The organism is Ruegeria sp. CJ6 (assembly GCF_056536665.1).
Window position 1 is genome coordinate 393,094 of the sequence record NZ_JBQFQB010000003.1, and the last position, 115,343, is coordinate 508,436.

104 protein-coding genes, 1 tRNA gene and 3 pseudogenes (1 of these 108 running past the window's edge) are annotated in these 115,343 nt (G+C 56.3%); 62 read left to right on the forward strand and 46 right to left on the reverse strand.

Translation table 11 applies throughout. The features are described from left to right. Positions 1-58: 58 nt before the first annotated feature. Complete coding sequence (locus tag ACR0BT_RS11635) at positions 59-265, forward strand: helix-turn-helix domain-containing protein (protein WP_255612146.1); 207 nt, start codon at positions 59-61, stop codon at positions 263-265. A 303-nt stretch (positions 266-568) separates the two neighbouring features. On the opposite strand, the gene ACR0BT_RS11640 is transcribed toward ACR0BT_RS11635, so the two are convergent. Then, on the reverse strand, positions 569-2,851 hold the full coding sequence (locus ACR0BT_RS11640) for an adenosylcobalamin-dependent ribonucleoside-diphosphate reductase (protein ID WP_480763186.1): 2,283 nt from the start codon (positions 2,849-2,851) through the stop codon (positions 569-571). A gap of 129 nt (positions 2,852-2,980) precedes the next feature. On the opposite strand from ACR0BT_RS11640, the gene ACR0BT_RS11645 reads away from it, so the two are divergent. Beyond that, positions 2,981-3,412 (forward strand): DUF1489 family protein, encoded by a 432-nt coding sequence (locus ACR0BT_RS11645; RefSeq protein ID WP_170392480.1) that lies wholly within the window; start codon positions 2,981-2,983, stop codon positions 3,410-3,412. Here the strand turns inward: ACR0BT_RS11645 and hisG are convergent. The 3 genes from hisG to hisS are packed head-to-tail and all read right to left on the reverse strand — an operon-like array spanning position 3,409 to position 6,674. Beyond that, complete coding sequence (gene hisG, locus ACR0BT_RS11650; RefSeq protein ID WP_480763187.1) at positions 3,409-4,098, reverse strand: ATP phosphoribosyltransferase; 690 nt, start codon at positions 4,096-4,098, stop codon at positions 3,409-3,411. The genes ACR0BT_RS11645 and hisG overlap by 4 nt on opposite strands. Continuing rightward, positions 4,095-5,183, reverse strand: a complete 1,089-nt coding sequence (locus ACR0BT_RS11655) for an ATP phosphoribosyltransferase regulatory subunit (RefSeq protein ID WP_480567388.1) — start codon at positions 5,181-5,183, stop codon at positions 4,095-4,097. The genes hisG and ACR0BT_RS11655 overlap by 4 nt, the downstream gene beginning before the upstream one ends. A gap of 3 nt (positions 5,184-5,186) precedes the next feature. Beyond that, complete coding sequence (hisS, locus tag ACR0BT_RS11660) at positions 5,187-6,674, reverse strand: histidine--tRNA ligase (protein ID WP_480763189.1); 1,488 nt, start codon at positions 6,672-6,674, stop codon at positions 5,187-5,189. Positions 6,675-6,799: 125 nt separating this feature from the next. On the opposite strand from hisS, the gene ACR0BT_RS11665 reads away from it, so the two are divergent. Continuing rightward, the gene (locus ACR0BT_RS11665) at positions 6,800-6,994 is read left to right on the forward strand and encodes a SlyX family protein (RefSeq protein ID WP_170392484.1); all 195 of its coding nucleotides are present in this window, start codon (positions 6,800-6,802) and stop codon (positions 6,992-6,994) included. 4 nt (positions 6,995-6,998) lie between these two features. Here the strand turns inward: ACR0BT_RS11665 and ACR0BT_RS11670 are convergent, their stop codons facing one another. The 3 genes from ACR0BT_RS11670 to dnaE form a co-directional block, all read right to left on the reverse strand. Continuing rightward, on the reverse strand, positions 6,999-7,367 hold the full coding sequence (locus ACR0BT_RS11670; RefSeq protein ID WP_170420521.1) for a hypothetical protein: 369 nt from the start codon (positions 7,365-7,367) through the stop codon (positions 6,999-7,001). A 5-nt stretch (positions 7,368-7,372) separates the two neighbouring features. Further along, entirely contained in the window at positions 7,373-7,585 is a 213-nt protein-coding gene (locus ACR0BT_RS11675; RefSeq protein ID WP_170392486.1) for a YMGG-like glycine zipper-containing protein, read from the reverse strand. 86 nt (positions 7,586-7,671) lie between these two features. Then, positions 7,672-11,172, reverse strand: coding sequence for a DNA polymerase III subunit alpha (gene dnaE / locus ACR0BT_RS11680; RefSeq protein ID WP_480763190.1), 3,501 nt, complete (start codon positions 11,170-11,172; stop codon positions 7,672-7,674). A 342-nt stretch (positions 11,173-11,514) separates the two neighbouring features. On the opposite strand from dnaE, the gene xdhA reads away from it, so the two are divergent. The 8 genes from xdhA (at position 11,515) to ACR0BT_RS11720 (ending at position 22,172) form a co-directional block, all read left to right on the forward strand. Continuing rightward, a complete protein-coding gene (gene xdhA, locus ACR0BT_RS11685; protein ID WP_170420515.1) occupies positions 11,515-12,876 on the forward strand; it encodes a xanthine dehydrogenase small subunit in 1,362 nt (453 codons plus the stop codon). Beyond that, positions 12,873-15,275 (forward strand): xanthine dehydrogenase molybdopterin binding subunit, encoded by a 2,403-nt coding sequence (xdhB, locus tag ACR0BT_RS11690; protein ID WP_480592817.1) that lies wholly within the window; start codon positions 12,873-12,875, stop codon positions 15,273-15,275. Before xdhA ends, xdhB begins: the two co-directional genes overlap by 4 nt. Continuing rightward, positions 15,275-16,210: a xanthine dehydrogenase accessory protein XdhC gene (gene xdhC, locus ACR0BT_RS11695; protein ID WP_170646625.1), complete on the forward strand. Its 936-nt coding sequence runs from the start codon at positions 15,275-15,277 to the stop codon at positions 16,208-16,210. The genes xdhB and xdhC overlap by 1 nt, the downstream gene beginning before the upstream one ends. Continuing rightward, the gene (locus tag ACR0BT_RS11700) at positions 16,207-17,724 is read left to right on the forward strand and encodes an ABC transporter ATP-binding protein (RefSeq protein ID WP_480763191.1); all 1,518 of its coding nucleotides are present in this window, start codon (positions 16,207-16,209) and stop codon (positions 17,722-17,724) included. The genes xdhC and ACR0BT_RS11700 overlap by 4 nt, the downstream gene beginning before the upstream one ends. Before the next feature lie 38 nt (positions 17,725-17,762). Further along, positions 17,763-18,845 carry an ABC transporter permease gene (locus tag ACR0BT_RS11705; RefSeq protein ID WP_170392492.1) on the forward strand — a complete coding sequence of 361 codons (1,083 nt, stop codon included), beginning with the start codon at positions 17,763-17,765 and terminating at the stop codon, positions 18,843-18,845. A 1-nt stretch (position 18,846) separates the two neighbouring features. Further along, complete coding sequence (locus ACR0BT_RS11710) at positions 18,847-19,767, forward strand: ABC transporter permease (protein ID WP_170392493.1); 921 nt, start codon at positions 18,847-18,849, stop codon at positions 19,765-19,767. 34 nt (positions 19,768-19,801) lie between these two features. Continuing rightward, positions 19,802-20,875, forward strand: a complete 1,074-nt coding sequence (locus ACR0BT_RS11715) for a BMP family ABC transporter substrate-binding protein (protein WP_480763192.1) — start codon at positions 19,802-19,804, stop codon at positions 20,873-20,875. 106 nt (positions 20,876-20,981) lie between these two features. Beyond that, the gene (locus ACR0BT_RS11720) at positions 20,982-22,172 is read left to right on the forward strand and encodes a S41 family peptidase (protein ID WP_480763193.1); all 1,191 of its coding nucleotides are present in this window, start codon (positions 20,982-20,984) and stop codon (positions 22,170-22,172) included. A gap of 195 nt (positions 22,173-22,367) precedes the next feature. Here the strand turns inward: ACR0BT_RS11720 and ACR0BT_RS11725 are convergent, their stop codons facing one another. Then, the gene (locus ACR0BT_RS11725) at positions 22,368-23,600 is read right to left on the reverse strand and encodes an HlyD family secretion protein (RefSeq protein WP_170392496.1); all 1,233 of its coding nucleotides are present in this window, start codon (positions 23,598-23,600) and stop codon (positions 22,368-22,370) included. 3 nt (positions 23,601-23,603) lie between these two features. Further along, complete coding sequence (locus ACR0BT_RS11730) at positions 23,604-24,014, reverse strand: hypothetical protein (RefSeq protein WP_170392922.1); 411 nt, start codon at positions 24,012-24,014, stop codon at positions 23,604-23,606. A 203-nt stretch (positions 24,015-24,217) separates the two neighbouring features. Between ACR0BT_RS11730 and ACR0BT_RS11735 the strand changes: the two genes are divergently transcribed. The 3 genes from ACR0BT_RS11735 (at position 24,218) to ACR0BT_RS11745 (ending at position 26,343) form a co-directional block, all read left to right on the forward strand. Next, the gene (locus ACR0BT_RS11735; RefSeq protein ID WP_480763194.1) at positions 24,218-25,279 is read left to right on the forward strand and encodes an NAD(P)/FAD-dependent oxidoreductase; all 1,062 of its coding nucleotides are present in this window, start codon (positions 24,218-24,220) and stop codon (positions 25,277-25,279) included. Between the two features lie 2 nt (positions 25,280-25,281). Then, positions 25,282-25,935 (forward strand): DUF938 domain-containing protein, encoded by a 654-nt coding sequence (locus ACR0BT_RS11740; RefSeq protein ID WP_480763195.1) that lies wholly within the window; start codon positions 25,282-25,284, stop codon positions 25,933-25,935. Between the two features lie 72 nt (positions 25,936-26,007). Then, positions 26,008-26,343, forward strand: coding sequence for a carboxymuconolactone decarboxylase family protein (locus tag ACR0BT_RS11745; protein ID WP_170401940.1), 336 nt, complete (start codon positions 26,008-26,010; stop codon positions 26,341-26,343). Between the two features lie 69 nt (positions 26,344-26,412). Here ACR0BT_RS11745 and ACR0BT_RS11750 read toward each other — a convergent pair whose 3' ends face one another. The 4 genes from ACR0BT_RS11750 to ACR0BT_RS11765 form a co-directional block, all read right to left on the reverse strand. Then, positions 26,413-28,920: a GcvT family protein gene (locus ACR0BT_RS11750; protein WP_480763196.1), complete on the reverse strand. Its 2,508-nt coding sequence runs from the start codon at positions 28,918-28,920 to the stop codon at positions 26,413-26,415. 140 nt (positions 28,921-29,060) lie between these two features. Next, complete coding sequence (locus tag ACR0BT_RS11755) at positions 29,061-30,389, reverse strand: hypothetical protein (RefSeq protein WP_480763197.1); 1,329 nt, start codon at positions 30,387-30,389, stop codon at positions 29,061-29,063. An 86-nt stretch (positions 30,390-30,475) separates the two neighbouring features. Further along, entirely contained in the window at positions 30,476-31,873 is a 1,398-nt protein-coding gene (locus ACR0BT_RS11760) for an FAD-linked oxidase C-terminal domain-containing protein (protein ID WP_170661738.1), read from the reverse strand. 27 nt (positions 31,874-31,900) lie between these two features. Further along, positions 31,901-32,887 (reverse strand): 2-hydroxyacid dehydrogenase, encoded by a 987-nt coding sequence (locus ACR0BT_RS11765; protein WP_170392503.1) that lies wholly within the window; start codon positions 32,885-32,887, stop codon positions 31,901-31,903. 169 nt (positions 32,888-33,056) lie between these two features. On the opposite strand from ACR0BT_RS11765, the gene ACR0BT_RS11770 reads away from it, so the two are divergent. Continuing rightward, positions 33,057-33,545 carry an SH3 domain-containing protein gene (locus ACR0BT_RS11770; protein WP_480503753.1) on the forward strand — a complete coding sequence of 163 codons (489 nt, stop codon included), beginning with the start codon at positions 33,057-33,059 and terminating at the stop codon, positions 33,543-33,545. 27 nt (positions 33,546-33,572) lie between these two features. On the opposite strand, the gene ACR0BT_RS11775 is transcribed toward ACR0BT_RS11770, so the two are convergent. Continuing rightward, on the reverse strand, positions 33,573-34,082 hold the full coding sequence (locus tag ACR0BT_RS11775; RefSeq protein ID WP_480763198.1) for a ferritin: 510 nt from the start codon (positions 34,080-34,082) through the stop codon (positions 33,573-33,575). A 370-nt stretch (positions 34,083-34,452) separates the two neighbouring features. On the opposite strand from ACR0BT_RS11775, the gene ACR0BT_RS11780 reads away from it, so the two are divergent. Beyond that, positions 34,453-34,527, forward strand: a tRNA-Gln gene (locus ACR0BT_RS11780). 182 nt (positions 34,528-34,709) lie between these two features. Here ACR0BT_RS11780 and ACR0BT_RS11785 read toward each other — a convergent pair. Next, positions 34,710-35,018: a hypothetical protein gene (locus ACR0BT_RS11785; protein WP_480763199.1), complete on the reverse strand. Its 309-nt coding sequence runs from the start codon at positions 35,016-35,018 to the stop codon at positions 34,710-34,712. A 578-nt stretch (positions 35,019-35,596) separates the two neighbouring features. Continuing rightward, the gene (locus ACR0BT_RS11790; protein ID WP_170392507.1) at positions 35,597-36,937 is read right to left on the reverse strand and encodes a tetratricopeptide repeat protein; all 1,341 of its coding nucleotides are present in this window, start codon (positions 36,935-36,937) and stop codon (positions 35,597-35,599) included. Between the two features lie 93 nt (positions 36,938-37,030). On the opposite strand from ACR0BT_RS11790, the gene ACR0BT_RS11795 reads away from it, so the two are divergent. The 4 genes from ACR0BT_RS11795 to ACR0BT_RS11810 all read left to right on the forward strand — a co-directional run bounded on the left by ACR0BT_RS11795 (position 37,031) and on the right by ACR0BT_RS11810 (position 40,698). Then, positions 37,031-37,249 carry a hypothetical protein gene (locus ACR0BT_RS11795; RefSeq protein ID WP_170392508.1) on the forward strand — a complete coding sequence of 73 codons (219 nt, stop codon included), beginning with the start codon at positions 37,031-37,033 and terminating at the stop codon, positions 37,247-37,249. A 24-nt stretch (positions 37,250-37,273) separates the two neighbouring features. After that, positions 37,274-38,740: a guanitoxin biosynthesis MBL fold metallo-hydrolase GntH gene (gene gntH, locus ACR0BT_RS11800; protein WP_223116882.1), complete on the forward strand. Its 1,467-nt coding sequence runs from the start codon at positions 37,274-37,276 to the stop codon at positions 38,738-38,740. A 14-nt stretch (positions 38,741-38,754) separates the two neighbouring features. Continuing rightward, positions 38,755-39,735, forward strand: a complete 981-nt coding sequence (locus ACR0BT_RS11805) for a CobW family GTP-binding protein (RefSeq protein WP_170402051.1) — start codon at positions 38,755-38,757, stop codon at positions 39,733-39,735. Between the two features lie 165 nt (positions 39,736-39,900). After that, entirely contained in the window at positions 39,901-40,698 is a 798-nt protein-coding gene (locus ACR0BT_RS11810; protein WP_480763200.1) for a transporter family protein, read from the forward strand. Between the two features lie 1,325 nt (positions 40,699-42,023). Here the strand turns inward: ACR0BT_RS11810 and ACR0BT_RS11815 are convergent. Both ACR0BT_RS11815 and ACR0BT_RS11820 read right to left on the reverse strand, forming a co-directional pair. Next, the gene (locus ACR0BT_RS11815; RefSeq protein ID WP_480763201.1) at positions 42,024-43,742 is read right to left on the reverse strand and encodes a glycosyltransferase family protein; all 1,719 of its coding nucleotides are present in this window, start codon (positions 43,740-43,742) and stop codon (positions 42,024-42,026) included. A 1,207-nt stretch (positions 43,743-44,949) separates the two neighbouring features. Further along, positions 44,950-45,621 (reverse strand): annotated as a pseudogene (locus ACR0BT_RS11820) (cephalosporin hydroxylase family protein). 154 nt (positions 45,622-45,775) lie between these two features. Here ACR0BT_RS11820 and ACR0BT_RS11825 point away from each other — a divergent pair. Then, positions 45,776-46,061, forward strand: a pseudogene (locus ACR0BT_RS11825) (transposase); the annotation flags it as partial. 28 nt (positions 46,062-46,089) lie between these two features. On the opposite strand, the pseudogene ACR0BT_RS11830 reads toward ACR0BT_RS11825, so the two are convergent. From ACR0BT_RS11830 to ACR0BT_RS11875, 10 genes and pseudogenes are all read right to left on the reverse strand, one after another. Beyond that, positions 46,090-46,399 (reverse strand): annotated as a pseudogene (locus ACR0BT_RS11830) (transposase); the annotation flags it as partial. Between the two features lie 169 nt (positions 46,400-46,568). Beyond that, positions 46,569-47,021, reverse strand: a complete 453-nt coding sequence (locus ACR0BT_RS11835) for an SRPBCC family protein (protein WP_480763202.1) — start codon at positions 47,019-47,021, stop codon at positions 46,569-46,571. A 102-nt stretch (positions 47,022-47,123) separates the two neighbouring features. Continuing rightward, positions 47,124-47,732 carry a nucleotidyltransferase family protein gene (locus ACR0BT_RS11840; protein ID WP_480763203.1) on the reverse strand — a complete coding sequence of 203 codons (609 nt, stop codon included), beginning with the start codon at positions 47,730-47,732 and terminating at the stop codon, positions 47,124-47,126. Then, entirely contained in the window at positions 47,725-48,507 is a 783-nt protein-coding gene (locus ACR0BT_RS11845; RefSeq protein WP_480763205.1) for an XdhC family protein, read from the reverse strand. Before ACR0BT_RS11845 ends, ACR0BT_RS11840 begins: the two co-directional genes overlap by 8 nt. Next, positions 48,504-49,685, reverse strand: a complete 1,182-nt coding sequence (locus ACR0BT_RS11850) for a vWA domain-containing protein (RefSeq protein ID WP_480763206.1) — start codon at positions 49,683-49,685, stop codon at positions 48,504-48,506. The genes ACR0BT_RS11845 and ACR0BT_RS11850 overlap by 4 nt, the downstream gene beginning before the upstream one ends. Next, on the reverse strand, positions 49,682-50,557 hold the full coding sequence (locus tag ACR0BT_RS11855; protein ID WP_480763207.1) for an AAA family ATPase: 876 nt from the start codon (positions 50,555-50,557) through the stop codon (positions 49,682-49,684). Before ACR0BT_RS11855 ends, ACR0BT_RS11850 begins: the two co-directional genes overlap by 4 nt. 46 nt (positions 50,558-50,603) lie before the next feature. Then, positions 50,604-53,033: an aerobic carbon-monoxide dehydrogenase large subunit gene (locus tag ACR0BT_RS11860; protein ID WP_480762186.1), complete on the reverse strand. Its 2,430-nt coding sequence runs from the start codon at positions 53,031-53,033 to the stop codon at positions 50,604-50,606. Continuing rightward, positions 53,030-53,524: a (2Fe-2S)-binding protein gene (locus ACR0BT_RS11865; RefSeq protein WP_170392521.1), complete on the reverse strand. Its 495-nt coding sequence runs from the start codon at positions 53,522-53,524 to the stop codon at positions 53,030-53,032. The genes ACR0BT_RS11860 and ACR0BT_RS11865 overlap by 4 nt, the downstream gene beginning before the upstream one ends. Before the next feature lie 12 nt (positions 53,525-53,536). After that, positions 53,537-54,391 carry an FAD binding domain-containing protein gene (locus ACR0BT_RS11870; protein WP_170513581.1) on the reverse strand — a complete coding sequence of 285 codons (855 nt, stop codon included), beginning with the start codon at positions 54,389-54,391 and terminating at the stop codon, positions 53,537-53,539. Positions 54,392-54,502: 111 nt separating this feature from the next. Next, positions 54,503-55,618, reverse strand: a complete 1,116-nt coding sequence (locus ACR0BT_RS11875) for an MHYT domain-containing protein (protein ID WP_170420487.1) — start codon at positions 55,616-55,618, stop codon at positions 54,503-54,505. On the opposite strand from ACR0BT_RS11875, the gene ACR0BT_RS11880 reads away from it, so the two are divergent. Continuing rightward, positions 55,595-55,807 carry a hypothetical protein gene (locus tag ACR0BT_RS11880; protein WP_170402087.1) on the forward strand — a complete coding sequence of 71 codons (213 nt, stop codon included), beginning with the start codon at positions 55,595-55,597 and terminating at the stop codon, positions 55,805-55,807. The two genes, ACR0BT_RS11875 and ACR0BT_RS11880, sit on opposite strands and share 24 nt — an antisense overlap. 96 nt (positions 55,808-55,903) lie before the next feature. On the opposite strand, the gene ACR0BT_RS11885 is transcribed toward ACR0BT_RS11880, so the two are convergent. Next, the gene (locus tag ACR0BT_RS11885) at positions 55,904-56,248 is read right to left on the reverse strand and encodes an adenylate/guanylate cyclase domain-containing protein (RefSeq protein WP_480763208.1); all 345 of its coding nucleotides are present in this window, start codon (positions 56,246-56,248) and stop codon (positions 55,904-55,906) included. A 241-nt stretch (positions 56,249-56,489) separates the two neighbouring features. Between ACR0BT_RS11885 and ACR0BT_RS11890 the strand changes: the two genes are divergently transcribed. Next, on the forward strand, positions 56,490-57,767 hold the full coding sequence (locus tag ACR0BT_RS11890; RefSeq protein ID WP_170646656.1) for a tetratricopeptide repeat protein: 1,278 nt from the start codon (positions 56,490-56,492) through the stop codon (positions 57,765-57,767). A gap of 127 nt (positions 57,768-57,894) precedes the next feature. Here ACR0BT_RS11890 and ACR0BT_RS11895 read toward each other — a convergent pair whose 3' ends face one another. The 4 genes from ACR0BT_RS11895 to ACR0BT_RS11910 are packed head-to-tail and all read right to left on the reverse strand — an operon-like array spanning position 57,895 to position 63,446. Further along, complete coding sequence (locus tag ACR0BT_RS11895; RefSeq protein WP_223116892.1) at positions 57,895-58,743, reverse strand: ABC transporter six-transmembrane domain-containing protein; 849 nt, start codon at positions 58,741-58,743, stop codon at positions 57,895-57,897. A gap of 6 nt (positions 58,744-58,749) precedes the next feature. Beyond that, the gene (locus tag ACR0BT_RS11900; protein WP_170512800.1) at positions 58,750-59,169 is read right to left on the reverse strand and encodes a DUF2141 domain-containing protein; all 420 of its coding nucleotides are present in this window, start codon (positions 59,167-59,169) and stop codon (positions 58,750-58,752) included. Beyond that, positions 59,166-62,294 carry an efflux RND transporter permease subunit gene (locus ACR0BT_RS11905; protein ID WP_480763209.1) on the reverse strand — a complete coding sequence of 1,043 codons (3,129 nt, stop codon included), beginning with the start codon at positions 62,292-62,294 and terminating at the stop codon, positions 59,166-59,168. The genes ACR0BT_RS11900 and ACR0BT_RS11905 overlap by 4 nt, the downstream gene beginning before the upstream one ends. Positions 62,295-62,297: 3 nt before the next feature. Beyond that, positions 62,298-63,446, reverse strand: coding sequence for an efflux RND transporter periplasmic adaptor subunit (locus tag ACR0BT_RS11910; protein ID WP_480562474.1), 1,149 nt, complete (start codon positions 63,444-63,446; stop codon positions 62,298-62,300). A gap of 101 nt (positions 63,447-63,547) precedes the next feature. Between ACR0BT_RS11910 and ACR0BT_RS11915 the strand changes: the two genes are divergently transcribed. After that, entirely contained in the window at positions 63,548-64,165 is a 618-nt protein-coding gene (locus tag ACR0BT_RS11915; protein ID WP_170420473.1) for a TetR/AcrR family transcriptional regulator, read from the forward strand. A gap of 327 nt (positions 64,166-64,492) precedes the next feature. On the opposite strand, the gene ACR0BT_RS11920 is transcribed toward ACR0BT_RS11915, so the two are convergent. Beyond that, entirely contained in the window at positions 64,493-66,088 is a 1,596-nt protein-coding gene (locus tag ACR0BT_RS11920) for a GMC family oxidoreductase (protein WP_480763210.1), read from the reverse strand. 109 nt (positions 66,089-66,197) lie between these two features. Here ACR0BT_RS11920 and ACR0BT_RS11925 point away from each other — a divergent pair, with 109 nt between their 5' ends. From ACR0BT_RS11925 to ACR0BT_RS11940, 4 genes are all read left to right on the forward strand, one after another. After that, positions 66,198-67,436, forward strand: a complete 1,239-nt coding sequence (locus ACR0BT_RS11925) for a TRAP transporter substrate-binding protein (protein ID WP_170402109.1) — start codon at positions 66,198-66,200, stop codon at positions 67,434-67,436. A 66-nt stretch (positions 67,437-67,502) separates the two neighbouring features. Then, positions 67,503-68,168: a TRAP transporter small permease gene (locus ACR0BT_RS11930; RefSeq protein ID WP_170392533.1), complete on the forward strand. Its 666-nt coding sequence runs from the start codon at positions 67,503-67,505 to the stop codon at positions 68,166-68,168. Further along, positions 68,168-69,526 (forward strand): TRAP transporter large permease, encoded by a 1,359-nt coding sequence (locus tag ACR0BT_RS11935; protein WP_170392534.1) that lies wholly within the window; start codon positions 68,168-68,170, stop codon positions 69,524-69,526. Before ACR0BT_RS11930 ends, ACR0BT_RS11935 begins: the two co-directional genes overlap by 1 nt. 11 nt (positions 69,527-69,537) lie before the next feature. After that, complete coding sequence (locus ACR0BT_RS11940; RefSeq protein WP_170661686.1) at positions 69,538-70,317, forward strand: IclR family transcriptional regulator; 780 nt, start codon at positions 69,538-69,540, stop codon at positions 70,315-70,317. Between the two features lie 271 nt (positions 70,318-70,588). Here ACR0BT_RS11940 and ACR0BT_RS11945 read toward each other — a convergent pair whose 3' ends face one another. Next, positions 70,589-71,626, reverse strand: a complete 1,038-nt coding sequence (locus tag ACR0BT_RS11945; RefSeq protein WP_480763244.1) for a LacI family DNA-binding transcriptional regulator — start codon at positions 71,624-71,626, stop codon at positions 70,589-70,591. A 171-nt stretch (positions 71,627-71,797) separates the two neighbouring features. On the opposite strand from ACR0BT_RS11945, the gene ACR0BT_RS11950 reads away from it, so the two are divergent. The 15 genes from ACR0BT_RS11950 to ACR0BT_RS12020 all read left to right on the forward strand — a co-directional run bounded on the left by ACR0BT_RS11950 (position 71,798) and on the right by ACR0BT_RS12020 (position 84,347). Then, entirely contained in the window at positions 71,798-71,989 is a 192-nt protein-coding gene (locus ACR0BT_RS11950) for a hypothetical protein (RefSeq protein ID WP_170392536.1), read from the forward strand. Between the two features lie 31 nt (positions 71,990-72,020). Next, a complete protein-coding gene (locus tag ACR0BT_RS11955) occupies positions 72,021-73,166 on the forward strand; it encodes a TRAP transporter substrate-binding protein (RefSeq protein ID WP_170392537.1) in 1,146 nt (381 codons plus the stop codon). Positions 73,167-73,268: 102 nt separating this feature from the next. Further along, a complete protein-coding gene (locus ACR0BT_RS11960; protein ID WP_170392538.1) occupies positions 73,269-73,784 on the forward strand; it encodes a TRAP transporter small permease in 516 nt (171 codons plus the stop codon). A gap of 15 nt (positions 73,785-73,799) precedes the next feature. Continuing rightward, a complete protein-coding gene (locus tag ACR0BT_RS11965; protein ID WP_170402124.1) occupies positions 73,800-75,131 on the forward strand; it encodes a TRAP transporter large permease in 1,332 nt (443 codons plus the stop codon). Between the two features lie 36 nt (positions 75,132-75,167). Then, positions 75,168-76,475: a histidinol dehydrogenase gene (gene hisD / locus ACR0BT_RS11970; protein WP_170392540.1), complete on the forward strand. Its 1,308-nt coding sequence runs from the start codon at positions 75,168-75,170 to the stop codon at positions 76,473-76,475. An 8-nt stretch (positions 76,476-76,483) separates the two neighbouring features. Then, positions 76,484-77,221, forward strand: a complete 738-nt coding sequence (locus ACR0BT_RS11975) for an SDR family oxidoreductase (RefSeq protein ID WP_170802058.1) — start codon at positions 76,484-76,486, stop codon at positions 77,219-77,221. Continuing rightward, positions 77,218-78,180 carry an alcohol dehydrogenase catalytic domain-containing protein gene (locus tag ACR0BT_RS11980; RefSeq protein WP_170513558.1) on the forward strand — a complete coding sequence of 321 codons (963 nt, stop codon included), beginning with the start codon at positions 77,218-77,220 and terminating at the stop codon, positions 78,178-78,180. The genes ACR0BT_RS11975 and ACR0BT_RS11980 overlap by 4 nt, the downstream gene beginning before the upstream one ends. 18 nt (positions 78,181-78,198) lie before the next feature. Next, positions 78,199-78,504: a UxaA family hydrolase gene (locus ACR0BT_RS11985; RefSeq protein WP_170392543.1), complete on the forward strand. Its 306-nt coding sequence runs from the start codon at positions 78,199-78,201 to the stop codon at positions 78,502-78,504. Between the two features lie 12 nt (positions 78,505-78,516). Continuing rightward, positions 78,517-79,695 carry a UxaA family hydrolase gene (locus ACR0BT_RS11990; protein ID WP_170392544.1) on the forward strand — a complete coding sequence of 393 codons (1,179 nt, stop codon included), beginning with the start codon at positions 78,517-78,519 and terminating at the stop codon, positions 79,693-79,695. A gap of 208 nt (positions 79,696-79,903) precedes the next feature. After that, a complete protein-coding gene (locus ACR0BT_RS11995) occupies positions 79,904-80,320 on the forward strand; it encodes a universal stress protein (protein WP_480763211.1) in 417 nt (138 codons plus the stop codon). A 155-nt stretch (positions 80,321-80,475) separates the two neighbouring features. After that, the gene (locus ACR0BT_RS12000; protein WP_170402136.1) at positions 80,476-81,363 is read left to right on the forward strand and encodes a helix-turn-helix domain-containing protein; all 888 of its coding nucleotides are present in this window, start codon (positions 80,476-80,478) and stop codon (positions 81,361-81,363) included. Positions 81,364-81,476: 113 nt separating this feature from the next. Continuing rightward, positions 81,477-82,430: an alpha/beta hydrolase gene (locus ACR0BT_RS12005; protein ID WP_480763212.1), complete on the forward strand. Its 954-nt coding sequence runs from the start codon at positions 81,477-81,479 to the stop codon at positions 82,428-82,430. 58 nt (positions 82,431-82,488) lie between these two features. After that, entirely contained in the window at positions 82,489-82,983 is a 495-nt protein-coding gene (locus ACR0BT_RS12010) for a nuclear transport factor 2 family protein (protein ID WP_480763213.1), read from the forward strand. A 53-nt stretch (positions 82,984-83,036) separates the two neighbouring features. Next, on the forward strand, positions 83,037-83,543 hold the full coding sequence (locus ACR0BT_RS12015; protein WP_170512825.1) for a nuclear transport factor 2 family protein: 507 nt from the start codon (positions 83,037-83,039) through the stop codon (positions 83,541-83,543). Between the two features lie 111 nt (positions 83,544-83,654). Then, positions 83,655-84,347, forward strand: a complete 693-nt coding sequence (locus tag ACR0BT_RS12020) for an SDR family NAD(P)-dependent oxidoreductase (RefSeq protein ID WP_480763214.1) — start codon at positions 83,655-83,657, stop codon at positions 84,345-84,347. A gap of 3 nt (positions 84,348-84,350) precedes the next feature. Here ACR0BT_RS12020 and ACR0BT_RS12025 read toward each other — a convergent pair whose 3' ends face one another. Then, on the reverse strand, positions 84,351-85,187 hold the full coding sequence (locus ACR0BT_RS12025; RefSeq protein WP_480763215.1) for a LysR family transcriptional regulator: 837 nt from the start codon (positions 85,185-85,187) through the stop codon (positions 84,351-84,353). Positions 85,188-85,278: 91 nt separating this feature from the next. Between ACR0BT_RS12025 and ACR0BT_RS12030 the strand changes: the two genes are divergently transcribed. Continuing rightward, a complete protein-coding gene (locus ACR0BT_RS12030) occupies positions 85,279-86,274 on the forward strand; it encodes a quinone oxidoreductase family protein (protein ID WP_480763216.1) in 996 nt (331 codons plus the stop codon). 37 nt (positions 86,275-86,311) lie between these two features. Beyond that, positions 86,312-87,052 (forward strand): SDR family oxidoreductase, encoded by a 741-nt coding sequence (locus ACR0BT_RS12035; RefSeq protein ID WP_480763217.1) that lies wholly within the window; start codon positions 86,312-86,314, stop codon positions 87,050-87,052. Positions 87,053-87,080: 28 nt separating this feature from the next. Here ACR0BT_RS12035 and ACR0BT_RS12040 read toward each other — a convergent pair whose 3' ends face one another. Beyond that, positions 87,081-87,968 carry a MurR/RpiR family transcriptional regulator gene (locus tag ACR0BT_RS12040; protein ID WP_170392553.1) on the reverse strand — a complete coding sequence of 296 codons (888 nt, stop codon included), beginning with the start codon at positions 87,966-87,968 and terminating at the stop codon, positions 87,081-87,083. 130 nt (positions 87,969-88,098) lie between these two features. Here ACR0BT_RS12040 and ACR0BT_RS12045 point away from each other — a divergent pair, with 130 nt between their 5' ends. The 4 genes from ACR0BT_RS12045 (at position 88,099) to ACR0BT_RS12060 (ending at position 92,117) form a co-directional block, all read left to right on the forward strand. Then, entirely contained in the window at positions 88,099-89,181 is a 1,083-nt protein-coding gene (locus ACR0BT_RS12045; protein ID WP_480503582.1) for an alcohol dehydrogenase family protein, read from the forward strand. Continuing rightward, positions 89,178-89,756, forward strand: a complete 579-nt coding sequence (locus ACR0BT_RS12050; RefSeq protein WP_480763218.1) for a dimethylsulfonioproprionate lyase family protein — start codon at positions 89,178-89,180, stop codon at positions 89,754-89,756. Before ACR0BT_RS12045 ends, ACR0BT_RS12050 begins: the two co-directional genes overlap by 4 nt. A gap of 25 nt (positions 89,757-89,781) precedes the next feature. After that, positions 89,782-90,888, forward strand: a complete 1,107-nt coding sequence (locus ACR0BT_RS12055; RefSeq protein ID WP_480763219.1) for a mandelate racemase/muconate lactonizing enzyme family protein — start codon at positions 89,782-89,784, stop codon at positions 90,886-90,888. A gap of 107 nt (positions 90,889-90,995) precedes the next feature. Beyond that, positions 90,996-92,117: an aminotransferase gene (locus tag ACR0BT_RS12060; protein WP_480763245.1), complete on the forward strand. Its 1,122-nt coding sequence runs from the start codon at positions 90,996-90,998 to the stop codon at positions 92,115-92,117. Here the strand turns inward: ACR0BT_RS12060 and ACR0BT_RS12065 are convergent. The 5 genes from ACR0BT_RS12065 to ACR0BT_RS12085 all read right to left on the reverse strand — a co-directional run bounded on the left by ACR0BT_RS12065 (position 92,114) and on the right by ACR0BT_RS12085 (position 98,454). After that, positions 92,114-93,196, reverse strand: a complete 1,083-nt coding sequence (locus ACR0BT_RS12065) for a sn-glycerol-3-phosphate ABC transporter ATP-binding protein UgpC (RefSeq protein WP_170392556.1) — start codon at positions 93,194-93,196, stop codon at positions 92,114-92,116. The genes ACR0BT_RS12060 and ACR0BT_RS12065 overlap by 4 nt on opposite strands. A gap of 3 nt (positions 93,197-93,199) precedes the next feature. Continuing rightward, positions 93,200-94,855, reverse strand: coding sequence for an alpha-amylase family glycosyl hydrolase (locus ACR0BT_RS12070; RefSeq protein ID WP_480763220.1), 1,656 nt, complete (start codon positions 94,853-94,855; stop codon positions 93,200-93,202). A gap of 9 nt (positions 94,856-94,864) precedes the next feature. Beyond that, entirely contained in the window at positions 94,865-96,013 is a 1,149-nt protein-coding gene (locus tag ACR0BT_RS12075; RefSeq protein WP_480762202.1) for a carbohydrate ABC transporter permease, read from the reverse strand. 12 nt (positions 96,014-96,025) lie between these two features. Beyond that, positions 96,026-97,033, reverse strand: a complete 1,008-nt coding sequence (locus ACR0BT_RS12080; RefSeq protein WP_170402173.1) for a carbohydrate ABC transporter permease — start codon at positions 97,031-97,033, stop codon at positions 96,026-96,028. Between the two features lie 65 nt (positions 97,034-97,098). Then, positions 97,099-98,454 (reverse strand): ABC transporter substrate-binding protein, encoded by a 1,356-nt coding sequence (locus ACR0BT_RS12085; protein ID WP_170402176.1) that lies wholly within the window; start codon positions 98,452-98,454, stop codon positions 97,099-97,101. 214 nt (positions 98,455-98,668) lie between these two features. Here ACR0BT_RS12085 and ACR0BT_RS12090 point away from each other — a divergent pair, with 214 nt between their 5' ends. Together ACR0BT_RS12090 and ACR0BT_RS12095 are read left to right on the forward strand one after the other, a co-directional pair. Beyond that, positions 98,669-99,700 carry a LacI family DNA-binding transcriptional regulator gene (locus ACR0BT_RS12090; protein WP_480763221.1) on the forward strand — a complete coding sequence of 344 codons (1,032 nt, stop codon included), beginning with the start codon at positions 98,669-98,671 and terminating at the stop codon, positions 99,698-99,700. A gap of 1 nt (position 99,701) precedes the next feature. Then, on the forward strand, positions 99,702-101,021 hold the full coding sequence (locus ACR0BT_RS12095) for a GH1 family beta-glucosidase (protein WP_480562484.1): 1,320 nt from the start codon (positions 99,702-99,704) through the stop codon (positions 101,019-101,021). 34 nt (positions 101,022-101,055) lie between these two features. Here the strand turns inward: ACR0BT_RS12095 and ACR0BT_RS12100 are convergent, their stop codons facing one another. Beyond that, on the reverse strand, positions 101,056-101,595 hold the full coding sequence (locus tag ACR0BT_RS12100; protein ID WP_480763223.1) for a ZrgA family zinc uptake protein: 540 nt from the start codon (positions 101,593-101,595) through the stop codon (positions 101,056-101,058). Positions 101,596-101,826: 231 nt separating this feature from the next. Between ACR0BT_RS12100 and ACR0BT_RS12105 the strand changes: the two genes are divergently transcribed. Continuing rightward, a complete protein-coding gene (locus ACR0BT_RS12105) occupies positions 101,827-103,095 on the forward strand; it encodes an imelysin family protein (protein ID WP_480763224.1) in 1,269 nt (422 codons plus the stop codon). Between the two features lie 89 nt (positions 103,096-103,184). Here ACR0BT_RS12105 and ACR0BT_RS12110 read toward each other — a convergent pair whose 3' ends face one another. Then, a complete protein-coding gene (locus ACR0BT_RS12110) occupies positions 103,185-103,334 on the reverse strand; it encodes a hypothetical protein (protein WP_255612159.1) in 150 nt (49 codons plus the stop codon). On the opposite strand from ACR0BT_RS12110, the gene ACR0BT_RS12115 reads away from it, so the two are divergent. The 9 genes from ACR0BT_RS12115 (at position 103,284) to speB (ending at position 112,882) form a co-directional block, all read left to right on the forward strand. Further along, positions 103,284-103,517 carry a (2Fe-2S)-binding protein gene (locus ACR0BT_RS12115; protein ID WP_480763246.1) on the forward strand — a complete coding sequence of 78 codons (234 nt, stop codon included), beginning with the start codon at positions 103,284-103,286 and terminating at the stop codon, positions 103,515-103,517. The genes ACR0BT_RS12110 and ACR0BT_RS12115 overlap by 51 nt on opposite strands. Continuing rightward, positions 103,465-103,950, forward strand: coding sequence for a bacterioferritin (gene bfr, locus ACR0BT_RS12120; RefSeq protein ID WP_170392566.1), 486 nt, complete (start codon positions 103,465-103,467; stop codon positions 103,948-103,950). Before ACR0BT_RS12115 ends, bfr begins: the two co-directional genes overlap by 53 nt. Positions 103,951-103,966: 16 nt before the next feature. After that, positions 103,967-105,457 (forward strand): di-heme oxidoreductase family protein, encoded by a 1,491-nt coding sequence (locus ACR0BT_RS12125; protein ID WP_480763225.1) that lies wholly within the window; start codon positions 103,967-103,969, stop codon positions 105,455-105,457. 3 nt (positions 105,458-105,460) lie between these two features. Continuing rightward, positions 105,461-106,471 (forward strand): imelysin family protein, encoded by a 1,011-nt coding sequence (locus ACR0BT_RS12130; protein ID WP_480763226.1) that lies wholly within the window; start codon positions 105,461-105,463, stop codon positions 106,469-106,471. A 3-nt stretch (positions 106,472-106,474) separates the two neighbouring features. Beyond that, the gene (locus tag ACR0BT_RS12135) at positions 106,475-107,560 is read left to right on the forward strand and encodes a DUF1513 domain-containing protein (RefSeq protein WP_480763227.1); all 1,086 of its coding nucleotides are present in this window, start codon (positions 106,475-106,477) and stop codon (positions 107,558-107,560) included. Between the two features lie 102 nt (positions 107,561-107,662). After that, a complete protein-coding gene (gene speA, locus ACR0BT_RS12140; protein ID WP_170392570.1) occupies positions 107,663-109,552 on the forward strand; it encodes a biosynthetic arginine decarboxylase in 1,890 nt (629 codons plus the stop codon). Positions 109,553-109,574: 22 nt separating this feature from the next. Next, entirely contained in the window at positions 109,575-110,786 is a 1,212-nt protein-coding gene (locus ACR0BT_RS12145) for a saccharopine dehydrogenase family protein (RefSeq protein WP_480763228.1), read from the forward strand. A gap of 87 nt (positions 110,787-110,873) precedes the next feature. After that, a complete protein-coding gene (gene nspC / locus ACR0BT_RS12150) occupies positions 110,874-112,043 on the forward strand; it encodes a carboxynorspermidine decarboxylase (protein WP_480763229.1) in 1,170 nt (389 codons plus the stop codon). Beyond that, positions 112,040-112,882 carry an agmatinase gene (speB, locus tag ACR0BT_RS12155; protein ID WP_480763231.1) on the forward strand — a complete coding sequence of 281 codons (843 nt, stop codon included), beginning with the start codon at positions 112,040-112,042 and terminating at the stop codon, positions 112,880-112,882. Before nspC ends, speB begins: the two co-directional genes overlap by 4 nt. Here speB and ACR0BT_RS12160 read toward each other — a convergent pair. After that, positions 112,879-113,469 (reverse strand): HD domain-containing protein, encoded by a 591-nt coding sequence (locus ACR0BT_RS12160; protein WP_170733091.1) that lies wholly within the window; start codon positions 113,467-113,469, stop codon positions 112,879-112,881. The genes speB and ACR0BT_RS12160 overlap by 4 nt on opposite strands. Before the next feature lie 102 nt (positions 113,470-113,571). On the opposite strand from ACR0BT_RS12160, the gene ACR0BT_RS12165 reads away from it, so the two are divergent. Continuing rightward, positions 113,572-114,405 carry a LysR family transcriptional regulator gene (locus tag ACR0BT_RS12165; RefSeq protein ID WP_480763232.1) on the forward strand — a complete coding sequence of 278 codons (834 nt, stop codon included), beginning with the start codon at positions 113,572-113,574 and terminating at the stop codon, positions 114,403-114,405. A 2-nt stretch (positions 114,406-114,407) separates the two neighbouring features. Here the strand turns inward: ACR0BT_RS12165 and lptF are convergent, their stop codons facing one another. Further along, on the reverse strand, positions 114,408-115,343 hold the 3' portion of the coding sequence (lptF, locus tag ACR0BT_RS12170; protein WP_170392575.1) for an LPS export ABC transporter permease LptF. 204 nt of this gene lie beyond the right edge of the window; 936 of the gene's 1,140 nt are visible here — the last part of the coding sequence; its start codon lies off the right edge, out of view; its stop codon occupies positions 114,408-114,410.

Below are 115,343 nucleotides of genomic sequence, written 5' to 3' on the forward strand. Positions count from 1 at the left end.
CACCAAAGCGGCCAAATCTCTCCGCTCGTCAGGGCATCTCGCGCTGATCTCCGCGCCTATCGCCGCCGACAAAGCCCAACGATACTCGCGGGCGAAGCTCGCCAAGAAGTTAAAGTGTCATCCGTTATTTATTGCCAGGATTGAGATCGGCCAAAGGCGCATAGATGTGCCAGAACTTGTTATACTATCGCGCGCACTTAGCATTCCCCCGGAGCAGTTCTTAAAATTTGTCGCAGACGCAATGCCACTCGACGAGCGAGTTTAGGGTGCTGCTCTATTAAACGTTCAAGGTTTGAACCTGCACCTGACGCTTGAAGAACTAAAAAGTACTCCAAAGCAAATGTTTGGAACAAATGCCATGCATCAAGTCGCACAGAGAAGCCGAAGCAACTCGCCAAAGGTGCTTCGGTCGACAAGGCCAGTAAATTTCCTTCAGACAAGAAACGTAAAAAAACTAGCGCTTCTTAGGTTCCGTCAGCAGGTCGGCAGATCGCAGTTAGAGGTCATTTGGTGACAATAATGGCGGTGTCGCCTGAAGCACCACAACATCAAGTCCTCTTCCGCCAAATCAGCCACACTTAGAATGACCGCAGCTGCGGCAGGTCATGCAGCCTTCGATCATCACCATGTCGAACTGACCACAGGATGGGCAAGTCTTGCCACGCGGGGCGTCCATGTTGACTACCTGCGCCTGAGGATCGGACTTCAGGCCCATGCCTTCGCCCTCAAGGAAGCCGATATTGACCATGTGTTGCTCGATCACGCCGCCAATCGCGGCCAGGATGGACGGAATGTACTTGCCTTTAACCCAGGCCCCGCCTCGCGGGTCGAACACAGCTTTCAGTTCCTCGACCACAAAGGACACATCGCCACCGCGTCGGAACACGGCCGATATCATCCGGGTCAAAGCCAGCGTCCAAGCATAATGCTCCATATTCTTCGAGTTAATGAACACCTCGAAGGGGCGACGGCGTCCGCCAATGACGATATCGTTGATTGTCAGATAAATTGCGTGCTCGCTGTCCGGCCATTTCAGCTTGTAAGTCGACCCTTCAAGCGATTGTGGGCGATCCAGCGGTTCGGACATATAAACGACCTCGCCCCCGTCAACCTCATGCGGGGCATCCGCGCTTTCACCTGGCGCTTTGTCGTCGCTTTCCGATACGCTCAGAACCGAGCCGGTCACATCGTTTGGCCTATAGGTAGTGCAGCCTTTGCATCCCTGATCCCAGGCCTGAATATAGACGTCTTTGAAGGCGTCAAAGCTGATATCTTCGGGACAGTTGATCGTCTTCGATATCGAACTATCGATCCACTTTTGCGCCGCCGCCTGCATTTTTACGTGATGGGACGGGCTTAGTGTTTGCGCATTCACGAAATACTTGGGCAATTCGGCGTCGCCAAACTTGTCGCGCCACATCTGCACCGCATAGTCCACAACCTCTTCTTCGGTGCGCGAACCGTCCTTTTGCAGCACCTTGCGCGTGTAGGCATAGGCGAAAACCGGCTCGATCCCCGAAGACACGTTGCCCGCATACAGCGAAATCGTACCCGTCGGCGCGATCGAGGTCAGCAGCGCGTTGCGGATGCCGTGTTCGCGGATTGCGTCGCGCACATCGTCATCCATCAGTTGCATGGTGCCGCTGGCCAGATATTTCTCGGCGTCAAACAGTGGGAAAGCGCCCTTTTCCCTCGCCAAATCGACCGACGCCAGATACGCGGCGCGCGCGATTGCGTGCAACCAGCGTTCGGTCTGACGCGCCGCCTCGTCCGAGCCGTAGCGCAAACCCAACATCAACAGCGCATCGGCCAGACCAGTCACGCCCAGCCCGATACGGCGCTTGTCCTGCGCCTCGGCTTCTTGTTCGGCCAGCGGGAATTTCGACGCGTCCACCACGTTGTCCATCATGCGAACGGCGGTGGCCACCAGCTCTTGCAAGGCCTCCTCGTCCAGATGCGCGGCATCCTCGAACGGCTCGGCAACCAACCGTGCCAGATTGATCGAACCCAGCAGACAGGCACCATAAGGCGGTAGAGGTTGTTCTCCACACGGGTTGGTCGCCGAGATCGTCTCGACGTAATTCAGGTTGTTCGCCTGGTTGATCCGGTCGATAAAGATCACGCCCGGCTCGGCATAATCATAGGTGGCCTGCATGATCTTGTTCCAAAGATCCCGCGCCTGAACGGTGTGATAGACCTTTCCGTCAAATACCAGATCCCACGGTCCATCGGCCTTGACGGCCTCCATGAATGGATCGGTGACCAGAACCGACATGTTGAACATGCGCAAACGCGCCGGGTCGGATTTCGCGGTGATGAACTGTTCGATATCTGGATGGTCGCAGCGCATGGTCGCCATCATCGCACCACGACGCGAGCCTGCAGACATGATCGTGCGGCACATGGCGTCCCAGACGTCCATAAAGCTTAGCGGGCCCGAGGCATCCGCTGCGACCCCTTTCACATCGGCGCCGCGCGGACGGATGGTTGAGAAATCGTAACCGATCCCCCCGCCCTGCTGCATGGTCAGCGCGGCCTCTTTCAGCATGTCGAAGATACCGCCCATGCTGTCGGGGATCGTCCCCATCACAAAGCAGTTGAACAGGGTTACCTGTCGCGCGGTGCCCGCCCCGGCGGTGATGCGGCCAGCAGGAAGGTATTTGAAATCCTCTAGCGTCTCATAGAATTTTTCTTCCCAATGCGCCGGGTCTTCTTCTACACGCGCCAGATCACGAGCTATGCGCCGCCAGCTGTCCTCGACTGTCTGATCGATGGGCGTACCATCCGCCTGTTTAAAGCGGTATTTCATATCCCAGATCTGCTCGGCGATGGGGGCGGCAAAGCGGCTCATTGGTGATTCCCTGTGCTGAAAGAGGCATTCAGATTAGCCCAGATCACATCTAAACCACAACACCTTGATGACAAGCGCATGAGGGCTACAATATAGGGATCACCCTTGGGACGACTCTGTGGGAAAGCTGTGGATAAGTACGTAAACCTCATCAAACTTTCGGTTGGGTCAGAAAGCGTCGACACGCTGATGGCATGGCAAGACAGCCGCAAACCACTCTATGAGGACGGATACCCGCGCCACGTCACCCGCATGTGGCCCAAGCGCGACGCTGAAATTCTGAATGGCGGGTCGATCTATTGGGTGATCAAAGGTGTGGTCCAGTGCCGCCAGCGCATCCTGCGGCTGGATGAAGTCCGAGGCGAGGACGGCATCCGCCGCTGCGCCATCGTCCTGGACCCCGAGGTACACAGAACGCAGAACGCTCTGAAGCGTCCATTCCAGGGCTGGCGGTATCTCAAGCCTGAGGACACCCCTGCCGACTTGCCTAAAAATCGCGAGCAGGACGATGCCCTGCCCGACGATCTGAACCGCGCACTAGCGGAAATTGGGGTGCTTTAGGCCAACCTGTCCAGCAGCTCATTCAAAGCCGTCTTTTCAGCCGCATCGTATTTGGCCACGCGGCTGCGCCACAGCGTGGCCTGCGATTGCAGGATCAACCCATCCGACAGGATTTTCAGGTGGTTCGCCCGCAGTGTTTCCCCGGTCGAGGTGATATCGGCAATCGCCTCGGCTGTCTGATTCACCACCGTCCCCTCGGTTGCGCCCTGGCTGTCGACCAGCGTGTAATCGGCCACTCCCGCTTCGGTCAGGAATTCGCGGACCAGACGGTGGTACTTGGTAGCGATCCGCAGCCGATGGCCATGCGCCCTGCGAAAACCTGCCGCCGCCGCATCCAAATCATCCAGAGTGTCCACGTCGACCCAGCAGGCTGGGGTTGCGATGATAAGGTCCGCCTTGCCGAACCCCAAAGGTGCAACCTCTTCCACCTGCTGTTCCCAGCGCGGCAGCTTTTCATGCACAAGATCGATGCCGGTCACGCCCAAATGAATGCGTCCCGCCGCCAGCTCGCGCGGAATCTCCCCTGCAGACAATAGGATCAGCGAGACGCCACCAATCCCATCAACCTTGCCCGCGTATTCCCGGTCTGATCCGCTGCGCGACAGTGTAATGCCGCGCTTTTCAAACCATGCGAAGGTCTTGTCCATCAACCGGCCCTTCGAAGGCACACCGAGTTTCAGGCTCATTGTGCAGCCTCCTCGATTTCGAGCATCAGGTCCGGGCGGATCACGCCGCCAATTGCCGGAATCTCGGCTCCACCACCCAAATGCCTGGTCAGCGCATCATAGCGCCCACCGGTCGCAACCGGTGGTAGATCAGGGCGGCCTTCGGCATAAAAGCCGAATACAAACCCGTCGTAGTACTCCATCGAGGTCCTGCCATAAGACGCCTCAAAATCCAGTGTATCCACATCCACGCCCCGCGCTTGCAGGGCTGCGATACGAGCTTCCAAACGATCCAAAGCAGATGTGATCTGTGGCAGATCAACCGCAATGTCACGCAGTTGTTCCAGCGCGAAAGGCATGGTTTCTCGCACATTAAGCAGCGTCTCCAAACCGGCCAGTTCATTGTCCGAGATCGGCGACGCAGCGCGGTCTTCGCGCAGAGCATCAATCCGTTCGAGAATTTCGGGTGTGCGGCGCTTGCCTATCATGGGCACGTCAATCGCCAATGGGTCGACCGCGTCAAGCAGAGCATCGCGCCCCTCGAGACTAGCTTTGCGTCCGGCATATCGGTCCAGCAAAACGCGGAACCGGCGAGGCCGCCAGAGATGCCGCATCAGTGCAGCCTTACGACGACTAGTGGTCTTGAGACCCTCAACAGCGGCGATCAGAATACCGATATCACCTGTCGCTGCCCGCAAGGGCAGCCCGCGCAATTGCAGGGCAAATAACGAAAACACCTCGGCATCGGCTCCGGCGGGGTCTTCGCGATCAAATACTTCGTAGCCGACTTGGATATACTCATTAGCACGATCCGGATCGTGTTCCTGACGGCGGAACACTTCGCCGGAATAGGTGTATCTTGCTGGTTCAGCCCCGTCGGACATGTGCATCTGCACCACCGGCAGGGTGAAATCCGGGCGCAGCATCTGCTCACCCCGCAGCGCGTCCGAGGTTACGTAAGCACGGGCGCGGATATCTTCTCCATAGAGGTCCAGCAGCGTCCCGGCTGGCTGCAGCAGAGGCGTATCAACCACCTGCGCGCCCGCTGCCTCGAACCGGACACGCATCATGGCGGCGCGGGCCTGTATTTGGGAACGGTTCGGCATGGGTCAGTCCTGATTGTCCAGAATCTCGCGCACCTTAGCGACCAGATCGCCGCGGGGCACTTCGAACTGGCTGGGCCGTTCTTTCCATTCCTCAAGCGTGGCGCTTTCGGCAATCTTGGCGCCAAGAATCAGGTCCTTGATCTGCACGATCCCATTTGCCTTTTCGTCACCGCCTTCGATCACCGCAATTGGAGAGTTCCGCTTGTCCGCATATTTCAGTTGGTTGCCAAAGTTCTTGGGGTTGCCCAAGTAGACCTCGGCTCGGATACCGGCATTGCGCAGTTCTGCCACCATCGCCTGATAGTCCGCCATGCGATCGCGGTCCATCACGGTCACAACCACTGGGCCGGTGGCCTGCGCCGCGATCCGCCCCTTCTCACGCAAAGCGGCCAATAATCGGTCAACACCGATGGAGATGCCGGTCGCGGGTACTTCCTGTCCGGTAAACCGCTTGACCAGATCATCATAGCGACCACCACCCGAGACCGACCCGAATTGCCGCTTGCGGCCCTTCTCGTCGTATATTTCGAAGGTCAGTTCGGCCTCATAGACCGGCCCGGTGTAATAGCCGAGGCCACGCACGACCGAAGGATCAATCTCGATCCGGTCCGAACCATACCCGCCTGCATCCAGCAGCGCACCAATCTGCTCCAACTCAGCGATCCCGTCCGCACCGATCTTGCTGTCACCCACAGCGGCGCGCAGGTTGGCCAGCGTTCCGGCGGTATCTGCAGCTTTAGAAGTCAGGAAGGCAATCACCGGCTCGGCCTGATCACCGCTAAGACCAACACCATCGATAAAAGCGCCAGAGGCATCCAATCGGCCGTTGGTCAAAAGCTCACGCACACCAGCCTCGCCCACCTTGTCGAACTTGTCGATCGTGCGCAGAACGTTATCTCGGGCGGCGGCGTCTTCACCCAAACCCATCGCTTCGAGCACGCCATTCAGAACCTTACGGTTGTTGACCCGCACCAGATAGTCACCGCGCGGGATTCCAACGGTTTCCAGCGTGTCCGACAGCATGGCGCAAATCTCGGCATCCGCAGCCATTGAGGCCGTGCCCACCGTATCCGCATCGCACTGAAAAAACTGGCGATACCGCCCCGGCCCCGGCTTCTCGTTCCGCCAGACCGGACCCATCGCATAGCGGCGATAAGGCGTCGGCAGATCGTTGCGGTGCTGCGCATAGACACGGGCCAGAGGCGCAGTCAGGTCATAGCGCAGCGCCATCCAGTCGCCATTGCCGCCTTCGTCAAATTCCTGCCATGCGAACACGCCCTCGTTCGGGCGGTCCACGTCGGGCAGGAACTTGCCCAACGCCTCAACCGTTTCAACCGCGCTGCTTTCCAAGGCATCGAACCCGTAACGATGATACACACCCGCAATCGTCCGCAGCATCTCGGTGCGCTGCGTGACTTCCTCGCCGAAATAGTCACGGAACCCTTTCGGCGTTACGGCCTTGGGGCGGGGCTGTTTCTTGGGCTTGGCCATGTGGGGCGTCCTTGGGATTTAGTGTTCCGCGCGCGGTCTATCCCATGGTCTGTTTCGGGGCAAGGCGGGGTTTCTCTGGCCAGGGCGTCACAGGGTCGCTATGAGACGCCTATAAGGAGAGCCCCATGCAGCATCTGGAAGAGCAGATCGCCCATCTGACCCGCACGGTCGAAGAGCTGAACTCGGTCGTCACAAACCAACAGAACGAGATCGACCGCCTGACCCGCCGCGTCGAGATGCTGTTGCAACGCGAGGCGGAACGCGCGCAGGAAGGCTCAGGCGGCGTTGTGTTCGGCGACGAACGCCCGCCGCATTACTGAGGGGTTACAACCCCAGCGTCGACTTCACCGCGTTATCGACCACACCGCCCAGAAGGGCATTCTTGTCGGCGGCACAACCCTCTGACAGAGCAGCAATGAAGGCTTCGCGCAGTTGGGTCTTTTCCTCGTCAGTGGCCGCATGATCTTCGATATTGATCTGGCGGTTATAGAGTGACAGGGCCGTCATTTTTCCAACAACGGCCACGACAAATTCTTCGTCGCCATCAGCCTCCTCTGCGATCGACGCACATGTGTAGTGCATCACAGGCAAGGCATCCTGTACCATCTGCTCTGCTGAATCGTCAGCCAGCGCGAATGTGGGTACGACAAAGAGCGTGGCACAGAAAGTAGATTTTATGAGAATTGACTGCATCAGCTTCACTTCCAGTTATGTCCGATAATCGCACCGGCCACCCCACCGACCGCAGCCCCTTTACCATCGCCTACCAGCGCGCCAACGCCCGCGCCGACCAAGGCCCCGGTAAGAGTGTTTTTCTTCTTTTTGTCGTCTGCATGTACCGCAGTGGCCAATGCCAGTGAACATGCCGCGGCGAGTGTAAATATCCTGAAAACATTGCCTGAACTTGCCATTTCGGAACCCTCCTGTGAAATGACCTTTGAGGATGTTCACCCAGCCTAGCGGGGTCCATCGCGTGTGGCAACATTACGGTTCGGGATCAGATTTCTTCGATCTCCGATATCCCCTCGAGCGACTTCAGCGCGCCTTTGATTTCTGGGTTGATCGGAAATTCCCGGCCCAGATCCATCTCGACCTCGCCTGGCAGTCCGGGATCGAATAGACAAACATAAACAGGTCCCTTGGCCACCCTTTTGGCTGAAGCCTCTGCGCCTTCCAGTACCGTGGCCATGTTCGGCAAAACCTTCGAATCCTCGACAAACACACGCAAACCCGTCGCACCCGCATCGGCCACAACTGTATCAACCGGACCAACGGAACGGCCCAGCAGTTTCAGTTGATCGGCCTCCATGGTCGCTTCGGCCGTCAGTACCACCTGTGCGCCGGTTTCCAGAAACTCTCGGGATTTCTCCAGTGTTTCCGAGAATAACGTGACCTCGAATGCCCCAGTCGGATCAGAGAGCTGCGCAAAAGCAAACCGATTGCCACGCGCTGATTTCCTTTCCTGCCGACCTGCAACGACTCCGGCCATCTTAGCGATAAATGGTCCAGAGCGCGCCTTTTCAGTCACCTGGTCCAGTGTCAGCACCTGTTTGCGCTTCAGGGCCGGCATATAGTCATCCAGCGGATGGCCAGACAGGTAGAATCCGATGGCCTTGAATTCCTCGCTTAGGCGTTCGGCAGGTAGCCAATCAGGCGAAGGGGACAGACGCGGTTCGGGCAGGTCATCGCCTGCCTCGCCAAACAGGGAAACTTGGTTGGAATTCTTCTGCTCGTGAATCGCCGCCGAATACTGAACCAACGGATCAAGGCTTTCAAACACACGGCGACGATTTTTATCGAGCTCGTCAAAGGCACCGGCGCGAGCCAGCATCTCAAGCGGGCGTTTGCCGACCTTCTTCAGGTCAACACGGCGGGCGAAGTCGAACAGGTTTACGAAAGGCTTTTCGCCACGCCCCTCAACCACAAGATTCATTGCCTCGCCGCCTACGTTCTTGAGCGCGCCCAGCGCATAGACCAAATGCCCATCGGCCACATCAAAGGTCGCTTGGGATCGATTTACGCACGGCGGAACATAGGGCAGCTGCAGCCCCTTGCGGACTTCCTCAAAATAGATCGCGAGCTTGTCGGTCAGATGGATATCGCAGTTCATGACACCTGCCATGAACTCGACCGGGTGGTTCGCCTTTAGCCAGCCGGTTTGATAGCTGACCACCGCATAGGCGGCGGCGTGGGATTTGTTGAAGCCATAGTTGGCGAACTTGTCCAGCAGGTTCCAGACTTCGGTCGCCTTGGCCTCATCCACATTGTTTTCGGCAGCACCTTTGAGGAACTTGGGCCGCTCTGCATCCATCGCCTCCTGAATTTTCTTACCCATCGCGCGGCGCAGCAAGTCCGCGCCCCCAAGGCTGTAACCCGCCATTTCCTGCGCGATCTGCATCACCTGTTCCTGATAGACGATGATGCCCTGCGTCTCATCCAAGATATGGTCGATGGACGGGTGCAGCGTGTCGCGTTCGCTAAGCTTGTTCTTGACTTCGCAGAACTTGGGGATGTTCTCCATCGGGCCGGGTCGATAAAGCGCGACGAGGGCGATGATATCCTCGATACAATCCGGCTTCATCCGCTTGAGCGCATCCATCATGCCCGAGGATTCAACCTGGAACACCGCCACCGTCTTGGCCGCCGAATAGAGTTTGTACGTCGCCTCGTCATCCAGCGGGATGGCGTTGATCTGATTTATTGCCCCTTCGGCGGGTTCATAGAGTTCCGTGCCATCGGGAGCTATGTGAAGGTCACGGCCTGACTTAAAGATCAAATCCATCGCGTTCTGGATCACGGTCAGTGTTTTCAGACCCAGGAAATCGAACTTTACAAGCCCGGCCTGTTCAACCCATTTCATGTTGAATTGGGTCGCAGGCATGTCCGAGCGCGGGTCCTGATATATTGGAACCAGTGCATCCAGCGGCCGGTCTCCGATCACCACGCCGGCAGCGTGTGTCGAGGCGTTGCGCAGCAGCCCCTCGACTTGCTGGCCATATGTGAGCAGACGGTCCACGACCTCTTCATTGCGTGCCTCTTCCCGCAGGCGCGGCTCATCCTTCAGCGCCTTTTCGATGGAAACGGGTTTGACGCCTTCGACCGGGATCATCTTGGACAGGCGATCAACCTGTCCGTATGGCATCTGCAATACACGCCCAATATCGCGCACAGCCGCCTTCGACAGCAAGGCACCGAAGGTGATGATCTGCCCCACTTTGTCGCGCCCGTATTTCTGCTGCACGTAGCGGATAACCTCTTCACGGCGATCCATGCAGAAATCGATATCGAAGTCGGGCATAGAAACCCGCTCGGGGTTCAGAAACCGTTCAAACAAAAGCGAATACCGCAGCGGATCAAGGTCGGTAATCGTCAGCGCATAAGCCACCAGTGATCCCGCACCCGAGCCTCGCCCCGGACCCACCGGAATGTCATGATCCTTGGCCCATTGGATAAAGTCGGCAACGATCAGGAAATAGCCTGGGAAGCCCATCCCTTCGATGATGCCAAGTTCGAAATCCAGCCGTTCCTGATATTCTTCAGGTGTCACGGCGTGCGGGATCACGGCCAGACGTTTTTGCAGACCCTCGTTGGCGATGCGACGCAGTTCGGCGACCTCATCATCTGCAAACTTCGGCAGGATCGGGTCGCGGCGATAGGCCATGAAGGCGCAGCGTTGCGCGATTTCAACCGTATTCTCGACGGCTTCGGGCAGATCGGCGAACAGCGTCACCATCTCCTGCTGCGACTTGAAATAGTGCTGCGCGGTCAGACGTCGGCGACCGTCCTGCTGGTCGACATAAGCCCCCTCGGCGATACAGATCAGCGCGTCGTGGGCCTCGTACATGTCCGAAGTCGGAAAATAGACGTCATTGGTGGCCACCAGCGGCAGGTTCTTGTCATACGCCATCTCGACATGACCGCGCTCGGTCAAGCGCTCGGCCTCAGGTTGACCTCCTTCGCCAGGGTGACGCTGCAACTCAACATAAAGGCGATCCGGGAAAATCGCGGACAAACGATCCACCAAAGCCTCGGCAGCAGGGCGCTGACCTTGCTGTAACAGCAACCCTACGGGCCCGTCTGGACCGCCGGTTAAGCAGATCAAATCATCTGATCGTTCCGCCAATTCGTCCAAAGTGACCTGCGGCAACTGCCCGCTTTTGTCTACATACAGGCAGGAACTGAGCTTCATCAGATTCTCATATCCCACCTCGGATTGTGCCAGCAGCACCAGCGGCGCGGGTGCTTTGGGCTTTTCTCCCGGCTGCGCCTGAACGTAACTGAGATCGACCTGACAGCCCATGATCGGTTGCACACCTGCCCCGCTGGCGGTGACCGAAAACTCTAAGGCCGAGAACATTGAATTGGTATCCGTCACCGCGACGGCGGGCATCTCCATCTTCTGGCACAGGTCCGGCAGCTTCTTCAGCCGCACGGCGCCTTCCAGCAACGAATATTCAGTGTGAACGCGGAGGTGAATGAATCGGGGGGAACTGCTCATACAGGCTAAGCTATCTCAGCCAGCGATGTTGCAAAAGCGGGAACCGGCACCATCGAATGCCGAAAAAATCATCGGTGATTATTCGGCTTTTTCAGAAGGTGCTTCGGGCGTAGGAACGCACACCTTCCCAAAAAGTGTTTATTTTCAATTTATTAAATTTCACACATACACGACAATCATGGGCCGCTCGGGTGCAATGGTGTATCATATAGGCAGTTTTTCTTGCCAGATAAGGTGCGCTGTTTCTAACATCTGACGGCAAGCTACCGCCCGCCACTCTTTCTACGTCGCATCGAAGGAGGGCCGAACGGGCGCAACCGGGTAACGCGACGGGTTTCTCGAATGAACATCACGTTTCTTCTGAACGGAGAGACAGTGGAGCTGCCGGATGTCGATCCGACGGCCACCCTACTGGACTGGCTACGTGAAGATCGCGGTCTGACAGGCACCAAAGAAGGCTGCAACGAAGGCGATTGCGGCGCGTGCACGGTCATGGTGACGGACGAAGACGGCGCAAAAGCTCTGAACTCCTGCATCCTGTTCTTGCCCCAGCTGCATGGCAAAGCGGTCCGTACAGTCGAAGGGGCAAGCGGCCCGGATGGCGAAGCACATCCCGTTCAACAGGCAATGGTTGACTTGCACGGTTCGCAATGCGGTTTTTGCACTCCGGGTTTTGTCATGTCGATGGTCGCCAGCCATGCGACGGGCGCCACGGATCATGACACCCAGCTTGCCGGAAACCTGTGCCGCTGCACTGGCTATGCACCGATTATTCGCGCCGCGAAAGCGGTCGAGGACCGTCCCGTGCCAGTCTGGGTCAAAGACAAGCCACTCGCATCTTCTGCTGCGTCGCGCATGCTGCCTGAATCTTCCGATGAACTGGCAGCTGTATATGTTGAAAACCCGGATGCCACGCTGGTTGCCGGAGCAACAGATGTCGGCCTGTGGGTGACAAAGCAACTGCGCGACCTGGATCCAGTAATCTTCCTCAACCGTTGCGATGATCTCAAACAAATCACCATCACCGACGATGAAATTCGCTTTGGCGCAATGGTCGACATGAATCGGATGGGTGAGGCTCTGGCCGATCTTCACCCCTCTTACGCCGAAATGATCCGTCGCTATGCCAGTGTTCAGGTGCGCCATGCTGCAACGGTGGGCGGCAACATCGCCAATGGCTCGCCCATTGGTGACAACCCGCCTGCGCTGATTGCTCTGGACGCAACCCTTCATCTGCGCAAAGGCGACACCCGCCGGTCCGTTCCGCTGGAAGAGTTCTTTATCGACTATGGCAAACAGGACCGCGTTCCCGGTGAATTCGTCGAAGCTGTCAGTTTCCCCCGTCAGCTGGATCGCCTGAAGGCCTATAAACTCAGCAAGCGGTTCGATCAGGACATCTCGGCCGTCTGCGGGTGTTTCAACATCACCGTCTCGGGCGGCATCGTCACGCAGGCGCGCATCGCGTTCGGCGGCATGGCCGGCATCCCGAAACGGGCAACCCATGTCGAGGCCGCATTGGTCGGTAAACCTTGGGCGCGCGAGACGATTGACGCCGCGCTGCCTGCCTTTGCCGACGATTATTCACCACTCACGGACATGCGCGCCTCGGCCACCTATCGACTGGAAACCGCCAAAGCGATGCTCGAAAGATACTTCTTGGAAGATCAGGGCGAAGTGACCAATGTGCTGGAGGTATCGGCATGAGCGTGACCAAACCCCTCCCCCACGACGCAGCACCGCTGCACGTTTCAGGAACCGCGCGGTATGTGGACGATATCCCGACACCCAGGGACAGTTTGCATCTGGCTTTTGGCCTCAGCCCGATTGCCAAAGGCAAGATCACCGCAATGGACCTGTCTGCGGTGAAGGCTGCCGAGGGCGTCGTGATGGTTATGGCTGCGGATGATCTGCCCTTCGCCAACGACGTATCGCCTTCGATCCATGATGAACCGCTGCTGTCGGACGGAACAGTCCACTATATCGGCCAGCCGGTGTTTCTGGTCATCGCCACCAGCCATCTGGCCGCCCGCAAGGCCGCACGTCTGGGCAAGATCGACTATGCCGAGGAAACGCCAATCCTGACGGTCGAAGAGGCTCTGGCCGCCGACAGCCGGTTCGAGGACGGCCCGCGCGTTTACGCCAAGGGTGATGCAGATGCGGCTATCTCTGGCGCGACACACGTGATCGAAGGGTCTTTCGAACTTGGCGGGCAGGAACATTTCTATCTCGAAGGTCAGGCGGCGCTGGCCGTGCCGAATGAAGGCGCGGATATGCTAGTGCACAGCTCGACCCAGCACCCGACCGAGATCCAGCACAAGGTGGCGGACGCTTTGGGCGTTCCGATGCACGCGGTCCGCGTTGAAACCCGCCGTATGGGCGGAGGTTTTGGCGGCAAGGAAAGCCAGGGCAACGCTTTGGCTGTGGCTTGTGCTATAGCCGCACGTGCAACCGGCAAGGCCTGCAAGATGCGCTATGACCGCGACGATGACATGATCATCACCGGCAAACGCCACGCCTTCCGGATTTCCTACAAGGCTGGGTTCGATGAGAATGGCCACATTCAGGGCGTTTCGTTCTTACACCACGCCATCTGCGGTTGGGCGCAGGATCTGTCCCTGCCCGTCGCCGACCGCGCGATGCTGCATTCGGACAATGCCTATCTGTTGCCAAATGCACGGATCGAAAGCCACCGGCTGAAGACCAACACCCAATCCGCCACCGCTTATCGCGGCTTCGGCGGCCCGCAGGGCATGGTTGGCATCGAACGCGTGATGGACCACGCCGCGTATGAGCTGGGTCTGGACCCGGTGGAACTGCGCCGCCGAAACTATTACGAACCGGCCCATGCGATTGCCGAGATCACGCCGTCCGAGAAGCCTTTGGGTCATCCCGACCCGCATGAGGACCTAACAAGCCGCGGCGCGGTCGAAACCGGGGACGCCCCCGTGCGCCCTCTGCCCGCTGGCGGCAATACCACGCCCTACGGAATGGAGGTCAGCGATTTCGAATTACACGGGATGACTCAGGCGCTACTGAAATCCAGCGATTACGAAACGCGCAAGGCCGCTATTGCGAAATGGAACGCCGAGAACAGCGTGATCAAGAAGGGCATTGCCTTTTCTCCGGTCAAGTTCGGGATTTCCTTCACGCTGACCCACCTGAATCAGGCAGGCGCTTTGGTGCATGTGTATCAGGATGGCTCGGTCCATCTGAACCACGGCGGCACCGAGATGGGTCAGGGTCTGTTCCAGAAGGTGGCACAGGTGGCGGCTTCGCGCTTTGGCATCCCGCTGGAGATGGTCAAAATCACCGCCACGGATACGGCCAAGGTACCGAACACTTCGGCCACGGCAGCATCCTCGGGCAGTGACCTGAATGGTATGGCCGTGAAGGCGGCCTGCGATACGATCCGCGATCGAATGGCGGACTATCTGGCCGAGCGGCATCAGGCCGATCCGTCGACTGTAACCTTCTCTGATGGCCATGTTTCGGTTGGCGCAGAACGCTACACCTTCGCTGAAGCTGCGGCGCTGGTCTATCAGGGTCGGATCAGCCTGTCGGCGACCGGTTTCTACAAGACACCCAAGATCGAATGGGACCGGATCGCCGGACGAGGCCGTCCGTTCTTCTACTTCGCCTACGGAGCGTCGGTCACCGAAGTGGCCGTCGACACTCTGACTGGTGAGAACCGCATTCTGCGCACCGATATCCTGCATGATGCCGGTGCTTCGTTGAACCCGGCGTTGGATATCGGGCAGGTCGAAGGAGGTTATGTGCAAGGCGCGGGCTGGCTAACGACCGAGGAACTGGTCTGGGACGGCACGGGCAACCTGCGCACACACGCACCCTCGACCTATAAGATCCCCGCCTGCTCAGATCGACCCGACGTATTCAACGTCGCACTCTGGGATGCCGAAAACCGTGAGGACACGATCTATCGTTCGAAAGCGGTGGGCGAACCTCCGTTTATGCTCGGGATTTCTGCATGGCTGGCCCTGTCGAATGCGGTCGCGGCCTGTGGAGAGGTCTACCCCGCTCTTGATGCACCAGCCACGGCTGAAGAGGTTTGGCGCGGCGTCCAAAAGATGAAGGGAGGCATCTGATGGGATTTGACTTAGAGGCTTTGAGGGAGGCGGTCAAAACCCACGGAACAGTGGTCCGGGTGGTCATCGCCGGCATCAAAGGGTCGTCTCCACGTGAAGTGGGGGCCGCGATGCTAGTCTGGAAGGACGGGCAAAGTGGCACCATCGGTGGAGGCACGTTGGAGTATCAGGCAGCCGAAGCTGCGCGATCCCAAACCACCGCCACCCGACTAACGCATCACGCTCTTGGCCCCGACATGGGGCAATGCTGCGGCGGTGCAGTTTCATTGCTGAGTGAAGTATTTGATCATGAAGCGCTGAATGCACTGGACGATACCGTCATCGCGCGTTCGGCCTCGGGCGGAGAGATGCCGCTATCGGTCAAACGTCGGCTGGCGGCAGCGCGAGGACAGGGTGTCGCGCCCGAGCCCCAACTGATCGAAGGTTGGATGGTCGAACCCGTTCACAAACCGACGCGTAATCTGTGGATCTGGGGCGCAGGCCATGTAGGCCGGGCGCTGGTGGACGTTTTGTCCCCCCTACCCGATCTGGCAATCACCTGGGTCGATACCGGACCCGAGCGGTTTCCCGATGTGGTTCCAACCGGTGTAACCCCGGTTCCGACCGCAAAACCCGCCGAGCTGGTTCGCCACGCGCCAACCGATGCCGAGCATCTGGTGCTGACCTATTCGCACAATCTGGATCTGGAACTGTGCAACCGGCTGCTTTCGCACAATTTCCTCTTTGCGGGGCTTATCGGCTCGGCTACGAAATGGGCGCGATTCCGGTCGCGACTTGCAGCCCTTGGACATCCGCCCGAGCGGATCAGCCGGATCACCTGTCCGATCGGCGATCCGGGCTTGGGCAAACACCCGCAGATGATCGCCGTTGGGGTGGCAGCGCAACTGTTACGCCCCGCCCGACAGAACGAATTGAAGAAGGACCTGAGCGCGTGACCACTCCACTTCTGAGCTTGCAAGGGCTGACCAAAGCCTATCCCGGCGTCGTGGCCAATGATCAGGTGTCCTTTGACATCGGTGAAGGCGAAGTTCACGCGCTGCTGGGCGAGAACGGCGCAGGCAAATCCACGCTTGTCAAAATGATCTATGGGCTGGTGAAGCCCGACAGCGGCTCAATGCTGCTGCGGGGGCAGTCCTATGCACCGCCTGAACCGCGCGCCGCCCGTGCGGACGGGATCGCGATGGTGTTCCAGCATTTTTCGCTATTCGATGCGTTGAACGTCGCCGAGAATATCGCTCTGGGGATGGAGAACCCGCCCCCAATGGGTGATCTGGCCTCGCGTATCCGCGAAGTATCCGAAACCTACGGCCTGCCCTTGGACCCCTTCCGCACGGTTGGCGATCTGTCTGCAGGTGAGCGTCAGCGGGTCGAAATCATCCGCTGCTTATTGCAGGACCCGAAGTTGCTGATCATGGACGAGCCGACCTCGGTTCTGACGCCGCAAGAGGTTGAAATCCTTTTCGAAACGCTGAACAAATTGCGCTCGGAAGGGACATCGATCCTGTATATCTCGCACAAGCTGGAAGAGATTCGAACGCTATGCGACCACGCCACGATTCTGCGGCTGGGTAAGAATGTGGGCGAATGTGTACCAGCTGAAACCTCAGCGCGCGATATGGCTGAGATGATGGTGGGCTCGACCCTGCAGACACCTGAACGTTCCGGCCGGGAGTTCGGTGACGTTGCGCTGGATGTCAGCGGATTGTCAGTGCCGTCGCCGTCGGAATTCGGAACCGCGCTTCGCAACGTCCACATGACCGTCCGCAAGGGCGAGGTTCTGGGGATCGGGGGTGTCGCGGGGAACGGTCAGGATGAATTGCTGGGTGTGCTTTCTGGCGAAATTCCGACCACCGCAGATGCGATCAAATTCAGCGGTCAACCCATCGGCAAACTCGGCCCGACCGCGCGGCGTAAGCTGGGCGTGTTGACCGCGCCCGAAGAACGGCTGGGCCACGCGGCTGCCCCTGATATGAGCCTGACCGAAAACGCTCTGCTGACTGGGTCGGTCCGCGAGGGGCTAGAGAATAACGGCTTTCTGAAGTGGTCCGAGACCAAGAGCTTTGCCGAAAAGATCATTAGCGCCTTTGACGTGCGTACGCCGGGTCCTGAAAATGCCGCCCGGTCGCTGTCGGGCGGGAACCTGCAGAAGTTCGTGATTGGTCGCGAAGTGCTGCAAAACCCGGATGTTCTGGTCGTGAACCAGCCGACTTGGGGCGTGGATGCAGCGGCGGCGGCCTCGATCCGGCAGGCCATTCTGGATCTGGCGGCCAAGGGAACTGCGGTCATCTGTATCTCGCAAGACCTCGATGAACTGATGGAAATCTCAGACAGCTTTGCCGCCTTGAACGAAGGACGACTAAGCGCCCCGCGTGAAACTACGGGTCTGACGGTCGATGAGATCGGCCTGATGATGGGCGGCGCGCATGGCATGGAGGTGGCCCATGTCTAAACAATTACAAGAAAAGAGAAACGCGGGGGTATGAGCAAATGATTGTGTTGGAGAAACGGCCTCAGCCGTCCAAGGCGTGGTCTTATGCCACCCCTCTGGTCGCGGTCCTGGCGACGATGGTTTTTGGTGGCATACTGTTCGCCATTCTGGGCAAAAACCCGGTCGAGGCTATTGGAACCATTTTCTGGGAACCCCTGTTTGGCGAGTTCGCCTTCTATTATCGGCCGCAATTGCTGGTTAAGGGCGCGCCCCTGGTTTTGATCGCCATCGGCCTGTCTTTAGGCTTCCGCGCCGGTATCTGGAATATCGGGGCCGAGGGTCAGTACATTATGGGGGCCATTTTCGGTGCGGGCGCTGGTCTGGCATTCTATCCGCTGGATGCATTCTACATCTTTCCGATCATGGTGATTGCAGGCGCGTTTGGCGGCTGGCTATGGGCAATGATCCCAGCCTTCCTAAAAGTGCGCTTCGGTACCAATGAAATCCTTGTGTCGCTGATGTTGGTCTATGTGGCCGAACAGATGCTGGCCTCGGTCTCGCTAGGCCTGCTGAAGAATCCCGAAGGGTTCGGCTTTCCGGGTTCGCGCAATCTGCAATCCTACGACAGCGCGTATAATGCCGAGCTGATTGCGGGTTCAGGCATGCACTGGGGCGTAGTCACTGCCCTGATCGCTGTTATCTTTGCATATGTCTTGCTGAACCGGCACATGCTGGGCTTCCACATCCGCCTGACAGGTGAGGCCCCGCGTGCGGCGAAGTTCGCCGGTGTAAACCCTGCCCGCCTGATCCTGTTCTGTTTGGGTCTGGCCGGCGCGCTGGCCGGTCTTGCGGGGATGTTCGAAGTCTCGGGCCCTGCTGGCGTGGTCAGCATCGATTTCAACGTCGGTTACGGCTTTACCGCGATCATCGTGGCTTTCCTTGGCCGTTTGCATCCGGTAGGCATCCTGCTGGCCGGAGGTCTGATGGCGTTGACTTATATTGGTGGTGAAATCGCCCAATCTCAGCTGGGTCTGCCCGCCGCAGCCATTCAGGTATTCCAGGGGATGCTTCTGTTCTTCCTGCTGGCATTTGATCTTCTGACAAACTACCGCATTCGTGCGGCCCGTAGCGAGGTAGCGTAATATGGACCTTGGTGAAATTAACCCCGTCCTTCTGGTCGCCTCGCTAATGGTGGCCGCAACCCCACTTTTGTTGGCCGCAATCGGAGAATTGGTGGTCGAAAAAGCAGGCGTCCTGAACCTCGGTGTCGAGGGCATGATGATCGTGGGCGCAATCAGCGGCTTCGCAATCTCGGTTGAGACCGGTTCGCCCTGGCTGGGCTTTATTGCGGCAGCAATCGGTGGCGCGGTGCTATCGCTGTTGTTTGTGCTGCTGACGCAGGTGGCGCTGGCCAATCAAGTTGCCAGCGGCCTGGCCCTAACACTGTTCGGCCTCGGGTTCAGCGCGCTGATGGGGCAGAGCTACGTAGGAATCAAGCCGCCCAGCATGGGTGAAATCCATATCCCTGTGATCAGCGATATCCCTGTTATTGGACCAATCCTGTTTCAGCACGACCCGATCCTCTACGTCGGAATTGCCCTGACGGCCGCCGTCTGGGCCACGCTGAAATACACACGCATCGGCCTGATATTGCGCGCCGTTGGCGAAAACCACGATGCGGCGCATGCGCTGGGCTACAAGGTCATCAAGATTCGCATCATGGCGATCCTGTTTGGTGGTGCTTGCGCTGGCTTGGGCGGCGCCTACATCAGCCTGATCCGCGTGCCGCAGTGGACCGAGGGCATGACTGCCGGTGTCGGCTGGATTGCCTTGGCGCTGGTGGTTTTTGCCAGCTGGAAACCATGGCGTGTCTTGCTGGGCGCCTATTTGTTCGGCGGCATCACTGTGTTGCAGCTTAATTTGCAGGCAGCGGGCGTTGCCATTCCTGTCGAGTATCTGGCAATGTCGCCCTACATCATCACGATCCTTGTGCTTGTGATCCTTTCGGCCGACAAGAGCAGCGCACCTGCCGCATTGGGCCGGACCTTCCATGCCTCGCACTAGGCGAGGCCAACTGAACCAACTTGGGGAGTAACACATGAAATTCACTACACTTTTGGCAAGCGCCACAATGGCGCTGGGTCTGGCCTCGGGGGCCATGGCCCAAGACAAGACCAAAGTCGGCTTCGTCTATGTCGGCCCAGTGGGCGATGGCGGCTGGACCTATGAGCACAACAAGGGCCGTCTGGCCGTGGAAGAGCACTTTGGCGACAAGGTTGAAACCGTGTTCGTCGAGTCGGTGCCTGAGGGCCCAGATGCAGAACGCGTGATGACCCAGATGGCACTGGAAGGCGCGGACCTGATCTTCACCACCTCGTTCGGCTACATGGATCCGACCATCAATGTCGCGAAGAAATTCCCGGATGTGAAATTCGAGCACGCAACCGGCTACAAGACCGCCGACAACGTCTCGGTCTACTCGGCCCGTTTTTATGAAGGTCGCGCAGTCCAAGGCCACATCGCCGGTAAAATGACGGAATCGAATATCATCGGCTACATCGGGTCCTACCCGATCCCTGAAGTGATCCGCGGCATCAACTCGGCATACATCCACGCCAAGAAGGTGAATCCGGATGTCGAGTTCAAGATCGTCTGGGCTTACACTTGGTTCGATCCTGCGAAAGAAGCTGACGCCGCCACAGTTTTGATCGAACAGGGCGCGGACGTGATCCTGCAGCACACTGACTCGACTGCACCGCAGGCAGCCGCGCAAGAGGCAGGAAACGTTGTCACCTTTGGCCAGGCCTCCGACATGAGCGAATACGCACCCTTCCCACGTGTGTCTTCAATCATCGACGATTGGGCTCCCTATTACATCGCGCGGACCCAGGCCGTTATGGACGGAACATGGGAAAGTGCCAACACATGGGATGGCATCCGGGAAGGCATGGTAGCAATTGGTGAGATTTCGGACGCCGTTCCGGCTGATGTTAAAGAAGAAGCACTGGCGCTGAAAGCCGCGATGGCAGCCGGTGAATACCACCCCTTTACTGGCCCGCTGAAAAAGCAGGACGGCAGTGACTGGCTGGCCGAAGGCGAGACCGCCGATGACGGTACGCTGGCGGGCATGAATTTCTACGTTGAGGGGCTGGAAGGCGAAATTCCGCAGTAGAATTTGATCCGGAAACTAACAACAAGGCCCGCATGTTTTTGCGGGCCTTTTTAGTTGCCCTGAGCCCAATCTGGACATTGACGAGCGGCTATGCGCATCGTGAAACATGTCGCTCACGGAAGACCTAAACCAAATTTTAGAAACTGCCCTGCCGACCGATCCCAGTTTTCGACAGATCGAAAAGGCCGTGATTGACGACTGTATTGGTGAAACCCGGCAATATGCCTCAGAGGGCTCTGTCGAAGCCTTCCTGTTGTCAGCGATGCGTTTATTGGCACTTCCCGGCAATGGGCACACACGGCTGATCCCGAATGATGCGATCGCGGTGCTACCGCTGAGATTCGTGAGCGTTGGACGTTCCGTTCAATTCATCGACGCGGCGCCAGAGATAGCCGCACCGCGAGGAGAGTTGATAGCGGTCAACGGCTCAGCTTTGAGCCAGATTGAAGCTACTGCAGAGAAATTTCTGGCGGGAACGTGCCAAAGGAAACGGGTCATCGGCCCGATTCTACTGGCTTGGCCGTACGCTTTGGCACGTTTGGGTTTTTCGTCAAACGGCGGCACGACCGAGTTCCGTGTGCAGGACGAAAATGGGCGGATAGCCAATCTGAAAGTGGCCAATGAACATACAGTTCCTGGATCGATGCTCTACCCGAGAAACGAGCACGGCAAGGCTGATCCAGCCTGGGAACCCGAGATATTTGTAGAGATAAAGGACTGGCAAGAGCTAGGGCTATCAATAGCGTTACCAAGCTTCTTTGATCCGAAGGAAAGTGCGCTGCCTAAAGCCATCTCAGCCGCGGTGGAATGCGTGCGCGCATCCTCGAACAAAACACTACTAATTGATGTTCGCGGAAACACTGGTGGCGACTTTCTTCTAACGATGCCCTTGATCGACGCGATCTCAGAAAGTGCAAACAAGCAGGTTGTTATGCTTGTCGATAAATTCACGTTTTCCGCAGCGATAGTGTTTGTAGCCATCCTCAAACATCGATTGGGAAACAGGCTCAAACTCATTGGTGAGGAAATGGGTGATGCGCTGACGTTCTTTGCCGAGGGCGGATTGCTCGAATTGTCGACCAGTGGAGCGGTCGTTCGATACTCATCAGCCTTTCACGACTGGAAGAATGGAACGACTGACGATACCACGCCGCCCGAAATCGCAAGAAAAATCGTACCTGCGGGATCACTGAACTTGGATTTGGAATGGGTCGAAAGACCTGCAGTTGAGGATGCACCAACCGAACTCCATCAACGAGTTCTCAAAAGCATGAGCAAATCGCTAAACAGCCGCTAAGTCCGCATAGCTGCATTCAAAGAAAGCAAATGCTGCACGCACGGCGAAGGTCTACTTGGTGGCCAGTCTTATTGGAGACCCAACACCATCGGCCCGTGGGCAATAATAGCCACGAGCGTTTTGATACCCAGCTGTCGTCGGGTCAGGACTTCAAGCGATTGAAACGCCGCAATGGTCAGCTTCTAGGGCGTGAAATTAGTGTCCTCCCAGCACCAGAGTGTTCACCGGCATCAGTATCAGTCGCAGGCGCAGGCCTGCCGCATGAACGACGCCAATCGTGTCTACCACATGCAGGAACGATTTTTCCCAGAAGCCGAGGCTCTCATCCTCCAGCTTTGCATGATTGTCCGTATAGATATTCGCCAGACAGTTGCTGCCTGGAGGCACATCATCGGCCATGCTTTTGTAGAGCGGTTCAAGGTAGACAAGGATCGAACCCGGATTAGTGTTGCTCTGCACGTCCCGCAACTCATCAGATGGCCTGATCTGCCCCGATGGGATCACATCCTGCACCTCGACGACAACCACCGGGATAACGGTAAAGGGCTTGGTCATGCAGCCCAATTCGCCAATCATACCCGGTTTGACCACCTGGGCCGAAAGCTGACTGAACGCCGCCTGGAATCGGTCATGTCCGGAGGAGGATGGCACCAGAATACCCGCCGGGCGCAGCAAAGGGCTGACATAGTCGCCGACCTGAAGCCCGAATTGTTCAACCCTGCCCGTCACTCCAGCGTTGACCACAGTCTTGTCCAACTCGGTCAATGCCGCATCCAGCTGCGCATTGGCACTGGCAAGTTGGGCCGGGATCAGCTCTTCGATCTGTTGTACAACCGCTGCGCGCTTTGAGACGGCTGCTTTGACCTGCGCTTCACGCTCGGCAACCAGATTTTCCAACCGATCAATCTCGGCCAAGCGCACCGCGCTGGATCCCTCGTCACGTAGGGTGGTATTGCGTTCCAGATCCTCGAGCGACTGATCCAGAGCTGCGCGCGCGCCAGCAATCCCGGCCTCAGCCTCGGCCAGATCGGTTTCCGCCACCTTCAACGAGGCTTGAACCTGAGCAATCTGTGCATGCGCCGCTTCGACCTGCGCGGTTTGCGTGAAGTCTTCGATCCGGAAAATCGGCTGTCCAGCTGTCACCTGCTCATTGTTGCGCACGTAGACTTCGGAAACGCGCCCCCCTAGCTGCGGAAGGATCGTTACCGTCCGGAAGTAGGAAGCCGCTGTTTTGCTGGACGGGTGGAAATAAAACAGCGTTGTGATAACGGTTAGCGCCAAAATAGCGCAAGTCGTCAGCCCCCAGCGCAACTCGTACCACATGGTGAACAGCGTGATCTCGTGTCCGATCCGTTTGCCCTGCACAAAGCGGCGAAACAGATAGTCAGGAAGCACGGTAATCAGGGCGCACAGCATCGTCTCGATCATTGTTCAGTGCCCCTGTGCTGCCGGTTCGGAGGGTTTGGATTGTTCGGGCTCAGTTTCCGGCTCAGGAGGGGGTGAAGCGTGTTCTTTGTCCTGCCCAGGCGCCAAAGATCGGATGGCATCGGCAATCGAGCGCAGCGGTGCCGCGAAATCAGGGAACTGGAACCCAGCCACAAGGATGGCGGCAACCCAGAAAAGGCCGTTATGCGTAAACAAAGCCAAAAGCGCCAGAATCCCAACCAATTGGAATTGCGGGTGATTGGTTTCATGCGCCATTTTTTCCGGGATCGAATGCAACGTAAAGTAGGCAACCCCGATCAGCACGACCATCCCGACGGTAAAAAACAACATGAAGGTGAAGAGGAAGTCGCTACCATCTGCTTGTGTCACATATGACGGAATGTGCCCCGTTGCCATCGGGTGAATATCTGCCGCGTTCACGTCCGCCTCCGAATCTTATGTTGTTTGCACTAAAAGCAGGCTGGCCGCCTACGATCAAGTTTCCATTGCGGTGGGCTTGTGTCTTTTCGTTTGGCAGTACGCGTGCCATGGTCCGCCAATGTCGCCAGTCAACTTACCACCGCCTCGATCACTTGGCGGCCGGAAACGGAACAAAACGCATGATTGATTTTCTGATAATCGGTGGCGGTGTCGCGGGGCTAAGCGCAGGTGCGCGCCTGTCAGAGCACGGCACAGTCACGGTGTTAGAGGCCGAGGACGGATTGGGATATCATACTTCGGGTCGTTCAGCTGCCCTGTTCGAAAAGGGTTACGGTCCAAACTCGGTCAAGGCATTGAACGAGGCAAGTGCTGCGTTTTTTAAAACAAATGCGTACCTCACACCACGCGGCCTGATGCTGATTGGCGGAAGGGATCAACAAGCGCTGTTTCAAAAAGACGCCCAAGATCTTGGTGTGCAAGAGATTTCGCCGGATGATGCCATCGGACACATTCCTGTCCTGAATGCTGAAACTGTCGGTTATGCAGCCATAAGTAATAGCGCATATGATATCGATACAGATCGTGTGCTGCAGGACTTTGCGCGAACCGTCCGCAAGAATGGCGGTTCAGTCCTGACCCGTCAGAGGGTCAGCAGCATCCGCAAATCGGTTCATTGGACCGTCGAAACCTCAGAATCCTTTGAGGCACGCAATCTGGTAAATGCCGCCGGAGCCTGGGTCGATGAGGTGGCGCAGATGGCAGGAATCTCCCCCATCGGGATCACACCTTACCGTCGATCGATTGCGCGCATCCCCGCACCGGGCGGACATGACCTGCGAAACTGGCCAATGATGCTGGGCGCAGGCGAGAGCTGGTACGCCAAACCTGATGCGGGCAAGCTACTGGTCTCGCCTTGCGAGGCGGACCCAACCACACCCCATGACGCTTACGCCGATGACATGGTTCTCGCAGAAGGACTGGCACGATACGAAGCGATGGTTACCGAAACTGTAACTCGGGTAGAAACCAATTGGGCGGGGTTACGCAGTTTTGTTGCCGATGGCACGCTGGTGCTCGGACCTGATCCAACCGATCCATCGTTTATCTGGTCGGCAGCACAGGGAGGGTATGGGTTTCAGACCGCTCCTGCTGCCTCGCAACTTGTGGCGGATCTTGTGACTGGCGCGTCGCCGCGCCTTGATGCGGCGATTGTGAAAGCGCTGACACCCGGTAGGCTGTAACGATGACAAAACGCAAACTGCCCTCAAATGCCAGCGTCGCCACCGAGGGCGACGGCAGCAAACTCGTCGCCCCAGCTGCCAGCCGAAACACGGTTGTGCTGTGCGATCTTCTGGCACGGGTCGCCCCGTCATCAGGACAGGCCCTGGAACTGGCCAGTGGAACCGGACAACACATTTCGGCCTTTGCCCAGCGGATGCCCGGGTTGCATTGGCAACCCAGCGAAGTCACCTCCGAACGGCGCGCCAGCATCGATGCGTACACCAAGGGTATACCAAACACCGCCGCAGCCGTTCATCTGGATGCGACTGCGGAGGGTTGGCACAAATCAATGGCGCAGCAAGATTTGGTTTTACTGATCAACCTCTTGCACCTGATCAGTTTACCCAAGGCTGAAACCCTCGTTGCCGAAGCAGCGTGCGCTCTGAAAGCGGATGGGCGTTTGGTGCTTTATGGCCCTTTCAAACGTGACGGACACCTGACAAGCGATGGCGACCAGCGATTTCACGACGCACTGGTCCAACAAGACCCTGAGATCGGGTACAAAGACGACACACATATATTGTCTATGTTAAAGGACAACGCCCTCGAATTGGTCGAAATCGTAAAGATGCCTGCGAACAACTTGGCATTTGTCGCCCAAAAAACTGGAATCTGATCAGGATCAAAGTCTGCTTTGCTCTTCATCATTCATATGCAGATTATCATATGTATCAAGAAGGACGTTATAATGAGCTGGCAGGATTCACTGAACGAAACGCGCAAAAGCTTGCGTAACCTTAACGGAGCCATTCCTGATACGGCGCGTGCCTTCGGGGCGCTGGGAAAATCTGTCAAGGAAGGCGGAACGCTGGACTACAAAACCAAAGAGTTCATCGCGTTAGGCATGTCAATCGCAGTACGGTGTGAGCCTTGCATTACCCTGCATTCCGAGGCGTTGGCCAAGGCGGGAGCCACCCGCGATGAGGTTTCGGACGTTCTGGCAATGGCCATCCAGATGGGCGGTGGGCCGTCCATGATGTACGCCGCCAAGGCACTAGACTGCTTTGATGAATTGAGCGCATGAAAAAAGCCCACCGAGAGCGGGCTTTTAGTAGGCGGTGCTACGTGAGTACCGCCTTATTTCTAAAAAGCGTCAGCCGTCCTTGCGGATGACCTCGTTCTTCGGATCATACGGGCTGTCACAAGTGACGACCGCATCCCACAGCTTGTCCTGAATTTTGACCTGCAGCTTGGTACCTTCGACCGCCAGCTCAGGCTTCACATACCCCATGCCGATGGATTTCTCGAACGCCACCGAGTACCCGCCCGAGGTCAAACGACCCACGCGCTCACCTTCCGGCGTGTACAGCGCCTCGCGGCCCCAGGGGTCGGCATCGTCCGGTCCGTCGATCAGCAGAGTGCAGCACTTCACGCGCACGCCGGTCTCTTCCAGCTTGGCTTTGCCGTAGAAGTCTTTCGACAGATCAACAAAGCGCGGCAGGTCAGCTTCCAGCGGGGTCGCGTCGCGGCCCAGTTCGGTGCCGAAGGCGCGATAGGATTTCTCCTGGCGCAGCCAGTTTTGGGCGCGGGCACCAACCAGTTTCATGCCGTGCTTTTCACCGGCCTTCTCCAGCAGGTCGAACAGATAGTTCTGCATCTCGATCGGGTGGTGCAGTTCCCAGCCCAGCTCACCCGTATAGGCCACGCGGATCGCGTTGACCGGGCACATGCCCAGTTCGATCTGACGGGCCGACAACCAAGGGAAGCGCTTGTTGGACAGCGCGGTTTCCGGATCGGCATCCTTGATGACCTCTTTCAGAACGTCACGCGACTTGGGTCCGGCGATCGCGAAGACGCCCCACTGGGTGGTCACGTCCTGGATTTCGATGTAGCCGAACTCCTCCATCTTGTCCTCGGCCGCCTTGCGAAGGTAGTCGGCGTCGTACTCGGTCCAGGCACCGGCAGAGACGATGTAGTAATTGTTCTCGCCATTGCGGACGATGGTGTATTCGGTGCGGGTGGTGCCGTGCGCGGTCAGCGCGTAGGTCAGGTTGATGCGACCGACCTTGGGCAGCTTGTTGCAGGTGAACCAATCCAGGAACTGGGTCGCACCGGGGCCTTTGACGACATGCTTGGTGAAGGCCGACGCATCGATCAGGCCAACGCCTTCTCGGATCGCTTTGGCTTCTTCGACGGCATACTGCCACCAACCACCGCGGCGGAAGCTGCGGCTTTCTTTGTCGAAGTTATCAGGCGCATCCAGCGGGCCGAAATAGTTCGGACGCTCCCAGCCGTTGACCCAGCCAAACTGTGCGCCACGCGCTTTCTGACGGTCGTAGGCCGGAACGGTGCGCAGCGGACGGCAAGCTTCGCGCTCTTCGTCAGGGTGGTGCAGGATGTAGACGTGCTCATAGCACTCTTCGTTCTTGCGCGCCGCGAACTCGGTGGTCATCCAGTTCGACGAATACCGCTTGGGGTCCAGCGAAGCCATGTCGATCTCGGCTTCGCCATCGACCATCATCTGAGCCAGATAATAACCGGTGCCGCCCGCAGCGGTGATGCCAAAACTGAAGCCTTCAGCAAGCCACATGTTGCGCAGCCCCGGAGCGGGACCGACCAGCGGGTTGCCATCAGGTGTGTAGCAGATCGGGCCGTTGAAATCGTCTTTCAGACCGGACTCAGCACAGGACGGCACGCGTTCGGCCATCGCCATGTACTGATCGGCGATCCGATCCAGATCCAGCGGGAATAGGTCAGCGCGGAAGCTGTCCGGCACGCCGTGTTCGAACTGCGCAGGAGCGCCATGTTCGTAGATACCCAGAATCCAGCCGCCACGTTCTTCGCGCGCATACGACTCGTTGTCTGCATCACGCACAACTGGATGCTCGGGGTTGCCCGCTTCACGCCATTTGACCAGCTCGGGGTCTTTGTCCATGACGATGAAGGTATGCTCGACCGGGATCGCGGGCATCTTGATACCCAGCATTTTCGCGGTCCGCTGTGCGTGGTTGCCTGACGCGGTCACAACATGTTCGGCGGTGATCACAACCTGCTCGTCTGACGGAACGAGATTGCCCCCCTTCTCGATCATCTTGGTGCAGGTGACGTCCCAGTGAGTGCCATTCCAGTGGAAGGCATCAGCCTGCATCTTGCGAACGATGTCGACACCGCGCTGACGCGCACCTTTGGCCATCGCCTGGGTCACGTCCGCAGGGTTAATGTAGCCGTCTTCAGTGTGATAGATCGCGCCTTTCAAGTCCGAAGTTTCGATCAGAGGCCAACGTTCCTTGATTTGCTCGGGCGTCAGCCACTCATATGCAACATCACAAGTTTCCGCTGTGGATGCATAGAGCATGTATTCATCCATACGCTCTTGTGTCTGTGCCATACGCAGGTTTCCGACTACGGCGAAGCCTGCATTCAAGCCGGTTTCTTCCTCTAGTGTCTTGTAGAAATCGACAGAGTACTTGTGGATGTGGGTCGTGGCATACGACATGTTGAACAACGGCAACAGGCCCGCTGCGTGCCAGGTGGAACCGGATGTCAGTTCGTCCCGCTCGATCAGCATCACATCATCCCAGCCCGCTTTGGCAAGGTGATAGGCAATCGAGGTCCCGACGGCGCCGCCGCCAACGACCAGTGCTTTGACTTGGGTTTTCATAGCCGGGTGTCTCCCCTTGAATTCAGTTGACACCATATGGCGCATTTGAGGGGCTCGACGCGACATTCATCCGACCAGTGATATAAGAAAAGCGACCTGAGCGTTGCACCACGTCGCTTTCCAACAGTCGATCTGACGTGTTATCCGCCTCCCAATTTACACCTTTTGAACGTTCCGGTGGTTGCGCAATCAATGCCCGTTCCGGAACCGCCTCGGTTTACCCGCACGGCAGTTTCTGCTTCGGAATCAGAGCTACCAAAGGCTGATAACAGTCCGGACAGGAAGCCTTCATTTTCGTTTGCAGATGCGACTTCTTCAGAGGTTTCCTGATCTTTGAATTTGGCGAACAAATTTCCAAAGAAACCCTCGTCATCTCTGTCTGCCTGCTGCATCTCGTCTTCAAGCAAATCTGTCAGTCCTTTGCGGTATCCGACCTGGACCAAATCATCCGCAGATTCGATTCTGTTCGCGGTCAAGTCGAAGGTGTCTGCCGGCAAACCGTATTGCGCGGCCAAAGTATTTGCGACAAGAGACAACCCATCAATGTTTTCTAGCTTCAAACGCGCCAGCTCGCTGCGAAGCTTGACAAACTCGCCGCGCAAGGCGGCCATGTTTGTCGCCAGTTCACTTTCTCGTTCAGCATCAAAAACGGTATCGTTGCCGACGCCAGGCACTTGCTTTTGAAGCAGTGCGTTCAATCCGTCATAATCCAGTCGATCCAGAAACGCTCGCAGCATAGGCGCTGGTGCATCGGAATAGACTTGCAAACGAATTTCTTCGCCCAGTCCGATTGTAGCCTTGTAGATTTCAAACCGAGGTTCGACCTCAAGGTCCGTCAGGCTCGCCGTGATCATTGACCAAAACTTTCGATTTTTCACTGTGACGGGTTTGTATCGGCTGTTTTCAAACCTGAAATACGCAGCACCACCAATTATGCCGAATGGAGTGTAGCCACTCGATCCTGCGCCCAACCCTTCGACAGACCTGACGATGTTGCCAGTCAGTGTATTGGATTTAGCGTCTTTCCTGAGTTTCGCCTGTAGCCAGACCGTATGCTCGCCGCTTTCGTAGACCCAACTAGAATTATCGAGTTTTCTGACCAGTTGTTCGGTCTCTTGCACAGCAACTCTTTTTGCAATTGGACGAGCGGCTTCACTTATTCCGTCCTGCAAAACACCTTCTCGGGCATCGCGTGTAAAATCTGCATCCACGATCGAACGACGCACCCAGCCTTCGCCCGAATCCGGCAGGTACGGCTTGGCCCCCTCTCGCCAACGCTTCTGCCTTTCGCGTTCAACTTCTTCCGCGGCTAGCTCCGCCTGATATAAGTTGAACCGCTGATTAATCGTGTCGACATATCCGTTGAAGGACAACCTGCCTTCGACTTTCTTATCCTGCTGATAATAATCCAGACCTACGACAACCACGACCGCAATCAGCAAAAACCCAATGAAACGCAACGCGCCCATGAATAACCTCGGAATCAAATACTGCTCTTTCCCAGATCATTCACCTAAAATTGAGGCGCTGTTATGGCCGAGCCCAACAATCGCGGTCAGAGTACCTTGCCCGGATTCATGATGTTATCGGGATCCAGCGCTGCTTTGATCGCCGCCATATAATTTGTCGCCGCACCAAGTTCTTTCACCAGATAGGGGCGTTTACCCTGCCCGATTCCGTGTTCTCCGGTACAGGTGCCCTCCATCGCAATTGCAAGATCATTTAGCCAACCGACGAATTCCTCTGCACTTGCGACCTCTTTTGCGTCATCCATGTCGATTAACAGAAGTGTATGGAAGTTACCGTCACCAACATGACCCACGATCGGGGCCAGCAAACCCAATTCAGCGGCCTTATCCTGTGCGGCGGTCACACATTCGGCCAAACGCGAGATCGGAACACATACATCCGTAGAAATGCCCCGCGCGCCTGGGCGCAGTTGTAGGCTGGCCCAATACATATCGTGCCGGGCCTGCCACAGCTTGTTGCGCTCTTCGGTTGTCGTAGTGGTGGTGATATCGCTGCCACCAAATTCTTCCGCGATTTGGCCAAAGGTCCCTGCCTGTTCCGCTGCACCGCTGTCCGAACCGTGAAATTCCAGCAGCAGCAGTGGCGTTTCTGGCAAATCCAGTCCCGAATAAGCGTTTGCCGCTTTGACCGACATCTGATCCAGCAATTCGATCCGCGCAACCGGGATACCATACTGAATAGTCATCATCACAGCCTGACAGGCTGCATCCACCGATGGAAACGAACAGCGGGCTGAACTGATGGCCTCGGGGATACCCTGCAATCGCAATGTGATTTCAGTGATTATTCCCAGTGTGCCTTCGGCACCGATTAGCAAGCGGGTCAGATCAAAACCCGCCGAAGATTTTCGCGCACGATGCCCCGTGCGGATCACTTGCCCGTCCGGCATCACGGCCTCAAGGCTAAGCACATTGTCTTTCATTGTCCCATAACGCACAGCATTGGTGCCAGACGCGCGTGTCGCGGCCATGCCACCTAGCGACGCATTCGCGCCCGGATCAATCGGGAAGAACAACCCCTGATCCCGCAGATGGGTGTTCAATTCGGCTCGGGTGACACCCGGTTGGACAACGCAATCTAGATCACCGACATTGACCGCCAATATCTTGTTCATCTGACTCAGATCGACGGATATGCCACCAGCAGGAGCGTTCACATGACCTTCGAGCGAGGTGCCTGTTCCGAACGGGATGACTGGCACCTTGTGCTCGGCACAGGTCCTGACGATATCGGCCACTTCTTCGGTTGAATGCGGGAAAACCACCGCATCCGGACTCTGGTTCTCAATCCACGTTGTCGTGTGCCCGTGCTGCTCGCAAATCGCAGCACCAGATTGCAGCCGGTCTGCGAACCTCTGCTTCAGAATTCCCAGCGCCGTGTCGATCCCGGCCTCGTTTCGCGGCAAAGCGGTTGCCTGCACCATTGCGTTCCCCTTTTCTCAGGCCACAGCCTAAAGCATTGCAGGCACAACCTGATCTGGCGGGCGATGACCGTCTTCGAAGGTCTTGATGTTGATAATGACTTTCTCACCCATCTCGATCCGACCCTCAAGCGTCGCCGAGCCCATATGGGGCAGCAGCACCACATTCGGCAATTGCCGGAGGCGTGGGTTCACATCTGTGCCCTGTTCATAAACATCCAGACCAGCGCCTGCAATCTCACCGGCGCGGATCATGCGTGTCAGGGCGTTCTCATCGACGACTTCACCGCGTGATGTATTCACGATCACGGCCGTGGGTTTCATCAATTTCAAACGCCGCGCATTCATCAAATGAAAGGTCGAAGGGGTCGACGGGCAGTTGATCGAGATGACGTCCATCCGCGCCACCATCTGATCAAGACTATCCCAGTAGGTCGCCTCCAGTTCCTGTTCAATCTCGGGGCGCAACCGGCGGCGGTTGTGATAGTGAACCTGCATTCCAAACGCGCTGGCACGTCGCGCAACGGCCTGCCCTATCCGGCCCATCCCAAGAACACCCAAGCGGCGACCACCGACCCGGCCACCCAGCAAGGCCGTCGGGGCCCAACCGGCCCAATCGCCCTTTTGCATCACACCTAACCCCTCGGGGATACGTCGTGTAACCGCCAGGATCAGAGCCATAGTCATATCTGCAGTATCGTCAGTCAGTACTCCTGGTGTGTTCGAGACAAGGATCCCGCGCTGCCTCGCCGTCGCCACATCAATATTGTCGACACCGGCACCATAATTGGCGATCAGTCGCAATTTCTCACCAGCCTGCCCCAGGATACCGCCATCAATTGTATCGGTTATCGTCGGAACCAGCACATCTGCTGTGTTCACTGCTGCCACCAGCTCTTCGCGAGTCATGGGATCGTCGGTGTCACGCAGTTTTACATCGAAAAGCTCGCTTAGCCGTGTTTCCACCGCTTCGGGCAACCGTCGCGTAACGACAACACTCAGACGTTCTCTTGGCACCTTGACCCTCCTACCGCTTTGCAAACTGCCGCGCGCCATGGCATCGTGGCGCAGGATTACACGGGGCACAAGAACCCCTTGGGCATCGTCTCAACCTTTTTTGCATACGATCCACAGGCATAAGAGCAGACAGGCAGTGAGTGCTAGTTTTTCAGTGAACCGCCATTTTGTGGTGTTGATATCGGTTTTCCTGCTCGTGCTCGGCGCAGTGGCCGTGTCCGCGCAGGAAAAACGCGGTCCAGTGACGAATCTACCGCTTCCGCGATATGTCTCGATGAAAGCCGCCGAGGGTAATGTCCGTCGCGGCCCTTCGCTGACTCACCGAATCGATTGGGTGTTCAAACGGCGTGGCATGCCGCTGCAGATCACGGCCGAATATGGAAACTGGCGCAAGGTTCAGGATCGAGACGGTGCCGGGGGTTGGGTGCATTACGCGCTGCTTTCAGGTGTGCGGACAGTCCTTATCGAAGCCGACTTGCTGCCGGTTTACGCGATGCCTGATCCCAAATCGCAGGTGAATGCGCATTTTGAAACCGGCGTCGTCGCCCGGCTTGAAAAGTGCTCACCCGATTGGTGCCGCATTTCTGCAGGCGGCTATCGCGGCTGGACCCTGAAAAGCAATCTTTGGGGGGTCGACCCCACCGAGATTCGGGAATGACGTGCGTGCGCGACAGCGCCGACTGAGCTACTCCGCGCCTGCAGCGCTGCCGCGTTTGGCCAGTTCCTGATCCAACAACAGCAGGTTCCATCGGTCCCCGTTGGCCGCCTTGGCCTTATCCAGGATCGATGTGAACAGGTCTTCTTCCTCTATCTGTTCGGCCAGGAACCAGTTCAGCATATTCTGTGTGCTGTATTCTTTGACCTCATGCGCCAGCTCAAACAACGCGTTGATCTGGCCCGTCACGGTTTGCTCCTGCGCCAGCGCCTGCTCCAGTACATCAACGGGTGATCCATAGTCCGTTTGCGGTTTTGCGATGCCGTCGAGATTTATCCTCCCACCCCGCTTGGCGATAAAGTCGAATATACGCATTGCATGGGTTTCCTCTTCGGCAGAATGCCCCCGAAACCAACTGGCAAATCCAGGCAGATCCTGCGCCTCAAAATAAGCCGACATCGCCAAGTAGGCGTACGAAGCGTGGAGCTCATTGTTGATCTGCTTATTCAATGCTTCTGCAACTTGCGGGTTCAGTTTCATTGCTCGCTCCTTTTTCGTGCTGGTTAGCGGACTTTATCTAGCTAGGTCCGAAGCCAAAGACATTCAACTGATAAAGGAAATTTTTATCGCTATTAATCAATAATTTAATCCAATTCTTGTGCTATTGAAACGCAGTCGCAGGAACGAGCGTTGTGGCGCATTGCGGATTGTATCTCGCGACCGCTAAACCAAGGATTGCCAGTTGGATTTTCGTTTTAGAGATCTAGCTTCGCCTCAAACAATCGCCTGACCCCTACTCGACCATCCCAACGATCCAACCGCCATCAGACTAAATTGCATATCCACATCAAAATTGTCCAAAAAAGCCCTTGAACCCTGAAAGCAACAGTCGTAGATAGCCGCTCACCGTTGGGGTGTAGCCAAGTGGTAAGGCAGCGGTTTTTGGTACCGTGTATCGTAGGTTCGAATCCTACCACCCCAGCCATGATTTCCCGGAAATCACATACCGAGAAGTTGCACGCCGATTATAGCGTGTTTTCAGCGACTTAAGATCCAGCAATTTCAACTGAGACCCGAGCGTGTGCGCAACAGTGGTCGATTTCCGACCACAGTCCCAGGTCGCGATTCCGACGGTACGAGTTTGGTGTGTTTCGGAGAGGCGGCAGATCAGAGGGCAGAAAAGCGCTTGTGTTGATCTGACCAGATCGCCGGGAAACCCGACCTGATCAGGTAGTCCATTGTCAGGCCATCAGTTTGTTCGCCTGAATCGATGGCATCCAGAGCATCAGGCACCAGCATGGCCAGATCGACCACATCCTGCACCCGGCGTTTGGAGCTACCTTCTTCTTGAACGATTTCTGAGAAAGCTCTGCCATCATTGATCATCGCCAACCACCGGCGCGCCTTCACAATCCGGTAGACTGTGCTTTTGTCAGATCCTGATCGCTCAACAATATGTCCTGACTTGCGCATCATCGAAATCGCTGCGCGTGCTGAATGCGGTTGTTAGCCAAAGGCGTTCCGCATCTGCGCAATCGTGGAACCTGCCTTGCGGCACAGCTGTTTCTGTAATTGTTGCTGACGCGTCAGTTTGTTTCGCGCGGATATGGCAGGCGATTTATTGATTTCTGTATCGGATGAAGTTGTCATTTATGTCTCCACTCTAAGGACACAGGCTGATCCTGCGCCCTGTACTGAGCGGAGCCCGGCTGTTCCGGGCAAATATTGGCGATTTCAGTACCGCTTTCTTACGGACCAAAGTCCAGACAATTTCGGCAGATAGAGCCACTACCGCCATTAGTCACTTTATGAGTTCTAGCTGATGCAGCAAATTGGCCACCAAACTGCCGTTCGCTGCATCAGCAACACTGCGCCTCATGAGCGGCGGCTATGCGCGGCAGGCAGACTCTGCAAGTCTGCAATGTCCACCCTCAATCCACAAACGGCGTAGTCCGGTTCAATCGCCGATTTTGTCGGCATCTTACCCTTTCGAAGCGGAACTATTTGAATAGATTTTGACGCTCTTTTCGAGGCAATAGTCGCGATACGTTTCGTCAGTATCTGCTCAGTGCCTCTAGTATTATGTTCCGCGTATTGATGTCGTTGTGGAAAATCCTGTCGGCGAGAAACTCGGACGGAAACTCAGGCCATGTCCTGCGCATTTCAGCAACGAGCCGTCGTGCTTCTTCTGAATTTCCTAACTGATCGTGCGCAACGGCTTGGAACAAGAGCGAAGGAGCACTGACTGGCGCTCCAGCAGCTGGCGCTCCCTGAAAGGCTTCAACAACATTTTCGTAGTTCCCGAGCATAAGTTGCGAGACGCCCCAGATGTTTCTCGCACCAAACCTACCGGATCCTGATTTGGGTCTATCCGGGTTGCTAACCTCGGCAGAGAATTCCGGGGCGTTAGCCAAGATGGCGGTGATACCTGCAAGGTCGAGAATATGGCCATCATTCGGCGCCAGTTCGACCGACATCCTTGCGTATTTCAATGCCTCGTTTGGCTGGTCTTTGACAGCCAGCACCCAACCGTTTGCGCTGTTTGCCCAGGCGTCGGCCGGGGACAATTGAAGCGCTTTTTCAGACATTTCTGAAGCTTGATTGGAGAAATCATCCCTTTGTGATTCATCCGGCGACAACACCGCCAGGATCGCCAGGACCTGCGCTGAGCCGGCATAGCCGTCGGACAGAGCCGGATCGAGTTCCATCGCGTGCTGGAACATTCCCAGTGCTATCTGCTGACGTTTGACATCAAAAACGGGAAAAAACATGCCTCGGGCTTGGTCTGCAATGTTGGCCGCCTGGAGTCTCGTCAATGATTGTTCACCAAGCGCCACACGTTCTGCTTTCTCGATGGATCGAATTGTCGGCACAACCTCCCTGTTATCCTGGCTCATCCAGATGCCAAGCACAGCGACTAATGCAACAACACCTAGTCCAGCAGGCAGCAGTTGCCGCGAACGCCAACGGCCAACTGGATTGTCGCTCTTCAGTTCACTTGATGTACGGTCTTCAATTGTAGATTCGTATGAAAACCGCGGCTTGTATCCGCCGGGATCAACAAAAATGCGAACTCCGTTGCCGTCCCAGTGATCTTCGTAGAACTGATGTAAAAGACGACGCAGTCGCCTAGCCTCAACTCGAACCAGGTTTTGACCACCAGTACCATCTATGCGCCGCCCATAGACCTCAACAGCGATAGCTTTGCCTCTAATCTGAGCGCTTCGACCAGATAGAGTTTCCTCGACTATATAGGTGAGAAACTGCGTGAGTCGGGGTGAAGCTTGAAACCCGTCGCTTGATACAATTCGACTCAGAGCTTCCCGGATGAGTTCCGGAGAAGGTTGGCCAACTTGTTGATTTATTGGCAAATCGTTTGACTTGTTCAATGTCAACTTACCCCCAACTCACGGTGACTCACTTGGCCTTTGCGGTCAACCGCACTCATCTTGATTTGAGAATAGATAGTGGGTGTCGGGATTTTTCCAGTGACGGTGGACCTGATTGAAGAAATTCCGGAACTTTCTGATGTGCTCTCGAGGCGCATTGAAACGGATGCACTACTCGGCGAGGTCATCGAGGACCTGAATAAAGCATCTGCGTTTTCGAAAGACGCATCGATCACGGCCTCAGAGCGCGCCGAATGGGCCCACATCAAATCTGAACTCATCAACGAGCTTCGCCGGATGTTGAAGCGCAACCTGTGAGATACTCTAACTGAGGACCAATCCATGACCAAGGAAGACAATAGAAAAGACCAGGACGACAAACAGGTTCAGGCGTCAGATCAAATTGAAGACCCGTCGCGGCGGAGTGTTCTAAAGGGCTTGGCCACTGGAGCGGCTGCCACAGGGGCGGCTGGGTTTGCGGCAGGAACTGCCGAGGCCCACGAAGGAGGCGGCCCACTAGGAGAAACACTCAAGAACCCATATGGTGGTCGACCCGCAGGTGGCATATCATTGCCGGATTACTTCCGTCCTACGAAGTACATGACCGGTTCAAATGCGAACTATTTTCCGCTTAGTGAGGAGTTGGGGCCAGATGAGATGCGCATCTCATTCTGCGGCTCAACACCATATCCGCCGCGCGAAGATCAGGCGGGTACTTGTATCATGGTGGAGTTGGGGAATGGAAAACGGTTCTTCTTCGACTTTGGGTCCGGTTGTGTCCGCAACATCATTGCGATGCAAGTGCCTGGGCAGTTGATCAACGACATCTTCATCTCTCACCTGCATGTCGACCATTATGCTGACATTCCGTATATTTACCCCTTCCGTGCCTGGTCGGGTGGCTACACGCCACTACGCATCCATGGGCCGTCAGGTCGAACGCCCGAGCTTGGCACAGCCGGAATGGTCAAAGGCATGCAACAGATGCTCAAATGGCATCTGGAGGCCTTTGATGTTTTCCCGATTGGGGACGGCTACGAGATCGAAGTCAATGAATTTGATTTCCGCCAGGAAGGTGGCATCGTTTATGACGAAGACGGTGTGACTGTTCGGTCTTGGCCACGTAGCCATGCCAAGGACGGTGCGGTTGGTTATCGGCTCGATTGGAATGGTCTGAGCTTTGTATGGACTGGCGATGGACGCCCGGATGAGCTTTCACGAAAATACGGCGAAGGCGTTGATGTCTTTGTAACCGAAATGTCGGGGCAGGATATTGGTCAGTTGATGACCTACAAATACGGTATCCCACAAGATCTCTTTAACTACACTATCGATACGCATCACACCTCCCACTATGCCGTGGGTAAGCTCTTTGCTGACACAAGGCCGCGTTTGGGAATGGTGACACACTATACCCAGGATGAAGACATCGACGCTGAAATGCTGGCTGGTATTCGCGCCCACTACGACGGTCTGTTCCAATGGGGTCTCGATGTAGCCGTTGTGAACGTGACCAAGGATGCAATCTGGTACAGGAAAGCTGCACTGCCCGGAAAATCCGGTACTGTGCCACCATTTCGTGAACTGGCTGCGGCGGCCGAGGCCGGGCGTATTGAGCTTCCGGATGAAATCACATTACCGAACCCAAGACTCACCCGCGCAGACCAGCAAGACCAGAAGTATCGAGATATGGAGATCGATCCACGCGAATACTACCCAACTGACGTTTTCCGAGCACCCGGCGGAGACTGGCCGCAGGACTTTACCATCAAAGTTTCGGATGTAATCGGCTCGCGTGATGAAGACTGAGAGGAGATCGAACAATGATTGAATTTGGTTCGACTTCTGCGATCCCTGTTACGATCCTTACCGGCTTTCTTGGAGCCGGTAAGACGACACTTTTGAACCGGATCCTTACCGGCAATCACGGATTACGAGTGGCAGTCCTGGTGAATGACTTTGGATCAATAAACGTAGATGCCGACTTGGTGGTTGGCCTCGAAGATGATGTGATGAGCTTGGCTAATGGGTGCGTTTGCTGCTCGATACGAGATGATCTGATTGAAACGGTAGAAGCTGTTCTCGCTCGGCCTGAGAAACCAGAATACATCGTCCTTGAAGCAAGCGGAGTGTCGGATCCATCGTCAATCGCGATGACGTTTACGGATCAACGGTTCCGGGACATGATCCGCTTGGACAGTCTCATGTGTCTTGTCGATGCGGAACAGCTATTTGCTGCGCCAGAACAAATGGAATTGAAGCTTCGTCAAATTGCGTTCTCGGACATGGTTATTTTGAACAAGGTTGATCTTGTCGACAGGGCCACAGTTCAGAAGGTGCACGACTGGCTTGGCTCTCGCTTCCGTCGCTATCGTCTTGTCGAAGCTGTAAACGCAGACGTCCCTCTGGACATACTTCTTTCAGTCGGTCGCTTTGCCGCCGAACAGCTCGAAACAGAAATACCCGATCATCACGAACATGGGCCAGATTGTGGTTGCCACCACTCTGATCACTCAGACAGCTTCTCAACAACTATGATGAAAGCTGAACGCCCAATAAGCCTGTCTTCCCTCCGGAGTGCAATTCGGAAGCTTCCGGGCGACGTTTATCGCCTCAAGGGTTTTGTTTTCAGCGAGGAGGATCCAGATCATCGCATTCTTGTTCAGGTGGTTGGAAAACGAATGGACATCGCACGGGATGGTGCTTGGGGTGACCGCAAACCCGAAACAAGGCTTGTCGCAATAGGCGCACCGGGGGCGCTCTCCGAGGATGTGCTTTCGGACACGCTTATGGAGACAGTCTGAAAGCCAGTTTCGACCAAGTATTTTGGCTATAAGTCAACCAGGTTGGATAATTTCATCCAGTTCGGCGGTGGCGGACTGTGAGTGGGCCATTGACGTCATTGCCAATCTGGCGATCTCAAGTGCAAGCCACCCATGAGGAAACGGCCAGTTGAAAGGAGACCGCCTATGAAACTAAGGTTGTTACGCTGCTCCATACTTGCCGGGGTTGGTGTCCTTTCTGGTACTGCGTGGGCAGAGTCCCAGGAAGAAGAACTAGCAAAGCAACTTGCCAACCCCGTGGCCGCTCTGATTAGTGTGCCATTCCAGCTGAACTATGATCAGAATTTGGGTGCCGACAGAAACGGTTCGCGTTGGATATTGAATGTACAGCCGGTTGTACCCTTTAATCTTACGGACGATTGGAACGTCATATCCCGAACAATTCTCCCAATCGCCTCCATAGATGGTGGCATACCGGGTTCTGGATCCGAGACTGGGCTAGGAGATACTGTTCAAAGCTTATTTCTTTCGCCCAAAAAACCAAGTGCGGGCGGTTGGATCTGGGGGGCTGGACCCGTTTTTCTGCTGCCAACGTCGACAGATAACAGCTTAGGTCTCGGAGCGTGGGGTGCAGGAGTTACCGGCGTGGCACTCAAACAGCAGGGTCCGTGGACATATGGTGGCCTGACAAATCACATCTGGGACATTGATGGTGATACCGACATCAGCCAGACGTTCTTACAGCCATTTATTTCCTACACAAATTCGAACGCGTGGACGTTCACTATTAACACTGAGTCCACCTACGATTGGGAAAACAAACAATGGTCTGTGCCAATCAACGGTGTTGTCACCAAAGTTACCCAACTCGGGGATCAACTTATCAGCGTAGGCGGGGGGATACGCTATTCGGCCGACGGCCCCGATATTGGGCCCGAAGGTTGGGGCGTGAGACTTGTAGCTACCTTGCTGTTTCCCAAATAGTTGAACCTTTCCTCAAAGAATATCGCTTACCGGATGCAGGCATTGCGCGGATGAAAGCGAACGGCAGATTGTCCGCATATTGGAAATCACCATGCCTGGATTTGAATGTCCGCTTTGGGCTGCAGGCCTGTCTAATGCGTCCGCAGCGCTGAACCGTTGTAGCAATGGCCGGTAAGGGCTCTCTCTCGCCGTTCTCTGCGGTGGGCATCGATTTGAAGTAAGAGCCCTCACCTGCCTTTGATTCCACCTCTGCCATTCGTTCATGCAGCATGCCACAACCGCGCATTCCTGACGTTCCAAATCCAGTGTTAGGTGGCAGGTGAGCGGACCAAAGCTGCCGTTCAGCTCGAATCAGCGGGCCCACGAATTTGGCTCCGAGCCGACATCCATAAATGACCTCAAATGCTGCGAACGTAGCCCACTTTGCTGTTATGCATTGCGATGGTGGGAATGCTTCTTCTACGAGCGACTGCAAAGCGAACGAACTGCCGTGAATTTCGCGCAGGAACTCATTTCACCCGTAGGATTAGGTGAAACGGCTCTATCTGCTTTTGATTGGTTTAAGCCGTTGAATTCGAAGACCCATACGGTTGCGCATAGTCTTGATGGTGTGACGTTTATCCACATCGCATCAAATGAAGTCTGAACTCTGACTCTTTTCCCGACGATGAAGTACGAGTTGTCTACGCACGGTTCCGAAAACCTAGAAGATCACGGAAGTTGTAATCGGGACGGAGAGTAACTTACGTCACGTTTCAAAACAGATCGATGGTGCGCCCAATCCGATAGCATAGATTTAGCCGTAGCCTCCATTTCGGCTGCGGCTAATATAGTTCTTAAGCCATGCACCAAGTGATAATGCGCCTGCCGTACAGCTTTAGGCGGCCGACTTAACTCTTGTGGTTGGTTAGTAAGTCGGCCGCCACAAACCAACCGCGGAAAACCGACGCCACTCCAACGTCCGTTTCTGAACCTCGCTTGAGGATCGTGAAATCCATGGCTGTTTGTTTCGAGAGGGTAAGAAACAAAGCGAGAAGAACGCTACCGCTACTTTTTTTCATACCATTTTCAGAAAGAACAAAATTTTTGACATTTTCCCAACGCAATCGGTAGGTCAATTACCAGGATGGTGTGGATGCCAGAATGTGGTTCTGCAATTACCTTTTCATCACCAACGCAAGCTTCAACAAAAACTGCCGATTCTGGTAGATTTTCACAGACACCCGTCATCAAATTGTCAAGGATCACGACAGAATCGCCTTGGTCCAGAAACTCTCAGGCGATATGGCTGCCGACGTAGCCAGCGCCTCCGGTGATGAGAACAGTCACGAAGCAACCACGGATTGTCCAATGCGGTCAGGCCGACATACTGCTCGGACAAACCGAGGCAACTCAATTTCCGGCCTATCCATAGTCACATAATCGACGGCGTAATCTGCAGCGGCTTTAGAGCGCATTTCGTATTGATCGGATGCTTGAAGAATATATGCAGCTGCTTCGGCCGCAGTATTAACTCGTTTAAGATCCGGGAAGACTGACTCGGGAGCCCCAAAAGGTGCCATCATGGGCCAATTCCGTAGAACCGGTATAGCACCAGTAAGCATGCCTTCGACGAGACTCTCATGACTACCTTCTCTTTGGCTCGTAGATAAAACAAAGCCGATCGACCGGTACCAACTAGCAATGTCGTTTGTATACCCTTCAACTGAAACGCTATCTCCAAACTCAGATAGTCTTTTCTTGAAATTGAGTTGATATTGCGCTTCAGAGTCCGATACATCGCTACCCCAAGGCTTTCCAACGAAACGAAGCCTCCAGGATGGATCATGCACCTGAAGTTCTTTGAGTATGTCGAGAGCGAATATTGGGTCCTTATTTGCGGAAGCGTATTGCGTCATACCCAGGGTCTTTATTGATAACGTCTCGCGCGCTAGAAAGTTGAAACTCGACACATCTCTAAAATTGGGAATGACATTTGTAGCGGTATCCAAAAGAGCCTTTTCACCCACCAGCGCACTCAACACCTTACGAATTTGTGGCGCAATGAATATCAACCCATTGATCCTGCGAAAATTCGCGATCAGAGGGTACGTCGTAAATGCTTCGTAGCTGTGCAAACGAACTATCAGCGGCTTTTCTTCCTGCAAATAGTGACTCATCCAGACAGCGCCCTCCGTCAGCCACTCACAAAAAACGACATCAGCCCAACCAACAAGGTCACTCGCTAACGGATTGCGGTCTGCCAGCGCTTCACGGATAGCGGTCGCAGAGGGTCGCCCGGCGATGCTCCTTGTTTGGTACGAAATACCCAGTTTGCGATCCGTGTTGGGAAACGCCTGCCTGATAATTCCAAAATCGAGGTAACGCACTTCAAATCCATCGTCCTCGAGTGCCTTCGCAGCCAGCGGAAAAAAGTTCCAGTTGTCAGAGACGACCAACACCTTTTTGGACTCGACGGGGGAACCACCATGCGCGCCGCCAACCTGCCCTGCGCCTATAAGGTTCTGCAATTCGATAGGGAAAGAAGCAACGGCGGGATCACCTTCCTGCACGATTTGCATAAACCTCTGAAAAACTTCGGGAACCAGAAGAGGAAGTCCACCCTTGTAAGGCACCCCGAATTTCAGTTCGTGCACCAACCACATATTGAATACACTTCGGCGAGAATTTGCCTCTTCGGCCACACCAAATTGGTCCAACAACTGAATGAACTTTTGGAAATGACTACGATCCTCGAACGCATTACTCAACACGCCGATCATTGCAGAAGACAGTACCTTGCGGCGGCGGCGCGATTTCAAACGCGAAAGAGCGTCAAGCGACTGTTCGGCATCAAGTTGCAGTGCCTTGACGACGGCCAGCGCCTCGAACGTTGCATCAGAACACAATCTGCGGGTCTCAAGCTTCCGTTCGACTTCGTGAACAAGGTCTATCTCCGCTTCTGCAACTAAGTCTGCCTTTCCTGCTCTCACGTCCTCAGCCTTTGCTTTGGCAAGAAGCTGCGCGCCATTCCTCAGCGCTGGATTACAATTCAACGCCTTCAAAATCGTCCCCGACGCTGAACGAAAGTTCTTCTTCTCGAGAGCGTGTTTTGCCGCAGAACGAAGTTTACGTGCTTCGACGTACTTTCTTGGGTGTGTCAGTCGAAAGATTATAGCATGCAATGATGAACTAAGGTGAAGACTGAAGGGCAATTCGAACCACCGATCTGGATTGTATCAATAGATACGCAGAACTATTCTAGGAAAGCGCATCAGTGCAACCGGCGATCCCCTTTATTCAACTGCTATGCCGCATAGTTGCCATACCATTCTAACGCAGCGTTGTTGAACTCAGAACTTCAATCGTATCAGAGGCACACGTTCAAGACGCAATCGTTTCCAACCAGTACAAGCCCCGGCACATGACGTTGCTATACAACGACTTGGACACACAATTTGAACCACCGGCTTTTAACTTGAGACAAATCTGGCAGCCCTAAAGTGGTTCCAGCATTCTTCTGGTGAGAAGAGAGCGTAGATCTCTGAGAAGGCGTCGAACATTTCAGTGAATGTCCTTGCTCCAACGCGATCTGGCTTGGCCGAGACAGCTGGCGGGTGGCGGGTAGACCAGTCGTAGCGTTGTCCCCTTGTCCGTGTGTAGCGTCGCTCGGTGGCCACCAGCGTCTTCTATTGTAATTAAAGCCAAACTTGCTCGGAAACCTGTCATCGCATTAGGGTGTGATTGCACACCGGTCGTATATGCCAGTACATTGGCTAGTTCAGGCATGGTTGTGTCTTCGTCTTGCTCAATCCGTTCGATAAGAAATGAGCGATGGGGATCAAGAATGCTTTCACTGCAAGGTCGAACCTGCGGCGCGGCCTTCAATCGTCCAGTTCGTCGGACCGTAAACCTTGTGCGTGCGCCGGTTGCAGGCGAAAGTTACAACCATAACGCCGTCGCGCTCCCGCATAACCATTCTTCAATCAACTTTCGAAGCCGCGACCGAAACGCATCTGGCAATGGTGCTGTTATGATCCATCCTCTCATAAACGATGAATTACAATTCAGTTCTCATGGGAATCCCGGCGCTTCAGTTTTTCGATAGGACGCTCTAGCGATGTTAGTCCACGCAACAAAGCTTTAAGTGCACCGATCTTGTTCACGGTGTCGCAACAACGGGAACAAATTGAACGGCGTCTATCCAACAAAAAGAAAGCTAAGTGCATGGCCCTGCTGATCGCGACCACATAAAAGTCTTCACCGTCAAATCTAATCCCTACGCAAAAATCCATCAGGTGCAACGGTCACCTGCAGTTTAGTCGCCATATCGCGATCAATGGTGAAATCGGGATTGTCCTTTAACCAGCTGTGCAGAGCCGTTTTGGGGTTGTTCCCAACATCCCAAGGGCGGTCTTCGAAGAATCCCTGCGGCATGTTTTCTACAAAGCTATCAAGAACCAGGCAATAGCAACCTGAGGCAACCAAAGGCCCTTATGCCTCTATTTCGGCGACAACATGGTCGTGGGTATGCATCGAATCGAGACAAACCATGACTCTTTTTGCGTCGCCCACAGCATCCTTGGCACACGCGATAGTGTCTGGCGCAGTCGAGGATCCCTCGATCATAGTGATCCGGGAGGCCATCGGATGGCGTTCCATCGCGACTTTGTTGTGTGCACGAATATCGATGTCAATGCCGACGACGCGTCGCCTCGGATTAGCCGGATCAAGCAAATCTCCGCTTTCCACAGCGTCAGCATAGTCGAGCATGGCCAGCAATGACGCGGACAAAATCAAAGAGCCACCATGGGCGATGCCCGTCTCAAGAATAACATCGGATTTTGTCTCCCATACTATCTCTTGCAAGGCGACTATATCCTGCGGATATTGGATAATTGGCCGCCCCATCCAATCGAAATTGTAAACGTAACGCCGCTGCATGCTTTCGCGCCGCCAATCCTGGGACAAATGCTGAAAACTTGCATCATTTCGAAAGTCCAGAAGAGATGTGAGCCTCCCCAACTGAACTGGTCCACCGATATGTTTAGGAAACGGATGAATGAGAATGGCAAACTAGCGACCGAAGCCAGAAGAGATTGTTTCGTGGTTGCGGCAGGTTGAAGTTCTTATGGGGCGAGGCATGTCCCGTCTTGATGCGATCAGACTGATCGGGGTTGTTGAACAAACCTATTACTGCTGGAGAAAGAAGAACGGTGGAATGGGCGTAGACCAGTTGAAGGAACTGAAACGGCGTTAGAAAGAGACCGAGCGGCTGAAACACGCGGCTTCAGATCTGACTTGGACAAATTATTCCTGACGGAAGCCTCAAAGGGAAACTTTTGAGCCCCGCTTGTCGTCGTCCCCATCCGCGATCACGCTTTCTTTGAGCAGGCGCAATTCCAAGGCCTATTCAGCAAAAACTTCCTTTAGATCACGGGTTTCCCGTCTCAGATCCTTTACTTGGGTGGAAGTCGCCGCGCGGGCCGTATCACCTGCCACGCGTTTCTTGCCGGATTCCAGGAATTCCTTGGACCAGCTGTAGTAAAGGCTCTGTGCAATGCTTTCACAGCGGCAAAACTCGGCATGCTATCCTCACCCTTCCGGTCATCCGGAACGGCCTGATCTTTTCCTCTGCGGAATACTGTTTGCGGGTCGCACGGCGAATGTCCTTTACGACCTTCTCACCGTGGCTCTGCTTGGTTCCGGGTTGCTTTCTCATCTCCACTCCTTGGCGGTTACGATGAGCCAGAAACCCTCTCCTATCAAATCGACTTAAACTGTCCCATTGGCGATGACGTCAGGCAGTTGCGCAGGCGGTACAAGTTACCTTTCTGGTCGTTCGCGGGTGGAGCAAGCTTACAGAACCGCTTCATCCCCACCCATTAAGATCAAATCATCGCGCCTTCATTTACTACATCAGCGAAGGACTTGAAGAATTTTCCAGCGAGCTTCTTGGCTGTGCTCTGGATCAAACGACTGCCGAGCTGAGCCAGTTTTCCGCCAATCTCGGCCTTGGCTTCATAGCGCAGGATCGTTTTGTCGCCGTCTGCACTCAGCGTCACATCTGCGCCACCCTTTGCATGACCAGCGGTACCACCATTGCCCTGACCAGACAGAGAGAATGCATCAGGGGCGCCGGTCTGATCCAGGGTGACATTGCCTCCGAACCGCGCCTTTACGGGCCCTACTTTTAGCAAGACCTTGGCCTCCAATTTAGTATCAGAATGCTTGATTAGTTCTTCACAACCCGGGATGCATTGTTTCAACACCTCGGGATCATTCAGTGCCGCATAGACGCGATCTTTCGGGGCGTTGATGATGATTTCGTCCTTCAGTTCCATACTCTAGTCCTTCTTAGCAACAGGGAAATCTTATGTTGTCTGCTTGTTCAGTGGTCATTTCGAGCGATTTAAGACGCCTGCGCATCCAGATCAGAAGTCGGCTCATGAGATCGGCTCCTTCGCGGTTGCCAAATGGGTCGCATAGTCATCCGGGGTATCGACATCGGTGTAGAACCCTGGCGATGGCAGCGTAGCGGCTTGTACATGTTCGGGATGATCGCGCGTAAAGCCCAAGCAGCCGGGGCGTACGGGGTTTTCCAGCAATCGCCGGCGCAATAGCTGCGAGATAGTAATTGGATTGCCTCGTGCGCCGTTATGGACAGGTATCGTCACTTTAGTCGCATCACCTGCAACGTGAGCGGCAATCAGATCTTGCAGATCCTGAGTGGTCAATAGCGACTGATCACCCAAGCCGATCAGAAGCAGATAGGCGTCAGGTGCACAATGCAATCCCGTGGCAACCGAGCTCTGCTGGCCGCTGGTGAAGTTTGCATTGTGAACCAAAGAAACAGCTAGCCCTGATAACGCCCGGCGCACGGCGCTCGCCTCATGTCCTGTTACCACCGTCAGGTCAGTATCAATGGCGCCTAAGTAAGCCATGGCTACACGGCGGATCATCGGTACGCCGTCTATTGGTAACAGCAGCTTGTTTTGCGCCCCCATGCGACGGGAAAGACCGGCGGCCAGAAGGATCGCGGCAACATCAGCCATCGGCAAGCCCCACAGTCTGCCGTCTGACACGGACTAACTGCGCAAGGATCGACAGCGCTATTTCCTCGGGCGTGACCGCCCCCAGGTCCAGACCCGCCGGGGCGTGGACGGTGTTGATGGCCTCGGGCGCTATGCCGGCGGACCTTAGTTTTTCCGCCAATGTCGAGAATTTCCGCGCGCTTCCGACGAAGGCAACATAGTCGGGCAAATCTGTCAGTACGGATTTGAGCGCGTCCAGATCTCCTTGGCCTTGCGTCGCAATGACAACGAAGCGTCGTCGATTGCACGTCGTGTCAGCCGACGAGGTGCCAGAAACCGACCAGTGGAATTGCGGTGCCAGGGAACTAAGCGCTTGGGCCACAGGGGATGCGCCAAGCACGACAAGTTCAGGCATTGGCAAACAGGGCTCGATAAAAATGTCGACGGTGCCTTTTGACGGGCAACCATTGCGCGCAAAGCGCGTCCCGTCGATCTCATCCCCCGCTATCACGCCCATTTCTTCCAGGAGTTCCTCGGGCGCGACAGAAACCAGTTGCGGCTGACCGGCGCGCAAAGCCTCTACCGCAGCGCGTTTGACCGCGCCACGCGTGCATCCGCCACCAAGCCATCCATGCAGGATTGTCCCGTCCGCGCTGAGCAGCGCTTTAGCACCCGGCTTGGCCGCCGTCGCCCCCGCAGTGCGCACGATTGTCGCGAAGGCGAATGGTTCTTGCCGGTCACGCAGGTCTTGTGCCGCATCGGCAAGGTCCGTGTCTAAGATCTCTGCCGGACTCATAGCGTCACCAATTTTGGTTCCAGGGCGGCAAAATCGGCAAGGGTGTTGGCCGGTTGAAAAAGGTCGAGATAAGGCAAGGCCGCAGCCATTCCGCCAGCTACGGGCGCGTAGTCGCTCCAGCCCTTCAATGGATTGAGCCAGATGATCTTACAGCCGCGTTTTCTCAGCTTCTCAAGCGCTGCTGACAGGATTGCGGGTGGCTCGGTATCATAGCCGTCCGACAGGATCACTACGACAGACCGGCCATCTACAAAGCGCCGCGCATAGGTATCGGCAAAGCGTTGCAACGATGGCCCGATCTTTGATCCACCGCCGAAGCCATCTGCCATCAGCGACATCCGACCAATTGCACGCAGTGCGTCTTTGTCGCGCAATGCTTCAGTGATGCGAACCAGCCGTGTGTGAAAAAGATAAGCGTCGGCATCTTTGTCAGCGCGCATCAGCCCAGCGAGAAAAGCAAGGAAAACTTGTGCATAGACGCTCATCGATCCCGATACATCGCAAAGCGCTACGATTTTGCGGCTGCGATCTGGGCGAGACTTGCGCAAGAGCTGCAGAGGTTCCCCTCCTGTCGCAAGGCTCAGGCGAATGGTCTTGCGAAAATGCAGGCGGTCGCCTTTGCGGGCGGCGATCCGACGGCGCGAACGTCGGTCGCGCAAAGCGGCACCGATGCGACGCGCAACTGCTTCGGCCTCTGCGATATCATCCGCGCGGACCAGATCACGCAGATCGCGGCGGCTGAGATTGCGTTGCTGAGTTGCGATAAGTTTACCGGTGCCGTCGCTGTCGGCCTCGCCGTCACCGGAATCAGGAGCGATGGCGCTGCCCGATGCGCCCATATCCTGACCCTTGGCTTGACGAGAGGAATGCACGTCATCGCTGAGCGCAGACTGCGCTTTGGGCACGGCCCTTTGCTTCACCCGACCGGAATCCATCCAAAAACTATCGAAGAGGCTGTCGAACCGTTCGGCCTCATCCTTGCATCCTGTGCAGATGGCTCGCAACGCGCGACGGCTTTCATTCGGGACAGCGGCATTGACCTCTCCGAGGGCACGCAAGGCAAGCTCTGCCTCTGCCACACCTAGGCGAAGGCCGTTCTGGCGCAAATGCGCAATGAACCCGGCGACACGGGCCGCTGGCCCCGGATCACGCGCCGCAAATTTGGAAACCCGGCTCATGCGGCCTTCCCCGCGATGCGGGCCGCGACTTCAGCGGTGATCTGTGCCTGATCGCTTTGAGTTTTCAGCAGCGTGGTTAAGGTGGAGTGCAGCACGGTTGGATCGTCGGTCAGATCCGCAATCCCAAGTCCCATCAAGGCGGCAGCAAAATCGAGCATCTCAGCGATGCCGGGTGTCTTTTCCAGTTCCTCCTCGCGAAGCTTTTGTACAAAGCCTACGACTTGCGCGCCAAGACGCGCCTCAATCGCAGGGCAGCGGGCTTTGAGGATTGAAAGTTCTGTCTGTCGGTCCGGATAATCGACATAGGTGTAAAGGCAGCGACGACGCAGTGCATCGGATAGATCGCGTGTGCCGTTTGAGGTCAGGATCACGATCGGCTTGCTAGAGGCCGTGATGGTGCCGAGTTCCGGCACAGTCACTTGATAGTCGGCCAGAACTTCCAGCAAGTAGGCTTCGAATTCCACATCAGCGCGGTCAATTTCGTCAATCAACAAAACAGGCGGCGTGACTTGGGTAATGGCGGCCAATAGAGGGCGTTCCAACAGGAAATCACGGGAAAAAATACGCTCCTCAACGCTTTTGCCCGTCTCACCATCTTCGGCGGCGGCGCGGATCGTCAGCAATTGCCGCTGGTAGTTCCATTCGTAGATGGCCTGTGCGGCGTCGAGCCCCTCATAGCATTGCAGTCGGAGCAATTTGGTGTCGCGCGCATCGCTCAGGGTGCGCGCGACCTCTGTCTTACCTACGCCCGCGGCGCCCTCCAGAAGAAGGGGCCGCTCCAACGTCAGCGCCAAATGGAGAGCAACTGCTAGGTCGTCGGATGCGACATAGCCCTGCCCTTCAAGAGCGGATTGTAAATCGGTCCAGGTCATGTGTGTCTCCGGGCAGAGCGGAACGTCTCCGCCCTGCCTTTCGCCTTTAGCCGTGCAGGCCAAGCTCATTGGCGGTCTTCCAGATCCGCCAGTGATCATGTGGCATGTTGGTATGCCGCAGACCAAAGGCCCGGAACGCATCCTGCACCGCGTTGGAGAAGCATGGCACCCCGCCCACATGCGGACTTTCGCCCACGCCCTTCGCACCGATGGGATGATGTGGCGACGGCGTGACGGTGTAGTCGGTCTCGTAATTCGGAACCTCCCATGCCGTCGGCAGGAAGAAATCCATCAGCGTGCCCGTCTTCACGTTGCCCTGATCGTCATAGGCGATTTCCTGGCCCAAAGCGACGGCGAGTGCTTCGGTCAGGCCGCCATGCACCTGTCCTTCGATGATCATCGGGTTGATCCGGGTACCGCAATCGTCCAGCGCGTAGAAGCGGCGGATGTCTGGCACGCCTGTATCCACATCAATATCCATCACGCAGACATAGGCACCGAACGGATAAGTCATGTTTGGCGGGTCATAGTAGCTAACCGCTTCAAGCCCTGGCTCAATCCCTGGAATGGCCTGATTGTAGGCGGCGAACGCGATTTCTTTCATGGTCTTGAACCGCTCGGGCGCTCCTTTGACCACGAAACGGTCGACGTCGAACTCGACGTCATCGTCATGCACTTCCAACAGATAAGCCGCGATCATCTGCGCCTTGGCGCGGATCTTGCGCCCAGCCATGGCCGTAGCCGCCCCGGCAACCGGGGTCGAGCGCGAGCCGTAGGTGCCCAGACCATAGGGCGCGGTATCGGTGTCGCCCTCTTCGATGGTGATGCTATCGGCAGGTAATCCGATCTCGGAGGCCAGTATCTGTGCGAATGTCGTCGCGTGGCCTTGCCCCTGCGAAATCGTTCCAAGCCGTGCAATTGCAGAGCCCGTGGGATGGATGCGAATTTCGCAGCTATCGAACATGCCGAGACCCAGGATATCGCAATTCTTCACTGGGCCGGCACCCACGATCTCAGTGAAGAAACTGAGACCGATTCCCATGAGCTTGCGCGTTTCGCCCCGTTTGAACGCCTCTACACGCTCGGCCTGTTCCTTGCGCAATCCCTCGTAGTCGACGGTGCTGAGCGCTTTGTCCCATGCAGTGTGATAATCGCCAGAGTCATATTCCCAGCCAAGCGCAGCCTGATAGGGGAATTGCTCTTTCTTGATGAAGTTGATCCGGCGCAAATCTGCCGCGTCCATGTTCAACTCGATCGCCAGCACCTCGATCATCCGTTCGATGAAATAAACCGCCTCTGTCACGCGGAAGGAACAACGGTAGCTGACCCCGCCCGGCGCTTTGTTGGTGTAGACGCCATCAACCTCAAGGAATGCAGTCGGGATGTCGTAAGATCCGGTGCAGATATTCATGAAACCCGCCGGGAATTTGGTTGGGTCGGCGCAGGCGTCAAATCCACCATGGTCCGCTGTCACATGGCAATGCAACCCGGTGATCTTGCCGTCCTTGGTGGCAGAAATGCGGCCCTTCATCCAATAGTCGCGGGCAAAGGCGGTGGTCATCAGATTGTCCATCCGGTCTTCGATCCACTTTACCGGCTTGCCGGTGACGATGGAGGCGACGACCGAACACACATAGCCCGGATAGGCCCCAACCTTATTTCCAAACCCGCCGCCAATATCGGGAGAGATCACACGGATATTGTGTTCCTCGATCCCGGAAATCAGGCTGACCACAGTGCGGATAGCATGAGGCGCCTGGAACGTGCCCCAAAGAGTCAACTTGCCATTGACCTTGTCCATTGAGGCGACACAGCCGCAGGTTTCCAGTGGGCATGGGTGCGTACGGTGGTAATACATGGTCTCTTCGGCAACGACCTCGGCATTGTCGATTGTCTCGAATGTTGGATCCTTGTCGCCCGCTTCCCACGTGAAGATGTGGTTGTGATGCTTTCGAGGACCATGTGCTCCATCGATTGGTTTGCCATCCTCGCCCACGGTGTCTTCACGCAGAACTATCTCTGATTCCATCGCCTTGAACGGATCGACCAGAACCTCAAGCTCTTCGTATTCGACTTCGACGGCCTCGATTCCATCCGCCGCCGCATAGCGGTCTTCGGCCACCACAAACGCCACTTCCTGGCCTTGAAACAGAACCTTGCCATCGGCCAGAACCATTTGCTTGTCGCCGGCCAGCGTCGGCATCCAATGGAGGCCGAGCGGTTCAAGGTCCTTGGCGGTCAGCACAGCGAGAACGCCGGGCACTTCAAGCGCTGCCGCCGTATCGATGTTGGTGATCCGTGCGTGAGCGTAGGGAGAGCGGACGAAATCTCCAAAGAGCATCCCGTCAAGCTTCACGTCATCGACGTAGTTGCCCTTGCCTTGAGTAAAGCGGGCATCTTCGACCCTTTTGCGCGAACAGCCCATGCCCTTGAGGTTCGCAGTGCGTTCCTCACGATCTGGTGTCATGTCATTCATTGGGCCGCCTCCTTGGCTGCATTCATCTCGGCCGCTGCGGCTTTGATGGACTTCACGATGTTCTGATACCCGGTACAGCGGCAGATATTACCTGCCATGCCAAAACGGATCTCTTCCTCGGACGGGTTCGGGTTCTCTTCGAGCAACTTTGCCGCGCGTGTGATCATGCCCGGTGTGCAGTAACCGCATTGCAGCCCGTGATGTTCCTTAAACGCCTCTTGCAGCGGGTGCAGCGCGTCAGGCCCACCGATGCCTTCGATGGTTGTGATATCCTTACCATCAGCCTGTGCCACGAACATGGTGCAGGACTTGACTGATTTGCCATCAATGGTGACGGTGCAAGCGCCACAATGGGAAGTCTCGCAGCCAATATGCGGGCCGGTGATGTTGAGCCGCTCGCGCAGCGTGTAGATGAGAAGTTCGCGTGGCTCGGCAAGGAATTCCTCTTCCTTGCCGTTCACCGTGATCTTGTAGTGTTGTTTCTTTGACATCGGACGATCTCCTCACGCACGCGACCAGGCGCGCTCAATGGCGCGGGTCAGAATGATACCTGCCACGTGTTTCTTGAAAGCGACGGGGCCGCGGTTGTCCTCGGTGGGGTCGATATCACCGAGCATGGCGGCCACAGCGGTCTTAATGGCATTTGCATCGACGCCGGTGCCAACCAGAGCGGCCCCAGCCGCCTCGGAAAAGACCGGTGTGTCGCTCAGATTGGTCATTGCAATCGAGGCGGAGGCACAGGTGCCACCTTCTTTCACGATCTGGACTGCAGCAGCAGCGGTAGCATAATCGCCAATCTTGCGCTTTTGTTTTTCATAGGCGTAACCGCCATGCGGCGTTGGGATGGTGACTGCAGTCAACACTTCTTCGTCTTCCCGAGCGGTCATGTAGGCGGCTTCGTAAAACTCGCGGGCAGCGATTTCGCGTTCCCCGTCAGGACCCTCGACAGTGAAACGCGCATCCAGGCACTGCATCAGGCCGGGCATGTCATTGCCGGGGTCGCCATTGGCCACGTTGCCACCAACTGTCCCCATGTATCGGACTTGCGGGTCTGCGATCTGAAGGGCAGCTTCGCGCAGAATCGGAGCGGCGTCAGCCAGTGCGTCGTGATCAATAATCGCGTGCTGGGTGACCATCGCACCGATGCGAATACTGTCACCTCCGATCTCGATATCAGACATGCCGCCAACATCCTGAAGATCGATCAGATGCGGCACATCCGCCATCCGCAGCTTCATCATCGGAATCAGGCTGTGCCCACCGGCCATGACGCGGGCATCATCGCCATGCTCTTCCAGGATCGACAGCACACCGGCCATGTCCTTGGGTCTGTAGTATTCGAATGCCGCTGGAATCATCGGCTCTCCTCCCTTCAAGCAAATGTTCTGGCTGAAAGGATCACTGCATGCGCTTGGATGGCGACGCTTCAGTAAATCAACAAAAAACAGGTATTTTGCACGAAATGCGCCCTAGGTCGCACGAATTGCACCGACCTGCGATGCAAGCGCATCCTGAACCGTCTTGAGTTTGGATCGACTGACCGGCGCGGGTGGCAAACCATCCCCGTCGAACAGGCATCGACCCTTATCCTTGGTACGCTCAAACCGCGCCACGCGCTGAGGATTGACAAGGTAGCTGCGGTGGGTCTGGAGAAATCCGGTGGGCACCAATCGCTTGGCGGCCTCGGTCACTGGCCAGACACAAAACAACCGATCCGTTTCGGTGTAAACTTGGGTGTAGTGCCCATCCGCGCGCAAAAACAGAACATCTTCGGCAGAGATGAAGACCTTTCCACCATCCCGTTCGCAAGGAATTTGCAGCAATGGTTTTACATCCACGGTCGCTTCTGTTGGCTCCGGGTCTTTCCTCGAAGGTCCTGGCAGGTAGGTCACGCTGACCCACAAGCAAGCACCAAATATGATGAAACTGAACAGGATTACGCCAATGGCCAGCGTCTCATTGCTCATCAACGGGCCAAACTCAACCCCACTTGGCACCGCGACGAAACGGGTGCTCGCCAGAGCAAGAAAATGAACGGTGCAAACCGCCGCTGCAAAACACAAAGTGCCCAGCAAAATGTTTCTGTTTGTTCGCTGCCCGTAGGCAATCGCGAAAGCCAGCATACAAAGCGCTATTGCAGCAATCGAGGACAAGATGACGCCACTGGGCGTATACACTGCCCGGCAAAGCTCCAAGCCAGCCATGCCAATATAGTGCATCGCCAAGATGCCCAACCCAACAACGCCTCCTGCCATCGCAATCGTGGCGCGGTTGCGTTCGGTGAAATGCAACAGAATAAGCGCAGCTCCGACGAGCAGGATCGCGACAAGCGCAGACACAAGTGTGATTGCAGCGTCGTAATAGAACAGGATCGGCATCTGAAGCCCGAGCATGGCCACGAAGTGCATGGCCCAGATTCCACCGCCAAGCGAAACAGCTGCAAGAGCCACCGAGGCCTTCTTTTCAAAGACCGGCTTCGTCGAAAGATCTCGCGTCATCGACAATCCTGTAAACCCTGCCACGAAGGCAACAATGCAGGACATGGCGACGAGGAAACTGTTGTGGCTGACGTCGAGAAACTCCATTGTCGCAAATTGGCTAAAAAGTATGCGTTTGGCAAATGGATCAACGATGTCGGACGTTCAAAGAGCGGTTACACATTAGGCGATGCCCAGCTCCGAAGCATTCGTGCCGAGGTGGCTAGCATGCTGCTATTCGGCGGCTTTGAGGCCAAATCCGCCGTTCATATTGATTGGGTGAAAACCACAATTTAAGGCTAATGAAGATCTGCTCGGCCCCACGCGCCGTCATCATTTGATGTTTAATTTGTGACTTCCAAAAGCTGTTGGGTGGAATGGCTAGAGATGCCTTTAGACCGCTCTAAAAACTTGCCAGTCTTCGGATAAGCCCTTCAGTTCTTTTGTTCCAAGACTTTCGAAGTCCAAACCGGACCCAGCCACCAGATCTTTTACTGTTCTGGAAACGACGATGTCGCCGCCTCCGCCCAATTCAGAGATACGCGCTGCAATGTTAACGGCAATTCCGCGCACATAATGCAAAGAAACTTCGACTTCGCCTGTGTGAACCCCTATGCGAACTTCCAGATTCAGCTTGGAAATGGCATCGCCAATCGCCTTGCCACGATGGATCGTCTGGCCGGGTCCGTCAAACGTAGCGAGAAAGCCATCGCCATATACTTGGTAGGCAATGTGCACCTCATCACTGTGCCTCCTTAGGACAACCCTATTGGCAAAGAAAGGCTATGAGGCACGCTTGGTTCAATCAATATCTTTTCAATCAGTAGTGAAGGCCAGAAGGCCAGCCCGTTAACCGATGGTTCGATCCTTATAGCAATCGATTATCCACAATAGTGCTTATGGTTTCGCTTTTTGTGCTAGCGTTGGGCAGTTGCGAGCACGCACGTTTGAGTATGCTTACGAAAGTGGGAGTATGGAGATGCTGGTTGACCGATATGGACTGACGCTGACGACCAGCCTGCCAGAGGCGCGGGACGCCTATGTCGCGGGGCTTGATCACATCCTTGCAGCAACGTTTGGTGCAAGCGAAGCTTTTTCCGCCGCCATCACGGCCGATCCCGGCTTCGCCCTCGGTCACGTTGGGCTTGCTCGAGCTCGAATGTATGAAAACGATATGTCTGGCGCTCAAGAGGCAATGGCGTCGGCCCGCGCCTGCGCATCTGGGTTGACTGAGCGCGAGGAGGGTCATCTCGCGGTATTCGATCTCTTGCTTCAGGGACGTGTTTCACAGGCACGAAGCGCAGTTCTGAAGCACGCTGCTCATCACCCCCGCGATGTCCTTGTCGCGCAGATCTGTACCAACATTTTTGGTTTGATTGGGACATCGGGTGAGCCTGGTCGGGAAAGCACGCAACTTGCCTACACGACCAAATTATTTGATGCCTTGGGCGAAGACTGGTGGGTTATGAGCGTACACGGTCAGGCGCTGTGCGAAGTTGGGCGGCTTGATGAGGCCATGTCCATGATGGACGGCTCGCTCGCTTTGAACAACGCCAATGCAAACGCGTCACACTTCAAAGCGCACACGCTCTACGAGCAAGGTTATGGAGAGGCCGGTCGCGCATACCTTGCCGACTGGATCGCGGATTATGATGTGCGCTCGGTATTGCACGGCCACTTAAGTTGGCATCGCGCTCTGTGGGCCTTGGAGCAAGGGGATGAGGCTGAGCTATGGACGATTTACGAGGGAGCTATCGCACCCGCAGCGTCCTATTCGTTGCCGATAAATGTTCTAACCGATGCTGCTGCACTTTTGCACCGCACTGAAATTGCGGGTCTAACAGTTGCGCCCAAACTTTGGCGCGACCTGAGCGAATACGCATCACGGTTTTTTCCAAACCCAGGCATGAGTTTTGCGGACATACATGGCGCGCTGGCTCATGCAATGGCAGGGGAAGGGGAGCGCCTTGCGGTTCTGACCGAAACAAGCTTGGGTTTTGCGGCAGATCTTGTTCGCCCGGTGGCCCGTGCGTGGGGCGCGATTGCGCGACAAGATTGGACGGATGCGCTGCAACAGCTGACTCAAGTCATGGCAGATCACGCTCGTCTGGGTGGCAGCCGCGCACAGCGTGACCTTTTGGAGCTGACTTACCTGCATCTGCTATTGAAATCCGGCCATATTCAAGAAGCTCATCGAACGATTACAGCGCGACGCCCGATCTTCAGTCATAATGCGCCCGTTGCAGGCTTTGTCTGAATTCACAAAGCTCTAGTTTATCAGCTCTTCTTACCCCTCCTTTAGCTAGGCTGCGCACGACCGGAATGGACTGTTTACTTCCTGATTACAAATCCCGTATCACGCCATTTATGGTATGCAAGCCTGATCAATCGCTCTGCAACCTGGTCGTAATTTCTGACAGGCGAGACCAGGATTGTAAGGTGACGGGCAAAGCAAGTGCGGCTTCCGCAAACTCCCACGAATAGCTGATAATCGAAAATATCATGCCCGGTGTCGCATCCAGGTTTTGGGTCGCGAACCACAGGTTGAATAGGAGCAGACCTATTAACAGAATGAAGATTACGCCATACAGAACGGCTTCGGTATCCGAGAGCTTTACTTCGAACCGGCGCAGTTTACTCAGGTGGACGAAAACCGGACGGTCACGTCGTTGTTCCAGAACACTGACCTGATGCTCCATTTGCTCATTCAGCGCACGGTTCCATTGCCAAAACGTCGAATGAAACAGAGCGTATACAGATATCATTCCGACAAGAACCCCACAGGCAGACAGGGCCAGAACTGGCGAGAAGTAAAACAGCAAAATTGCTGATACGACGAACTGCACCACCCCCGCGATTGCCGAAGGCAGGATCTCTTCAAGAAAGTCGGCCAGTTCGCGCCCCATGCCGATCCGGGCGTTCAGCGACGAAATTGGAAGATTTGAAAACCGTACGGCAAGCGCCTTGCCCAACTCGACACGGATCATACCGTAGACACGTGTATCGTATATCCGCCGGATCACGCTGATCATAGTGAGGGCAACCATGAGCGCACCTAACTGCACAAAGGGCTCAAAATCTTCGCTCAGCAATCCATCTATGGCGAAGCCGACGAACAGCGGAATCAGAACCGTCAGGGCAGTTTCAGCCAGGATCAGGAACCACGTAATCCCTACGCGCCAGCGGAACACACTCAGAAGCGTGCCGATTGTCAGTTTTCGATCTGTCAGCATGGCGAATTACTGATCATAGTGAATGCGAACACGCACATCGCCCGGCCAGACCGAGGCAGCCTTGAAATCCGGCTCGTCCTGAGGGTCTGAGGCACCTGTTGAACCCAGCCCCTCCAACAGTTTCGTCTCAGTCATGTTCAGGTCATCGTCCTTGTTTTCGTCATGAAACAGCAGCACAGCGTATGGGCCCGCGTTCAGGTCAGAAAACTCATGGCTGACGCTGCCTTTACGTGACGGAATCTGGGCGTAGTCAATGGCGCTCCAGACATCCAAACTGTCAAAGGCGCGCGCGTTATCGAATACAAGGATCACGATGTTGCCCTTGGCGTTGCGGATGCCGTCCACAGTCACATTCAGACCCTCGGCGGAGGCCGGAGTCGCAAGCGTTACCACGGCGAATGCAGGGGCTAGAAGGTTCCGTATCATGGCTTTGTCCTTTCTTCAGAAGGCTGCGGAAGGGGTGACTTGAAAATGGCAATGACATCCTCGGTGATGGCGATCAGTGCCGGCACCAACAGCAGCATGAGGGCTGTGCCGAAGAGTTCTCCAAAAGCTAAAGAGATTGCCGCAGGGATCAGATACTGCGCTTGCTCAGAGGTTTCGGTCAGCAAAGGCAGCAGACCAATCACTGTAGTTGCGGTGGTCAGAAAGATCGCCTTGAAACGTCCAATGCCTGCGCTTCTCAGCGCCAGATTCACGGGCTGACCTTCCTCTCGCGCCTGATTGTAGCGGGTGATCATGACCAGACTGTCGTTCACAATCACACCGGTCAGAGCAAGCATGCCGAAGAACGAAAACAGCGACAGCGAGACACCCATGATCAGGTGCCCGACGGCGGCTGCGATAAAGCCGAATGGCACGATGGCCAGAATGACGAAAGGCTGCCAATAGCTTTTCAACGGCACGGCCATCAGCACATAGATCAGAACGGCTGCCAGCAACAGCGCGCGCTTCAGGCCATCGCTTATATCGGCCATTTCTTCCAGTTCACCGGCCGGCAGGACGGTTACGCTGGGATATTTGGCACGGAGTTTCGGGACCAGTTGCTCGAACACCGCCTGCCCCACCTCTTCGGGAGCAACAAGGTCGCGGTCGATGGACGCGGCTACGATGTTCATGCGCTTGCCGTCACGGCGATCGATAGTGCCAGAGGCATAGGTGCCCTCGATTTCGGCGACGGTCTCAAGCGGCACCCAGGCGCCGGATGCGCTGCGCAACCGGGTCTGCACCAGATCCGCCAACGTATCGCGGTTTTCACGCGCGTTCTGTACGACTACGCGGACTTCGGACCCATCGCGTCTGACCTTGGTCACCTCGGCCCCGCCGAACCCATAGCCAATCTGTCTGGCCAGAGCCTCGGCGTTAAAACCAAGGTGCCGCGCGTCCGGGCGCAGGCGGAGTTTCAGCTCAGGTTGGCCGCCCACCAACCCATCCCTTACATTTGCCACGCCCTCGATGTTCGACAGGAAACCTTTCATTTCAGCGCTGGCTTGCTGCAGAAGATCTTCGTCTTTTGACGCCAACCGGATTCGGAACCCTCCGGCAAGCGTTTCCGATCCGGTGAACTCCAACTCGGTGGCGCCCTCGACCGCACCGACCCGGTCGCGCCATTCGCGGACCACAGAAAGGATCGGGACATTCGGACGCTCAGCTACCGGGATCATTTCAGCGAATACTTGCGCATTTCCAGCGCTGTTGATGATGGTGAATACTGTCTGAACGGGTGGAGCAGACATACTCGCCTCTTCTGCAAGCTCGACGTTCAGCTCGTTCAACACGGCTTCGATCCGATTCACGTTCGTGCGGGTCAGTGCAAAGGGGGCGCGGGCATCCATTTCCAGGTTCATCGTGATGACCTGACCGGGCACCTCGGGAAAGAACACCGTCCTGACCTTGCCCTTGTACATCAGGCCAAGCCCCAGCGTTGCGGCGGCAATGAACAAGATCAGTACAGCGTAGCGCTGACGCACCGCCGCGACGAGCAAAGGCTGGTAGATGCGATCCCGCACCCAGTACAGCCCGCCCTGCGCAGAATCCTGTACCCGCCCCCACAAGCGGGTCAGCAAGTATCGACGCTCTTGCCGCATCGAAACCTGCGCCAGATGTGCGGGCAGGATGAATTTGCTTTCGATAAGCGAAAAGATCAGCGTCAGGATCACGATGCCCGCGAACCCGGCAAGTACCTTGCCCAGCGGATTGTCGATCAACAGCATCGGGAAAAAGGCTGCGATTGTGGTCAGCACGCCAAAGACGGTCGCAACAGCCACGCGATGCACGCCGCGTTCCGTGTCCCTAATCGGGTCCTTCCCCTTGCGGCGTTCTTCAAAAACGCTTTCGCCGACTACAACGGCATCATCGACCAGAATTCCCAAGGCAATGATCAGACCAAAAGTCGTGACATCGTTCAGCGAATAGCCCACCCATTTCGAGCCCGAGACAGCAAGCGCCCCCATGACCGAAACGGGAATGCCTATGGCAACCCAGAAGGCCAAACGCACGTTCAGGAAAATCGACAGCATCAGGGTCACAAGGATCAAACCCTGCACCCCGTTTGAGCGCAACAGCGCCAGACGGTCCGAGATGTAGCCAGCGCTATCACCCCAGACCTCGACCTGAACCTGCGACGGCAGCTGTCGGCTGAACTCGTCAACCGTGCTGCGCACGACATCACTGATCTCCAGCAGGTTCTCCTTCTGCCCGACCAGAACCTCCATCCCTACGGTTGGTTTGCCGTTCAGGCGAAACAGGTACTCGCCGTCCTGAAACCCGTCTTCGATTTTGGCAATATCGCCCAAAGGCACATAGGAACCGTCGTCACGTTCGATGATCGGCAGAGCTGCGTATTCCGGCACGTATTTCGCCCTGTCATCGGCCCGCAGATAAATCGTGCCACCATCGGTCCTCAGACGACCTGCCTGAAAGGCTAGCGAATTCCCTTCGATGGCGCGGGTCACATCCGAAACCGTCAACCCATAGTGGCGCAGCAACGCCGGGTCGATTTCGATGCGTAATTCACGCGGTATCAGGCCCCAGATTTGCAACCGCGACAATTCCGGTTGCGCCAGCAACTCTTCTTTCAGGCGTTGCGCCAAGCTCTGTAATGTGGCGGGGTCTGTTTCTCCGAACAAGTTCAGATACAGCGCCGGGAAATCGAAACCCGAGGCTTCGATCACGGGTCGGCGCGCAGTATCAGGCAGATCAGTCAAGCCGTCGATCCGAATACGGACACGATCCAGGACGGCTTGTAGTTTCTGGCCACCTGCGCGGCGAACAGTCACGACACTTAGGTCATTTTGGGATTGTGAGGTCACACTACGCACGCCCTCCAAACCTTCGAGGGCCTGCTCAACTTTCTGGGTCACCAATTCATCAACCTGTTCGGCTGTGGCGTCCGCAAACTCGATCGCGATTGTAACACTTTCCGGCGGAATGCGGGGGAAGCCTTCGATCCGAATGTTCAGCAGCGTTTGCACCCCAAGAAATAGGATCAGCGCCATCATCAAATTGGCAGCGACCGGATTTCGAATAAACCAGGAAGTCAGAGCGTGCATGGCTCAGCCCCCATCTGATTGCGGCGTCACCCGCTGACCCGGTAGAAACGAGGCCAAAGGTGTTTTGGCCACGCGCCACGGGCCGGTCCCTTCGGGAGCCGATACCGTCACTGTACTTTCGCTGCGGAACAGGATGTTCGGGCTAAGTCTCTGCAATTGGTCCTTATCGTCTACAAGCCAAATGTATCCCGCACGGGTCAGGACGCTTTCGGGTAGGGTTAATGTGTCCGAGATCCGGCGTCCGGGAATGTGAACCTGCAGGAAGTCTCCGGCGAGTATGCGTTCATCGGGCTTTGTGACATCCAGAAAGACCCGCACCTGCCGTGTGTCTTGATCCAGAAACCCTCCTCCACGCCGGACTTGAGCCCGCCCCAACGCTCCGCCCGAGCGCTGTGTCAGATCAGCAGTGGCGCCAGAGATCGGATGATCCAACAACGCCCAGTCCGCCTGACTAAACTCGGCGACCAGTTCGAATTGCTGGTCGTCCGAAAGGTGTATCAGGGCATCGCCTGGGTTGACCGTCTGGCCCAGGCTGGCAAAGCGATGGGTTACAAATCCCGAAAAAGGGGCGACAACCTCCGCGTCCTTCAATTCATTTCGCGCCGCATTCAGCCGTGCCTGCGCAGCTGCAACGGATTTCTCGGCAATGCGCAATTGCGGCAGATTCACAGCCAGTTCGTTTGGCGGTTCTGTTTCATCCCGGTCAAACTGTCGTTGCGCGACTGTCACTTTGTTCTGCGCGCGCAATAACGCCAGTTCCGCTTGCTCAAGCTCCATCTCAGCGGCTGCAACGGCGCTTTGATAAGGTGCATTTTCGATTGAAAACAAAGGGGCACCCCGTTCCACCTTAGTCCCTGCCAAAGCGGCGTTGTGTACTGCAATGATGCGCCCGGACACAGCAGATCGCAGCTTGGCATCCCACCGAGGCCGAACTTCGGCAAACGCCGAAACCCGCGCTTGTACGGTTGCTGAAGCAACCGTGACGACCGAGACGGTCGGTGGCGGAGGTGAGGTCGTTGTTGCCTGAACATCAATTGTATCTTCTGTATCAAACAGGAGGATGACGATCGCTACAAACAGTGCCAACGATAGTCCAATCCAAAGCCATCGCCGGGTCGGTCTTTGCCGAGTTTCCAAAGTTTTTTCTGTCATAGACCAGTCTTTCCTGTGCCGCCGAATCCATTGCACCTTGTGGCATTCGATAGAGTGTCATATATTATGAACGATCGTTCGTTCAATATTAAGTTGAAAAAATGTCCGATGACACCAAGAAGCCGGAATCAATCCGGGAAAAGGCAACAGCCAAGCGTCGCAACCAGATTTTGGAGGCCGCAGTTATGTGTTTCCTTGAGCGGGGCTATCATCAGACAGGCGTCCGCGATATCGCTGCGCGGGCGGGCGTCAGCCTTGGAAATCTCTATAATCATTTTCGCGGCAAACATGATGTGCTTGTAGAAATCGCAATACTTGAACGCCACGAGATGGAGCCGTTTCTGAAAATCCTGAACTCAGATGCGCCCGCGCCCAAAGTCATAAGAAAGTTCATCAAGGCCTACGCAAAATACCTTGCTGCGCCGGAAAACGTTATTTTAACATTGGAAATTTCGAGCGAAGCAGTTCGTCAACCGGACATCGCGCAGCTGTTCGTCGAGAACCGGTCGAGTTTGACTGAGGCCCTGGAAGCCGTAGTGAAGCGAGGAATTACTGGCGGTGAATTGCGCGCCGTTCCGGATCCCCTTCAGGCGTCACAACTGGTGATCGAAGTTCTGGAAGGCAGTGCATATCGTAGTGTGCTGTCAGAATTGCCCATGACCGGGATCATTGTGTGCGCTGAAGACTTTATTATGAGTTCCCTGTTGGCACGTCATTAGCACGTGGGTAGCGTGTCGTTTTGGAATTCGTGAATGTTAGCCAAAGGGAGCTGCCTGAGACATTCATGTAGGCAGCAAAGACCGATTTTGAGCCGGCCAAAACGCGGGGGAGGTCAAAGGAAAGTTGGATTTGCGGTTAGGACTATTGGCTAACGCAATATCATCCGAGGTTCGGTTACCAGACTTCGTTTAGTCACAAGACAAAGCGGTCGCAAAGCGAATGCAGATTCCAACCACCGGCACAGCGCCAGATCGTTTTTGATGCGATTGACGCACTGATCTATTGATACTGTAGGGATCAGGCGATCAGATACGATGGCAGATTTCTCAAGCATCCGCCTTAATCAGGTCGCTTGCCTTTTCGCCAATCATGATCGCTGGTGCGTTGGTGTTGCCGCTAACGATTTCCGGCATGATCGAACAATCAGCCACCCGCAGGTTCGAAATACCGTGTACCTTTAGTCTTGCGTCGACAACAGACGTCTCGGCGTTCCCCATCGCGCAGGTGCCGGTTGGGTGGTAGATCGACACGCTGTTCGATCTGGCCCAATCCAGAGTGCCTTCATAATCTTCGCAGCTCAGCTCTGCCGTTGGTCGAAACTCTTCTGATATCTTCGAGGCCAGAGGGTTTTGTTTGGCAATCCCGCGCGCGATGTTCACGCCGTCGACAATGGTTCGGCAGTCCGTTTCAGTAGACAGATAGTTCGGGATGATCTTGACATGTTCGGATGGGTCCGGTCCGTTCAGGCGCAGCTCTCCCCGACTTTCCGGACGCAGTTGGCAGACCGACATCGTGAAGGCCGAAAACGGATGCACACCTTCGCCTGGGCTGTCGGCGGACCAGGGTTGCACGTGGAACTGAATGTCGGGCGTCTCAACATCGGGCCGGGTTTTCATGAAACCAGTCGCAAGGCTGGCGGCCATTGTCATCGGACCCGCACGAAATAGTGCATATTTCAGCGCGATTCGCGCCTGATTGAACAGGCTGCGAACTTCGTCATTCAGTGTGGGCTCATTGCATTTGAACACCAGCCGCGCCTGCAAGTGATCCTGAAGACCTTTGCCAACACCCGGCAGGGCGTGCAGCGGTTTGATACCATTTTCCTTTAGATGATCCGGCTCTCCGATCCCTGACAACATCAGGATTTGGGGAGAGTTGATCGCCCCGCCGGACAGGATGACCTCGCGCCGAACAGTCAGGGTCTGCTCGGCACCAGAACGATCCCGGTAGACCAGCCCGGTTACTTTTTTCCCATCCAGAACCACACGCGACACAAGCGCTTTGGTGATGATGTTGAGGTTCTGACGACCGCGAATGGGCTTGAGATAGGCGACGGCGGCGCTACACCGGCGGCCATTGCGCGTGGTCAGTTGGAAGTAACCCACGCCTTCTTGCTCGGCCCCGTTATAATCTGGGTTGAACGGGTAACCGGCGGCCTGTGCTGCTGCGACCCAGGCATCGCAGATCGGGCGCTGAATGCGCATGTTGGACACTGACAAGGGGCCGTCGACGCCATGATATTCATCCTCGCCGCGCTCTTGATCCTCACAGCGTTTGAACAGGGGTAGCACATCTTCCCAGCCCCAACCCTCGTTGCCCATTTGCCGCCAGCGGTCGTAATCTTCCTTCTGGCCACGCACATAGAGCAACCCGTTCAGCGAGGATGAGCCACCCAGCACCTTGCCCCGTGGCCAGTCGATGGATCGACCGTTAAGGCCGGGGTCGGGCTCAGTGCGATAGCACCAGTCAACCGAGGGGTTATGCATCGTTTTGAAATAGCCGACGGGGATGTGAATCCACGGGTTGGTATCGCGGCCACCTGCTTCGAGCAGCGCAACAGTTGTGTTGGGGTCTGCGCTCAACCGATTGGCAATGACACAGCCCGACGATCCTGCGCCAACAACTGCATAATCCACCTCCATGACCGCCTCCTTCCAACGTCGCTGAAAAAAACTCTATGCAAGATGCAAGAATTATACTAGCCTTTTTTGATACAAAACGTCTCAATAATTGCGATCAGGGAGGTAAGCAATGGAGATCGGACGGAAACTAAGTGGTATTTCACGGCGAGATTTCTTCCGCGTGGCCGGGCGTTACGGCATGAGCTCGACACTGCTGGCGGCGGGCGGGTTCGGCGGCGCGATGAGTCTGGCGAATCTGGCGCAGGCCGCCGAATCCACCTATGAAAAGCGCTTTTCGAAAGAGCCGAAGCACACGCTGAAATTCGGCGCGTCGGGCTTCAACACCCGCAACCTGTTGATTGAACGCGCCGGCGCAATTGAGTTCGCGCGCGACCTGGAAGAACGCACGGACGGCGAGATTCGCATCGAATTCATCGGCGACAACCAGATCTGCGGCCAGCTGAGCTGTGTCGAAAAGACCCAGCAGGGAATCGTCGATATTTATGCTGCCTCAACTCAGAACTCGGCCGGAGGCGCACCTTATCTGAACGTGCTGGACTACGCCTATATGTTCCCCAGCCGCGCGGCGCAGTATCACTTCTTTTATAGCCCGGCGAGCCAACGCATCCTGCGTGATCCGCTGGAAAAACGGCACGGGTTGAAGTTCCTGTTTACCCATTGTGAGCTACGCGGCCTGCAAATGGGATCGACCTTTGCCGACAAGCCGACCGTCACCAAACTGGAAGAGTTGTTTGGTACCAAGAACCGCGTGACGGGTACGCAGTTGGGCCGGATCGCAATGCAATTGCTGAATCTGAACCCAGTCCCGGTGGCTTGGGAAGAGACGCTGGATGCGCTTAAGACAGGTCTGATCGATGGGGCGGAAACCTGGGCCTCGGCCGTGGCTTACGCCAACATGGCGCCGGTGGTTTCGCAGTCGGTCAATCTGAAATTTTTCTGCGGCACTGAACATACGTCCATGTCGGCCGAGGTCTTTGACGGTCTGAGTGGAGAATTGCAGGACGCAGTTATGGAATCTTCCTACTTCACTCAAGCGTTGATCCAGGGTGCGAATGAAGCCGCATTGCTGAATACGGTAGGCTTCTCAGAGCCGCAATTGCCGGACACTATCTTCGCCGAAAATGGCGTGCGCCCGGCATTCCTGGCTGACGATCAGATCAAGCTGGCCGAAGAGATGTGCGCCCCGAACTACAACCCAGAGCCTTGGGCCCAGTGGCGCGAACGTCTGAATAAATGGGCAGGCGGCATTGATACCTATCAGGAAATCTACGACATCGCGCGCGAGATTCCGGCCGACACCCTGCCGGAAAATGTCGAACCGCGCCGTTGGTGGAAAGGCGAAGCCTGATAGACTGTTACGAACCGGCCCTGAGCGGGCCGGTTCAACTTCATACCGACTGGGAGGACGGGGTTCATGTCGTTTTGGGCAGACATCGGCGCGATTTTCAGCGCCTTTCTCAGCCAGGATTCGTTCGAGATTCAATCCGCACTGGAATCCGACGCCGCCTGGGTGTTGGGCGCGATTGTCTCGGCGATTGGCGGAATCGTGATCATGTTGATCTATCGGGCGGTGCCCTTTGTTGAACGTCATCTGGAACGGTCGGTGATGGTGTATTCCTACCTTGCGATCGCATTAATCATCTTCTGGGGCGTGATCGACCGGTTTGTGTTCAACGATCAGGAACCCTGGTCGACCACCATTCCCCCGCTGCTGTTCATGGTCATGGCGTGGTTTGGGGCGTCGTACAATGTCCGCCTGCGCACACATTTGAGCTTCAGCGAATTCCGCACTGCAATGCCGAGGGCTGGGCAATTGGCTTGCCTGATACTCGACGCGATATTGTGGTTCATCTTTGCGGTGATCGTCATCGTGACCACAACACGGCTGGTGGCATTGTCGGCATCAAACTTTCAAATCGTTCTGGGAACAGACAATATCATGCAGTGGTGGTTCCTTCTGGCCGCACCGCTGTCGTTCTTTCTGATGGTCGGGCGCGTGTTTCAGAACCTTGCCGATGATCTGAACAACTGGAAAACAGGCGAGCCGCTGATCAAGCAGGCCGTGATCGGAGCAGACTGATGACAGACGGAACTATGGTCACACTGATCTCTCTTGCGGTCACCTTTCTGTTCATGCTGGGCGTGCCGGTTTTGTTGGTAATCGGCTATTGGGTCATCGGCTGTTCGTTTGTTCTTGGCCTGACGCTGGACAACATGGGTGCTGAACTTCTGAACGTGTTCAACAAGGGTTTCGCCCTGCTGGCGATGCCGCTTTTCATCCTGACCGGCGACCTGATTAATAAATCGGGCATCGCGCGGCGGCTCAGCGATTTCGCCTATGCCTGTCTAGGCTGGATACGCGGCGGGTTGGCGATGGCATCCCTTGGGGCTTGCGGATTGTTCGCAGCAATCTCAGGCTCAAACTCGGCCACAACCGCCACGATCGGTTCGATGCTGCACCCCGAGATGGTCAAAGGGGGTTATGACGAACGTTTCAGCGCAGCCACCGCTGCGGCTGGTGGAACTGTGGGGATCATCATTCCTCCCTCGATTATCTTCATCGTCTACGGTTTCCTGATGAACCTGCCGATTTCCGAGCTATTCGTCGCGGGTATCCTTCCGGGCGCGCTGATGGTCTTTGGCATGCAGTTCGCCTGCTGGATCATTTGCCGCATGAACGGCTGGGGTCATCTGATCCCGCTGCAACTGAACCGGGTGTTGAAAACTGCATTCGGTGCCTGGCTTGGATTCTTCGCCATCGGGCTGGTGCTGTGGGGTATATACACAGGCAAATTCTCACCAACTGAGGCAGCCGGAGTGACGGTCGGCTTCTGCGTTATTGCAGGGTTGGTCAGCTATCCGATCAATCGGATCATGGGCGCGCGGAACGACATCTCACCCACCGAAAAAAGCTATGCCGAGATGTTTGTCGTCGAAGGCTTCACGATCCCCGAGATCCCCTCAATCGTGATCCGCTCGGCCCAGATCACAGGTATCCTCGCACCGCTGATCGCGATTTCTGTGGTGATGCAGCAGATCCTTTCATTGCTTGGCGCTCAGCAAACCATTGGGGATTTCGTAACCTCGATGGGTGGCTACCATGCGGTTCTGTTTACTTCGATGGTGATCGTTTTCTTCTCGGGCATGGTACTCGAAAGCCTGCCTGTCACGATCATCCTGGCCCCGATTCTGGCACCGATTGCGGCCTCGGTCGGGATTGATCCGATCCATTTCTCGGTAATCTTCCTTGTGGGGGCTTCGATTGGCTTCATCACACCCCCCTACGGTCTCAATCTCTACGTGGCATCAGGGGTGACTGGCGTTCCCTACTTCCGTCTGCTTCGGTACACTGTGCCCTATCTAGCAGCGCTGATATCAGTGTGGATTTTGATCTCGCTTGTACCTGATCTGGCCTTGATCCTGCTGCCAAATAACTAGACTGTTGCGGGATGGCCGAAACGGAAACACAAGACAAAGAAACCCAGATCCCAACTAACTTGCGCCTTCTCCTCATCCTTGAGGAGGTGGCGCGACGCGGGGTTGCCGTCAAACCATCGGACCTGATCGAGACACTCGGTCTGGCGAAACCAACAATCCACCGTTTATTGCAAACAGCAGAGGCCGAAGGTTTCCTGCAGCGCGATCTGGATGGCCGCTCATACGGTCCTGGGCACCGTCTAAGGTTGCTTTCAGTCAACACCATGTCGTCCGAGCATCTGCGCACAGCGCGTTTGGCGATCTTACGCAGTGTCGCCGAGCAGGTTGGTGAGACATGCAATCTCGCCATTCCTGACCGAGAGGGCATGATCTATCTTGACCGGGTTGAGACGAAGTGGCCTTTGCGCATTCAATTACCGGTCGGGACACAGGTTCCCTTTCATTGCACCGCCAGCGGCAAGATGTACTTGTCCACGCTCCGGCAGAAAACACTGGATGGATTTCTTTCAGCAGGAAATCTGCAGCCACAGACTGAAAGTTCCCTGACCGATCCGCAGTCATTGCGCACGGAAATCCAACATATCGCTCAGAACGGTTATTCCACTGATGATGAAGAGTTCATGAGTGGAATGGCAGCCCTAGCAGTACCCGTTCAAGATGGGCAAGGCCGATTGGTGGGCACACTTTCGGTTCATGCACCGACACAACGTCACAACGTCAACAGCCTGATGTCGTTTCTGGGTATCCTGAAAAAGGGGGCAAATGAACTTTCGGCTCTGTTAACCACGTGACCAGAACCTGAAAGACAGCCGCGACAAAATAATTTTTGCCCGATTGCCGCGGCAGGCATCGTCCGGTTCGGGGCATTCTGCATCGCAACGGATGAGCCGCGTACAAAGGCCTTCCTCACAGCTTTCTTAGTCTGCTAGCCATAAACTCTTAGTCTAAGAAATACTCACACCAGTAGTTCAAGTTGGATTGGCCGTGCATGCCGAATCCGGGTCGTACATCGTTGGTAGATTCGAGCGGGTAGATTTCCAGAGATAGCCCTCAAGGTTGGGATCACACAATAGTGCGGGCAGGACCGAGTGATTGACGTAGTCTTATTTCTGTCGGCAACTCAACACTTTGACCGCTGTGCGCATCAAGGAGTATCTGGATCAGCATCCCAGCGGCGCGACGACCCATCTCGCGATGCGGGACATGGACCGTTGTAAGAGCGGGTTCGGCGAGCATTGCAATTTCGATATCGTCAAAACCGGTAATTGAGAGATCCCTAGGCACCTCAAGCCCCATTTCCCGAGCCGCACGTAAGGCTCCGACCGCCAAAACATCATTGACGCACATCACGGCAGTCGTTTCTGGTGCGGCTGTCATGACCTCGCGCAAAGCAACTTCACCAGTTTCAACGCCGTAAGCGGTCTCGAAAAGAAACATTGTATTCGGGTCCTGACCGGCCTCTTGTTTGGCATCCCGAATGCCTTGAACGCGTTCCCTTGCCCGATCATTCGAAGCGGTTGGAGCAGAGATACACGCGATATGCTGATGCCCATATCCAATGACCTGCCGGGCAAGGGCAAACATCGCAGCCCGATTGTCAAAGCCGATGGCCGGCGGGGATTGGTCAGGATCAAATGACCAGGCGATCAAAGTTGGTACACGCTGCTTTTCCAGAAACGCATAGATTTCCGGTTCGCGATCGTACCCAATCAGCAGCAACCCATCTGCACCCCGCGCTACCAACGCACGCACCTGTTGTTCTTCCAGCTCTGAATCATAGGCGGACGAAGCAACCAAAAGCGTTTTACCATGCCTCACCAGCTCTTCCTGAAACGCCTGTAATCCGCGTGCAAAAACAGCGTTCTCCATAGTCGGTATCACGGCGGCGATGGTATTTGTCTGCCGTGCCGCAAGGGCTTGGGCTCCGAAGTTCGGCGCATACCCAAGTTCTCGTACAGCTGCCAGAACTCGTTCCCTTGTGCTTTGCCCTACTCGCTCTGGCGAGTTCAGGCACCGCGAGACGGTTGCGGTGGACACGTTCGCATGTCGGGCAACATCTGCAAGGGTTGGGACTGTGTTTTCGTGACCGCTTTGAGGCATGGTTTTTCTTGTCATTCTGGATGGGCAAATAGCTCAAGACGAATTCTATCAAAAGCACGATTTGTCGGGAACCTACAGCACATATGCAATGTAAGCGCTTGCATAACAAAATGTAAGCGCTTACATTGCGGGCGACTCAGTGCGAGACATTGGATGGGTTGGGGAGGACGCATGCCATATTTGATAGCTGGAATATTGCTGCTCGCGTTTGTAGCGAACGTAGTGATCGGAGCAGTGTCGAATGCGCCCTTGGTCAACAATATCTGGGAAATGTTGATCTTGTTTGCTGCGGCCATCGCCTTTTCGATCGGCATTCTGCGGAGCGAAGCAAAAGAAATTTCGGAGAAAAAATCAAAGGAATAAATCCGAAAAAAGTCCAACGGGAGGAGAACACATGGACAAGACTAAACAGGAGCTGGCTTCGGCCGAGCGTCGGAATTTTTTGAAACTCGCGGGCACCGGCTCGTTCACGGCGGCCATGGTCGCCGGCGCGGCTGGGACATTGTGGTCCAGCGAAGCGGCAGCACAGACCGCCGCCGAGGAACGCGATCGCGAAAACGCGGCTGAATTCAAGATGACGTTGGCAACGGCCTATGTTCTGGGCGCGTCTCGCAGCTATCCGATCATGCAGCTGGACCTGAAAGAAAACATCCAGAACATGACGAATGGCAAGGTCTATGTGAAACTGGCTCCCGGTGGCCAGCTTGGCGCGGGCGGAGCACTGGCGCAGGCAGTTCAGGGCGGGACAATACAAGCGGCGCAACACTCGTTGTCAAATTTCGCGCCCTTCGCAAGCGTCGTCGATCTGATCAACCTTCCATATTTCTGCGGGTCCAACCAGCGGTTCACGAACCTGACTTCCTCCGAAGCTTGGAAGGCGGAAGTAGACCCCAAGATCGCGGCATCCGGCTTTAAAGCGCTGATGTATATCGTGATCGATCCGCGCGTCGTCGCTGTTCGCCAGGGAGGCAACGCAATTATCACCCCCGGCGATATGTCCGGTGTCAAATTCCGCGTACCCGGATCAAAAATGCTGCAGCAGTATTATGGCATGGTGGGTGCGAACCCGACGCCTGTTGCGTGGGGTGAGACTCCGTCAGCGATCCGGCAAGGCGTCGCAGACGCGCTTGATCCCTCGGTGGGCGCGTTGCATGTCTTTGGCTTTGGTGAGATCCTCAGCCATGTGACCTTCACTCAGGCGGTGCCGGACAGTCAGGTCTATTCGATCAACCTTGAATGGTTCGACAGCCTGCCGATGGACGTCAAGGAAGGTATCGAATTTGCGGGCGAAGTCACCCAGCAGCAGAACCTTTCCAAAGTGCCTTCGGCACGGGCCTACGCCATGTCTCAATTGATCGCGAACGGCGTCGAGTTCCACTCGCTCAGCGAAGATCAGTTGGGCGAATGGAAAGAGGCCGGTGGCTATCAGCGCAGCGAATGGGACAGCTTCAAGACCGAGCTGGCCGGATCGATGGATGCGTTCGCCAAGCTGGAAGAAGCCGCAGACACGCGTGCGAAATACTACGTGCACGACGCCTGATCGCGTCTTCGGGCCGGCGCGTCCAGCGTCGGCTCATCCGATGTTTGCCCATTAAAAACCCACTAGAACACGTCGCCGCCGCGTGACGGTAGTGAGGATGCTATGTCTCAGCTCTTTCGAGCGATTGATAAAAATGCCGAACGTTGGCTGCTTTTAGTCTTCTACGTCATGCTCGTCGGCACGATGTTTATCGAAGTGGTCCGGCGCGAGGTCTTTGCCTACTCGTCCATCTGGGGCGAAGAAATCGTCCGGTATGCGTTCATCTATCTCGCATGGATCGGTGCCGCCGCTGCGGTCAAGGAACGCGGGCATATCCGCATTGATGTTCTGATGCACTACGTCCCGCGCACGGTCAAAACGCTGCTCTACATCTTCGGCGACATCGTGATGTTCATCGTGGCACTCGTCGCGATCTATTGGTCGTGGGAGACAGTCCACGTGTCCTGGAAATTCGGGTCTGTCACGCACGGCCTGCGGATCAGCCAGGTCTTTTTCCTCATGGCGGTGCCGTTTGGCTTCGCGCTGGTCATCTTTCGGCTGGTGCAGTCCTTCCTCCGCGACATTGCCGACCTTCGAACGGGCCGTCCCGTCTACGAAGGCGACAAGCTGTTTGATTAAGGGAGGGCCTGAGCCATGATGTGGCAACAACTCGGCGGTCAAACGCTTGAACTTGGGTGGGATTTCTACGCCTCCGTCATTCTCTTCGTCGCTCTTGTCGCGCTCGCCGTTCCGGTCTGGGCCGCGATCGGCGCAGCATCGATCACAATGCTGATCATGTCCGGCGCATTGCCGCTGAGCCTTGTCGGCGAAAAGCTGTTCTCGGGCATCGATGCCTTCGCGCTGACGGCCGTACCGCTGTTTATCCTGACCGGAGACGTGCTTGTCCGAACCGGGCTCAGTCGAAAGTTTCTGGACGTCGCCGAAGCCCTGACCTGCTGGGCCAAGGGTGGCTTCGGCTCGGCCACCGTCCTGGTCTGCGGCATGTTCGCGGCGATCTCCGGGTCGGACGCAGCAGGTGCGGCAGCGGTAGGGCGCATGACTATCGACCGGCTGGTCGAGAGCGGTTATCCCCGCCCCTACGCCTGTGCTTTGGTCGCGGCGGGGGCCTGCACCGGCATCCTCATCCCGCCCTCTATCGCCTATATCATCATCGGCCTCGTGCTGGGCATAGCGGTCTCGACCTTGTTCCTTGCTGCGCTGATCCCCGGCCTTTTGATCCTGACGGCCATCCTGATCACCAACGTCGTGATGAACCGGCTGAACCTTTGGGAAGGTGGCGGCATGATGACCGCAGCTGAATGGCGCGCGAACCTGTGGAAGACGGTCAAGTCCGGCTGGTACGCTTTCCTTGTCCCCGGCATCATTTTCTACGGCATCTTCTCGGGGAAACTGACCCCGACCGAGGCAGGTGCCGTGGCGGTCGTCGTGACCATCGTCATCGGGTTTATCCTGGGCACACTGAAATTGTCCGACTTCCCGGCCATGCTGGTCAGTTCGGCCAAGGTCAACGGTGTGATCCTTCCGATCATCGCCTTCTCGATCCCTCTGGCCGAAGCTCTGGCGATCATTGGAGTGCCGCAAGGATTTGTCGGAGCTTTGACCTCAGTCAGCAGTAACGAATTCGTACTGATCGCCATGATGGTCCTTATCCTGATAATTGCGGGCTGCGTCATGGAAACGACGCCCAACATCGTGATCCTCGCACCGATCCTCTACCCGCTGGCGCAAGAGATCGAGATGAACCAGATCCAGTTCTGCATCATGATGATCACCGCGCTGGGGGTCGGGTTCATTACTCCACCCTTGGGGCTGAACTTGTTCGTGGTGTCGGGGATTACGGGCGAGTCGATCCTCAAGATCGCCTACCGCGCCATCCCGTTTGTTTTCTTCATGCTGATCGTGACGTTGATGATCGCCTATATCCCGGCGTTCTCTACCTCGCTGTTGCCTGATGTCTATCGATAAGCCGCCGAAAGACGCGGTAAGAAAAGGACCTAGTTCATGACCCGTGAATACCTGAAGAAAGCCACGCTGACCGCGCGCAGCGGAGCGTCGGATGTCAGTGAAATTGTGCAGGGAATCCTGACCGACATTGAGACAGGTGGCGATGCCAAGGCGTTGGAATACGCCGCCAAATTCGACAACTACGAAGGCAACGTCATTCTCAGCGATGCCGAAATCCAGGCCGCGATGGATGCCGTGCCAGAAAAGCTGAAGCGCGACATCGAGTTCAGCCACAGCAACGTCAAACGCTTTGCCGAGGCACAGAAAGCGTCCATGACCGACATCGCAGTCGAGGTTGTGCCGGGCCTGACCGCTGGCCAGAAGATGATCCCGGTGGATGCAGCCGGTTGCTACGTCCCAGGCGGGCGCTACAGCCATATCGCCAGCGCGATCATGACCGTGACGACGGCGAAGGTGGCGGGATGTAAACATATCGTCGCGTGCTCACCGCCGCGCCCCGATGTCGGCATTGCGCCTGCGATCGTCTACGCCGCGCATATCTGTGGCGCCGACAAGATCATGGCCATGGGCGGCGTGCAGGGGGTTGCGGCGATGACCTTCGGGTTGTTCGGGCTTCCCAAGGCTAACATCCTTGTGGGCCCCGGCAATCAGTTTGTGGCCGAAGCAAAGCGTATCCTGTTCGGGCGTGTCGGCATCGACATGATCGCGGGCCCGACGGACAGTCTGGTCCTTGCGGATGTCACTGCTGATCCGATGGTTGTTGCAACTGACCTCGTTGGGCAGGCCGAGCACGGATACAACTCACCGGTTTGGCTGGTGACAGACAATCGCGACCTCGCCGAAGAGGTTATGCGCTTGGTGCCAGTGCTGATCGAGGACCTGCCCGAAGTGAACCGCGAAAACGCTACGGCTGCGTGGCGCGATTATGCCGAGGTCATCCTGTGCGCGGATCGCGAAGAAATGGCGGCGACATCGGATCAATACGCCCCGGAACACCTGACTGTCATGGCCGATGATCTTGATTGGTGGCTGGATCGGCTGACGTGCTATGGGTCGCTTTTCTTGGGCGAAGAGACCACGGTTGCCTTTGGCGACAAAGCCTCGGGCACCAATCACGTGCTGCCCACGAGCCGGGCGGCCACTTACACCGGTGGCCTCAGCGTCCATAAATACATGAAGATCGTGACCTGGCAGCGCTCGACCGCTGATGCGATGAAGCCGATTGCGCAGGCGACGGCCCGTATCTCACGCCTTGAAGGTATGGAGGGGCACGCGCGTACCGCGGATATTCGACTGGCCAAGTTCTTCCCTGATGAAAACTTTGACCTGACAGCCGAAGACTGACCCAACCCGTGACCTATCATCCTGATCTCACTGGACATACCGCTCTTGTGACCGGGGCCAGCTCCGGCCTTGGTCGCAGAGCGGCAGAGGTACTGTCGCATGCCGGCGCTAAGGTCGTGGGCGTGGCGCGACGTGCAGAAGCGTTGGCCGAGCTGGATCAGGTCCATCCCCTGCCCTGGGATCTTTCGGATCGTGATCGGTTGGCGGAGCTGGCCGTTGCCGCGTCGCAGCCGTTTGGGGCACCGGATATTCTGGTGCATGCCGCCGGGATCAACACGCGCGAGGCTGCGGATGATGTATCGCCTGAGGGGTGGGACATCACACTGGGATTGAACCTTGCCGTTCCCTTCTTTCTGTCGCAGCACCTAGTGCCCGATATGAAGGCCAAAGGCTGGGGACGGATCGTAAATTTCGCATCGCTCCAGTCCAGCCGAGCTTTTCCAGGTGGGCTTAGCTATGGGGCGTCTAAGGGCGGCGTGGCACAGCTGACCCGAGCAATGGCCGAGGCCTGGTCATCAAGCGGAATATGCGTAAACGCGATTGGCCCTGGGTTCTTTCGAACCGAGCTGACGGCTGCAGTGTTCAATGATCCTGAACGCGCGAACCGTAATGCTGCGCAGACCTGTATCGGTCGCAACGGTGAGCCCAAAGACCTCGACGGCCCGTTGCTGTTCTTTTGCTCTGATGCCTGTGCCTACGTGACCGGGCAAGTTTTGATGGTTGATGGGGGGTTTACAGCGAAATGAGAGCGTTAGTCTACACCGATGTAGAAACACTGGAATACCGCAATTTCGCGGACCCGGAGCCCGGCCCCGATGAGGTTCTCGTCCGTATCGATAGCGTCGGCATTTGCGGGTCCGACATGCACGCCTATCTGGGCCATGATGACCGCCGCCCGGCACCGCTGATCCTCGGCCATGAAGGGGCCGGAGTGACTGCTGATGGTCGCCGCGTAACCATCAATCCGCTGGTAAACGACCCCAACAGCGCGGCCAGCCGGTCCGGACGTGAGAACCTTTGCCCCTCGCGACAGATCATCTCAATGCCGCCGCGCGAAGGCGCTTTTGCGGAATATGTCGCTATCCCAGAGCGCAATTTGATTGAAGTGCCCTCGCATATCACGCTGGAGCAGGCCGCACTCGCCGAACCGATTGCGGTCAGCTGGCATGCGGTGCGGCTGGGGCTTGCGGCCCTGCACCCGGCAGACGAACGGCGTGCCCATGTGATTGGCGGCGGGGCAATCGGGCTAGCGGCAGCTCTCGCGCTCACTGCGATGGGGGTCGAGCAGGTGACCTTATCCGAACCCAACGCAGCCCGTGCGACCTATCTTCGCGACACCTGTGGAATCGCCGTTGTGGACACACCGGAACAGGACATTCCATTGGTGATCGACGCAGTGGGGTTTGCGTCTACCCGCGCGGTTGCCTCGGCGCTCGTCAGCCCGGGCGGGGTGATTCTGCACATCGGCCTAGGCAGTTCCGAAGGTGGGTTGGATATCCGACGCATCACGCTGCAGGAAATCACGCTAATCGGCACCTACACCTATACCGCACAGGACTTCCGCGACACATGCAATGCCATGTTCAAGGGCCGCCTCGGGACGCTTGACTGGATTGAAACCCGTGACCTGTCCGACGGGGCCGCGGCCTTTACAGACATTCGCGCTGGCAAGACGCTTGCGCCGAAAACCATCCTTAAACCATAGCAAAAACCGGAGACCTTCATGTCAAATCCAGCCCCAAATGAAATACCGCACCTTTTGGTGCATGAAGAGGAAGACAATGTCGGTGTCGTGGTCGTCGAAGGCCTGACTGCAGGCACCGACATGCTGTGCTGTATTACACATGACAACTCGACCTTTCGCCTGACCGCAGGCGCGGATGTTCCGATTGGCCACAAGATTGCGCTCACGGACCTCAAGAACGGCGATACGGCGATCAAATATGGCGAAGACATCGGCAAGATCATCGCTGACATCCCACGCGGCGGGCATGTCCACACGCAAAACTGCAAGACCAAGCGCTGGTAAGGGGTTAATACCATGAGCAAATATTCAAACATGACTGTCATGGGCTACCGGCGCGAAAACGGCCGGGTTGGTGTGCGCAACCACGTGCTGATCCTGCCCGTCGATGACATTTCCAACGCCGCCTGCGAGGCGGTCGCCAACAACGTCAAGGGCACGCTGGCAATCCCACACGCTTATGGCCGCCTTCAGTTCGGTGAGGACCTCGAGCTGCATTTCCGCACTATGATCGGCACAGGGGCCAACCCGAATGTCCACTCGGTGGTCGTCATCGGCATCGAGCCGGGTTGGACCAAACGCATTGCCGACGGCATCCGCGAGACCGGCAAGGACGTGGCAGAGTTCTCAATCGAACAGAACGGTGATTTTGAAACCATCCGGCGCGCTTCATGGGCCGCCAAGGATTTTGTCCACAAGGCCACCGAGGTCCAGCGCGAGGAATGCTCGATCAACGAGCTTTGGATTTCGACCAAATGCGGTGAAAGCGACACGACAACGGGTCTGGGGTCCTGCCCAACCGTTGGCAACATGTATGACAAGTTGCTGCCCGAAGGGATCACCGGGTTCTTTGGTGAAACCTCGGAAATCACCGGGGCGGAACATATCTGCCAGAAACGCGCCATCAACGAAGAGGTCGGCGAGCGCTGGTACAAGATGTGGAAGGCCTATCAGGACGATGTAATCTTTGCCCATCAGACCGATGACCTCAGCGACAGCCAGCCAACCAAGGGCAACATCGAAGGTGGCCTGACCACCATTGAGGAAAAGGCGCTTGGCAACCTCGAAAAGATCGGCCGGACTTCGCAGTATATCGACATTCTGGAACCTGCCGAGCAACCTAACTCGGGCAAAGGCCTGTACTTCATGGACAGTTCATCCGCTGCGGCGGAATGTGTGACGCTGATGGCGGCGGGCGGTGCTGTGATCCATACCTTCCCGACAGGTCAGGGCAACGTGGTGGGCAACCCGATCGTTCCGGTCATCAAGATCACCGCGAACCCGCGTACAGTGCGCACCATGGGCGAGCATGTGGACGTTGATGTTTCAGGCATCTTGCGGCGCGAACAAACCATCGATCAGGCTGGTGATGCTCTGATCGATATGATCCGCAGGACAGCAAACGGCCGTAACACCGCGGCAGAGGCGCTGGGACATCGGGAATTCTCGATGACAAAACTGTATCGCAGCGCATAGTAACCTCAAGGCGGCCATTGCATATGCGGTGGCCGTCTTTCTCTTGAACCGAGGTCCAGAATGGGCGCGGCTCGAGGTGTTTGGCCACTAAGGCAGGGCGGGGTCCTGGGCAACAGATCAGAACCGTTAATTCTGAAAGTACTTATCAAGTTATGATGCACCAAGCCCTGCTCGTTGACATCGCCGAAACTCACTGGGAGTGCTTTACATGTATAAATCCATATTGATCCCCGTTGCCATTGATCATGAAGAGTTGGTTGCCGAGAAAATCACCACTGCCCGCAAGCTTTTGGCAGCTGACGGAAAGATCACACTACTTACAGTTCTGGAACAGATCCCGGGTTTTACGGCGGAATTCGTGACAGTGAAATCCGAGAACCATCTGACCAACAAAATCATGGGAACCCTAAACTTGATCGCCGGAGAAGCGACCGATATAAACTGCCAGGTAGAAACGGGAAAGCCAGGGCTGCGCATTACCGAGTTCGCACGGGAAATCGGCGCTGATTTGATTGTTGTCGGAGCGCATCACCCATCGGCAATGGACTATTTTCTCGGATCAACGGCAGCACGTGTTTCTCGTCGGGCATCGTGTTCCGTCTTGATTCAGCGACCGCAATCTTGAAAATTCTCTAAGCGTCGACCCGAACGCTACAGCTGCGCTGCGAGAAGCAGGTGGCCACGGCACCACTCCATGGGTTCGCACCCCTGTTGGATGTTTTCAACCGTGTACGATCGACGCCAGCGAGAATTGCCCAGGTACACTATGGGAGCCGACGATTGCCTTCGAGATATGCGGACATTTACCCCTCGGAACCTTTACTAAACAGTGATGCGATCGAGCGGCCTTCGGCTGCAGGGTTGATGTCCGTTCGGTATTTCCGGGCTGAGCCGGATCAGATGCCCGAGGATGTTTTCAAAGAGCATCACGTGCTTCTCAATCTCCAGACCATTCCGCACAGAGTTCAGAACTGGAGGGATGGTGAGTTGCGGGATTTCATGTTTCACAAGGATGAAATCATCGTCACTCCGGCTGGTATGCGATCGGGTTGGCGGTGGTACGCGACGTCTGATGTCATCGTTATCACACTGGACCCGGCTAAGGTTGAACGCTTTGCTCAGTCCGAGCTGGGCATGCTGCTTGACCCGCAGCAATTTCGGGATTTGCCGCAGTTCTCGGACCCTGATCTGTGCACGGCTGGCGTTATACTGCGTGACGCATTGGAATCGACCGACATGTCTTCAGTCGTGATGTTCGAAGCCATGAGCCGCGTATTCCTAGTGAAACTGCTCCAGAAATATGGAAAACGCCGGATCGAAGATGTTCAGTTGTCATCCCGCTTCACATCCCGGCATTACCAGCGCGTTTTGGCCTTTGTACAGAACCGGCTGGATCAGACCATAACCGTTGAGCAGCTCGCGACCGAGGCGGGAATGAGCCCTTCGCACTTCGCACGTATGTTCAAAGAGACGTTGGGCACGACCCCGATGCAATATGTCATGGCCTACCGAATTGAACAGGCGATGAAGATGATGCAGGACCAGCAGCGTCCTCTGGGTGATATCGCTTTGGAATGTGGCTTTTCCGATCAGGCTCATTTCACGCGCAGCTTTAAACAGGTGGTGGGACAAACCCCCAAGGCTTATCGCGCGGCCAACATGGCTTGATGCAGGATCATTCAAAAACACAGCAGTCCGGTGCAATCAAGTGAACCTCCGGCAACGTATCTCTTTCGTCATCGGGCTTGCGCCCATCCAGACAGACTTTGGGAGATATCGCGATGAAAACCCTCGCTCTGAATACCGCTGCGGCTTTAATGGCCTCGACAGCTGCCGTCGCACAGGTCGAAACCCGCATTGTCACCTTTGAGAATGAAGGTGCCACCCTATCCGGCACACTGTACCTACCCGAAGAACGCGGCGATGCACCTTTGCCAACGGTCGTGGTCACAGGGGCCTGGACCTCGGTACAAGAACAGATGCCGGCGAACTATGCCCGGGAAATGGCCGAACGCGGATTTGCCGCCTTCACCTTCGATTTCCGGGGCTGGGGTAAATCCGGCGATCTGCCGAACCAAGCGCGCTTTGTCGAAAGCCCCGAAGCCAAGACCTCGGACATCAAGGCAGCGATCGAATTCATAGCGACCCTGCCAGAAGTGGACGCCGAGCACATCAATGGGCTGGGTATCTGCGCCTCAGCGGGTTATATGGTCGATGCCGTCTCGGGCAACCCGCTGGTTCAGCGACTTGGTTTGGTTGCTCCCTGGCTGCAGAACGCCGAAATTGTTGAGGCCGTCTACGGCGGTGCAGAAGGTGTTGCCGGCTTGCTTCAAGTCTCTCGGGCTGCCGAAGCCGCCGGGGGCCAGATCATTCCTGCCGCGGGTCCAGAAGGTGCCGAAGGCGTGCTGATGCCGATCGGTGGCTACTACTATGAGGCTGACCGTGGGGCGATCCCGGAATATGATGACAAATGGAACAATGCAGGCTGGGAAGGCTGGCTGACCTACCATCCCGCCGACAACCCACAGCGGCTGGATAAACCGCTGACCATTGTTCACTCTGAAAGCGCAGCGATCCCGCAGGGCGTGCAGACCTTCCTTGCCGGATTTGCCGGTGACGCGACTGCGCAGTGGCTCGAGGATGTCACGCAGTTCGATTTCTACGACAACCCCGAGGAGGTGACACGGGCGGCCGACGCCGTTGCCGACCACTTCCGCGCCGGATTGGATAATTGATCCTGCTGATCAGGCGTCGGACCTCGCTATCCGACGCCTCATTCCCTTGGAGACCCCTATGTCCCGAAAACTTCAACTAGCACTCGCGGTCGCGACCGTTATGGGAGGCAACGCAATGGCCGATACCCCCGAAAACAATATGAAAGTGGTTCAGAACTTTTTTGCGGCTTACGGCTCGAACGACCTTGATGGAATCGCCGCAGTCATGGACGAGGACGTACAATGGCACATCCCCGGCCGCCATCCGCTGAGCGGCACCAAAAACGGTCGGGATGAAGTTTTGGCCTTCTTCGCCCAATTGGGCGCAGCTGGGTTTCAGGCTGACCCGATCTACTTTGGCGCGGATGAAACCCATGTTGTAGATATTCACCGAGGCTGGTCCAACGCCGAAGGTAAGCCGAATGTCGATACCATCTGGGCTCTGGTCTACCGGATCGAGAACGGCAAGATCGTCGAGGCCACCAATCTCAGTGCCGATCAGGATGCGGCGAATACGTTTTTTTGGTCGCAATACACCTTAGCGCCCGTGCCTGAACGCTTGGCTAATGAATGAAGCAGGCGCAGCAATGTACGTTGCATTTTCCAACTCTGACAAAGGACCCGGATATGAAACGATCCCTCATCGCCATGCTCGCCGCCATAACAATGATTGGAGGCCCTGCATTGGCCGATCAAACTGACATCACCCGCACCCTAACGGATATCGCTGCAGGCGCAGACCGGCATGATTGGACCCGTGTAAGGGATGCCTTCGCCGATCACGTCACCATTGACTACACCAGCCTTTGGGGTGGAGACCCGGCAACCCAACCCGCTGACGAACTTGTTGCGGGCTGGGCCGCCTTCTTGCCCGGGTTCGACAGCACGCATCACATGGTGACCAACCACGCAATCACCTCAGTTTCAGAAACCGCCGCGACGGCGCAGGCTGATTTCACCGCTACCCACCGGCTTGACGATGGCCTATGGGTATTGGGCGGCCGTTATGACTATGTGCTGGAAAAAACAGGTGACCGCTGGGTTGTAACAGCGATGACAATGACCGCTCTTTGGGAAACCGGCGACCGTGGTCTAGTCGCCCTCGCCGGTGAACGCGGGGCCGGGGCCAACTGACATCAGTTAACGCCGCATCGTTGCGCGCCGGTTGCCTTGCCAGAGCGATGTTGGCAATCTCACTATTAGGCTTTGCTTTCGGTTAACTGACGAAAATTCAAAGGAAACCTCATGACCGAACAACGTATCGCACTTGTGACCGGAGCCAATCGAGGCATCGGCAAAGAAGTCGCCCTACAACTGGCCCGCGATCATGGATTATTTGTTTTGGTAGCATCGCGCGACCCGCAAAAGGGACAAGCCACGGCCGAAGAGATTGGGCATGGAGCTAAGGCCTTGCAACTGGACGTGTCCGATCAGAGCTCGGTCAACGCTGCCTTTGATAAGATCAACTCCGAATACGGATATCTCGACATACTGGTAAACAATGCAGGCGTTGACTACGACACGGATCAGCACACGCTCAGCGCCGACCTGGTGCGCGTGCGCCGTGCTTTCGAGACCAACTTCTTCGGAGCCTGGGCAACAACCATTTCGGCCGTTCCTTTACTTCAAAATGGTCATGATGCCCGGATTGTAAACGTGTCTTCCGGCTCAGGAGCGCTGACAGGCATGTCATCCAGCACACCTGGATATGGCATCTCGAAAACAGCGCTCAATGCACTGACCATCAAGACTGCGGCTGATTTGAAGCCCGAAGGCATCCTTGTTAACGCAGTGTGCCCCGGCTGGGTCGCCACTGACATGGGCGGGGGTGGTCGCCCGGTTCCCGAAGGGGCCAAGGGCGTCGTGTGGGCTGCAACACTGCCCGTGAACGGTCCAACAGGTGGTTTCTTTCGGGATGGGGTGCAAATTGATTGGTAGGATTTATCCCGGCGCCATGAAATCGATCAGTTTCCTGACACGCTCGGGCAACAGACGACGGCTGGGATAAACCGCGTACATGTCTCGTGTCAGCGGGACAGTATTCTCAACTTCCAGTCGTCGCAGATCGCCCTCCACCATATCCTTCGGCAACATCGCTATCCCCAGATTACGACGAGCGGCCTGTGCTATGACATCAAGGTCGCCAATATTATGGGCTATGTGGGCTGGATTCACCGTCTCTCCCGTTTCCAGTACCCAAGGTTGACCCGCCATCAGCGCAGGAAGAGTCTGGAACTTCGGTCGCGTTAAAGGACGCGAAAGCCCGTGCTCTCGAATGAAGCCCTGCCCTGCGCAAAAACAATATGGAACTGACCATAACCGCTTGGCAACAAGACCGGAGTCCGCAAGCGGACCGACCCGAAAGGCGAGGTCGATATTGTCCGCGAAAAAATCCAGCATGATGTTAGTCGTCGTCAGTTCAAGCTGGACCTGAGGATTTTGTTCGGCGTAATCCACCAGCTTTGGCCCTATCGTTGTACGAGCTGCCAAGGGTGGGGCCGTAATGCGAATCGTGTGGTGCCGCGTGTCATCGGTAAAACCCGCAACACGCTGAAGCGCTTCAATCGGATCCTGACAACGATCCAGAAGACGGCGCCCCTCTTCGGTCAGGCGCACCTGCCTTGTCGTGCGCTCGAATAGCTTAGCGCCCAGATGATCCTCTAACTTGGCAATCCTGCGACTAATCCTGCTAAGCGGAATATCCAGACGATCTGCAGCTTTGGAAAAGCTGAGGTGGTGGGCGACAACAGTAAACAGGCCAAGGTCGTTGTAGATCATAATTCTATTTATGAGATAATACCTTCTAAATTCAACTATTATCACGAAATGGCGTCATCGCTATCTTCTGCGAAACAAAAGGAGATGCATTATGCCATACGCGATAGAAATCACCCAAACTGGCGGGCCCGAAGTTCTGCGAAGTGTTGGCCAAGCTGTCGCACAGCCCGGTGCCAGAGAAATCCTGATCCGTAATCATGCCGGGGCGGTGAATTTTATCGATACGATTATTCGCCGTGGCGAAATGCCAGAGGGCATGATGCCAGACCTGCCCCATGTACCCGGCGTTGAAGGTGCCGGAATCGTCGAAGCGACGGGCAAAGATGCCGTTGGTTTCGCCGTGGGTGATCGCGTCGCATGGATGGGGCCGATTGGTGCGGGCGGCTATGGTACGCATTCCGTAATAAGTGCAACTTATGTAACCAAAATTGCCGATACCATCGCCTTTGAAACCGCAGCAGCAATCCCTGTCAACGCAATGACGGCCTATCACATGCTGGTCAATCTGGGCGGTGCGGCGGCCGGAAGATCCGTACTGGTGCATGCGGCTGCAGGCGGAGTGGGCACGATGGCCCTCCACATCGCCAAGCATCTGGGCATGACTGTGATCGCTTCGGTCAGCACTGAAAAGGTCGGATACGCCCAGGCGCAAGGAGCAGATTTTGTCATCGACTATCGTACTCAGGACGTGGCCACGCTGGTGTCAGAGATCACAAGTGGGCGCGGTGTTGATCTGACGTTGAATCCGGTTTCCGGTGACTCCTTGAAATCAGACCTTGATGCGCTGGCTCCCCTTGGAACGGCTGTGCTCTTCGGATTCCTTGCCGGGCCGCCAGCTGGCGGTTTTGCCGAGGATCTGGCGAAACACTTCCAGAAATCTGTCTCAGTTCGGGTCAGCGATATTTACACGTATTTTTCCAACCGACCAACTGCATTCGGCGCGGACATGACCAAGGTATTCAAGCTGTTGGAAACTGGCATTCTGCGTCCTCAGATCACCACATACCCAATCGCCAAGGCCACGGAAGCGCATCGCCGCCTAGAGGCGGGCGAAACCACCGGCAAGTTGGTGCTCAGCATCGATTGACTCATTTAACAAACACGACAAGCAAGGAACCAAAGCAATGAACTCGGTTTTCGAAACGGCCCTCATCGGCAAACACGTTGTTATCATTGGCGGCAGCAGCGGCATGGGTAAGGCCACCGCAAAGCTGGCGGTGGCGCTTGGTGCGAAAGTTACCATCGCCAGCCGGAGTCTCGCCAAGCTGGAGGCAGCAGCGGCAGACATCGGAGGCGGAGTTCAGATCGCACCGGTCGATACCACCAACGAAACTGGCATGAAGTCCTGGGCCAGCGGCCTTGAAAAAGTAGATCATCTGGTCATCTCTGCCTCAAGCGCAGCGCGTGGTGCCTTCGCCGAATTGCCAACCACTGACCTGCGCGCGATGTTCGAGGCTAAATTTATCGGGCCCTATGTGGCGGCGCGTGAAGTCTTGCCTGTCTTGACTGAAGGCGGCTCCATCACCTTCTTTTCTGGCGTCCTCAGCCGCCGACCCTCTGCCGGTGCAACGGGTCTTGGGGCCGTGAACGCGGCGGTCGAAGCCCTGTCCAAGGGGTTGGCATTGGAGCTATCAAACCGTGCGCGTGTGAACTGCATCAGCCCTGGAATGGTTGCAACCGAGGCTTACGCGGCAATGTCGAATGAGGCTCGCGAGGCCATGTTCGCTCAGGTTGGTAGCAGCCTGCCCGTCGGACGTATTGGTGAGGCCGAGGACATCGCCCAAGCTGTGATAATGGCAATGACAAATGGCTATCTCACAGGCGCTGTGCTGGATGTGGATGGTGGTCACCTGGTACGTGGCTGAATGGCCAATGCGGATTGGCCTGATCCAATCAGGGCTCTTCCGCGTGATATAGGCCTAGCTGATGGCGACGCTTGTGAAAGGTCGCCACTCTTTCGACGATCTCGTCGCTGGCCACTGCAATGACGAAGGACAAAAGCGTTTCGAGCAATGCTATAGTACTTACTGATGACGGGAAGAATTGCGGCGTATCCGCCGAGATGACGAACCCGTGTTGTGCATTGCGCAGAACAGGGCTGGCTGGGCTATCAGAAAGACCGACCACCGTCATGCCCTGCTCTCGGGCAACTTGCACCGCCTCGACCACTTCATTCCGATAAGGTTTGCAGGTCATCGCAATTAGTACATCGCGTTTGTCCGCCCATGCCAGATCGTCAATCGGATTTGATCCGGCGCGCGGGATAGCATGAAACTGCACCATGCCCGTCGAGGCCAAATAAACAAAGTTTCGCGCATTCGAATTGTTCACGCCAACGCCCAGTACGAACACGTTACGCGAATTCCAGATATCTTCAGCGGCGGCTTTCAGCTGTTCGGACGAGATATTGGCAAACGTCTCCTCGACGTTGCGCAGAGCGTCCTGAACCATATCCGCATAAAGCCCGCCCATATTGCCGGACTTACGAATATCCTGCAGCCAACGCGCGCGTTCCGGGAAATCGGCCTGACCGCGCCGGATCGCCTCGCGGAAGGGAACCCGGAAATCTTCGTAGCCTTCGAACCCCACCTGCCGCGCCATTCGGACAATGGTATTGGGTTTCACATTGGCGGCTTCAGCAATTTCGCGTACAGTCGATACACCCACGTCGCGCGGGTTCTCAAGCACATAGGTCGCAGCCTTGCGTGCCTCGGGTGTCAACTGAGACAGTTCTTCCGCCAGTCGTTCCAAAACTAAATTTGATACATCTGTCCCATTCATGATTGACGATGGTATTTTTGTTTGCATACGGTGTCGAGACCAAATCGACTCAGGGGGCCGGACCGATGTATTTCAGCTCACTCCCGCGTTTGATTGAGGTCACCGTAAATGCATCGACGGAGTTTGCCGCATGGCCCAATCCGAGACAATGAAGGCGATGGTCACCATGGGGCACGGTGATCTGGATCAGATGGTCTGGCACGAAAACTGGCCCTGCCCCACTCCCAAACCGGGCGAAGTTCTGATCAAGGTTGGTGCCTGTGGCCTGAACAATACCGACGTAAACACTAGGTCCGGCTGGTATTCTAAAACAGTCAGCGATGCGACCACCGGTGGCGCGTTTGAAGAGGTCGGCACTGATGACCCAACCTGGGGCGGAGCGCCACTGGCCTTTCCACGCATTCAAGGGGCGGATGTCTGTGGGCAGATTGTTGGAGTTGGGGACGGCGTGGATTCAATCCGCTTGGGCGAGCGTGTGATAACCGATTGCTGGTTGCGCGATCCGACCGATCCGATGAACAAGGACAAAACCGGCTACTTCGGATCAGAGCGAGATGGCGGCTTTGCCGAATACACAACGATCCCGGCCGTCAACGCGATAGCCATCCAATCAACACTTTCGGATGCTGAGCTGTCAACCTTCTCCTGTTCCTACTCAACCGCCGAAGGCATGCTGACCCGCGCCAAGGTCACCGCGGCTGACACTGTTCTTGTTCCGGGCGCATCTGGCGGCGTCGGTGGCGCTCTGGTTCAACTGGCCAAGCGCCGAAATGCGCGGGTCATCGCGATGGCGTCGGAGGCTAAGCACGACGACGTGGCCCTGTTGGGTCCAGATGTCATCCTGTCCCGCGCCCCCGATGATTTGCGCAAATCGTTGGGAGACGAAAAGATCACGGTCGTTGCCGACGTGGTGGGCGGGTCATACTGGCCGCAGCTTATCAGCATTCTTGAACGCGGCGGACGCTATACCTGCTCGGGCGCCATCGCGGGCCCTATGGTCGAGTTCGATTTGCGGACGTTCTACTTGCGCGATCTGACCTTTACAGGCTCGACTGTCATCGACCCCGAAGTAATGCAAAATCTTGTACGTTATATCGAAGCGGGCGAAGTAAAACCGGCCCTGGCCGCAACCTACCCTCTGAGCCAATTGCATGAGGCACAAACCGCCTTCATCGCGAAGAAACACACCGGAAACATCGTGGTGATCCCATGAAGTTGGATGATGTTTTAATGGCCGCCAGGCGATTGCATCAGAACCACCCGGATTTGGCGGGTTTTGGGGGTTGGCCAACAGATTTATCCAGAACGGACTTACAGCCCGCACAGATTCCGGCAACCCGGCTTGTCAGCAAATTTGGTCTGAACGGTACGCCCGAAACACAGGCATTGGTTACGGCTATTGCAGCAACTGCTGAGCAAGCGCACTGGAAACTGACCTATTCCGAATCCGAAGTCGGTGCGGATTTCTTGTCTCGATACGGGTATTACGAACTGTTCGGACCCAGCGGGCATTTCCATTCGACCCAACTACGCGGTTATGTCGCCTATTGGGGCGCAGGTCTGCAGTATGACTGGCACAGCCATCAGGCTGAAGAGCTATACCTGACGCTCGCTGGAAAAGCCTGTTTTAAGGTTGAAGGGAATGCACAGCTTGTCGGGCCGGGCCAGACCCGCCAGCATGAAAGTTGGCAAAGCCACGCCATGACGACAAGCGATCATTCAATCCTGACCTTTGTCTTATGGCGGGGCGATGGAATGGATGAACTGCCTCGGATGGATGCCGCATGACATACTGCGTCGAGGTGAAACCAAAATGAAAATTACCGGGATTTCTGTCTTTCAAATCGACCTGCCATTGGAGCATCCATACTGGCTGTCAGGCGGGCGATTGAAGTTTGAGAAGCTGGATGCGACGCTGGTCAAGATTGAAACCGACAAAGGGCTTGTTGGTTGGGGCGAAGGCACGCCCTGGGGGCATACCTATGTACCCGCCCACGGCCCCGGCATACGGGCCGGGATCGAGACGATGGCACCGTTTGTTCTTGGCCTCGACCCGCGGCGAGTTCTGGATGTTGAACGCGCGATGGATCAGGCCCTACCCGGACATCTCTACGCCAAAAGCCCGATTGACATGGCGTGCTGGGACATAGCCGGTCAGGTTGCTGGTCTTCCGATTGCTGATTTGATGGGGGGAGGGTCGCGTACGCCGCGCCCAATCGCATCCTCCGTAGGAGCCAAGACAATCGAAGAAACCCGCGCCGTCATCGAACGATACCGGCAGCGCGGCTATATCGCCCATTCCGTCAAAATCGGCGGCGATGTGGCCCGTGATATCGCCCGAATCCGTGACATGGAAAGCCTGCGCAATCCCGAAGACATCGTCCTCTATGACGTCAATCGCGGCTGGTCGCGGCAGCAGGCATTACGCGTGATGAGTGCGGTCGAAGACCTCAATGTCATGATCGAACAGCCTTGCGAAACACTGGATGACATTGCCGCGATCTCAGGCAAACATGCTTCGCCTGTTTCCGTTGATGAAAGCCTTGTGACCCTTCAGGACGCGACGCGCATAGCCCGCGATGGCATTGCCGAAATATTTGGCATCAAGCTCAACCGGGTCGGCGGGCTGACCAAAGCGGTCCGAATGCGCGAAGTCGCGCTGGCGCATGGGATCGACATGTTTGTAATGGCAACCGGTGGTTCTGTGCTGGCGGATACCGAAGCGCTGCATCTGGCGGCGACAATTCCGGATGCGAATTGCCATGCTGTCTGGGCCTGTCAGGACATGATCACCGTCGATATCGCCGGTGGGCGTGGACCGAGAAATGTGGACGGCCACCTGCATCTACCCGAAACACCCGGCCTTGGCGTTCACCCAGATGAAGATGCGTTGGGTGATCCTGTGGCGATCTACCGGTAACGATACGCGCCTCTTGTGCAAGTTCGATGACGGTCATCTGCCGAGGTTGACCTTGCCGCTTCGCCATGGGAACGATGCGCGATGGCTTAGTCGAACAGGATAGCGCGATGAAGATCGAACCCTTTGGCGTCGAAATTTGGATGGATGAATGGGAAACCCGCTGCGCCTATAACCTTGCAGAGACTTGCGTCGAGAGCCTGAGTATCGCCGAGCTTTTGAAGCTTTCCGGCAAAAACTCGGATGATCTGTCTGAATTGCTGGGGATGAAAATGACCTATGGCGCGATCCGGGGCTCGGACCGGCTGCGCGATGCGATTTGTAGCCTGTATGACCAGCAAAAGCGTGAGAATGTCATCGTCACCCATGGCACGATCGGTGCCAACATGCTGGTCCACAAAACGCTGGTCGAGCGCGGCGACAAGGTGGTGGCCGTCGTGCCCACCTATCAGCAACACTATTCCATCCCGGCCAGCATCGGCGCGGAGGTGACGCAGATCCATCTACGGGCCGAGAACGCTTATTTGCCCGATCTTGAGGAGCTGCGCGCCGCCGTAACTCCGGGCACCAAACTGATTGCCATCAACAACCCCAACAACCCAACCGGTGCGGTGATGGATCGCGCGTTCCTGCTTGAGATCGTCGAAATCGCACGCTCCGCTGGAGCATGGTTGCTGTGTGATGAAGTCTATCGCGGTACCGGGCAAGAAGGTTCGGGCATGACGGATGCGGTTGCAGATCTTTATGAGAAAGGCATTTCAACCGCGGGCATGTCCAAGGCGTTTTCGCTGGCAGGGCTGCGACTGGGTTGGATTGCGGCCAACCCAGAACTGATCGAAGCGGTTTCGATCCATCGGGACTATGACACGATCTCGGTCGGCATGATCGACGACCATTTCGCCGCGCTTGCGCTGGAAAACAACGACAAGGTTCTGGCGCGCAGCCACGCCATAACGCGCGGCAACCTCGCCATGCTGGAAGAATGGGTCGAAAGCGAGCCCAAAATCAGTTGGGTCAAACCCAAGGCCGGAACAACCGCGCTGTTGCACTACAACTTCGACATGCCCTCGCGCGAGTTCTGCGTGAAACTGCTGCAGGAAACCGGCGTGATGTTCACGCCGGGCTCTGCCTTGGGTCTCGAAGGCTGTGTTCGGATCGGTTACGCCAATACTCCGTCGATCATTCGCGAAGGGCTGGAAAAAGTTTCCACCTTCCTTGCGAAGCTCGACTAGCGCCTCATCGACTGGCCGTTGTGGAACAGATGCACCTTTTCGGGTGCCGCCGTGACCGAGACGGTTTTTCCTCGCAGATTGCGCTGAACACCAGGTAGTTTTGCAATCACGGCCTCCCGTCCATCCGGGACTGCAAAGTAAAGCAGCGTGACCTCACCCAAAGCTTCGGTGAAATCCACCAAGCCGGAATAAATTGGTGTTCCATCAGTGATATTTAAGTCCTCAGGCCGGACACCGATATTGACCTTTTTGCCTTCGTCAGCGGCATCCGTCGGGATTGATGAGATTGCCACGCCGCCATCATCCAGCGTGACGGTTGTTGTCTCTCCTGTCGCGGTAATGGTCCCGGGCAGCAGGTTCATTGCTGGTGAGCCGATGAACTGCGCGACAAACTCGTTATCTGGCGTCTCATAGAGTTCCAGCGGCGTGCCAACCTGCGCAACTCCCTTATTGGCCAAAACCACAATGCGGCTGGCGAGTGTCATCGCCTCGACCTGATCGTGGGTGACGTAAATCATCGTGCTGTCGGGCATCGCCTCTTTCAGGCGTGCAATCTCGATCCGCGTCGCCACGCGCAGGGCAGCGTCGAGGTTCGAAAGCGGCTCGTCGAACAAATATACTTTGGGGTCGCGCACGATGGCACGACCGATGGCAACGCGCTGGCGTTGTCCACCAGACAATGCCTTGGGCAGGCGATCCAGCAGGGGTTCAAGCTGTAGAATCTGGGCCGCGCGCTCCACGGCGGCATCAACCTCAGCGCTCGGCATCTTCGCGATCTTGAGCGCGAAGGCCATGTTTTCGCGCACCGTCATATGCGGGTAAAGCGCATAGGACTGGAACACCATCGCGATGCCGCGTTGCGCAGGTGGCACATCGTTCACCACCTGCCCTTCGATCTCAAGCGTACCGCCAGTGATCTTTTCAAGGCCCGCGATCATCCTCAGCAAAGTGGATTTTCCGCAACCTGACGGACCGACAAAGACAATCAGTTCGCCTTGCTCGATCTCGAGATCGATATGTTTCAGAACATCGACAGGACCATAGGATTTGGCCACATCCGTAAGCTTGAGTTCCGACATGGTTTACCTCTTTTCCCGAGCCAATAGACAGAATTGAGCGGCATCCAGCGTCACGTTGCTTTCCCCGCGAACGCCGCCCAACTCCTCCCCGATCACTTGCCAGTCACCTTCTGGCAGGGTCACGCCAACCGAACAGTCACCCAGATTGAAGGCGCAGAAGACCTGCTCGGCTTCATCCTCTCGGGTGAAGGTCAATACCGAACCGATTTGTGACATCCCTGTCTGCGCGCCGGACATCAGCGCTGAATGCGCATGACGCAATGCAATCGCATGGCGGTAGTGGTGCAGCATCGACGCTGGATCTTTTTCCAACCGATCCACCGCCCGCTCGGCCTGCGCAGCGCTGACTGGCAACCAGGGACGGCTCGTGCTGAACCCGGATTGTTCGTCCTGTGCGGCCCAGACCATCGGAGTACGGCAGCCATCGCGACCTTTGAATTCAGGCCAGAATTCAATGCCATAGGGGTCTTGCAAATCTTCGAACGCAACATCTGCCTCGGGCAGGCCCAGTTCCTCACCCTGATAAAGACAGGCTGAGCCACGCAGGCACATCATCAGAACGGCGTGCTGCCGGACAGCTGCATCGTCCAACCCCCAACGCGAAGCATGGCGTTGCACGTCGTGGTTTGAGAAGGCCCAGCATGGCCATGCATCACCCGCCTTGTCCTCAAGCTGGTCAAAAACCTGCTTTGCGTAAGCTGCCGTCAAAGCCCGCTTTTCGAGGAACTCGAAAGCATAACACATGTGCATCCGTTTATCGCCGCTGGTGTATTCGCCCATAATCTCAAGCCCGCGCTGCGCGTCGCCGACCTCACCCAGACAGGCGCGGCCCTCGTATTCGTCAGTCAGGGCGCGCAGCCTTTCCAGGAAGGCGATATTCTCGGGCTGACTTTTGGAATAGAGGTGATCCTGATGGTTATACGGGTTCACCATCGGCGCAATTGATGAGTTCCTCTGATCCATCGGCAGGCCAGGATTGTCACGTAGCTGGGCGTCGTGGAAATAGAAATTGATGGTGTCCAGACGGAACCCGTCGACCCCCATATCCAGCCAGAAGCGCGCCACATCCAGCAACGCATCCTGAACTTCCTTGCAGTGGAAGTTCAAATCCGGCTGCGAGGTCAGGAAGTTGTGCAGATAATACTGCAACCGCCGCGCATCCCACTGCCACGCCGAGCCGCCAAAGATCGAAAGCCAGTTATTCGGAGGTGTCCCGTCGGGTTTGGGATCAGCCCAGACATACCAATCGGATTTCGGGTTCTCGCGGCTGGCGCGGCTTTCGTTGAACCATGGATGCTGATCTGAGGTGTGGGATAGCACCAGATCGATCATCACCTTCAACCCATGCGCATGGGCTTGATCCAGCAGCTCTTTGAAATCTCCCATGGTGCCGAACATCGGATCGACATCGCGATAGTCGCTGACATCATAACCGAAATCCTTCATCGGAGATTTGAAGAACGGCGAAATCCAGATTGCATCAACCCCCAGCGAGGCGATGTAGCCTAACCGCTGGGTGATACCCTTTAAGTCTCCGATCCCGTCACCGTTGCTGTCCTGAAAGCTGCGCGGATAGATCTGATAGATCACCCCGCCCCGCCACCAATCTGACGCCGACTTGGTTTTTTCGAATGCTGTCGCGTTGGTCTGCACGTTCATCACACGCCCTTATTTTACGGAACCGGCCAGCAAGCCGCGAACCAGATATTTCTGCATTGCAAAGAAGACTGCCAACGGCACCGCGATTGAGACAAACGCCGCCGTGGCCAAGATTTCCCAGTTACCGCCCCGCGTACCCAGCAGTTCGACGATACGGTTGGTCATTACCGTTGTCTGGCCGCTAGCATCGATCAGGAAGACTTTGGCAACCAACAGATCGTTCCATGTCCAAAGGAACTGGAAGATCGCAAAGGATGCCAGTGCCGGAAAGCTAAGCGGCAGGATCAACTTGGTAAAAATCTGAAACTCGGTTGCGCCATCTACCCGGGCGTTCTCAATCAGGTCACGAGGCAGCCCGGCCATGTAGTTACGCAATAGGTAGATCGCCAATGGCATCCCGAACCCGGTATGGGCCATCCAGACCCCCAGGTATCCTTTGCCGATCCCGATATTGAGATGCAGTTTCAGCAACGGGATCAGCGCCAGCTGCAATGGCACCACCAATAGGCCAACCACCGCAGCGATCAGCAGGGCACGCCCCGGGAAATCCATCCATGCCAGCGCGTAAGCCGCAAATGCTGCGACAAGAATCGGGATAATCGTCGCCGGGATCGTCACCGTCAGGGTATTGAAGAACGCCTTGCCCATACTGTCGGAACTGCTTTCGTTGAAGAGAACATGGGCATAGTTTTCCAAGGTGAATTCAGGCGGCAGAGTAGTCGTCACAAACACGCGAGGGCCGCGCTTGCCCGAAAACTCTTCTGCGTTTTCCATCCGATAGTCACCGTTGGCCTGAACCGTGATCGTCCCGCCACGACGAAGCTCAGCCGTTTCGCCCGGAGCAAAGGCATCAATCGCACGGGAATTCACACCCCATCGCGAAATGTCCGAGGCCCGATCACCATCGAAGATATTGCCTTCGATCACATAGAGACCATCCTGCAAAACTTGCGTTTCAGGTGTCGCCGCGCGCAGAGTCAGGTTTTGTTCCGACGGGAAGAGCGCCCGCCACCAGCCGCTGCTGGAAATCTGGTCCGCTGTTCTGAATGACGAGATCAACAAACCGAGTGTTGGGAAAACCCAAAGCACCACAAGCAGCACGACCGAGGCGTGAACGACCCATCTTAGGGCTGGGCGGGTTCCTGCAATATCGCTCATAACCCCGTCCTCCTACTGCATTTCTTTGCGCGCATTGCGCACGTTCCAGATCAGGATCGGCGTCACCAGCAACATGATCACCATGGCGGATGCCGATCCCACGCCCCAGTCATTGGCGCGGAACATCTTGTCGTACATGTAATTGGCCAGAACCTGCGTCTCCCACTGGCCGTTGGTCATCGCAAAAACGATGTCAAAGACCTTGAGGACCACGATGGTGATGGTGGTCCAGACCACCATGATCGTGGTTTTGATCTGCGGCACTTTGATCTTGAAGAAAATCTGGAACGGATTGGCCCCGTCCAGAATGGCGGCCTCGATGGTCTCTTCCGGGATGCCGCGCAGCGCGGCGGACAGAATGACCATCGCAAAGCCGGTTTGTATCCAGACCAGCACGATCATCAGGAAGAAATTGTTCCAGAAAGGCAGGGTCAGCCAGGTGTGCGTTTCGGTTCCACCAAAGAAGATGTAGATCGCGTTCAGGACGCCGATCTGATCCTGATCGGCCGGACGTGCATCATAGACCAGTTTCCAGATTACCGAGGCGCCAACGAAAGAAATCGCCATCGGCATAAAGATCAGCGACTTGGCGACGTTACCCCAGCGGATGCGATCCGTTAGCTGCGCCACGAGCAGGCCAAATGCGGTGGACATGGCAGGTACAACAATCAGCCAAAGCATGTTGTTGCGCATCGCCTCCCAGAATTTCGGCTCGGCTACCATCTGGGTATAGTTGTCAAAACCCGCCCATTCATATCCACCACCGGCGACCCGATCAGTCAGCGATAGGCGCAGCGTCTCAAACACCGGATAGGCAAGATAGACCCCAAGGGCGAGGATCGCGGGAAGCAGAAACAGCCAGGGCCGGATCATATTCGCGCGGTTGATATTGCGACCCGCGTTCGGTCCACGCGCAGGGAACAGGACTTTATCCAGAAATTGGTTGGACAGGTAGAAATAGCCCACGCATCCCGACACACCGATTACGATTGTTAGCAGGCCCTGAATTGCCGGATTCATGGCGTCCTCTCCCTTGCTAGGGTTTCGGGCAACCTGATTGAAAGGTTGCCCGAAGGTTCAGCGGATTACTTGATTGCGTCCCAAGATGACTGGATTTCGCCGGTGACTTCTTCGGCGGATTTCCCGCCAGTATAGTCAACCATGCCGGTCCAGAACGTACCCGCACCCACGGCGCCCGGCATTAGGTCCGAGCCGTCGAAGCGGAAGGTGGTCGCGCCCAGTAGAATGTCACCCAGACCGCGCAGAGTATCATCCTTATAGGCTTCGGTGTTCACGCCCTTATGCGGGGTCAGGAATCCGGTTTGTGCCATCATGACTTCATGTGCAATCGGCTGCTTGAGGAACTCCATGAACGCGCTGGTCGCATCCGATGGATTGCTTACCGCCATCAGAGTACCGCCACCCAGAACCGGGTTACCCAAGTCCTTGTCTGCGAAAGACGGCATGTAAAAGAAATCTGCATCCAGGCCGAACTCGACATCTTCGGGGAAGAAGGCCGGAACGAAAGACGCCTGACGGTGCATGTAGCACTGGGGCGGCGATGAGAACATACCCTTGGGACTGTCGCGGAAGTCAGTCGAGGCGACAGCATCTGACCCACCCGAGACCTTGGCGTCATCACGCGCGAACCAGCCAAACTCTTCGATTGCGGCGATAACGCGCGGATCGTCAAACGGAATCTCGTTTGTCACCCACTGGTCGTAAACCTCGGGCGGCTGAGTCCGCAGCATCATGTCTTCAACCCAGTCGGTCGCGGGCCAACCGGTGGCGGCACCCGATCCCAGGCCAATGCACCACGGGGTTTCGCCATCGGCGACGATCTGCTCGGTCAGGGCCTTCAGTTCTTCCATTGTCGTCGGCACTTCGTATCCGGCATCCTCGAAGTTTTCCGGGTTATACCAGACCAGAGACTTGACGTTCACATTGTAGAAGAAGCCATACATCTGGTCATTGCCGTCAGCGTCTTTGTAAGTGCCAAGATCAACCCAGGAATCGCCAGCCGCATAATTATCACCAACCCAGGCCGCCATATCTTCACCCAGCGGCGTCAGCTGCCCTTTGGATGCCATTATCGCCGCCAGACCAGGTTGCGGGAAGACCGCTATATTGGGGGCTGATCCTGCCTCGGCATCGATAACGATCTGCTGCTCGAAACTGTCGGAACCGGTATAGATCACATCTGCGCCAGTCGCCTCTTCGAAATAGGCAATCATGTTGTTGAAGTAACCGTCCTCCGGGGTCAGCCACGGACCAAAAATCGTGACCGTCTGACCGCTCAGATCCGGGGCGCTTTCGGCCCAGGCATTATAGCTGTCCCAGTTGAACGGCCCCTCGCCCGGCGCGAAGACCAAATCTTGTGCTTGGACCGACCCGGCCAGCAGAGCGATCGCCGCCGCACCCGAATAAAGTGCGTGTCTCATGAGTTCTCCTCCCAATATTTTCGGCGCAAACGAGATTCGTTTTCAAAGCGCTTTGGATGCCGTACTTTATCCGCTAACATTCAGACCCTGTCAATATCTCGCCTACTAACACCTAAAAAACTGCCATTCTAAGACATTCTCTCGAAACATGTTGACTGAGCCAGGTTTTCACAACAAAACAAATGGGCATCAATTTGAAGGCGCTTTGAGTAAAATGAACCTAAAGCAACTCTCTGAGATCCTCGGCCTTTCACAAACAACCGTCAGCCGCGCGCTGAACGGTTACCCGGAGGTCAGCGAAGGGACGCGCATCCGGGTTCAGGCTGCTGCGAACAAGCATGGTTACCGCCCCAACAGCCGCGCCAAGGGGCTGGCGACAGGGCGGTCTATGGTCATCGGCCATGTGATTCCCACCTCGTCCCGGCACGAAATGGTCAATCCGATTTTCGGAGATTTTGTGGCAGGCGCAGCCAAAACCTATGCGGCGAACAATTATGACATGATGTTCACGCACGCGCCGGACACATCAATTGAAGAATCCTATCGCAGCCTGTTCAATCGGGGCGTCGTAGACGGCGTGGTCCTGCAAGGCCCCAAGGTACGAGAGCCGCGCATCTCGGTGTTATCGCGCCTCGGCGTACCCTTCATTGTTCATGGCCGGTCGACCTACGCCAAAGAGCCATATGATTGGATCGATGTGAACAATCAGCGTTCATTCGAACGCGCTACTCGGTTTTTGATCGATCTGGGCCATCGGCGCATCGCGTTAATCAACGGACTCGAGGAAATGGATTTCGCGCGTCGGCGGAGGAACGGCTATCTGGCGGCGCTCAAAGAAACCGGGATCTCGCTTGATCCACACCTGCTGCGCAGCGCCGAGATGACCGAGATTTATGGGCATCAGACAGCCTGCGACATGCTGAAGCTCGACGACCCGCCAACAGCAATTTTGGCCTCTTCGATTATCTCTGCGGTTGGAGTCCGGCGCGCACTGGAAGAAAGCGGTCTGAAAATGGGGCGCGATATCTCGGTGATCGCTCATGATGACGAGTTGTCATACATGCGCAATGGTATGGATGTTCCAATTTTCACCGCAACGCGCTCGTCGGTCAGACACGCGGGCGAGGTGGCTGCCGAAATGCTGATCGAGCGGATCAACGCTCCGGATGACCCACCCAAAACGCGCTTGCTGGAGGCTGAACTTGTCGTCGGCAGCTCGACGGGGCCAGCCCCACAAAGGATGTGAGATGAAGTACAAACGCGCAGATTTCCCGCCAGATTTTCAGTTTGGCGTGGCGACGTCGGCCTATCAGATCGAGGGACACGCCAATGGGGGCGCAGGCAAGACCCATTGGGACAGTTTCGCCGCAACTCCAGGTAACGTCACCAATGCGGAAAACGGAGATTTGGCCTGCGATCACTATAACCGGTTCGAACAGGATCTGGATCTGATCCGGGGCGCAGGCTTCGACTGTTACCGTTTTTCAACCAGTTGGGCGCGCGTGCTGCCCGAAGGACGCGGACCGATCAATCAGCAAGGCTTGGATTTCTATGATCGCCTGACCGATGCGCTGCTTGAACGCAGCATCAAACCTTGCGCAACGCTGTATCACTGGGAACTCCCGTCACCGCTCGCCGATCTGGGCGGTTGGCGAAACCGGGATATCGCGAATTGGTTTGCAGACTTCACCGAGATCATCATGGGCCGCATCGGCGATCGGATGTTCAGCGTCGCACCTGTCAACGAGCCTTGGTGCGTAAGCTGGCTGAGCCATTTCGAAGGCCAACATGCCCCCGGCTTGCGCGACATCCGGGCGACCGCGCGCGCGATGCACCACGTGCTGCTGGCCCATGGTCGCGCAATCGAAGCCATGCGTGGATTGGGCATGTCGAACCTTGGCGCAGTGTTCAACCTTGAATGGGCGGAACCTGCTGACGACAGCGATGAGGCACAGACTGCGGCGGCGCTTTACGACGGGATTTACAACCGCTTTTTCCTGGGCGGCGCATTTAAGAAATCCTACCCTCAGAATGTTCTGGAAGGATTGGAGCCGCATCTGCCGGACAAGTGGCAGGATGATTTCGACACAATCGCGTCGCCGGTCGATTGGTGTGGGCTCAATTACTATACGCGCAAGTTGATAACGCGCGCAGATACGCCTTGGCCTTCCTTAACCGACGTCCCTGGCCCCTTGCTAAAAACGCAAATGGGGTGGGAAATTGATCCGGCAGCCCTGTCCCGTTTCCTGATCCGGACCGCGCAAGAGTATACTGGGGACCTGCCTATCTACGTGACCGAAAATGGCATGGCGAGCGCAGAACGTCAAAACGACGCTGACAGAATTGACTACTTGAACCAGCATCTTGCCGAAGTGTGTAATGCCCTGGACCACGGCGTTCCGATCAAGGGATATTTCATCTGGTCCCTTCTCGACAATTACGAGTGGGCGCTGGGATATGAAAAACGGTTCGGGCTGGTCGATGTAGATTTTGAGACGCTGGAAAGAAGGCCAAAGGATTCCTACCGCGCGTTGCAGGCCGCATTGGTCCGGGATCAGTCTGGTTGACCGTCAAGCTTTGCTACTGCGGGCACACGCCGGTTCAGTTTGGCACCTTCAAATGTGGCGTTTGGCGTTCCACCGTAAGGTTCTGTGTGGCCGAGGATGACGTCAGCTCAACAAACAAGCGCTCGGCGCGCGCAAACCGTTCGAAATAGGTGAACTGAATTGAATTCACTAACGACGGCTCCTGACACTGCACCAGATAATCGGCCTGAAATTCGGTGTGATGCACGGCATTATCGCTGACTTGCCCCTCATCCTGAACGAAGACATCACCAACAAGCGCGACATTGGCCGTTGTAGTCACGCACCCCGCTTCAGGCGGCACCTCAAAGATCGCAAGCGGTTTAGAAAGGTCCGAGATTGCGACGGCAACATCCGCCCTCTCATCTTTGTTCTCGGCAGTGTGTTCGAACCCAACAATATCTACGCCTGGCACTTCAAGCGTCAGGCTAAATCCGGTTTCAACGAATGAAATTGCCATATGACCCGCGCCATGAGTATGCGCTTCGATGGCGGTCTCTGCCTGCGCCATCAGCGCGGCTGGTATTAGCGCAAGAACAACGGCCGCGCGTTTCATTCTGTTCACCATTAACCAAACAAACCGTAGGGCATTTTAATACAATTGCGCCTCAGCGCAATGTTCGCCGGGTGCATCGGGCTCCCCAGATATGGTTAGTCAGAAATAGGAATAATATCTGACAATAAAACTCAGGTTGACATTGCTGACTATTTCACTAAGAAATTGCCGCATCCAGCCCCGCTGTGCCTGCCGGGGTCCGAATCCCGCTAAGAAAGAAAAGTGTTCCACATGACCAGATTGTTCAACGCGGCCAGTGCCCTGACCTTGTGTATCGCAAGTACAGCTGTCGCCGAGGCCCCGTCCAAAGCCGATGTTCTGACCACATATTCCAATATCGCCGAAGCCAAATATGACGACAGTCTGATTGCAGCAAAGAAACTGCAAGCTGCCGTCAACGCCCTCATTGCTGACCCGTCCGATGCCACTCTGAACACAGCCCGTGCCGCATGGATCGCCGCGCGCGTGCCGTATCAGCAGACCGAGGTTTATCGCTTTGGCAACGCCATCGTCGACGATTGGGAAGGCAAGGTGAACGCATGGCCTCTGGACGAGGGCATGATAGATTATGTGGATTCCTCCTACGGAGGCCCCAGCGATGAGAACGAGTTTGCGGCGCTGAACGTCATCGCCAACCCCAGCTTTGATCTGTCTGGCGAGACCATCGACGCAAGCGAAATCACCCCTGCCCTGCTGTCGGATACGCTGCACGAGGCTGACGGGATCGAGGCGAACGTCGCCACCGGCTATCACGCCATCGAATTCCTGCTGTGGGGTCAGGACCTGAACGGCCACGGCACGGGCGCAGGAAGTCGTCCTTATACCGATTATCTAGTTGGTGACGGCTGTACAGGTGGCAACTGCGATCGCCGCGCCCAGTATCTGAAAGCGGCAACCGATCTGCTGATCAGTGATCTGGAATGGATGACTGCCCAGTGGACCGAAGATGGTGACGCACGTGCCGCTCTTGCCGCAAATGAAACTGCTGGCGTTAGTGCGATCCTAACCGGCATGGGTTCGCTGTCCTACGGCGAGCAGGCGGGTGAGCGTATGCGCCTCGGCCTGATGTTGAACGACCCCGAGGAAGAGCAGGACTGCTTCTCGGACAACACCCACAACAGCCATTACTATGACGGCCTGGGCATCCAGAATGTGTATTTGGGCAGCTATACCCGCATCGATGGCACGCCTGTTTCGGGTGCATCCCTATCGGATCTGGTGACCGCAGCCGATCCGACGCTTGATACAGAGATGAAAGCCAAGCTGGCCAACACCATGCTGGCGCTAGGCCGTATCAAATCAACCGCCGAAGCGGGTTTTGCGTATGACCAGATGCTGGAACGCGGCAATGAAGGTGGCGAAGCGCTGATTATGGGTGGCGTCAATGGACTGGTCGATCAAACCAAGACCATCGAACGCATCGTGACCGTGCTGGAGCTTGACCAGATCGATTTCGAAGGCTCGGACAGCTTGGATAACCCTGACGCGGTATTCCAATAGGTATCATGGCCGGGCGCATTTTTAGTGCTCTCGGCCTTTCTCAACATCGAGTGTGGCGTCTTGGCACTGGACGCGCCCTCAATAACCTACTATTTCACTAGGAAATAGCATACCCCGACTGAGTCGCCATGATCGTTTGCCAATGCACCAACATCTCTGACCACGACATCCGAGCGGCGATCGATTGGATGCGCACGGCAGACCCACAGACCATCATCACTCCCGGCAAGATCTATCATGCCCTTGGCAAGTCAGCGGATTGCGGCGGATGTATGCCGCTTTTCCTAGACACAATGCGCGCAGACGATAATCTTAAAGTCCCCATGCAGCTTCGGTCGTTTCGATCCGAAGTATCACAGGAGAAAGCACATGAAGGGCGATCCCAAGGTCATAGAATACCTCAACAAATCACTGCGGCATGAACTGACGGCGGTCAGCCAGTACTGGCTACATTACCGCCTGCAAGAGGATTGGGGGCTTGGCCATATGGCCAAGAAAAGCCGTGAGGAATCCATCGAGGAGATGGGCCATGCAGACAAGCTGATCGAGCGGATCATCTTTCTGGAGGGCCACCCCAACCTGCAGAAACTTGACCCACTCCGCATCGGGCAGACCCCGAAAGAAACACTGGAATGCGATCTAGCCGCCGAACAAGACGCGCGGGCGCTTTATGTCGAAGCGCGGGAATACTGCCGCGAGGCCGGCGACTATGTGTCCATGGGCCTGTTCGAAGAATTAATCAGCGACGAAGAAGGACATATCGACTTCCTCGAAACGCAGCTCGACCTTTATGAAAGGATTGGCGAAGCCAATTATGCGCAACTTAACGCATCCAAGATGGACGAAGGCGAGTAAGCTTGCCCTTGCATCGGTGGCCGCACTCACGGCCACCTCTTCCCAAGCCACCGAGCTGCGGGACTCTCATCTAAATTTCCTTCCAAGAACTGCCGAAGAACGCGCCCGGATCGACGCTGTCACAGCTACGCCGGATGACTTCAGTGTGCCGCAGCGGTTCGAAGAACTGTCCGCTGGTGCTGCGACCGTGCGGGCGCGCACTGATGCGGACGCGTTTTCTCAGCCCTCCGCCAATTTAAGCTTCGAACAGGAGCTGGACTTCAAAGTCGGCAACGGGTTGTTCAAAAAGATCTGGGTCTCGTCTCCGTCGTCCACTCTGGCTTCGGACGGTTTGGGTCCGCTATACAACGCCCGCTCGTGTCAGCGCTGTCACATCAAGGACGGGCGCGGTCATACGCCTAACGGCCCGGATGACAATGCCGTCTCGATGTTCCTGAGAGTTTCGGTTCCCGGCAAGCCAGAGGGCGCGCCTGCCGAGATCGAAGACTATATCGCCACCCTGCCTGATCCGAGTTATGGCACTCAACTGCAGGATTTCGCTCTGGCAGGCCATCCCGCAGAATATCGGCTGGACATCACGTATGAGGAAGTCCCCGTCGCGCTGTCCGACGGCGAAACGGCTTCGCTCCGCCGCCCCAACTATAAGGCCGCCGATTTAGGCTATGGCCCGTTGAACCCGGACGCGATGCTTAGCCCTCGAGTTGCGCCGCAGATGATTGGACTGGGGTTGCTGGAATCAATTCCGGTTGAGGACTTGCTGGCCAAAGCCGATCCTGATGACGAAGATGGCGATGGTATCTCGGGCCGTCCGAACATCGTATGGTCGACGGAATTCGGCGAACCAATGATGGGCCGCTTTGGTCACAAGGCCGGGATGCCCACGGTGATGGAGCAATCGGCGGCGGCCTTCGCAGGTGATATCGGCATATCAAGTCCGCTTTACCCCGCGCCGTACGGCGATTGCACCGAATTGCAGGCCAACTGCATTGATGCACCGCACGGAGACAATGATGCGCGGGGATTCGAGATTGACGCAATTGGCATGGACCTCGTCGCCTTCTACAGCCGCAATCTCGGTGTTCCGGCGCGCCGAGACACCGATGACCCTGAAGTGCTGCGCGGGAAAGAAGTGTTTCTTGCCTCGGGCTGCGCATCCTGCCACACGCCTGCTTATGTCACCCACAGGATGCCCGATAGGCCCGAACAGAGCTTCCAGCTTATCTGGCCCTATACCGACCTGCTGTTGCACGACATGGGCGAGGGTCTGGCCGATAACCGCCCCGAGGCCCGCGCAACGGGCCGCGAATGGCGCACGCCGCCTTTGTGGGGCATCGGCCTGACCCAGCGCGTCTCAGGCCACACCCAATTCCTGCACGATGGTCGCGCGCGATCCCTGCTTGAAGCCATCCTTTGGCATGGTGGCGAGGCGCAGGCCGCCCGTGACACGGTTGTTTCAATGCCAAAAGCCGACCGCGACGCTCTGATCCGCTTTCTTGGGAGCCTCTGACCCATGCGTAGCCTTACTTTCGCCGCCGCCCTGCTGGTGCCCTTGGGCGCCTTTGCTCAGGATCGAGCTCCGATTTTGATGGATGTGACCGAAACGCATATTCTGCCACGCTTTGCAGAGCTGGCTGATGCAACTGGAGCTTTGTCGACCACAGCCCAAACAGATTGTGAACCGGTGTCAGACGACCTGCGCGCTGATTACGCCACGGCATTCGATAGCTGGATTTCGGCCAGCCATTTACGTTTTGGGCCGTCCGAGGCTGACGATCTCGCCTTTGCGCTGGCTTTCTGGCCAGATACCAAAGGGTTCACGCCCAAAACCTTGTCCCGACACATCGCCAGTGAAGACACTGCCGTCGACGACCCCGATGCCTTTGCCGAAACCTCAATCGCCGGGCGCGGCTTTTTTGCATTGGAACGAATGCTCTTTGATCCAGCGATGACAGAACAAGGAAGCGCCGACTATCGTTGCGCGCTTATCCGCGCCATCACCACTGATATCAACCGAAATGCCGTCGCAATCAACACGGACTGGCAAAGCTACGCACCACGACTGACGCAGCCGGGGGACAACAGCCCCTATCGCACGGGCGATGAGGCAATGCAGGAGCTGTTCAAGGCGCTTACAACGGGGCTAGAGTTCACAGCCGACACACGCATTGGACGCCCTTTAGGAACGTTCGAGCGTCCGCGCCCGAACCGTGCTGAAGCGCGGCGGTCCAAGCGGTCGTTGCATCATGTCACGCTGTCTCTGATCGCCCTGCGTGACTTGGCCGCCCGTCTGTCCTTTGACCACCCCGAGATTGCTGCAGATCTGGATGCCGGTTTCGCGCGGGCCATCGACCGGGCTCAATCACTGGACGACCCCGCCCTGGCCGGTGTTGCGACACCGCAAGGTCGCGTCCGCATCGAAGCGCTGCAGCAATCGATCAACGATATTCGCGAGATCGCCGCGACCGAGCTTGGCCCGACGCTCGGCATCAGCGCCGGATTCAACTCACTGGATGGGGATTGACCATTGACGAGCCGCCGCGAATTTCTTGCAGGCCTTGGTGCCGCCAGTCTTGCTTCGGTGCCGGGCTGGGCGTCCGTCGGCGCGCCCCGCTATCTGGCCGCTGCCTTATTCCCAGATGGTAGCTACCGCCTGTCCGGCCTGGATAACTCGGGCGCAATTTTGTTCGCTATACCGCTACCCGCGCGCGGGCACGCCGCCGCGGCCCATCCGTTCAAAGCCCAAGCGGTCGCGTTTGCGCGCCGCCCCGGGACCTTTGCAATTGTAATTGATTGTAAAGACGGCTCTGTCCTAAAGCGGCTGGAGGCACCCAATGGCCGCCACTTCTACGGGCATGGTGCATTCTCGGCTGATGGAACACAGTTTTTCACAACCGAAAACGACTATGAGGCCGCAGAAGGTGTGGTTGGCGTCTGGGACGCGATCAGCTTCGCACGGCTGGGAGAGTTCTCGTCAGGTGGGATAGGCCCCCACGACATGCGCTTGCTGCCCGGTGGCGACATACTGGTCATCGCCAATGGCGGCATCGAGACACACCCCGACAGCGGTCGGACCAAGCTAAATCTGCCAACGATGCAGCCCAACCTGAGCTATCTCGACATTTCGGGTTCGATATTGGAGCAAGTAGAGCTACCCCGCGCGCTGCACAAAAGCTCGATCCGCCATCTTGCGGTGCGTGACGATGGTCTAGTGGGTTTTGCAATGCAATGGCAAGGCAGCCAGACCAAGTACCCTGCCCTTCTGGGGCTTCACCGAAGGGGCGAAAAGCCTCGCCTTTTGTCAGCGCCCGAAACGCAGCAAAGAGAGTTGCAATGGTATGCTGGCAGCATTGCCTTTTCCACCGATGGCCAATCGGTTGCGATCACCTGTCCGCGAGGCGATGCATTGCACCGTTTCGACGTAAATAGCGGAGCATTCATCGAAGCTTTAGTGTTCGAAGATGTTTGTGGTTTAGGCGCCGGTAAGGCTGGGTTGGCGTTTACCACCGGAACCGGTGCATTTGGCACTCTGACGACCACCGGCGCCGAAATCACCGCGCGGTCGGATTGCCAGTGGGACAACCACCTGATCCCGATCCGTACATACGGCTAGAATTCGGCAGCGAACCCTCTCACAGTTTACACTTGGACGAATCAAACCGCTGCCGTATTGGCAGGCGCTAAACCAGCACACCCAAGTTAAGGACTGATCTGATTGAAACAGACGCCCGACGCACCGCATTCCATCTACGGGGTTGAGAAATGGGGCCATGGCCTCATTGAGGTGACAGAATGGGGCGAGATAGCTCTGCGCAATCCGATGGCCCCCGAAGCCGAGCCAATCAGCCTGCCGGGTATCCTCAGCGATCTGGACGACCGGGGGATCAAAGCCCCGATGGTCTTGCGTGTTGCGTCTTATCTAGAGCATGAAATCGCGCACCTGAACGAGAGCTTTGCCGAGGCAATCGCGCGCGTAAACTATAAGGGCCACTATCGCGGTGTTTTTCCGATCAAGGTGAACCAACAGGCGCAGGTGGTCGACCGGATCGTCGAGTTCGGCAAGAAATACAATTATGGCCTTGAAGCAGGATCAAAACCCGAACTGGTGGTGGCCCTGGCCCATCGCCTGGCCCCCGAAGCGCTGATCGTCTGCAATGGCGTCAAGGATGCTGAATTCATCCAATTGGCGATCCTGTCTCGCAAGATCGGGTTCAACACCGTCATCGTGCTGGAAAGTCCAAAAGAGGCCAATACCGTCATCGAGGTCTATAACCAACTGGGGATCGAGCCCCTAATAGGCGTTCGGGTCAAATTGACCAATCAGATCAGCGGCAAATGGGAAGAAAGTTCCGGCGACCGTTCCGCCTTTGGAATGAACACCGACCAGCTTGTTGCCACCGTGGACAAGCTGAAAGCGGCGGGATTGCTGCACTGCCTCAAGCTGCAACATTCGCATCTGGGTTCACAGGTGCAAGACGTTAACGATGTGCGCCGCGCTGTTGGCGAGGCATGCCGGTATTACACCGAACTCTCGCGTGAAGGTGTACCACTCAGCTATCTGGATCTCGGCGGCGGCATGGGGGTGGATTACACGGGCGAAAAAAAGGCCGCGGAAAACTCGATCAACTACACGGTCGAGGAATATTGCGCCAACGTAGTCGAAACCGTGGCTTACGCCATGGACGAGGCTGAAATCGACCACCCCACACTGATCACCGAAAGCGGCCGTGCGGTGGTTGCGACGTCGTCCATGCTGGTCTTCAACGTGTTGGAAAGCACACTCTACGACGCCCCGGACGGACCAATGGCCGAGCCCGATGACCACCACATGGTTTCGGACCTCGCCGCAGTACACGGCTATCTCAGCAAGGATCGGCTGCAGGAATGCTGGAACGACGCAACCTTCTATCGCAATGAATTGCGCGCGCTTTTCAGACGCGGGTATGTCGACCTGCGCCAGATGGCCCGGGCCGAGCGCATCTACCTGTCCCTTATGGCCCGTCTCAAGGCCTTAGCGGCAAGTGATGATCTGGACACGGAAGTGGATGACCAGCTTGAGAAGGTCGCAGACATCTACCATTGCAACTTCTCGCTGTTCCAATCCCTCCCCGATGTCTGGGCCATCGACCAATTACACCCGATCGTGCCGCTGCAAAGCTTGAATGAAACACCAGACCGCCGCGCGGTCCTGTCCGACATCACCTGCGATAGCGACGGAAAGATCGACCGATTCATTTTGGCCGACGGCGTGTCCCCCAGCCTGCCAGTGCATTCGCTGCCCGAAGAAGGCGAGTATTTCATGGGCGTCTTCTTCGTTGGCGCCTATCAGGAAACACTTGGCGACCTGCACAATCTGTTCGGCGACACCAATGTCGTCACCATCGACCTGCGCACCGACGGTGGCTTCGACTTGCTGCATGAACAAGAGGGCGACACAATTTCTCAAGTCTTGTCTTATGTGGAATTCGACCCGCAAGACTGTGTCGCCGCGTTCCGCAAAATGGTGGACGAGGCGATTTCGACCGGTACTCTGCAAGCCAAGGACCGAAAAACCCTGATGAGCGCCTATCGCGACTCGATCAACGGCTACACCTATTACGAATAACCCCTTGAGAGGAGACTATCCCATGGGCAAAACACTGGTTGTCGGCGCGGGCGGCGTGTCGCACGCAGCCGTGCACAAAATGGCGATGAATTCGGACATCTTTACCGAGATCACGCTGGCCAGCCGCACGAAATCGAAATGCGACGCCATCGCAGCGGCCGTTAAGGACCGCGTCGGTGTGGACATCGCGACTGCCGAGTTGGACGCCTACAAGGTTGAAGACACAGTCAAACTGATCAAAGAAACGGGTGCAGAAATCCTCGTAAACCTGGCCCTGCCGTATCAGGATCTGGTTCTGATGGACGCGTGTCTTGAGGCCGGCATCCACTATCTCGACACCGCGAACTATGAGCCCGAGGACGAGGCCAAGTTCGAATACCACTGGCAATGGGCCTATCAAGAACGGTTCAAAGAGGCTGGTTTGACTGCCATCCTCGGCTCGGGCTTCGATCCGGGTGTTACATCCGTCTTCGCCAAATGGCTGAAGAAGCACAAGTTGGATACGATCCGTCAGATCGATGTGTTGGACGCGAATGGCGGCAGCAACGATCAAGAATTCGCCACCAACTTCAACCCGGAAATCAACCTGCGCGAAGTGCTGGCCGAGGTGCGCCATTGGGAAAACGGCGCATGGCAGCACAGCCCGGCGATGACCCACAAGGTCGAGTTCGACTTCCCCGCCATCGGCCCCAAGAACATGTACCTGATGTATCACGAGGAACTGGAGTCGCTCAGCACCCATTTCCCCGAGATTGAGCGCGCCCGCTTCTGGATGACCTTCGGTGACGCCTACATCACCCACGCCAAGGTGCTGGAAAACGTCGGTATGACTCGCATTGACCCGGTGATGCATGACGGCAAGGAAATCATCCCGATTCAGTTCCTGAAAACCCTGCTGCCCGATCCCGGCGATCTGGGCGCGGAGACCAAGGGCAAAGCCTGCATCGGTGACATCGCCACAGGTCAGGCCAAGGACGGCTCGGGCGAAAAGACCTATTATATCTACAACATCTGCGATCACGAGGAATGCTATGCCGAGGTCGGCAGCCAAGCCGTCAGCTACACCACCGGCGTCCCCGCCATGATCGGTGCGGCGCAGGTGCTTAAAGGCAATTGGCGCGAACCGGGCGTGTGGAACATGGAACAGCTCGACCCGGACGACTTCATGGACATGCTGAACACCCACGGCCTGCCGTGGCAGGTCCACGAACTCGACAGCCCCGTCGATTTCTGATCCGCATCAGCTTCATCTGGCTATAAATATCTCGGGGGGTCCGGGGGCAGCGCCCCCCGGCCTCTCCACAATCCGGAGACACCCGAATTGTCCGACATGATGACCACCCAAGCCGGAGATGCCGGTGCTTTCCGCAATTTCGACTTCAACCGCGTGCCCACCCCTTGCTTCGTGGTCGATGAGAAAGCCGTAGAGCGCAACCTGACCATCCTCTCCGAGATAGGCACCTGTTCCGGCGCACATGTCCTGAGCGCGCTTAAGGCGTTTTCCATGTTCTCGCTAGCCCCACTGGTGCGCCGACACCTTGGCGGCACCTGCGCGTCCGGCATCTATGAGGCGCGGCTGGGGCGCGAGGAATATGGCGGCGAGGTCGCCACTTTCTGCGCCGGATATAAAGACGCGGACATGGACGAAATCCTGTCATTGTCTGACCACATCATCTTCAACTCACCCGCGCAAAAGGACCGCTTTCTGGCAAAAGCCCAAGCCGCCGGCGTACAGGTCGGTCTGCGCATCAATCCGGAACATTCCGAAGGCGAAATCCCCAAATACGACCCTTGCGCGCCCTGCTCGCGTTTGGGCACGCCGGTCAGCCAATTGACCGCCGAGACTATGAGTGGCGTGGACGGGCTGCACATGCACACGCTCTGCGAACAGGGGTTCGCGCCGTTGCAGCGGACATGGGACGCGGTTGAGCCAAAGCTCAAACCGTACCTTGGCCAACTCAAATGGCTGAACTTCGGCGGCGGGCATCATATCACCCGTGATGACTATGACCGCGACGGGCTGGTCGCCTTCATCAAATCCATCCGTGAGACACACGGTATCGACGTCTATCTGGAACCCGGTGAGGCAGTGGCCCTGGATGCGGGCATTCTGGTTGGCGAAATCCTCGACTTGCCGACCAACGGTATGACCCTTGCGATCACCGATATCTCGGCCACCTGCCATATGCCGGACGTCATCGAAGCCCCCTATCGCCCCGCCCTCATGGATGAGGCCGAGGCAGGCCATACCTATCGCCTTGGCGGCCCGTCCTGTCTGGCGGGCGACGTGATCGGTGACTACACGTGGGACAAGCCACTGGAAATAGGCCAACGCTTTGCCTTCCTCGATCAGGCGCATTACTCGATGGTCAAAACCAACACCTTCAACGGAGTTCCGCTGCCGACTATAGCGCTGTGGAACAGCGAAACTGACGAACTGAAAATCATCAAACAGTTCGGCTATGACGACTTTAAAGGCCGCCTCTCATGAGTATTTTCCTCGACAGTGAACTGTCCGCATGCGAGCGCACCGAGGACGCGCGGTTCCGTGTGATCCCGGTGCCGCTGGAACGCACTGTATCTTACGGGGCGGGCACCGCCAAAGGCCCGGACGCAATTATCGAAGCCAGTAATGAACTGGAACGCATCACTGGCCACGCCGAGCCCTGCGTCGAGGGGATCTTCACCGAAGAACCCGTTGACTGCGATGCAGCGTTGTCAGAGATAATGGAACGCCTAGCCCAACGCACGGAAGCGGCCGTTCGCGCCGGCAAAATCCCGGTGACGCTAGGTGGCGAGCATTCACTTAGCTACGGCGCAGTGTTGGGTGTTGCCCGCGCTCTAAACCAACCGATTGGTATCGTGCAAATCGACGCCCATGCTGATCTGCGCAACGCTTATCAGGGCGAGAAACATTCTCACGCCTCAGTCATGCATCTTCTTGCCGAAGAAGGTATCCGTCTGGCGCAATTCGGAGTTCGCGCCTTTTCGACCGAAGAAGCCCAAAGCCGCCTGAAAAATCACGTGTTTCATGTAGACGCCGAAGAACTGGTTACCGGCAACATCCACTCGGTTGATCTGCCCAAGGATTTTCCCGAACTGGTGTACGTCAGCTTTGACGTTGATGGGCTGGACCCGGCAATCATGCCCGCCACTGGAACACCCGTCCCAGGCGGGCTGGGATATTATCAAGCCCTGCGCCTGGTGGAACACGCCCTGAAGGGCCGAAAATGTGTGGGTTTCGACGTCGTCGAACTGGCCCCGAACGGCAATGCCGCCTGGGATTTTACCGCCGCCCAGATCGTCTATCGCATGATGGCCGCCTGTTAAGCCTCGGCGGTCTCATTCAGTTCCATGTGCCCTTCGCCCTTGTTCAGAACGCGGCGTAGCATGGGTTCGAAGAACTCCAGCGGTTTGGTCGGATAATCCGGGTCGAACGCCTTCTGATCATATTCATGACAAAAATAGCGGCAGTCCTCCCAATACGGGCTGTCGCGATATTTGTCGCGGGCATTCCGATCACCACCTAGATGATGATTGTAGTAGTAGCCCTGAAACACGCAGTGGTGCTTGAGAATCCAGTGTGTCTTCTCACTGACATAAGGCTTCATCATAGCGGCGGACAGTTCCCCGTGATTATAAGGCGACAAGATATCGCCGGTGTCATGGATCAGGGCAGCCACAACCAACTCTTCATCAGCGCCGTCCTCATACGCTCGTGTCGCGGCCTGTAGGCTGTGCTGATAGCGATTCACCGGATACGGCGTCCATTCTTCATCCAGTGAACGAATGGCGTCCAGTATGCGATCCGGCAAAGCAGCGTTGTAGCTCTCTTCATACTCCATGACCGCATCCCAGTCGGCCTTGGTCGCCTCTTCAAAACTGGTCCAGGTGGGTTTGTGGCTCTTGTCCAGCATGGTGCGTATCCTTTGGCTGCATTCATCCAATCACCTTAAGGCGGCAGTTGCAGGCAAAAAAATGAATTGATTTTATCAATACGATCAAAAAATACTTTCGGTATGCAAACCAAATCTCTGGAAACTTTTTTGTGCGTTGCCGAAACCGGCGGGTTTCACTCAGCGGCCCGTAAGTTGAACATCACACAAACCGCGGTCAGCGCCCGGATTAGAGCCTTGGAGGACGCAACAGGCAAACCGCTGTTCTCGCGCGGGGCAGGCGGAACGGTATTGACCGAGTACGGTCGCCAATTCAAACCCTATGCGGAACAGATGCTGTCGCTGTGGTCGTTCGCAGCCAACGACCTGCCTGAACAGATTCAAAATCGGTTGGCACTGCGTCTGGGTGCCCAGTTGAGCGTGTGGGATCCGTTACTGGTGGACCTTGCTGTTCGCTTTGAACAACGGTTTGGACAATTGCTTTTAACCCTGAATTACGACCATGATTTGGATATGGTCGACGCCGTTGCTACCCACGTACTTGACGCCGCGCTGACCCATGAAAAACCTGCGGACCGGCGCGTGGTATTCCACGAACTTGCGCCCGAACGGCTGTCTTTGGTTCAAAGCAGGAAGGATGCGAACACCGACGCTGAACGGGTATTTGTCAACATAGAACTGGGCGAGACCTACCGGGATCATGTCCGTTCCACAGCGCGTCTCGCGACAGGGCAAACTATCTTTCTGGGTAATTGCTTGATGGCTTTACGCTATCTCCTACAGCGTGGCGGGTATGGGTATTTCCCGGACTATGTCATCACTCAGCATCTGAACTCGGGCGAGCTGTTGCGCGAGAAAGATGCGCGCGACTTAATGCTACCGCTGTATTTGGTGGTCCGTTCGGACAGTCAAGAAGTTGAAAACATCCTGCAGTGCCTGGAGGAACTTCGCCGCTGACTTCAGACCGGTGACGGCTTTGGTGCTCCGTTTCGAACCCTTTTTCGCAGCAAGGGTCGCCCCGCGGCCAGTAAAAACAGAACCGACACAAGCACGCCCATAACGGCGGGAAGATACAGCAAGCCCCAAAGTCTGGGATCATTGATGACGAACGGGGATACGAATCCCCGAACCCCCTCAAGCAGGACCAGAATGGTAAAGGCACCCAGGATCTGAGGCCAAAGCCCAAAGCGCGAAAAGCTACCTAGCATCAGGGTCGAATATCCGACCAATGCGACCGCAATACATATCGCAATCCACGAGAACCTCTGGTGCAGCTCATCCACCAGATGGCCGATGCTGTGATCATCTTTCACTGAGACCGCTTCGCGATCCCAGATCAACTCGACCGTCGGGATGGCTTCAAGGCTGCGATGGCCCATACTCGAATTCTGGGTCAGTTCGGAAATGTCGTAAGAGGCGTCTTCGAACAACGTGGATGACAGCGTGTTACCAGCCTGATCATACCGCAGCGCAATCCCATCCAGCATAACCAGATGAATGCCCGAAGCCTGATTGACCAGATAGGCCGTAGCACTGGAATAACTGACAGGGTTAATCCCATCGCGACGGTCCGAGACGAAGACTTCGCGCAGCGTTCCGTCCAAATCGATATCGCCGATATAGACGGTTACACCTTCTGCTGGATGCAAGAATTCGCCCTCATTCAACAGCTGTGCGGTGACATCTCCGGCAACTTCATCCTGTCTTAATTCCAGTTGATCAACCGATGCAGGTCGCAAAAAGACGCTGATGACAGCCATCATCAGTCCCGCACTGAGCCCGAACACCAAGACCGCACGCGCCAGTCGCCACGGGCTGGAGCCTGTTGCCAGCATCACCGTCATCTCGCTTTCGCGGCTCAAACGGTTGGTGGCGTAAACAGCGGCCGCAAACAC

Excerpts from the sequence above, each read along its gene's own strand:
- ACR0BT_RS11980 (WP_170513558.1), top strand. The coding sequence starts at position 77,218 with ATGAGAGCGTTAGTCTACACCGATGTAGAAACACTGGAATACCGCAAT.
- ACR0BT_RS12065 (WP_170392556.1), bottom strand. The coding sequence starts at position 93,196 with ATGTCGGAACTCAAGCTTACGGATGTGGCCAAATCCTATGGTCCTGTC.
- speB (WP_480763231.1), top strand. The coding sequence starts at position 112,040 with ATGAGTATTTTCCTCGACAGTGAACTGTCCGCATGCGAGCGCACCGAG.
- ACR0BT_RS11925 (WP_170402109.1), top strand. The coding sequence starts at position 66,198 with ATGGAGATCGGACGGAAACTAAGTGGTATTTCACGGCGAGATTTCTTC.
- ACR0BT_RS11845 (WP_480763205.1), bottom strand. The coding sequence starts at position 48,507 with ATGAGTCCGGCAGAGATCTTAGACACGGACCTTGCCGATGCGGCACAA.
- ACR0BT_RS11895 (WP_223116892.1), bottom strand. The coding sequence starts at position 58,743 with ATGCTGACAGATCGAAAACTGACAATCGGCACGCTTCTGAGTGTGTTC.
- ACR0BT_RS12145 (WP_480763228.1), top strand. The coding sequence starts at position 109,575 with ATGGGCAAAACACTGGTTGTCGGCGCGGGCGGCGTGTCGCACGCAGCC.
- ACR0BT_RS11865 (WP_170392521.1), bottom strand. The coding sequence starts at position 53,524 with ATGTCAAAGAAACAACACTACAAGATCACGGTGAACGGCAAGGAAGAG.
- ACR0BT_RS11710 (WP_170392493.1), top strand. The coding sequence starts at position 18,847 with ATGGACCTTGGTGAAATTAACCCCGTCCTTCTGGTCGCCTCGCTAATG.
- ACR0BT_RS11910 (WP_480562474.1), bottom strand. The coding sequence starts at position 63,446 with ATGACAGAAAAAACTTTGGAAACTCGGCAAAGACCGACCCGGCGATGG.
- ACR0BT_RS11670 (WP_170420521.1), bottom strand. The coding sequence starts at position 7,367 with ATGCAGTCAATTCTCATAAAATCTACTTTCTGTGCCACGCTCTTTGTC.
- ACR0BT_RS11855 (WP_480763207.1), bottom strand. The coding sequence starts at position 50,557 with ATGACCTGGACCGATTTACAATCCGCTCTTGAAGGGCAGGGCTATGTC.
- ACR0BT_RS11740 (WP_480763195.1), top strand. The coding sequence starts at position 25,282 with ATGACAAAACGCAAACTGCCCTCAAATGCCAGCGTCGCCACCGAGGGC.
- ACR0BT_RS12160 (WP_170733091.1), bottom strand. The coding sequence starts at position 113,469 with ATGCTGGACAAGAGCCACAAACCCACCTGGACCAGTTTTGAAGAGGCG.
- ACR0BT_RS11850 (WP_480763206.1), bottom strand. The coding sequence starts at position 49,685 with ATGAGCCGGGTTTCCAAATTTGCGGCGCGTGATCCGGGGCCAGCGGCC.
- ACR0BT_RS11955 (WP_170392537.1), top strand. The coding sequence starts at position 72,021 with ATGGACAAGACTAAACAGGAGCTGGCTTCGGCCGAGCGTCGGAATTTT.
- ACR0BT_RS11760 (WP_170661738.1), bottom strand. The coding sequence starts at position 31,873 with ATGGTGCAGGCAACCGCTTTGCCGCGAAACGAGGCCGGGATCGACACG.
- ACR0BT_RS11775 (WP_480763198.1), bottom strand. The coding sequence starts at position 34,082 with ATGAAACTGAACCCGCAAGTTGCAGAAGCATTGAATAAGCAGATCAAC.
- ACR0BT_RS11890 (WP_170646656.1), top strand. The coding sequence starts at position 56,490 with ATGCTGGTTGACCGATATGGACTGACGCTGACGACCAGCCTGCCAGAG.
- ACR0BT_RS12055 (WP_480763219.1), top strand. The coding sequence starts at position 89,782 with ATGAAAATTACCGGGATTTCTGTCTTTCAAATCGACCTGCCATTGGAG.
- ACR0BT_RS11995 (WP_480763211.1), top strand. The coding sequence starts at position 79,904 with ATGTATAAATCCATATTGATCCCCGTTGCCATTGATCATGAAGAGTTG.
- ACR0BT_RS12070 (WP_480763220.1), bottom strand. The coding sequence starts at position 94,855 with ATGAACGTGCAGACCAACGCGACAGCATTCGAAAAAACCAAGTCGGCG.
- ACR0BT_RS11950 (WP_170392536.1), top strand. The coding sequence starts at position 71,798 with ATGCCATATTTGATAGCTGGAATATTGCTGCTCGCGTTTGTAGCGAAC.
- ACR0BT_RS12090 (WP_480763221.1), top strand. The coding sequence starts at position 98,669 with ATGAACCTAAAGCAACTCTCTGAGATCCTCGGCCTTTCACAAACAACC.
- ACR0BT_RS12095 (WP_480562484.1), top strand. The coding sequence starts at position 99,702 with ATGAAGTACAAACGCGCAGATTTCCCGCCAGATTTTCAGTTTGGCGTG.
- gntH (WP_223116882.1), top strand. The coding sequence starts at position 37,274 with ATGACCAAGGAAGACAATAGAAAAGACCAGGACGACAAACAGGTTCAG.
- ACR0BT_RS11750 (WP_480763196.1), bottom strand. The coding sequence starts at position 28,920 with ATGAAAACCCAAGTCAAAGCACTGGTCGTTGGCGGCGGCGCCGTCGGG.
- ACR0BT_RS11725 (WP_170392496.1), bottom strand. The coding sequence starts at position 23,600 with ATGATCGAGACGATGCTGTGCGCCCTGATTACCGTGCTTCCTGACTAT.
- dnaE (WP_480763190.1), bottom strand. The coding sequence starts at position 11,172 with ATGAGCAGTTCCCCCCGATTCATTCACCTCCGCGTTCACACTGAATAT.
- ACR0BT_RS11755 (WP_480763197.1), bottom strand. The coding sequence starts at position 30,389 with ATGGGCGCGTTGCGTTTCATTGGGTTTTTGCTGATTGCGGTCGTGGTT.
- ACR0BT_RS12015 (WP_170512825.1), top strand. The coding sequence starts at position 83,037 with ATGAAACGATCCCTCATCGCCATGCTCGCCGCCATAACAATGATTGGA.
- ACR0BT_RS11875 (WP_170420487.1), bottom strand. The coding sequence starts at position 55,618 with ATGGAGTTTCTCGACGTCAGCCACAACAGTTTCCTCGTCGCCATGTCC.
- xdhA (WP_170420515.1), top strand. The coding sequence starts at position 11,515 with ATGAACATCACGTTTCTTCTGAACGGAGAGACAGTGGAGCTGCCGGAT.
- hisS (WP_480763189.1), bottom strand. The coding sequence starts at position 6,674 with ATGGCCAAGCCCAAGAAACAGCCCCGCCCCAAGGCCGTAACGCCGAAA.
- ACR0BT_RS11785 (WP_480763199.1), bottom strand. The coding sequence starts at position 35,018 with ATGATGCGCAAGTCAGGACATATTGTTGAGCGATCAGGATCTGACAAA.
- ACR0BT_RS11810 (WP_480763200.1), top strand. The coding sequence starts at position 39,901 with ATGAAACTAAGGTTGTTACGCTGCTCCATACTTGCCGGGGTTGGTGTC.
- ACR0BT_RS11745 (WP_170401940.1), top strand. The coding sequence starts at position 26,008 with ATGAGCTGGCAGGATTCACTGAACGAAACGCGCAAAAGCTTGCGTAAC.
- ACR0BT_RS12130 (WP_480763226.1), top strand. The coding sequence starts at position 105,461 with ATGCGTAGCCTTACTTTCGCCGCCGCCCTGCTGGTGCCCTTGGGCGCC.
- ACR0BT_RS11805 (WP_170402051.1), top strand. The coding sequence starts at position 38,755 with ATGATTGAATTTGGTTCGACTTCTGCGATCCCTGTTACGATCCTTACC.
- hisG (WP_480763187.1), bottom strand. The coding sequence starts at position 4,098 with ATGAGCCTGAAACTCGGTGTGCCTTCGAAGGGCCGGTTGATGGACAAG.
- ACR0BT_RS12110 (WP_255612159.1), bottom strand. The coding sequence starts at position 103,334 with ATGATAGATCTTGCCGGGAGTGATGATGGTCTGTGGGTCTGCCGTGCG.
- ACR0BT_RS11920 (WP_480763210.1), bottom strand. The coding sequence starts at position 66,088 with ATGGAGGTGGATTATGCAGTTGTTGGCGCAGGATCGTCGGGCTGTGTC.
- ACR0BT_RS12045 (WP_480503582.1), top strand. The coding sequence starts at position 88,099 with ATGGCCCAATCCGAGACAATGAAGGCGATGGTCACCATGGGGCACGGT.
- ACR0BT_RS11730 (WP_170392922.1), bottom strand. The coding sequence starts at position 24,014 with ATGGCAACGGGGCACATTCCGTCATATGTGACACAAGCAGATGGTAGC.
- ACR0BT_RS12060 (WP_480763245.1), top strand. The coding sequence starts at position 90,996 with ATGAAGATCGAACCCTTTGGCGTCGAAATTTGGATGGATGAATGGGAA.
- ACR0BT_RS11965 (WP_170402124.1), top strand. The coding sequence starts at position 73,800 with ATGATGTGGCAACAACTCGGCGGTCAAACGCTTGAACTTGGGTGGGAT.
- ACR0BT_RS12035 (WP_480763217.1), top strand. The coding sequence starts at position 86,312 with ATGAACTCGGTTTTCGAAACGGCCCTCATCGGCAAACACGTTGTTATC.
- ACR0BT_RS11835 (WP_480763202.1), bottom strand. The coding sequence starts at position 47,021 with ATGGAACTGAAGGACGAAATCATCATCAACGCCCCGAAAGATCGCGTC.
- ACR0BT_RS11860 (WP_480762186.1), bottom strand. The coding sequence starts at position 53,033 with ATGAATGACATGACACCAGATCGTGAGGAACGCACTGCGAACCTCAAG.
- ACR0BT_RS12105 (WP_480763224.1), top strand. The coding sequence starts at position 101,827 with ATGACCAGATTGTTCAACGCGGCCAGTGCCCTGACCTTGTGTATCGCA.
- ACR0BT_RS11940 (WP_170661686.1), top strand. The coding sequence starts at position 69,538 with ATGGCCGAAACGGAAACACAAGACAAAGAAACCCAGATCCCAACTAAC.
- ACR0BT_RS12115 (WP_480763246.1), top strand. The coding sequence starts at position 103,284 with ATGCGCACGGCAGACCCACAGACCATCATCACTCCCGGCAAGATCTAT.
- ACR0BT_RS11985 (WP_170392543.1), top strand. The coding sequence starts at position 78,199 with ATGTCAAATCCAGCCCCAAATGAAATACCGCACCTTTTGGTGCATGAA.
- ACR0BT_RS11720 (WP_480763193.1), top strand. The coding sequence starts at position 20,982 with ATGTCGCTCACGGAAGACCTAAACCAAATTTTAGAAACTGCCCTGCCG.
- ACR0BT_RS11945 (WP_480763244.1), bottom strand. The coding sequence starts at position 71,626 with ATGCCTCAAAGCGGTCACGAAAACACAGTCCCAACCCTTGCAGATGTT.
- ACR0BT_RS12085 (WP_170402176.1), bottom strand. The coding sequence starts at position 98,454 with ATGAGACACGCACTTTATTCGGGTGCGGCGGCGATCGCTCTGCTGGCC.
- ACR0BT_RS11900 (WP_170512800.1), bottom strand. The coding sequence starts at position 59,169 with ATGATACGGAACCTTCTAGCCCCTGCATTCGCCGTGGTAACGCTTGCG.
- ACR0BT_RS11960 (WP_170392538.1), top strand. The coding sequence starts at position 73,269 with ATGTCTCAGCTCTTTCGAGCGATTGATAAAAATGCCGAACGTTGGCTG.
- bfr (WP_170392566.1), top strand. The coding sequence starts at position 103,465 with ATGAAGGGCGATCCCAAGGTCATAGAATACCTCAACAAATCACTGCGG.
- ACR0BT_RS11870 (WP_170513581.1), bottom strand. The coding sequence starts at position 54,391 with ATGATTCCAGCGGCATTCGAATACTACAGACCCAAGGACATGGCCGGT.
- xdhC (WP_170646625.1), top strand. The coding sequence starts at position 15,275 with ATGGGATTTGACTTAGAGGCTTTGAGGGAGGCGGTCAAAACCCACGGA.
- ACR0BT_RS11935 (WP_170392534.1), top strand. The coding sequence starts at position 68,168 with ATGACAGACGGAACTATGGTCACACTGATCTCTCTTGCGGTCACCTTT.
- ACR0BT_RS11675 (WP_170392486.1), bottom strand. The coding sequence starts at position 7,585 with ATGGCAAGTTCAGGCAATGTTTTCAGGATATTTACACTCGCCGCGGCA.
- ACR0BT_RS12005 (WP_480763212.1), top strand. The coding sequence starts at position 81,477 with ATGAAAACCCTCGCTCTGAATACCGCTGCGGCTTTAATGGCCTCGACA.
- ACR0BT_RS11930 (WP_170392533.1), top strand. The coding sequence starts at position 67,503 with ATGTCGTTTTGGGCAGACATCGGCGCGATTTTCAGCGCCTTTCTCAGC.
- ACR0BT_RS11655 (WP_480567388.1), bottom strand. The coding sequence starts at position 5,183 with ATGCCGAACCGTTCCCAAATACAGGCCCGCGCCGCCATGATGCGTGTC.
- ACR0BT_RS11990 (WP_170392544.1), top strand. The coding sequence starts at position 78,517 with ATGAGCAAATATTCAAACATGACTGTCATGGGCTACCGGCGCGAAAAC.
- ACR0BT_RS11715 (WP_480763192.1), top strand. The coding sequence starts at position 19,802 with ATGAAATTCACTACACTTTTGGCAAGCGCCACAATGGCGCTGGGTCTG.
- ACR0BT_RS11640 (WP_480763186.1), bottom strand. The coding sequence starts at position 2,851 with ATGAGCCGCTTTGCCGCCCCCATCGCCGAGCAGATCTGGGATATGAAA.
- ACR0BT_RS12165 (WP_480763232.1), top strand. The coding sequence starts at position 113,572 with ATGCAAACCAAATCTCTGGAAACTTTTTTGTGCGTTGCCGAAACCGGC.
- ACR0BT_RS11905 (WP_480763209.1), bottom strand. The coding sequence starts at position 62,294 with ATGCACGCTCTGACTTCCTGGTTTATTCGAAATCCGGTCGCTGCCAAT.
- ACR0BT_RS11665 (WP_170392484.1), top strand. The coding sequence starts at position 6,800 with ATGCAGCATCTGGAAGAGCAGATCGCCCATCTGACCCGCACGGTCGAA.
- ACR0BT_RS12075 (WP_480762202.1), bottom strand. The coding sequence starts at position 96,013 with ATGAGCGATATTGCAGGAACCCGCCCAGCCCTAAGATGGGTCGTTCAC.
- ACR0BT_RS11915 (WP_170420473.1), top strand. The coding sequence starts at position 63,548 with ATGTCCGATGACACCAAGAAGCCGGAATCAATCCGGGAAAAGGCAACA.
- ACR0BT_RS12020 (WP_480763214.1), top strand. The coding sequence starts at position 83,655 with ATGACCGAACAACGTATCGCACTTGTGACCGGAGCCAATCGAGGCATC.
- ACR0BT_RS12100 (WP_480763223.1), bottom strand. The coding sequence starts at position 101,595 with ATGAAACGCGCGGCCGTTGTTCTTGCGCTAATACCAGCCGCGCTGATG.
- ACR0BT_RS12010 (WP_480763213.1), top strand. The coding sequence starts at position 82,489 with ATGTCCCGAAAACTTCAACTAGCACTCGCGGTCGCGACCGTTATGGGA.
- ACR0BT_RS12030 (WP_480763216.1), top strand. The coding sequence starts at position 85,279 with ATGCCATACGCGATAGAAATCACCCAAACTGGCGGGCCCGAAGTTCTG.
- ACR0BT_RS12025 (WP_480763215.1), bottom strand. The coding sequence starts at position 85,187 with ATGATCTACAACGACCTTGGCCTGTTTACTGTTGTCGCCCACCACCTC.
- ACR0BT_RS12050 (WP_480763218.1), top strand. The coding sequence starts at position 89,178 with ATGAAGTTGGATGATGTTTTAATGGCCGCCAGGCGATTGCATCAGAAC.
- ACR0BT_RS11840 (WP_480763203.1), bottom strand. The coding sequence starts at position 47,732 with ATGGCTGATGTTGCCGCGATCCTTCTGGCCGCCGGTCTTTCCCGTCGC.
- ACR0BT_RS12080 (WP_170402173.1), bottom strand. The coding sequence starts at position 97,033 with ATGAATCCGGCAATTCAGGGCCTGCTAACAATCGTAATCGGTGTGTCG.
- ACR0BT_RS11735 (WP_480763194.1), top strand. The coding sequence starts at position 24,218 with ATGATTGATTTTCTGATAATCGGTGGCGGTGTCGCGGGGCTAAGCGCA.
- xdhB (WP_480592817.1), top strand. The coding sequence starts at position 12,873 with ATGAGCGTGACCAAACCCCTCCCCCACGACGCAGCACCGCTGCACGTT.
- ACR0BT_RS12040 (WP_170392553.1), bottom strand. The coding sequence starts at position 87,968 with ATGAATGGGACAGATGTATCAAATTTAGTTTTGGAACGACTGGCGGAA.
- ACR0BT_RS11705 (WP_170392492.1), top strand. The coding sequence starts at position 17,763 with ATGATTGTGTTGGAGAAACGGCCTCAGCCGTCCAAGGCGTGGTCTTAT.
- hisD (WP_170392540.1), top strand. The coding sequence starts at position 75,168 with ATGACCCGTGAATACCTGAAGAAAGCCACGCTGACCGCGCGCAGCGGA.